Here is a 112,569-nt window from a genome sequence, read left to right as displayed (position 1 = left end):
TCAGGGTTTTAATCCTTTGTTGACCTTTTGTTCTCATATTTTCCCGAGTCGGTAAAGAACTTTTTGAGAACATTCGTGAACATAATTCCTAACCAACTGATATTAAACGGATTGCCTGATCCTGTTTCATCAGCCAGAGTAGAACGCGAACTGCCTGCCCTCTTTCCGAGCTAAGTTGGGGGTCTTTAGCAAGCAGAGCCCTCGCGTCGGTTTGCGCCGTTGCCATCAATCCGGCCTGGGTTTCCATATCTGCGATCCGAAACTTCGGCAGCCCTGACTGAGCGGTTCCGATCAAGTCGCCGGCCCCACGCATTTGCAGGTCTGTTTCGGAAATTTTGAACCCATCTTCGGTCTCACGCAGAACTTCCAACCTTTTCCGCCCGTTTTCGCTCAGCGGTGGCTGATACATTAGCAGACAGGTAGAGTCAGCTTCGCCGCGTCCCACTCGACCGCGTAATTGATGCAGTTGTGCAAGTCCGAATATCTCGGCCCGCTCGATCACCATAATTGTTGCGTTGGGGACGTTCACCCCGACTTCAATGACAGTGGTCGCAACCAGTACCTTGGTTTGCCCTTTCTGAAATGCCTCCATTGCTGCGTCTTTGTCTGACGGCGGCATTTGCCCATGCACAAGGCCAACCACGCCCTCACCCAACACCGCGCGCAGACGTTTGAACTGTTCCTCTGCGGCGGTGAGGTCCGAAACCTCGGATTCGTCTACCAGAGGGCACACCCAATAACACTGACGACCGTCCGCGATAGCGCGGCGTAGATGAGTAAAAACCTCGTCCATACGCTCGGTACTGACGACCGCGGTTTTGATTGGCTTGCGACCGGGTGGTTTTTCATCCAGCACCGACACATCCATATCGCCATATTGCGCAAGCGCCAAACTTCGCGGGATCGGGGTCGCGGTCATGACAAGAACGTCGGCGCCCTGCCCTTTTTCCGAAAGCTCCAACCGTTGCTTGACGCCGAACCGATGCTGTTCATCGACTATGACCAGCCGCAAATCATTGAATTCAACATCGCTTTGAAACACTGCATGGGTGCCTACCAGAATGTGAATGTCGCCATTTCTCAAGGCTTGCAACTTGCTGCGACGCTCGGCCCCTTTGTCGCGGCCTGTCAGAATTTCCAGAACGATTCCAGCATCTTCAGCCAGTGGCCGCAGACCTTCCAAATGTTGCCGCGCAAGTATTTCGGTCGGAGCCATCATGACACCCTGACCGCCAGCCTCAACCGCGACCAGCAATGACATGAAGGCCACCAGTGTCTTTCCAGCCCCAACATCCCCTTGCAACAAACGGTTCATCCGAGCATCTGACGCCATATCCGCAGCGATTTGATCAATCGCTCGCATCTGTGCCTTGGTCGGTTTGTACGGCAAGCTGGCCAATACTTTGGATTGCAGCACTCCCGAGGCCACGCTCACAACGCCCCTCGCCTTGCGTTCGCGTTGCCGTGCAAGGGCAAGCGTCACCTGATGAGCAAAGAACTCATCATAAGCAAGCCGTTCGCGTGCAGGTGCATGGCTTGCGACGTCGTCCGCCCCGCGAGGCATGTGGGATGTGGTGATCGCTGTCGCCCAGTCAGCCCAGTTCTGTTTGGCGACCTGAGCGGGGTCGATCCATTCGGCCAGATCGGGGGCTCGGGCCAGTGCGCTCCGGGCCGCTTTGAACGCAGTCTTTTGCGTAAGACCTTGGGTCAAATGGTAAACGGGCTCGAACTCTGGGATTTCCTGCGCGTTTTCAACCGGCAGGATGTGATCCGGGTGAACCATCTGAGCCATTCCGTCGAACAACTCTAATTTGCCGGAAATGACTCTGCGCGAACCTTCAGGAAGGACTTTCTTAAGGTAGTCACCGCGCGCATGAAAAAAGACCAGTTGGAAGTCTGCCTGAGAGTCCTCGACATGAACCCTGTACGCGCCACCCTTGTTGCGGGGTGCGCGATGCACGCCCACCGTCACCTCAACCGTCAACGTTGTTGGCAAATCTGCGCCTTGGATGGTATCGCGCCGGCGGCGGTCAATGACCGCGTAGGGTAAGCCAAACAGAACGTCGCGTGGGGTTTCGATCCCGGCCTGCACCAAGGCTTGAGCAGTCTTGGGCCCAACGCCGTCGAGTGTTTCAAGACGGGCGAACAGCGGAAAAAGTATTTCAGGCCGCCCGGTCATAACGTGCCGATCAAGGCCAGCCAGCCGTCTTCGTCCAACGTCTCGATACCGAGTTCAGCGGCTTTTTTAGCTTTGGAGCCAGCTCCGGGACCGGCGACCAAGAGGTCTGTTTTCTTGCTGACCGACCCGGACACCTTTGCCCCCAGCGCCTCGGCCCGCGCCTTGGCCTCTGCCCTGGTCATTTTCTCTAGCGTGCCAGTAAATACGACGGTCTTGCCTGCCACCGGGCTGCTGGAGGTGTCGGGCCGGATTGCGTCCTGAATGTCCAACTGCGCCACCAACGCGTCGATGCTGTCGCGCTCCGCATCCTGGGCAAAAGCGGAAACCAGTGCGCGCGCCATGATTTCACCTATGCCATCTATGGCCAATAGGTCTTCCCATTCGGCCCCTTCAAACTGAGCAGAAGCAATTACGGCGCGTTCAAATTCCTCCCACGAGCCATAATGGTTCGCAATCAGGTTGGACGCAGCTTCCCCCATGTGACGGATACCCAGCGCAAAAAGAAGGCGACCCAGAGGAATTGCGCGTTTCTCGTCGATCGCGGCCCAAAGGTTCCCGGCACTTTGCGCCCCCCAGCCTTTTCGGTTGGCGAGTTTGTTCAAATTTGCCGCGTCGCGAGCCTGTAGGGTGAAGATATCGACCGGGGTTCTAACGGGAAGGTCAGGGTCATCGTAGAACATTTCGATCTGTTTCGCGCCAAGCCCTTCAATGTCGAACGCCTTGCGAGACACAAAATGTTTCAGCCTTTCAATCGCCTGAGCCGGGCAGATTATCCCGCCGGTACAGCGTCTGACGGCATCACCTTCCTCTCGTACCGCGTCGCTATGACATTCGGGGCACAGGGTTGGAAACTCATATGGTTGCGCTTCGGCCGGGCGTTTCGAGATGTCGACATCCGCCAGCTTCGGGATCACATCACCAGCGCGGTATACCTGAACCCAATCCCCGATCCGAAAATCCTTTCCGTCGCGGATGGTTCCACCCTTGGCGTCACGCCCGGCGATATAGTCTTCGTTGTGAAGCGTCGCGTTCGAGACGACAACCCCGCCAACGGTCACCGGATGAAGCCGCGCGACGGGGCTCAACGCTCCGGTGCGACCAACCTGAATATCTATCGCTTCAAGCCGGGTCCACGCGAGTTCGGCCGGGAATTTATGGGCGATTGCCCATCGGGGCGTTGTGGACCTGAACCCAAGACGGGCTTGCAGGGATAGGTCGTTTACTTTGTAGACCACCCCGTCAATGTCATAGCCAAGTGTTGCGCGCTGCGCCTCAATACTCTGGTAGTGCTTCAATATCTGGTCAGTGGTGCGGCACACGGCGGTCAGCGGGTTGGTCGAAAAACCATACGCAGCCAAACGATCGATTGCGCCCATTTGCGTGTCGGCCAACGGCTCTGTTAACTCACCCCAGGCATAGGCAAAAAACCTGAGCGGTCTTGAGCGGGTTATCGATGAATCCAGTTGCCTCAAGGATCCGGCTGCAGCGTTGCGCGGATTGGCAAACGGTTTGTCACCCTGTTGTTCCTGGCGCGCGTTCAACCGTTCAAAGTCTTCATGCGACATATAGACTTCGCCCCTGACTTCTAGAATTTTAGGCGCGTTCTGTATGACTTGTGGGATATCCGAAATAGTGCGCGCGTTGGCGGTGACGTTTTCACCGACTTCACCGTCCCCTCTGGTTGCGGCCTGCACAAGCGTTCCGTTTTCGTATCTGAGAGAAAGCGAAAGGCCGTCAATCTTTGGTTCGGCCGTAAACGACAATTCCGAACTTTCGGAAAGACCAAGATACTTTCGGATGGAGCGTTCAAAGTCAGCTACGTCCTCGTCACTGAACGCATTGCCCAATGACATCATACGAACAGCGTGGGTAACCTTGGAAAATCCGTCCGCAGGTTGGGCACCAACTCGGTCAGATGGGCTGTCAGGTCTTTTGAGGTGCGGAAAAAGGCGCTCGATTTCCGTATTGCGCCGCTTTAGCTCATCGTATTCCGCGTCAGAAATTTCCGGAGAGTCTTCTGCGTGATACTGCGTGTTGGCACGCAGAATCAGATCAGCCAACCGCGCCAGTTCTCTTTGGGCTTCTTCTTCTGTCAGGTCTGATACCGGTATTGAATTGCTCATGCCTCGCCCCGTCACATATTCTTGCGTTTCAGTGATAGGGCGAGGTCAATCGTAGGTCCAGATGTGCTGTTCATAGAGTGAGGGAGTCGCCCTGAACCCGCGGCAACATCCAATTGGTCGTTCTATGCACCGACAGCGATGCGCCTTTCATCAACACTGTTGCTTTGCGGGTCACGTAGAACGTACCCCCTGCCCCAAACTGTCTCGATATAGTTTTCGCCGCCAGTCGCATTGCTAAGTTTCTTCCGCAACTTGCAGATGAAAACGTCGATTATTTTCAGTTCCGGCTCATCCATGCCACCGTAAAGGTGGTTCAGGAACATTTCCTTGGTCAGAGTCGTGCCCTTTCGCAAGCTAAGCAACTCCAGCATTTGATATTCCTTGCCGGTCAGGTGCACCGCCTTGCCTTCGACCTCTACTGTCTTGGCATCCAGGTTCACAGCGACGCGTCCGGTGTGGATGATAGACTGAGAATGTCCCTTTGATCGACGAATGATCGCGTGGATACGGGCCACCAGTTCCTCTCGGTGGAAAGGTTTGGTCATATAGTCATCAGCACCGAACCCGAAACCCTTGATTTTGCTTTCTGTATCGTCAGCGCCGGACAGGATCAGGATTGGCGTTTCTACACGGGCAATGCGCAACTGCCGTAGAACTTCATGGCCGTTCATGTCCGGCAGGTTCAAGTCCAGAAGGATCAGGTCATAGTCATATAATTTCGCAAGATCGATACCTTCTTCGCCGAGGTCTGTCGCATAGACATTGAGATTGGCGTGGGTCAACATCAACTCGATGCTTTTCGACGTGGTTGGATCATCCTCAACAAGAAGTATACGCATTTACTGCTCCAATTCGGTTCAATTTTGCAATTAAATCGAGCCTGCTTAAAAATGGTTAATCTGACGTTATCGTTGAATCATTTATTCCGCTTCATCTTTAGGTTGTCTATATTTTTTTAGTGCCGTCGCCTTCAGCGCGTCCATTCCATGTTCTGCAACCGCTGAAACCCATGAATTGAACTCTTCATCGCTTAGGCCATACCGGGATTTTGCATCAGACAGGGAAATCAGCCCGTACAATACCCCCCGCACCACAATGGCCTTTCGCGAGGCGACCCATCTTTTTGTATTCTCCGGGGGCAGGTCGGCCCGCGATAAAATCGTTCCATCAGGCAGGGTTACTGACCTTGGCCCCTCAACTTTGTGCAAATACATCTTTCATACCTTTTCCTGCTGCGACAAAGCTGACACCAGCCTACTTAATGAGCGGTGAAACCACCCCTTGAGAGTGTCTAGAATTTTCCTATATTCTGCCGGTCTTTCTTAACCCGTACTGGAATCGTCATGGCCCTCGATACCGAGACCCCGCTGAACTCGCTTGGCTTTGCTAAACCCCCGTCCGAAACACGGGTCGTCGTGGCGATGTCCGGGGGCGTAGACAGTTCCGTCGTGGCCGCGCATTTGGCGGATCAGGGGTATGACGTGGTTGGTGTAACCTTGCAGCTTTACGACCACGGTGCTGCGCTGGCCAAGAAAGGTGCTTGTTGCGCCGGGATCGACATCCACGACGCGCGCCGTGTAGCTGAAGAGCGCGGGTTCCCGCACTATGTCCTGGACTACGAAAATATCTTCAAGGATGCCGTAATCGACGAATTCGCCGACAGCTATCTTGCCGGTGCGACGCCGGTTCCGTGCATCCGTTGCAACGAGCGCGTGAAATTCAAGGATTTGCTTGAAACGGCCAAGGATCTTGAAGCCGATTGCATGGCGACCGGCCACTATATCCAGCGCAAGATGGGTCGAAATGGGCCAGAACTGCACAGCGCTGAGGACGCGAACCGCGATCAGTCCTACTTCTTGTTCTCGACCACGCCCGAGCAGCTTGAGTTTCTGCGCTTTCCTCTGGGGCACCTGCCTTCAAAGGATGCGACGCGGGAAATGGCCGCGCAATATGGGCTTGCCGTGGCGGACAAACCCGACAGCCAAGACATCTGTTTCGTGCCAAATGGCAACTACGCCAGTGTGATTGAAAAATTGCGTCCCGGCGCGGCCGAGCCCGGAGAAATTGTGCATGCAGACGGGCGCGTTCTGGCGCAGCATGAAGGTGTGATTCATTACACGATTGGTCAGCGCCGCGGCCTGGGCATCGGGGGTCTTAGCGAACCGCTGTATGTTGTAAAGCTGGACGTGGACAAAAAGCAGGTTGTGGTCGGCCCAAAAGAGATGCTGGCCACCCGCACGATACCCGTGCGCGAGATCAACTGGCTGGGCGATGAGCCATTCACGTCCCGAGACGAATGGCATGTCTCGGTCAAGGTCCGCTCGACCCGCCCCCCGCGTGAGGCGATCGTCCGACCCCTGACTGAAACCACTGCCGAAGTTGAGTTGCTGACACCAGAAGAAGGCGTTTCACCGGGCCAAGCCTGTGTGTTTTACGCAAGCGAAGGCAGCCGCATTTTTGGCGGTGGCTGGATCTGGCGCGGCTATTGATGCGCGGAGTTCAAACCATGTCCGTCGGGCTGTTGACCAGAATGTAGAGACCTACGGTCACCATTATATAGGGCGCGATCCGGTCCAGACGTGCGATACGGGGTCCAAGGCTTTGAGCACGTGGAGCGCCCCAACTTGCCAGTGTCGTCAGACCCGCAAGAGCGCACACGGCTCCGACCAGCGCTGCAACCCGAAATGCGGGCGTCGAATCCGCCAATAGCGGCGTCATGGCGGCGAGGGTATCAATGGACAGGCTCAGGAACAAAACAACCACCGACGTGACTGCCCCTCGGTCTGGTATTTTCCGTTCCTCCGAGCCGGAAAGCTGATGCCAGATACCGCGAAGCCCCAATGTTAGGGGGACAATGCCAAGATAGCCGACCCAATTCAAAAAGCCGGTCTGGTCAAGGCCGCTGGCGATCACAAGCGAGAGTGACAGGATCAACGCCTGAGCAACGGCAAACCCTATTACGGCGCGCCTTGCCTGCATCACCATCACCAGACCAAACAGGACGACAAGATTGTCGAGATTTGTCGAGATCGTCACAATCCCGGCAGAAATGGCGAAAATGATGTGCTCGGTCATGATGCTGTGGGAAGTCTGTCCAACACGGCTTTCGCCGCCCGAAGCCCCGGAGCCTCTCCTCCTCGGCCCAGTCGATTCATCGTCAGATCCATGGCCGCTTGCTGCGCCTCTGGATTACGAACAACCCCTGCCAAAGCCTCAGCTATTTGATCCGGTGTACAATCATCCAACAAACGCTCGGGTACTGCGCGTGTGTCAGAAACAAGGTTTACCAGCGTAACGGTTTCCAGCTTGACCATCCGCTCGGCTATTTTCTGGGTCAACCAGCTTAGCTTGTAGGCAATTACCATCGGAGTATTTTGCGCGGCGAGTTCCAGCGAAACCGTTCCCGAAGCCGCAAGAGCCACTTCAGCGGCCGAAAACGCAGCCCGTTTCTGTGCGACCGCCTGTGCCGCAGGCAAGTTCCGCGGGTCTACAACCACGGGGTCGCCCGGCCAGTCTTTGACGTGTTCGCGGACCGTATCGACCATATGCGCAACTGTGGGCACGACCACGCGCATGTCTGGTCGGCCCTGCAGAAAAAGCGACAGTGCTTGCCCGAAAACAGGTGCCAGCCTCTCAACTTCGCCCCGGCGCGAACCAGGTAAAGCCAGCAAAACCGGAGCGTCCCCCAAGCCATGAGGTGCACGGAAATCTTCGACCTCTTGCAAAGTCGCCTGCGGTTCACTGGCAACCGGATGGCCGACGAAGTCGCATTCCATTCCTGCGCGCTCCATGTATGGCGGCTCGAACGGTAGCAGTGCCAGTACGTGGTCAATGACCTTGGCCATCTTGTCCGCACGTCCGGGCCGCCATGCCCAGACACTGGGTGCCACATAGTGAACGGTTCGGGTATCGCTTTGCGCCTTTACCAGCTTGGCGACGCGCAAGGAAAAATCGGGACTGTCGATGGTAATCAGAACGTCGGGCTTTGTGTCCAAAACGGCTTGCGCTGTTTCCGAGATACGACGTTTCAGGTGGAAAAACTTGGGGAGGACTTCCACCAGCCCCATCACCGAAAGCTCGGACATGGGTAAGCGGCTTTGCAAACCTTGCGCCTGCATCAAAGGCCCGCCAACGCCGTCAAATACCACGTCGGGGATCAGAGTTCGCAAGCCTTCCATCAGGGCACCGCCCAATCGGTCTCCCGATGGTTCGCCGGCGACCAGAAATACGCGCATCAGTTCGTCCGCTCGCGCACGTACAAGAACAGGCCAAGGCGGTCGCAATCGGAAATGACCCGTTCTTTTTGCAGAACAAGCACCCCGCCCTTTTCGATCACAATACCGGCTAGACCCGCGGCGACTGCGCTGGCGACAGTATCTGGACCGATCGCAGGTAGGTCAGCACGGCGATCCTGATCCGGTTTCGGCGCCTTGATGAGCACGCCGCCACCAGCGTCCGGTCGCTGAGTCAGCGATTGCAGCATCCACGCGGTTCCGAATACTCCTTCTACGGCCAACGCCTGCCCTTTTAACACGACACAGGCTTGACCAATGTCGGCAGCGCCCATCGCCCTCAGAATTCCGGCCCCTCTGTTCGCGTCGGACAAATCGGAGTCGGATGGCTCGGCTTTGGTCAAACAGCCCAAATTTGGCAAGAGATTTGGTGCTATTTCATGCGCGGCGCGCACAGCAAAGCCAGCGTTTTCAAAAATACCTATGACCGCCCGCAGCGCACCGTCATCCCCGGCCATGATCGCCTGTTGCAGAATAGGGACCAATGGCATGGTTGCAGCGTCAATGCGGGACGGGTCGACAGCAGGCCGCTGCACCGCACCAGCCATGCACACTTCTGTGACGCCCCGCGCCTTCAAATCGTTGATAAATGTCCCAAGCTGTTCAAGCGGGAACACGATATCCGCGACCAATGGCGTCGGGTCAAATCCTTCCATCGCGCAGATTATCGGGCGGTCCGACAGTTGTTCGACTACTTCACCCGGTAAAGAGCCTGTACCCGCAATCAGCGCCAACATGGTGTTACTTCCCCGGAGTCAGGAACGAGCGATCGGAATGGCCAGTGACGAATTCGACGATTTGCCTTACGTACTCGCTCTCGTGATCGTCACCCAAACGGTGGGCGCGCTCCATAAAGGTGCCCTCGCCTGCTGAAAGCTCACGGAACGCTGCACGCAGCGCCGAGATATCAGCCCTGGAAACACCACGCCGCTTGAGCCCAACAAGGTTCAAACCGTCAAGCTCACCGCGGGGCGCTTGAACGAGGCCATAGGGGATCACGTCGTTTGCAACCATAGTCAACGCGCCGATGATTGCACCGCGACCGACACGCACCCATTGGTGCAGGCCAGAAATGCCACCAACGATCACGTCGTCCTCAATGATGCAATGTCCGGCCGCGCCTGCGTGGTTGACCATGATGACTCGGTCGCCGATCTGGACGTCATGTGCGACATGTACGCCTGCCATCAGCAGGCAATCGTCGCCAATTCGGGTCACGCCGCCGCCGCCCTCGGTCCCGGTGTTCACGGTGACATGTTCGCGAATACGGTTGCGTTTGCCGATCTCCAGACGCGTATCTTCCCCCCCGAATTTCAAATCCTGCGGGATTTCACCAATGACCGAAAAATTGAAAACGACAGTATCCTCATCAATCGAGGTATCGCCCGTGACAACAACATGAGACTTGAGTTCGACACGGTCGCTCAATTTCACCTTGGACCCGACATAGCAGAACGGGCCGATGATACAGCCTTCGCCGATCTGCGCGCCGTCTTCGATTATTGCGCTTGGGTGGACGCCGTTCATGTCGTTTTTTCCATGTCCCAGTCAACATAGGCCGAAAATTCGGCTTCGGCGGCGACTTCACCTTCGACCGTTGCGCGACCGCTGAACTTGAAGATCTTGCCACCCTTTTTGCCGCGAACGGTTTCAACATGCATCTCAAGCACGTCGCCGGGCACGACTTTTCGGCGGAATTTGCACTTGTCGATGTTCATGAAGTAGATCAGCAGCTCGCTGTCGATCACGTCCATGCCTACTCCCAGCATTACCCCTGCGGTCTGCGCCATCGCCTCGACAATGGTGACGCCCGGCATGATCGGCGTTCCGGGGAAATGGCCTTGAAAGTGCGGCTCGTTCATCGTGACGTTCTTGATGCCGACGGCGGATTGATAGCCCGAGATGTCAACGACCTTGTCCACCAACAGAAACGGATAGCGATGTGGCAATATCCGCTGGATCAGCTGAATGTCTGCACTCTGGGTTTCCGTGGTCATGATGAAGGTGTCCCGTTCTGGATTTCTCTTTGCCGAGTGGTTAACAACACCGCGACCCAAGGGCAAGCAAACCTATTCGTCGGAACCGTTTTCGATGGTACTTCCATCGCCGATAACGGCGTCTATTCGCGCAATCGCAGCCTCTGTAACATCGGTACGGTCAGAACTTAGAAAAACGCTGGAACGTTCAATAATGACCGTAGCCCCGGATTCGCGAAGCAAGTCGATCAAAACAGGCTGTATCAACTCATAGAATGTCTGTTGAGCATCCTCACTTTTTCGCGCCAGCGCGTCCAACTTGGCACGCTGTCCGTCTCGATGCGACTGAACTTTCATGTCGAACGCTTCGGCCAGTGGTCGAAACTCATCAGGCTGAAGGTCGGCGCGTTGATCAGTCAGGTCTTTTTCTTCCCTGCTAAGCTCGGCGACGATCCGTTCGTTTTCCTCGGCCAGCAGGGTGCCTTCGGCTTCGATCTCGCGCAGGACACGCTGGCCAAATTGAGAATCTGCGAACAGACGCTCGCTTGAGATCGTTAGAACTGCCGTTTGTGGAACACCCAACTGCTGGGCGTGAACCGGAGCGGCAAAAGCCACTGTCAGAAAAACACACAGGGCCCGGAGAGGGCCCTGCAGTTTTGGCATGAAAAAGCTCATCATCTCTTTGTCAGAACTGCGCCTGAATGGTCAGGTCGAAATTCTGCTCCTGGTCGAAATCTTCTTTCTTCAGGGCTTTCGAGAAGTTGAAGCGCAAGGGACCGAACGGTGTTTCCCAAAGTACGGATACCCCGACAACATGACGAATAGAGCCGTCCGCGCCTACGATGTCCGCTCCGGCTGTGTTTACATTGTCAATGTTATAGAGGTTGCCAACATCGTAGAACACACCGCCGCGCAAACCCAGTTCTTCGGGCAGACCCAGCGGGAAGTCCGACTCGAACCGAGCGACCCAGTAGTAGTTGCCGCCGATCGCGTCATCCTGACCATTGGAAAGGTCGCGTGGGCCTAGACCTGCAGGTTCAAATCCCCGGAACGTGTTGGGGCCAAGAACGAAACGGTCGAGTGTCCGGCTGAAATCGTCACCTCTCCAGTGCAGGGCACCCATTTCCAGCGTGGCGCGCAGAACGACTTCTTCGCTGAGCACCCGAGTCTGAGCGATCGCCCTGGCGGTCGACTTATAGAACTCGTTGTCCCCGCCAAGACCTGCGGCATCAAGGCCAACTTCAAACAGAACACCGGCATTTGGGTTCAGACCACCCAGTCGGCTGTCATACACATAAGATACGCCCAACGAGCTGGTTGTCCGTTTACCCTGGTCAATTTCCGAGGAAATGACCGCACCGTTGACTTCATTGTCCTGCTGCGTCATCTCGCTGCGGTCCCAGCCGTAGCGTAGTCTCAGGGCCGACAATTCACCGATCGAGTAGCTGAGTTGCGGGTTGAAGAAAACTCGCTCAGTATCATAGCTGGCAAAGCTTGAGTTCGTGGACGCAAGTCCAAGACCCAGATCAAAACGCAGCCTGCGCCCCAGCAGATAAGGTTCAGAGAAGCTCAGAGTATATTGCTCTGCATCCTGGGCGGTTGAGAGCGTGATGCCAAGGTTCTGACCGCGGCCAAGGAAGTTCGACTCGTTCAGACCAATTGCAATCCCGAAACCATCTGAAACCGAGTAGCTACCGCCAAGGCTCAACGATCCGGTGGGCTGTTCTTCCACGTCCACGTCCACGATCACCTGACTCGGCGATGAACCTTCGCGTGGTTCGACATCCGCAACCGCAAAGAACCCAAGCGCGCGAATACGCTCGGCCGCTTGGCGGATTTCACGAGGGTTGAACGGGTCGCCTTCAACGGTATCGAATTGACGACGGATCACTCGGTCAAGCGTCGTTGTGTTGCCTTCAATGTCGATCCGTTCGACGAAAATCCGCGGTCCCTTGGTCAGGACGAACTGCACATCCAGTGTCAGGTCTCGTGCGTTTCGCGTAACCCGAGGTTCAACCCGCAAGAAGTCCACGCCCTGTTTGATGCCAAGACGTTCCTGACGCGCGATAGAGTTTTCGATCAAGGAAGGAGAGTACGTGACCCCAGGCTTGATTTTCAGCGCGTTTTGATAATCGGCGGCGTTGACGCCGGGTATCTCGCTGACTGTCGAGATTTTTCCGAACGAGAATTTCTGACCTTCTGTGATATTCATCACAAGGAAGAACGCATCACGCTCGCGGGTGAATTCGACGTTTGCGCTGTTGACGCGGAAATCGACATAGCCACGGGACAGGTAGAAATCCCGGATGACCTGTTTGTCGAACTCGATCCGATCAGCGATGAAAGTGTCACTGCGCAGGAACGTCCGTAGGAAGTTGGCCTGCTTTGTCTCAAGCACCCGACGCAGACGGCGGTCCGAGAAGGCGCGGTTTCCGACAAAGCTGACCCGCTCGACCTCGATCGTGGTGCCCTCGGCAATTTCAAACACCAGATCTACACGGTTGTCGCTGCGGCGAATGATGCGAGGGATAACGGTGGCGGATACCCTGCCCTGCGCCGAATAAATCTCGGCGATCAGATCGGCGTCTGCCTCTGCAACCTGTGGGGTGAAAACGCGGCGCGGCTGTGACGAGATCGCTTCGATCAGAACATCATCCTTTACGCGGCGGTTACCCTCGATGCTGATCTGGTTGATCGTCGGATATTCCTGAACTTCGATCCGCAGAGTCGTTCCGCGTGGCGTAAGTTCGACTGTCTCAAAAACACCACTGTCAAGCAAACGCTGAAAGGCGTCGTTCAATTCACCGGCAGTAACTGTCTGGCCCGGCTGGATGCCAGTGCGGGCGATAATCGTAGACGTTTCGATCCTACGGTTTCCGTCAACATCGAAGGAATTGATGGTGTAGCTTTGCGCCTGCGCGACCTGCGGGACAGACACTAAACTCACTAAAAAAATAAGGGAAAAAATGGATAGCGTTCGCCACAAAATATTGTTTGTTAGCTTCTGCCCTCCGCAGGATGTGCCTGCGCCTCGCCTATCAGTCATATTTTTCTCTACCCAATATTTCAGGACTTTAAGTTTGAGTAGCGGGATTAGGAAACCTTGTCAAAAGCCCAAAAAGCAAAGCGACCCAGAAGGTCGCTCACTGTAGTATTTTTATGGAAAGCAAGAATCACAAATTGATCAGATATGCGCAGCCTAACATTGCCAAAGCGGTCGCCATGAAGAACAGGATCGTGTCCCAGTTCAACAGGAAAAGAAAGCTGAAGCTCTTGTACGACTTTTGCAGCGCCCGTGTCATAGCACCCTCTGATGCAATTAAATTACATCAGAGATCATATGCTAAAAATACGGCGCAATTGCGGCCTTTCCGCGCCACCTTCGCCACAATCAGCAGAACAGGTCGTTGGTCACCGAAAACAGCATCAACCCAAGGATTGCGGTAACGCCGACCCCCATCAGAATCCGAAGCACGGCGTCGCTTGGTGGTTTGCCTGCCACGGCTTCGTAGGCGTAGAAAACCAAGTGCCCCCCATCAAGTGCGGGAATGGGAAAGAGGTTGAGCAAACCCACCGCCGTGGACAGAACAGCTATGAAGAATATGAAGTTCTGCGCCCCTTGGCTTGCCATCGCGCCTGATGTTTCGGCAATTCCGATTGGGCCCGACATGTTGCAGGTGCTGATTGCTCCTGTAACCATATGCCAGATTCCTGACAATGATCCCTCGATCACGCGCAACGTCTGCCTTACTCCGCCGGAAAGGGAATCCAAAACGCCCGCTGGTTCGGTCGCAGGGTCAAGCATCATGCCCCCAACGATTCCGATACGCCAGTGTGTGACGTAGCCGCCGTCGGGTTGAGGTTCGTCCGTTCGGCGCGGCGCCAGGGCAAACTCAAGCTCGGCCCCATCACGCCAGACATCCAGCATCAGTACTTTGCCGTCAGAGCTTTCCACGTGTTCCTTCAGTTGCTCGAACGCGAAGATCGGGTCGCCGTCAACGGCGGTTATGACATCACCCTTCTTCAGATCAATATCCATCGCAGCGCTACGAGGGGCAACCTGCTGGATCAGTGGCGGCATCAACCAAGGGGCAGATACATCAAGGGTCTGGCCGTCCCTGAGAACCGTGTAATTCAAAGTCGGTTCAACGGGTAATGAGTCGGTAAATTCTCCCCAAGACCCTTCCTGATCGAAATCGGGCAGTTTGACGCCCGCGATCGCGATGATTTCGTCCCCTTCGCGAAGCTCTTGAATTGTGCCGGGCAATGGCGAAAGAGTACCGACGGTCAGCGGCTCCTTGGTAACGCCCTGAGACAGGAAAATAAGGCCAAACACCACGATAGACATGGCGAAGTTGAAAACCGGTCCGGCAGCGACTGTCGCAGTGCGCGCCCAAAGCGGGGCGCCGTGCATGGTTCTTCTCAGATCTTCCGGGCTTTGCTCGGAGATTTCCGACATGGCGCCCTCGTCCTTGCCGGACGCCGCGTTCGCGTCACCCATAAATCTAACGTAACCGCCAAAGGGTAAGGCCGCGATTTGCCAACGCGTCCCGCGCTTGTCCACGCGGCTCCACAGAACGGGGCCGAAGCCGATCGAGAAAACTTCGGCATGAATCCCTGACCAACGCCCGACAATGTAGTGCCCGTATTCATGCACCGCTACGATCACCGAAAGCGCAATCACAAAAGCGATGATGGTATACAACAAGTTACCGAATTGGGGGATCAGCGAAAGTAAGTCCAAAATTCTATCCTGCGCGTTGGGCTACGGTTTCATCTACCCACTTACGTGCCAAATGGTCCGTATGCAGTACGTTATCAAGTGTTAAAGGGGCATCAATAAGGCCGCTTTCGGCTTCGGATTTGTTCAATACAGCTTCAACGATATCCGCCATAGCCAAGAATCCGATCTTTCTGTCTATGAAGTGGTCCAGTGCGCGCTCTTTGGCGGCGTTGAATACCGCACCTGAGAGCCCTCCTCGCTCCATCACACCGCGCGCCAGGTCCAAAGCTGGATACCGCGCGGTGTCCGGCTCGTGAAACCTTAGCTGACCCAGCTTGGCCAGGTTCAATCGGTCGACCGGCAGATTTCGGCGATCCGGCCAGTGCAATGCGTAGCCAATCGCATGGCGCATGTCCGGTGCGCCCATGTGAGCCATGACAGCCCCGTCATTGAACCCCACAAGCGCATGAACAATGGATTCCGGGTGAACCAGAACTTCGATTTGATCCGGTGAAACGCCAAAGAACTCTTTTGTTTCAATCAGCTCAAGCGCTTTGTTGAACATTGAGGCGCTGTCGATTGTGATCCGTTGGCCCATGTTCCAGTTAGGATGGCTAGACGCTTGCTCGACCGTCGCGCTTGCAAGATCGCTGAGTGACCAATCGCGAAATGCGCCGCCGCTGGCTGTGATGATGACCCGTTCAACGGCACTCATGTCCTCGCCAACCAAAGCCTGAAAAACGGCTGAATGTTCACTGTCAACCGGTAGCAACCGCGCTCCGTTCTTGCGGGCGGTTTCCAGTACCAGATCACCTGCGCAGACCAGTGTTTCTTTGTTGGCCAGCGCTAGCGTTGCACCCTGTTTCAAGGCTTCTAACCCCGGAGGGAGGCCCGCAGCACCAACAATGGCGGACATAACCCAGTCCGTTGGGCGCGTCGCAGCCTCTTTGATCGCCTGAGATCCCGCAGCGACTTCGATACCGGTTCCTGCCAAGGCATCCCGAAGATCATTCAGGCGATCTTCATGGGCAGTGACGGCCAATTCAGCACGCAGACGTCGGGCATCCTTGGCCAATTGTTCAATGTTGGAGCCGCCTGTCAGCGCCACGACATCGTATTTGCCAGGATCGCGGTCAATCAGATCAATCGTGTTCTGTCCGATTGAACCCGTCGCACCAAAAATGGAAATTTTGCGCATTACATTGCACCCGGAGCGTATATCAGTCCGGCAATCAGCACGAACAGAGCTGCCCCCATCATCCCGTCAAACCGATCAAGAAACCCTCCGTGCCCCGGGATCAGGTTCGAGCTGTCCTTGACGCCGAATTTCCGCTTGGTCGCGCTTTCGACAATGTCGCCGGCTTGGCTTGCCATGGACGCAAGTACGGACACTGCGACAAACAAAACTCCAAAACCGGCGTGCAGCGCGAAAATAATGCCGACCAAAGCGGCAGCGGCCCAACCGCCAGCGGTTCCTGACCAAGTTTTCTTTGGGCTAACTTTCGGCCAGAACTTAGGCCCACCAAAGGTTTTTCCGACGAAGTAACCAGCCACATCCGTCGCGACGACGACCGAGATCAGCCACACCATCCAGCCAAAGCCCATATTTTCGCGTATGGAAATAAACCCAAGACCCGCCGCCGCAATCCAGGCGGCAAACAAGGCGTATGTTCCCTTGGCGCGGCTCACTTGACCTGCGCCGACTAAAGCGGGCGCCAACAACAGCGGTAACTTGTAGAGAGGTGGCACGTGATAGCTGAGGACAACGGCAACGCCAGTCAGTATTGCCAATTGCACCGCGACTGCGATCCGATCCGGGTCGATCATCCGGACCAGTTCCCACGTCATCAGGCCGCACGCTATGGCGATAAAACTTTCAAACCAGAGACCGCCGAGCCAAACCTCGACCGAGCCAATAGCAACGAGAACCGCTGCTGACAGAACGCGCGCTGTCAGGTCAGACCATCGGCCTTCACTCATGCCGAAATTGCTCCGAACCGACGCTCTCGTGTTCCAAAGTTCCGGCAAAGCCGCTCAAGTTCGGCAGCCGTGAAATCGGGCCAGAGCGTGTCGATGAACTCGTATTCAGAATATGCGGACTGCCACAACAGAAAGTTGGAAATCCTCGCTTCGCCACTTGTTCGGATGACGAGGTCAGGGTCAGGAAGAACGTGCGTATCCAGATACTTGGGCAGGGTTTCTTCATCCACATCTTCGGGTTTCAAGCGACCCTCTGCGACGTCACACGCTAGTCGTTTTGTGGCGCGCGCGACCTCGTCCCGGCCGCCATAGTTGATGGCGATGGTCAAGTGCACCAGATCGTTGTCCTTGGTGGCATTTTCCAGCGTATCCATCAGATCAATCAACTTGGCGTCCAGACGAACACGATCACCAATAAAGCGAACGCGCACACCGTTGCTGGTGAGATTCCGCGTTTCCTTGATGATATAGCGCCTGAACAGGCTCATCAGCCCGGCGACTTCGGCCTGTGTACGTTTCCAGTTTTCGGTCGAGAACGCAAAGACGGTGAGATATTTGACACCGAGACTCGGGCACGCCTCTACCACATCGCGTACGCGGCGCGCGCCTGCCTGGTGTCCGAACAGGCGTGGCCTGCCCCGCGCTTGCGCCCAGCGGCCGTTACCATCCATGATTATGGCGACGTGGCGAGGGCCATCAACTGGCGCGGTATGAGCGGTGTCGGGCATTATAGCGTCAAACCTGCATGATTTCTGACTGTTTCGTCTCAAGCGCAGCGTCGACGGTCTTGATCATCTCGTCGGTCAGGTCCTGAACTTCACTTTCCCAGAATTTCTGGTCGTCCTCGGACATGCCGTCAGCCTTGGCTTTCTTGATCTGATCCATACCGTCCCGTCGCACATTACGGATCGAGACCCGCGCGTGTTCGGCATATTGCCCCGCGACCTTGCCAAGCTCGCGACGGCGCTCTTCGTTCAGCTCGGGAATCGGCAGCATGATGATCGTGCCGTTTAGTTGAGGGTTGATCCCCAACCCGCTTTCACGAATGGCTTTTTCGACTTTGCCGACCAGCCCTTTGTCCCACACGTTTACCGTGACCATACGCGGTTCGGGAACATTCACCGTGCCAACTTGGTTAATCGGGGTCATCGAGCCGTAGGCGTCCACCATCACCGGCTCGAGCATCGACGCCGACGCGCGCCCGGTGCGCAGCGACGCAAACTCGGTTTTGAGGTTGGACATTGCGCCCTCCATGCGGCGCTTCAGATCGTCTGTGTCCAGTTCGAAATCGTCAGACATGCTGCTCACTCCCCGTCTTCAGGTGCTGTTTGCTAGGCTCATAAGCCATCGCAGTTGGGATGTATAGCAATGATGATGGGGAATTGCGCCAATGACCAGAGTTGTTTCCGGCATTTTGAGGTTCTTTAAAGGGCAAAAGGACCGGTCACCCTTATGGCTGGCCGGTCCCCTGAAAATCTTTGAGGTCAGGCGTTTACGTCAACGACCACACGCCCCTTTACCTGTCCTTTAAGGATTTCAGTGCCCAATTGTGGCAGATCACCCAAGGTCGCGGGCTGAATCATCGCTTCGAGCTTGTCCATCGGCAGGTCTGTTGCCACCCTCTGCCATGCGCGCACGCGGTTGTCATATGGCTGCATGACGCTGTCGATACCCAAAAGGTTCACTCCGCGCAGCAGGAACGGAATGACCGACGCGGGCAGACCTGCGCCTCCGGCCAGACCAACCGCCGCGACGGAAGCGCCATATTTCATCTGCCCCAAGACGCGGGCCAGCATCTCGCCGCCAACCGCGTCGATGCATCCGGCCCATGTTTCGCTTTCCAGCGGGCGCTTAACCGTCTCGTTCAAATCTTCACGGGCCACGATGGTGGTCGCGCCCAGTGATTTGAGGTACTCGCCTGCTTCGGGGCGCCCGGTAACGGCTGCGACTTCATAGCCAAGGTTGGCTAGAATCGCTGTCGCGACGGACCCAACACCGCCCGCAGCGCCGGTCACCAGTACAGGGCCGCTATTCGGTTTCAGACCGTGATCCTCCAGCGCCATCACGGATAGCATCGCAGTGAATCCCGCCGTTCCAACCGCCATTGCCTGACGCGTGTCCAACCCGTCTGGTAATGGCACCAGCCAGTCGGCCAATGCGCTGGCCTTTTGCGCGTACCCGCCCCAATGAGCCTCGCCAACGCGCCAGCCTGTTGAAACGACCTTGTCACCGGGCTTGTACCGATCGTCCGTTGATGCCTCGACCGTGCCGCTATAGTCCACGCCGGGCACATGAGGATAGTTACGGACCAGCCCGCCGCCTTTGGGTGACATGCAAAGACCGTCCTTGTAGTTCACCGTCGAATACTCCACCGCGATTGTAACTTCGCCGTGCGGCAAGTCTTCGACGGAAAGCTGCTTTAGCGAGGCGCTTGCCAGGCCGCTATCCTCGTCCTTTTCCATGACCAAGGCATTGAACATCTAACTTTCCTTTCATTTACAACAGGTCATAGATCGGTCTTGATCCGATCAAATCCAAAATTTTTCCTGCACCACAGCCCTTCGCACGCCTGTAGGTGTTTCGACTTCGACTTCGGTTCCGGCATCCCAATGACTCAACCTCAGCATCCCAATGGAAACGTTGGTTGAGAAATCAGGCGACCATGCTGACGAGGTGACCTGCCCAACACGTTTGCCGCTGGCAAAAACCGGCCAGGGGCGGTCGCAGGCTGGCACGGGTTCCCCATCAATCGCGATTGGACGTATCTGCTGAACCGGACCTTCCTTTGCCACGCGCAGCAAGGCGTCGCGTCCAATACAGCCGATAGCAGTATGTGTGTTGCAGAACTTACCCAATCCACATTCATGAGGAGTATTGTCGTCGGTCATGTCATTTCCGTACGACAGCAAACCACCTTCGATCCTTTCGATCAGGTTCGGGCACCCTGCACGGACATCAAGATCCTTGCCAGCCTCAAAAAGAGCATTCCAAAGCGGCATTCCTATATCAGTGCCTTCGACATAGATCTCAAAGCCGCCCTGCTTTGAGTAGCCCGACCGTGCAACGGCCAGATCGCGCCCCTGAAACTCGAACATGTCGAATTTGAAGAAACGAATATCCTTAACACGGTCACCGAAGACTCTGGACATCAGCTCGTCCGCCTTTGGCCCTTGAACGGCAAGCGGAGATACGTCGGGTTCGTCAACCAGCACGTCCAGCCGGTACCCATTGGCTATTCCTTTAACCCACAGCAACAAGTCACTGTCCGCAATGGAAATCCACCAACGATCATCCGATAGTTTAACGGCCACGGGATCGTTCAACATGCCGCCCGTCTCATCGACAATCGGCACGTAGTAACATTGCCCCGGTAGCATGCCCCGCAGGTCACGCGGTGTCAGCATCTGCATAAGTCGCGTTGCATCCGGCCCGCGCAATTCCACTTGCCGTTCACACGAAACGTCCCACACCTGAACATGAGACTTCAGATGCCGATAGTCGGCCTCGACAGATTCAAAAACGGTGGGCAATAACATACGGTTATAGACCGTAAATGCCTTGGCTCCGGCAGCCTCTACGCCTTCGGAAAATGGGGTGCGGCGCAAACGGCGGGAAAACGATATCTGAGCCATCAGATGTCCTCGCTACTTGGGGCTGTGCCAGTCGATTGGGCAAATTTCGGCAGATTTTCCACCAAAGTCCCAGACACGGCCATAGTCGCGAACCTTGGACTTTGTTCCGCGCGCAACGATGATGTCCGGCCCCATCCAGTACTTGGAGTTGGAAACCATGACTGGATGATCGGCATCTTTGCCAGCCATCATTTCAATTTCGCCCTGAATTTTGCGGCCAATAATGATGCGGCGCTTGTTCCCGTCACGCTCGATCTGGACCGGAGCACGCTCGGCGCCGATGATTTCGCTGACCAGCATGGTGAAAAGACCCGTTGTGCCGCCCGCCTGTCCGCTGAATATCTGCAGCAAACCGTTGTAGGCTTTGCCGCTTGAGCGTTCGTCTACATACGCAGCGACCTTCCACTGGCCTTCACCCATCCGCCCTGGAATATCGACCAACAGCCCGACATTCAGGCCCGAAAGGTCTTCGCCTTCGTAATGACCTTCGTCGATGATGACGCCCATCCAAGCATGGCAGTGCCCTTCCGTCGGAGGGTGCGCCCCCAATGAAACAACGCACGGGCAGAACACATCGCACGAGCAGTTCAGGATCAGCTCACCCTTGATTGCCCAGTCTGTCGGGCTCATTTCGCGGCGTTTCGGATTGGGCATACGGCTGTCGATGCGCTGACTGATCGGCAAGCGGTCCGATTCCGGTTTTCTGTTTTTCGCCATAGGCTTATCCTCCGTAAGCAAAGGGATACACGAGCAGCACAAGACCGCCCGCGATAAGAGCAAACCCCAGCGGCCGCGTCACCGCGTGCCCGATCTGAGGGAGTTTTTCGAGAACCATGAACAGGGTCGCCAGACCCATCCACAAAAGGCTCATCACGCCGCCAACAAACCCAAGCGCCATGAAGCCCCAGCAGCAGCCCACGCAAAACGCGCCAAGGCCCAGCCCCATGCGTAAACCGCCCGAAAACCCAGTTTTCCAGTGTCCAAGGAAATAGGTCATCGGGGCGTGGCAGACACCGTGGCAGACTTCTTTCGCGCGGGTGAACTGAAACGCGCCGACGGCGATAAGTAGCCCTGCGGCAAGTATGTTGGACTTGGAAATGCCCAACATATCGACCACGCCACCATACAGAAGCACAAGCTGCACGCCGGTAATGACTGCCGCGAAGCCGACCCAGACCAGAAAATAGCCGCTCAGAACACCAACCCACCCCGCACGTGTTCCATCGGCGCTGCGGATCAGGTCATCGTAACTGCGCAAGGTTGGAACTAGCGTGGGCAACATCATGGCTGCCATCATAATCGCCCACATCCAAAACAGAGGGCCAAACTCGGCCATGGGCATGTACATGTCCATGCGTGGGTCCATAGCCGCCATCGCCTGACCCATCGGACCCGGACGGCCAATCCAATCAACATCCATGTTTTGGCTCATGGTGAACATATTCCACCACGCCCACAGGATCAAAGCATAAAAGCCCAGCCAAAAGCCGTTACGTAGAACTGCGCGACTCACTTGTTCCTCCCGACTCAGTCCTTGCTTTTCAAATGTCAGACTTTTAAATGTCAGACAAATAAAAATTCACCAATGGTCCCCGATTATGAAAATCGACCCCCAAAAACCTGCAGATCTGTCCGCGCAGATCGCTCAGGCTATCCGTGACGCAATCATCTCAGGGCAGTTGATCGTGGATGAGCGTTTGCCGTCTGAAGCCGAACTTGCGGATCAATTCCAAGTCTCACGCCCGACCGTTCGCGAAGCCTTAAAACGCCTTGCAGCACAGTCACTTATCCGAACACAGCGTGGTGCGACTGGCGGGGCATTTGTCAATCGGTTGAGCTTTGAAGACGCTTATACGCAGCAAATCACAACATCGACCCTATTGCTATCCATGAACGCCGTGGCCTTCGATACGGCTTGTGAGGCGCGCTATGCGCTGGAACGTGCCTGTGCGCCTTTGTCGGCGCAGCGCCGAACTGCGGATCAATTGGCAACGATGCGAGCCGAGATTTTCAGGCAGGCGCAGCCCGGCCTCACGGATGAGGCGTTCTGCGCGTCTGATGTGGCCTTCCACCGCGCGCTGGTCGACGGCGCCGGAAACCCTGTCCTGTCCTATCAGTTGGCGGGTGCAGTCGAGGCGATGCAGCCGTTGATGAACATGATCACCTTTTCAGCCAGATCGCGCGAGGAGATTATCTCACTCCACAATCAGATAGCGGATGCCTTGCAGGACAGAGAGTCCGAAGCTGTTGATGAAACGCTTGTTAAGTTGGAAAGCTACACTCGAAAACTGGCGCAGGATGTTGCGGACCAGCGCAGAAAAACTGTTTGATGAGGGCATGATGACCACAGGACTTAATGTAATAGCAGCCATCCTGACCATTGGTTTTGGCTTATTTGGGTTCCTGGCCCCCGCCTTCACCGCCGCCTCGCTGGATCTGGCGCCAACCGACAGCACTATGGGGCTGAGCGAAATGCGCGCCTCGGTCGGAGGGTTGTTTGTCGTGACCGGAGCCGTGGTTCTGCTGCTGAATAATCCGATGGGTTATGTGATGCTGGGCGTTGTCTATGCCGGTGCCGCGCTGGGACGGTTTGTATCGGTCGCGCTGGACAATCCACCGCTGGTCAAAGCGCTGACCTTTGGTGGAATCGAATTGGTTTTGGCGTTGTGGTTGATACTCGCGAACTTCAATAAAGCCACTTAAATCACTAAAAATAAATGATAAGATTGCGGGCGTTTCCCCGTTTGCATCCGCGCGTTTGCTCACCTATATAGAGAGTGTCTTTCGGGACTATGGACATAAACGCGCTCGTAATAAGCGGATCGGACCCGGGGGCGGTACCCGGCGGCTCCACCAATATCTCTCGTTTGGGGATCATGGGGCCGAAACAGGATCGACGAACGTCTAAAGGGGTTAGCTTTGTCTCGGCTGTCTGCCACCGTTATCGGCGAAACTAGTACAATTGCAAACGACAATCGTGCTCCGGTTGCAGTTGCTGCGTAAGCAGTAACAAGACCGAAACTTAAGCCCTTGCGCCTAGCCGCGCAAGGCGGGGTTCGCAGGTACCTGGCAACAGAAACCTGCATTTTTCCCTGCGTCATACCGAAAATCCCCCGCTGGAATTTTCAGAGTTTGTTCACTCATTGCGTCCATGTTCTGTCCACGAAGACAGGAGAACTGAGATGTCACACGCAGAAGTGCTCAGAGAGTGGTATTCCGAGGTCTGGGAAAACGGCAATACCGATGCAATCGACAAGTATTTTGCCCCTGAAGGCATGGCCGAAGGGCTTATCCCCGAAATGCAGGTTGGTGCGGATGAATTTCGCGATCTGGTCATGGCATTCCGGCATATTCTTGGCGACATCAAAGTCGAAATTCCAAAAATAATTGAAGAAGGTGACTGGGTTTCCGCGATCCTTCACGTGAGAACGACCCGCGCCGACAATGGCGCACCCCTTCAGGCCACAGGCAGCCTGATCGGGCGCATAAAGGATGGCCGCGTTGTCGAGGCGTATAATCAGTTCGACTTCGTTTCCCTGTTCGAGCAACTCGGCCAATTTCCACAGGACACCCTGCCCGTCTGCATGACAGGCCAACGGCTGGATTGGGCCTGAGACACCTATGAAATCTTGACCCCCTTGTCCCATGCGCTGTAGCAAGGGGCATGGGGTAAGATTGCGAACGCCCCGTGAGGCGTAAGCCCAAGTTTCGCATGTATCCGCTTGAGACAGGAAACATGCTATGCCCGCGCCGAACTCGATAACGCCCAAACAACTTTCACGACTCATCGGAACTCCAACCGCGCCTTTGATGGTCGATGTGTGTCTAGACGCAGACTTCGACGCGGACCCTTACCTTATTCCGGGTTCGTGCCGACATCCCGCAAATGATCTTGCCGGACTAAGGAAAGTGATCGGAGATCAAGCCGCGGTCATCATTTGCCAAAAGGGAAAGAAACTTAGTCAAGGTGTGGTTTCATGGCTGCGTAGTGACGGTGTGCAGGCCGAATACCTAGAGGGCGGGATGTTCGCGTGGAAGGATACGCCGGATTCACCCCGCATACCTGCAGCAACCCTTTCCGCGCTGGGGTCGCGAGGATCCCTATGGGTAACACGCCACCGGCCAAAGATAGATCGCATCGCCTGCCCCTGGCTGATACGCCGGTTCGTGGACCCCAAAGCACAATTTCTTTTCGTCGCTCCGGGCGAGGTTGAAAATACAGCCGAAGCCTTCAGCGCGACGCCCTTTGACGTAGAAAACGTGTTCTGGAGCCATCGTCAGGATCGCTGTACTTTTGACACGATGCTGGATGAGTTCGCCCTGCACTCTCCTCCTCTTGATCGGTTGGCGACTGTTATTCGCGCTGCGGATACCAATCATCACGACTTGTCGCCCGAGGCAGCGGGGCTTTTGGCGGTGTCCGTCGGCCTATCGCGGCAATACCGAGACGACCATCAAAACCTGGAGGCAGGGTTGCACCTTTACGACGCTCTTTATCGATGGGCGCGTGACGGGTTCGAGGAACAGCACGATTGGCCTACAGGTCGCAAATCATGATCCCAACATTTGCAGAGTTGTTCCGCGTTTTCGGGCGCATCGGATTGCTGTCTTTTGGCGGTCCTGCGGCTCAAATCTCGCTCATGCACCAGGAGTTGGTCGAAAAACGTTCCTGGCTGGACGAACAGACATACCTCAGAGCTTTGTCCCTGTGCATGATGCTTCCTGGACCTGAGGCGATGCAGTTGGCGACCTTTGCGGGCTGGCGGATTCGCGGGGTGCCCGGCGGCCTCATCGCTGGTGGACTGTTTGTTCTGCCGGGCGCAATCGTGATTTCGGTCTTGGTCGGACTTTACGCGGCCTACGGAGACTTGCCTCTTGTTCAGGCGGGGTTTCTGGGGGTCAAGGCAACGGTGATTGTCATCGTGTTACAGGCGCTATTCAGGTTGTCGCACAAGGCGCTCACGGATGTTGAGCACCGCATCGTCGCGGGACTGGGGTTCCTGTCGATATTCGCACTGAACCTGCCCTTTCCCCTTATTATTCTGGCAGCAGCGGCCTGGGGTTTCGCTCGGTTCAATCAAGTGGGCGTGCCTCCTCAGCCATCCCCGCCTCCGCCGGCCATTAAACCAGTCAGAACCTGCGCGCTTTGGCTGATCCTTTGGCTGGGGCCATTGTTCATCTTAGGGGCTGCAGGACAAAAACTGCTGAGTGATCTGGGCTGGTTTTTTGCGCGACTTGCGGTCGTCACCTTTGGCGGTGCCTACGCTGTGCTGGCCTATATGACGCAGACCGTTGTTGAAAAGTACCAATGGATCACTACGGATCAGATGATCGACGCGCTTGGGTTGGCGGAAACGACACCGGGGCCGCTTATTCTGGTTACACAGTTTGTTGCCATGCTGACAGGTCAATCAGAGGGAGGATCTGGCCTGGCAATCGCGGCCGGAGCGGTCGCTCTTTGGGCGACGTTCGTGCCCTGCTTTTTGTGGATTTTCCTTGCCGCACCGTATTTAGAGCATTTGGCGGCGCGCCCAAGGCTGTCGGCAGCACTGCAAGGCATAACCGCAGCAGTCGTGGGTGTGATTCTCAACCTATCAGTCTGGTTTGGTCTTAACGTTCTTTTCACCAACATCCCTGACAAACACTGGTGGATCATTTCCGTACCGTGGCCTGACTTATCTTCGTTGAATCTGGCGGCGGCAATGCTGACTTTGCTGGCTGGGGTGTTGATATTTAAGTTGAAATTTGGCATGGGGCTGACGCTGGCTGTTATGGCCATCGCCGGTATCGGGCTTCAATTTCTTTGAACAATCATGGTGCGCCCGGCCTTTCGTTTCCGAGGGAATCCCGTATGCTTGGGGCAACCACTTTTGAGGATGACAAATGTCGCAGGACATCGACTATGGGAACTTGATGCACACAGCCATGCGTGGCTTAATCAAGACCGTTTTGACAAATGTTTCCGAAAATGGCCTGCCTGGGGCGCATCATTTTTTCATCACCTTTGACATCGGCCATGACGGAGTCGAGATCGCCGATTGGCTGCGCGAGCGGTACCCGGATGAAATGACAATCGTCATGCAGCATTGGTTTGAAAACCTTGAAGTGGGCGACAACGGCTTTGCCATCACGCTCAATTTCGGAGATGCGCCAGAACCGCTGTATATCCCTTACGGTTCGATTAAGACTTTCGTGGACCCTTCGGTCGAATTTGGCCTTCGATTTGAAAGCCCAGATGACGACGAAGAACCCGCCCAGATCGTCGAAGAAACGATCGAAGTGGACGAGCAAGAAGACCAGCATGATGCCGATGTCGTCTCGTTGGATAGTTTCAGAAAATAATCCTTACTGGATCACTGTTTTTCCAGGAAAGTTTCCACGGAACGGGATTTAATTCCGTTTCGGAATCTTGAGAACGACAGGTTCAATCCGCCTTCGGCAAGTGTGCGATCAAACTGCTGCAATTCATAGCCACCGTCCTCGTCTATGAACAACGAGAAAACAGTCAGCGTGTCGCCGACAATTCTGCCCCAGACAAAAGGCTCACCCCGCATGGGATCCAAGGGAACCTCGTGACCGAAGACATTCCGTTTCATCGCAGCGGAATACACGTCTGACCGCTCAGATTCCTTGAAATCTATCGAGAATGACTGCTCTTTCACCCGACCATCCAGTTTGTAGGTCGTGGTTTTCCAACTGACATTGAAACCGTCTTTGGTCTCTTGGATCGAGACACTCATGTCCCGAGGGGTTTCAGTTCCATCCTGATCTATAACTTTGGCCGAGCCTACGTAGTCGCCGACAAAAGAGCCAATATCTGCGGCGTGGGCCGGAACGTTTGAAAGTGCCACACAAAAGAGTACACCCATTGATAAGGCGAACAGTTTTAGTGGGTTAATCCTTGCAGATTGGGGCACGTTAGCCTCCAAATTGATGACCCTCGCAGTTTAGCCAAGCCGTCGTCACTGACAATGGTGCGAATTGTCATTCGATCAAGAAAAATGACGCAGCTACTTATCTATACCTTTCCAGTCGGTGAGTTTAAGGTGCGCGAAACTGGCCGATTGCACGGCAGCAATGCTGCAGGTAAACGGCAAACGACTGCTTACACGACGGAGTGACCGATGTCTCAGACCCGCACCGAATCCGACAGCTTTGGCCCGCTGGAGGTTCCTTCTGACAAATATTGGGGCGCGCAAACTCAGCGTTCGATTATGAACTTTCCGATTGGGTGGGAAAAGCAACCTGTCGCCATCGTTCGTGCGCTTGGTGTGATCAAAAAAGCCTGTGCGATGGAAAACAAGGCGATCGGCAAACTTGACGCCAAGATCGCAGACGCGGTTATTCAGGCTGCCGGCGAAGTTATCGAGGGCAAGTTTGACGACAACTTCCCGCTTGTCGTCTGGCAAACTGGATCGGGCACACAGTCCAACATGAACTCGAATGAGGTGATCGCGAACCGCGCGATTGAGATTCTGGGCGGTGTGATCGGATCAAAAGACCCGGTTCACCCCAACGATCATTGCAATATGGGTCAATCGTCCAACGACACCTTCCCGACCGCAATGCACATTGCCACCGCCATGAGCGTCCGCGACGTTCTGCTGCCCGGGCTGGAAAAACTGGCGTCGGGGCTCGAAAAGAAATCCGAAGAATTTGGCGACATCATCAAGATCGGGCGCACGCATACACAAGATGCCACGCCTCTGACACTGGGTCAGGAATTCAGTGGATATGCGCATCAGATTCGTCAGGGAATTGAACGGGTCAAGGCGGCGATGCCCGGAATTTACGAGCTGGCCCAAGGCGGTACGGCCGTTGGAACCGGCCTGAACACGCATGACGGCTGGAGCGAGGCTGTCGCCGCAAACATGGCGGAAATTACCGGCCTGCCCTTCGTCACCGCCCCCAACAAGTTCGAGGCTTTGGCGTCGCATGATGCGATGGTCTTCCTGTCCGGCGCTTTGGCGACCATTGCGGGAAGCTGCTATAAAATCGCGAATGACATCCGCCTGCTGGGGTCCGGTCCCCGCTCGGGTCTGGGCGAACTGATCCTGCCGGAAAATGAGCCGGGATCTTCGATCATGCCGGGCAAGGTAAACCCGACCCAAGCCGAAGCGATTACCCAAGTTGCCGCCCATGTGATGGGCAACGACGCCGCGATAAAATTCGCGGGCAGCCAGGGCCATTTTGAACTGAACGTCTATAACCCGATGATGTCCTACAATCTGCTGCAGTCCATTCAGTTGTTGGGCGATGCCGCCGACAGCTTTACCGAGCGCATGTTGATGGGCATTCAGGCCAACGAGCCGCGGATCGAAAAGCTGATGAAAGAATCTCTGATGCTGGTGACCGCTCTGGCCCCCACCATCGGGTATGACAACGCGACAACCGTCGCGAAAACGGCCCATAAAAATGGGACGACCCTCAAGGAAGAAGCGATCGCTCTTGGGTTTGTCGATGAAGAAACCTTTGACGCCGTGGTCCGTCCTGAACACATGATCGGACCCAAAAGCTGATGGGAAAACCGGTTAACCTCAACCGGTATCGAAAAGAAAAAGCGCGGGCTGAGAAAAAAGCCCGCGCGGATCAGAACTCTGTCGCTTTTGGGCGCAGTAAGGCTGAGAAAGAAGTCCTGCAAAAACAACAGGACAAGCAACGCTCTGACCTCGACAATCACGAGTTGGACAAATGAGCGGCCGCCCTGTCAAACGGTCACTGACACTCAAAGGGCATCGTACGTCCGTTTCGTTGGAGGATGAGTTTTGGCAGGCTTTTAGGGATATTGCCAAGTCAAAGAATACTCCGATCAACGCGTTAGCAGCAGAAATTGATGTGGCGCGTGATCCAGATGTGGGGCTTGCTTCGGCCATCCGCGTTTTCATTCTGAATTGGTATCGGTCCTAACGGAAAACAGTTGTGTTTTTCGTGCAAACTTTACTAAAGTTTATGAGAACAAATGGGGTACAAGTGATGAGCAAAACCGTAGTTGGACCAGACGGAAAACCACGCTGCGCATGGTGCAGTTCTGCTCCAGAGTTTTTTGATTACCATGATCAGGAATGGGGTTACCCGGTGGCGGATGACCAGCGGTTGTTTGAAAAACTGTGTCTTGAGAGTTTTCAGTCCGGCCTAAGTTGGCGCACGATCCTGTCCAAACGCGAGAACTTTCGGAAAGCGTTTAAACAATTTGATTTCAATCAGGTGGCCGAGTTTGATGAGGCTGACGTCGAACGCTTGCTTAAGGACGAAGGGATCGTTCGCCATCGCGGAAAAATCGAGGCGGTCATCAACAATGCCCGGCGTGTTCAAGAGTTGGTTGCCGCCGAAGGGTCCCTTGCTGCTTACGTCTGGGGGTTTGAGGCTGAAATGCCTGAAAATCCGCAGACGGCTTCAACATCCCCTGAATCCATTGCGATGTCCAAAGACCTCAAGAAACGCGGATGGAAATTCGTGGGGCCAACAACGGTATTTGCCTTCATGCAGGCGATGGGTCTGGTAAACGACCACGCTATTGATTGCGTCATGCGCGAAAAAGCGGCGCAACTGCGCCGCGATTTCACGAAACCAGTAAGTTAGCGAACCTTAGACGGACGCCTTGAAAATCTTGTCGATGTTCCCACCCAACGCGGTGTTGAACTCTGCGTCAGACTGTTGTTTTGACAGACCTTCGGTCAGTGCGCGTGAGAAAGACGCGATCATCTTGTCATTCTGATCCAGCAGGTCGCAGGCTTGTTCGGTCGAGTATCCACCCGACAAGGCCACAACACGGACCACCCGCGGGTGATCTGCCACTTCGTCATATAGGTTAGCCTGGTTGGGAATGCTCAGCTTCAACATCACATCCTGCCCGTCCTGCAGTTGATCCAGGTTCTTCAGGATTTCAGCTTTCAGAATGTCTTCGGCTTCGGCTTTGGTTGCAGAGTTAATGTTCACCTCAGGTTCAACAATCGGAACCATCCCGGCGGCGACAACCTCGCGGGCGACGTCGAACTGTTGGGCGACGACTGCCGCGATGCCTTCGGCGTTTGCTTTGTGAATGACCGAGCGTTCTTTGGTGCCAAAAACACCCTCAGCTTTGGCCAGTGTATCAGCAAGGCCCGGGATCGGCTTCATCATCTGAACGCCGTTCACTTCGTCTTCCAAGCCTTTGTCAATCTTAAGGAAAGGAACGATGCCTTTGACCGACCACAGGTAGTCTGCAACGGGTCGACCATCTATTTGTTCGGAAAGAGTACGTTCAAACAGGATTGCGCCAATCACCTTGTCCTTGGTGAAGTCAGTGCCCAAAATGATCCGCGCGCGCATCTTCTGAATCTCACCGAACATTTCTTCATCCGAGGAATAGTCCGATGCCTCTACCCCGTAAAGCGCCAGTGCCTTGGGGGTTGAACCGCCACTTTGATCCAGCGCAGCAATGAAGCCCGCACCGTTAGACATTTGTTCGCGCTGTTCAGATTTGGACATAAGGTTTTCCCGTTTGAAATGATTCCGCTGTTTTGAACCGCATACATCAAGGCGCAAGGCGATGGTAGTTGTTTAGCGCTCACCCACGCGCAACCAAATGCCATCTTTCGACCGGACGGTAAGATGGGCAACTGGAACAGGCACACGGTCCGCCACCAACTCAAAGCGAAAGGTCCGTAACAACACGGACAGCAGCAACGGACCTTCTACCATCGCGAATCCAGCCCCGGTGCAAACACGTGGCCCGGTGGAGAATGGAATAAACGCATTGCGTTGGCACGACTTGCCATTCTCAGTCTCCCACCGAGATGGGTCGAATGCGTCGGGTCGATCCCAAAGGCGTTCGTGCCGGTGCAAATGCCAAGGGCTGATCACGATCTGCGAACCCCTATCGATTTTGCGATCTCGAAACGTTTCAGGGCAGGTGTTTTCGCGGACCATCATTGGTACTGGTGGGTAAAGCCTCAGCGCTTCTCGAAACACATCCCGGCTTATCTTTAATCGAGACAATGTCGAGAAACGCTGCTCGTCGAACGCTTGCGCCTCGGTCGCCACTTTTTCTTGCCATTCCGGATACAGAGCCATCAAATAAAGGGTCCACGCCAAAGCGGAAGCACTGGTTTCGTGACCTGCCAAAAAGAAAATAGCGACCTGATCCACCATCTCGCTGGTATCAAAACACTTTCCGGTCTCTGGGTCAGGCGTCGTCATGATCTTGGTTGCAAGGTCATCCGGCGCCTTGTTCTGGGCTATCTGTGATGCGCGATCAGCGGTTAGGCGTTCAATTAGAGATCGAATTTCTCTGGCATTTCTCTGAGTCGCGGCCGAATGAAAACGCGGGAACCATCTTGGCAATGGTACGAACGCAGCGATGTTTAGCAATGGCTGAGCGCGTTGATAACTTTTAAACTTTTCAAAAACTTGCGCGGCGATCCTGTGTTCAATTGGAACAGAAAACAGGGTTCTGAAAATCACATCCGCCGCGGCGTGGCTGGTGAATTCCTCAATTTCAATGCAGGTGCCCGAAAGTGGCCGCATGCGTTCGACTGCCGCCTTAGAAGCATCCAACATTGCGGGATACGTGCCCTTCAGGCGACCGCCTTCAAATGCAGGGTCAATGATACGACGTTGCCGTTTCCAGGTTTCTCCGTTCGTCAGGAACACAGACTCGCCCAACAAAGGGCGTAACCCTTCGCTGATCCGGCTTGATTTTGGGAAGTCGCTGGCTTTGTTTTTCAACACCTTCTCAATGAGATCGGGCTGATTGATCAAGTATGACCTGAAGAAAAACGTTCTGAATTCGGCCATCCAAGCCCGGTAGAGGCGTTGTGGCTGCGCTGACAGGATGTCCTTGCGGAATAGCTTGAGATACTGCCACAGCGATACTTTGTCCGGTCGCGCAGCGGGCTTTGGTGGCGTCATGCCTGCACCGAACGAAACTTGGATACGGGTTCGGCGATCCGAGATTTGGAAGGCGCGCGTCCTTCGAACCTATCGCCCAAGGTTAGCGGCCCCGCCGTGATGCGGAAATAGTCATACGTTCCTACTTTATCAAAAGCACACAAGTATTGGAAATGTAGCCGAAAAAATCGCCACCTCAACTCTTTCCAGCGATTGGCGGAAAGAGTCTGAGTGAAAGCCGCCGATAGAACAAGGGGCCATTTTGACCCCTCGGAACTGACCCCGGAAACCGCCACCGGATCGCACAAAGCGAATGAACATCCGTCTCCTGGAGCGGAAACGTCAACCCACGTCAATTCGTTCTGTTCGGATAAATACCGTAAATCCGCGCGTAGGTCATTCGCGTTGGGTAGGAACGATACCATGGGAATTACCTGGCCCAGCGTCAGAAAAGACAACACGGGTCGGTTTGCGGTGCCAGGGCCGGACCGAAGAACCTCGGCCAAGACACTCACCCCAAGATGCGCGCCAGAACTGTGGCCAACGATCAGGACTTCGTCTGTATCGCTCTCAAGCGCGTCGAGAATTTGATTGGTGAACTCAGAAAGGCGATGACCTAGTGGTTCAGAAATTTCTCCCTTATTTTCAGCCGAGTACGCATAGTCATGCATCAAGTAATACGCAAAAAATCTGCTATCAGCCCGTCGAAACCAACGCAGGGTAAAATACGCGACAATCGCCGCAGGCAGGATGGAAGACCAGCCAACAACCGCGTACAGCAAAGCAGCCACACTCCAGCCCAGAAACATGGCAATCAACAGTTGAGCAAGCAACATCGCAACAGGATAAAGCGCTGCAATAACGGGCCCTTTTCGCAGTTTCATCAACCTCCAAAGAGTGCCCGTCGAAATGTATATCCAAGCGGTTTGGATCAGTTGCCGATACGTAGCGACGATAGAGTTGGACATACTGTCGCGAACAATATCCGACCAGTGAAGAACCTCTATGTCGCTAAAGACCTCGGTTCCGTCCTGAATCGAGCGCACGTGCCATCCATACGGACCGTCACCTGATTTGGCTGAGACCGAAATTTCATATCCCGAAATCTCGGCCTGTGCGCGACTTTCCTTGCGGTACAGCTCACGATACCTGCGGGGATGGATCGGATCGTAGCCGGGAATGTAAAACACCCGGCGGCGTCGCACCTTGGACTGACTTGCGTGACTGCTCATAACCCCACCTTTTACCACGCAAGTTAACGCAGCATTTCCGACAAGGTAAGCCAGTTCCGGGTGTTATCCAAAATTCGCCAGCATGGGAAAGGTTTCCAGTAGCCACCAGCTAAACTCTGTAAACAGGCCAGTAATCAGCATTATACCGACGAACAGAAGCAGACCGCCCATCACTTTCTCGATTGCGCCCATATGGGGCTTGATCCGGTTCATCAAAGTCATTGAGCGATTCAGGAACATCGCCGCCAATAGAAACGGAATACCTAGACCTGCGGCGTAAACACCCAGCAGCAATGTTCCCCGCGCCACTGATGCCTCAGACGCTGCGAGAGACAGGATTGCGCCCAGCTGTGGGCCGATACATGGCGTCCACCCAAAGGCAAAGGCCAGCCCCAGAATGTAAGCGCCGAAAACCGAGCCTCCGGTTTCACCAGTGTCGATACGAGCTTCGCGATCAAGGAACGGAATTCGGAAAACGTTCAGAAAATGCAGCCCAAAAACAATTACAACCGCGCCCGACAGTTTCGCAAACAGCACCTGGTTTTTCAGCACAAATGCGCCAAAGGCCGAGGCTGTAAATCCCAACAACAGGAAAACGGTCGACAAACCCAGTACAAAGAATAGCGCCGTCAGAGTCGCCTTGCGCCGCGCCTGCGCCTGATCCTGCATGTCGTTGATCGAAACACCGCTCATATAAGCCAGATATGGCGGCACGATTGGTAGAACGCAGGGCGAAAGAAAGCTGATCAACCCACCAAGCAGAGCGATGAACATGGCAGGCAAAAGGCCCGCGTCTATGATGTCAATTCCGAACATGACTCAGCACATATGATATGACTCTGTCCGCGTCACGGGGCCATTCGGTCACATCCTCGTGGTTGCAAGCTGGACACTTCTCCAAACTGGAAATATTTGGTCCTTATGTCAGATTCATCCGAAACCCTTGATGCGCTGGGGCTTCTATGCCCCCTGCCCGTTTTGAAGGCGCGCAAACGCCTAAAGTCTATGCCCGCAGGCGCGTTGCTGCGCGTTTTGGCGGATGATCCCGCTGCAATCATAGATGTACCGCATTTTTGTGCCGAGAGTGGCCATTTGCTGATTTCCCAAGAGGATGCCGACGGGCACCAAGTCTACGTTATTCAAAAAACGGGGTGAAACCGGACGCCGTTGAACAACAAAAAAAGGCGGGCTGAGTTGCCCGCCTTTACTTTTATTGTCCCAACGACCACCAGCCGCGTCTTTTTGGTTTGGCCGGTTCGCTTGGCTTCTCAGGTTCTTCAGCCACCGCTTCCAGAACAGGTTCCGGGACAGATTGTTCCGCTTCCACTTCTGGCGCGGGTTCCGGCTCTGCAACTGGTTCTTCCACTTGTTCAGTTTCTTCAGGCGAAATTGCTTCTGAAACTTCCTCGGCAACAGGTTCCGCTGCAGGTTCGACTTCGACTACAGGTTCGGCTTCCTCGGCGACCACGGTTTCGCTGGCCTCAGATACCGCTGCTTCGGATTCCGCCGCCTCTTGTGTGGTTTCCGTCTCTACCGCGTCGCTGGTCGCTTCGACCACTTCGGCATCTTTTTTCTTGCGGCGCGGAGACCGGCGGCGTTTTGGCTTGACCGGCTTTTCTTCTTCGGTCGTGTCATTGCCTTCGGTTTCTACAATCGGCTCGCCTGCTGTCTCAACAGCGGTAGCTTCGCTTTCCTCGGTGCTAACTTCGGTCGCCTCACCCGAACCATTGTTCTTCTTGCGGCGACGACGGCGACGCTTGCGTTTGGGATTATCTTCTTCCTCGGACTGAGGGGCGTCTTCCTCAACCTGCACGTCTTCATCGGCATCAACCAAATCCATCAGCGAAGCATCTACCGACACGACCGGGGCGCTGGCTTCAGGGACGATCCGACTTGCTGTCTTGAACTTCTCCAACGAGAAGTCCGGGCTGACCAAGTGCACGTCACCTTCGATCCGCACGGACAAACCATACCGAGCTTCAATCTGCGCGATATGCTCACGCTTTTGGTTCATCAGGAAGTTGGCAATGCTTACAGGGCACCGCACAAGAACTTCGCGCGACCGGCGGCGCGTGCCTTCTTCCTCAATCTGGCGTAGAATCGTCAGCGCCATGTTGTCGTCAGACCGGATCAGGCCAGTTCCGTGGCAGGACGGGCACGGCTGCGTCGTCGCCTCAAGCATGCCTGGGCGCAGACGCTGGCGGCTCATTTCAAGCAGTCCAAAGCCAGAAATACGACCCACCTGGATACGCGCGCGGTCCGTTTTCAGCTTATCCTTCAGACGCTTTTCTACGGCGGAATTGTTCTTCCGCTCATCCATGTCGATAAAGTCGATAACAATCAAACCCGCAAGATCCCGCAGGCGAAGCTGACGCGCAACTTCCTCAGCGGCCTCAAGGTTGGTCTTGAGTGCGGTTTCCTCGATCGAGCCTTCCTTGGTCGCTCGGCCCGAGTTAACATCGATCGCAACCAACGCTTCGGTCACGCCAATCACGATATAACCGCCGGACTTGAGCTGCACGGTCGGGTTGAACATCCCGGCCAGATAGCTTTCGACTTGATAGCGCGCGAACAGAGGCAACGCGTCCTCATACCGTTTCACGTTCTTGGCGTGCGACGGCATGATCATCTTCATGAAGTCCTTGGCGATGCGATAGCCCGCCTCGCCTTCAACCAGAACCTCATCAATATCACGATTATAAAGATCGCGGATCGACCGTTTGATCAGGTCGCCTTCTTCGTAAATCTTGGCGGACGCAATGGACTTGAGCGTCAACTCGCGAATCTGCTCCCACATGCGCTGTAGATATTCATAGTCGCGCTTGATTTCGGACTTGGTGCGCTTGGCTCCGGCCGTCCGAATAATCAGACCAGCGCCGGTCGGCACGTCTATGTCGGCTGCAATTTCCTTCAGCTTCTTTCGGTCCGGCGCATTGGTAATCTTGCGGCTGATCCCGCCACCGCGCGCCGTGTTTGGCATCAAGACGCAATAACGACCAGCCAAAGACAGGTATGTCGTCAAAGCAGCGCCCTTGTTCCCGCGTTCCTCTTTTACGACCTGAACCAGCAGAACTTGGCGAACCTTGATGACTTCTTGAATCTTGTACCGACGCGGGCGCGGCTTACGCGGAGGACGGATATCTTCGCTGTCATCCTCATCCGCGACAGATTCGATCGAGTCGTCTTTGGCCGCCGCATCTGCGCGGGCTTCCGCCTCGTCCGTATCTTCCTTGGTCTCACCTTCAGCCGACGCGTCCTCGGCTTCTACAGCTGCAGCCTCTGTGACGTCACCATCAGAGCTTTCTTCGACGGCACTTACTTCGTCCGGCGTTTCAATGGTCGCATCTGTTTCCTCGGCCTGCGAAGTCTCATCAGACTTGGCTTCAACGTCTTCGTCCACAGTGTCTTCGGACGCCTCAGGCGCATCGTCGATGGGTTCCTCGACAGGCGTTTCGGCTACGCGATCCGCAGGAGATGTCCCCTCCGGCACTTCAAGATCGGGATTTTCGTCACTGTCGTCCAGATCAATTGTTTCCATGCCGGTGGGTTCCGACGAAACTTCGACCGACTCAACAACGTCATCAGATTTTACATCCGCAGCCTTGGTACGCGAGCGTGAGCGACGCTTCTTGGGCTTGGTTTCCTCGGCCTCGTCTCGCGCTTTCATCGCCTCGGCGTAAGCGCGCTCCTCCTCCATCAGCGCCTCACGGTCAGCTACCGGAATCTGGTAGTAGTCCGGATGGATTTCCGAAAACGCAAGAAACCCGTGACGGTTGCCACCGTAGTCTACGAAAGCAGCCTGAAGGGACGGTTCGACCCGCGTTACTTTTGCCAGGTAGATGTTGCCAGCAAGCTGGCGTTTGTTTTCGGATTCAAAATCGAACTCCTCGACCTTGTTTCCGTCGACCACCACAACGCGGGTTTCCTCCGCGTGGGTGGCATCGATAAGCATTTTCTTAGCCATGTGTCCTTGGTGCACCGCGCCAAACGCGTTGTCCTTACCCGTCCGGGGGGACAGGCGCTTTTGGGGTGGTGTCTTGTCAGGGCGATTTCGGACGGCGCGCGGCAGGGTTTGGCGCTTTGGCCCCCTGCCCGTAAAGTCAATCGTTGCGCGCGCGTCATCGCGGTTCTTCTCCGACAGGCGCGACCTTGCGCTGCCTGCCCATTTATTCCTTTCGCCCGCAACCACGGGCTCAGGTGTTCAACTGCCCCAAAAAGGGGCACAATCGGTCTGCGCAGCCTGCGTGGGAGTAGGTCACCACCTGCGGCATTGCAGCGAAACTCAAAGATTCGGGTCTTAAAAGCGCAATAACGGCTCGGCCCGCTCGGTTACAATAAAAGCAGTCCTGTGGAAAAGACAATGGGCAAACTGCACGACAGCGCCTCTAGGCACGCATCAACACCTTCTTCTGTTCAAAAATACTTCGGGGGTGAATTGAGCCAAAGGCTCAAGAGGGGGCTGGCCCCCTCCTCGCCTCTACAGGTAGTCGGAACGTTGAAGGCCGTACTTGGCCATTTTCTCATTCAGAGTCCGACGTGGCAGACACAATTCATCCATTACCGAAGCGATCGAGCCCTTGTGACGCCGCATGGTGTTGTCGATCAGCATACGCTCGAACGCTTCGACATATTCCTTCAAAGGTTTCCCTTCGGTCGTCATGACTGGCTGCATTTCTTCATGGTCCGACATCAGCAACGAGGCGATGGTTCCCGACCCACGACGCGACTGTAGTACCGCGCGCTCAGCAATATTGATCAACTGACGTACATTGCCCGGCCAAGGAGCTTGCAGCAACTGTGCTGCTTCCTGAGCACTGACCTGCGGCGCATCACATCCATATTCTTCGGCAAATTGTTCGCTCAGACGGGTGAACAGGGTTAGGATATCCTCACCACGCTGCCGCAGCGGAGGCATGGTTATCCGCAACGCCGCCAAACGGTAGAACAAGTCAGGGCGCAGCACGTCCTCGCTCGTTTTACCTGCTTCCTGAAGGTTTGAAATCGCTATGATCCGCGTTTCGGCAGGCGTCCCCTGATCGTTCATCACGCTCAGCAGCCGCGCCTGCAACGTGTCACTCAGGGCTTCGATGTCTTCCAAAACCAAAGTCCCGCCACGCGCTTCTTCGATTGCTGGCAGTTGAGCGTCTTCTGGCATCATCGGCCCGAACAGACGTTTCGACAGCGCCTCTTCCTCCAGCGCTGCGCAAGAGACCAAAACGAATTTCTTACCTGCCCGACTGCCAACGGCATGCAGGGCATGGGCCACAAGCGTCTTTCCCGTTCCCGTTTCACCGTCAATCAGGACGTGGCCATCGGCCTGACCCAGATCCAGAATATCCTCGCGCAGACGGTCCATCACTGGGCTGGCGCCGATCAGCTTGTTCATGATCTGCGTGCCGTCCGACAGTTCCCGTCGCAGGGCACGATTGTCGAGCGTCAGGCGTCGCGCGTTGCTGGCGCGCTTGGCCAGTTCAGACATCCGATCCGGATTGAACGGCTTCTCAAGGAAATCGAAGGCTCCGACCCGCATGGCCTCGACCGCCATCGGCACGTCGCCGTGGCCGGTGATCATGATAACAGGCAGAGTGCTGTCCGCCCCCATCAGCTTTTTGAGCAACTGAATACCATCCATGCCCGGCATCTTGATGTCTGAAATGACGATTCCGGGGTATTCAGGCCCAAGAACCTTAAGCGCGTCTTCGGCGCTGGAAAAAGTTTCCGTGTCATATCCAGACAATGCCAACCACTGACTGATCGACTGGCGCATGTCCTGTTCGTCGTCCACGATGGCAATTTTCATGGCTTGTGCCATAGTCTTTCCCCGTTATTCCGCGGCCTCAAGGCCGTCGCTTCCTAGTGTCGGCAACTTCATCTCAAACACGGCGCCCCCGTTCGGGCTGTTGCGCGCGGTCAGCCGTCCTCCATGGTCGTTTACGATCCCGGACGAGATGGCAAGCCCCAGACCTACACCGTCGCCGGGCTGTTTGGTGGTGTAGAAGGGCTCGAACAGATTTTCGATGTCCTCGATCCCATGACCGTTATCCCTTACAGTCAACACCGCCATGTCGCCCACGGCCAGAATTATTTCGACGTCCGGCTCAGTTACAGATTTGGTGGCATCGAGCGCATTCCGCAAGAGGTTCACCATGACCTGTTCGATCCGCATCCGATCCCCCATCACAAACACGGGTTCTTCCGGCAGAATCTGAGTGATCTTAACATGGCGCTGACGCAATTGCGGTTCCATCATCGACAGGGCCGAGGCCAGCGCTTCGCCAAGGTTTACAGGGGAAAACGCATCCGCGCCCTTGCGCGCGTAGGACTTGAGCTGCCGGGTGATTGCTCCCATCCGCTCAATCAGACCGTCGATGCGGCCAAAGCTGGCCAAGGCCTCCTCGGGGCGGTTTCGACGCAGCAGCAGCCGTGCGCCCGCTAGATAGGTTTTCATTGCAGCCAAGGGTTGATTCAGCTCGTGACTGACGGCCGCCGACATTTCACCCAAGGCCGCCAGTTTCGAGCTTTGCGCAAGTGTCTGCTCAGCCACTTCCAGTGTCTTTTCAACCCGCTCGCGTTCAGCAATTTCCCGCTGCAGCCGGGTGTTCAGTGCGCGAAGCTCTGCCGACTCGCGCTGGAACAGAGCCATGCGCAACGTCGCTCGGCGGCTGAGCGCGTAGAATGCAAGCGCCAGAAGAATCGCAAAACCCATAATTTCCAGCGCAATGACGCTGTTCACCTTGTCCCGGATCGACGCGTAGGTCGTGAACGAGGTCATTTGCCAACCCCTAAACGGAATCCGCGTATCCATGCGCATGACACCTTCGCCCTGCAGATAGGCATCCGGTGGCAAGGCCGTCCAATCCGTGGTCGCGCGAATGGCGCGCTCGATTGCGCCTTCCGGCGGTTGGCGAACCAACGCGGCGCTCTCCTCTAGACCTCGCCATTTTGGTTCCGTCGACAGGATGATCGTGCCCGTGCTGTCCGCCACCATAACAGCATCGGAAATCCCAGCCCAAGCCCGTTCAAATTTATGAAGGTCGACCTCAACAACGATCACCCCGAGAATATCTGAGCCTGCGTCCATGCGTCTGGAGTACACAAAGCTATATCCACCGGATTCGTTCTGGATGACCGTGAAAATCGTAGAGTTCGCGCGAACCGCATCAACGTAATACGCCGAGTTCCGATGCGCTTCGCCCAGCCGGTTCCGGTCGGTGGCGGCCACGGTTCGTCCGTCACTGTCCAGCAACATCAACGAAGCAGCGCCGATTTCTTCGACAAACGAGATAAGCCGCTGCGTGGACAGTGAAAAATCACTGGATTGCAATGCCGAGATCAGAGTGGGATCGCGTGCCAAAAGTTGCGGTACAATGGCGTTCCGCCGCAATTCGCTCAGCAAGTTGCCCGAGTACAATGCAAGGCGCAGCTCAGCCCTGTTCCGCGTCGATTCAGTAAAACGATCCGTAAGCAGCCGGTTGGTGACCCAAATCGTTGCCACCGTCGCAATCAGCAGGATCGAGACGGCAACACGCAGGCGCCAACCCAATGGCGCGCCGCGGAATGGTTTTTTCAAAGAAGACCAGCCAGAACGGTTGTCGGAACTCATACCCGGAAACTACGCGGGCTTGGCATCGACCTCAAGTCATGCGGGTGTCAGCACACCTGACAATGCGCGGAACAATGCCGTTCCATCAGTCCCGCCGTGACCTTCATCGGCCGCGCGCTCGGGGTGCGGCATCATTCCAAGTACTCTGCGGTTTTCGGAAAGGATACCAGCGATGTCACCAACCGACCCATTGGGATTCTCGGTATAGGTGAACGCAACGCGGTCTTGGTCTTTCAACGTCGCAAGAGTGTTTTCATCCGCGAAATAGTTGCCGTCGTGATGGGCTATGGGAATTCCGATCACGTCGCCTGTATTGTAGCCTTCGGTAAAGGCGCTATCGCTGGTTTCAACCTTTAGGCCAACGGTGCGGCAGATGTATTTCAGACCGGCATTTCGCAGCAGCGCGCCCGGAAGAATTCCGGTTTCGGTCAGAATCTGGAAACCGTTGCAAATTCCCAAGGCATAGCCGCCGCGCTGCGTGTGATCCACGACCGCTTTGCAGATAGGCGACTGCGCGGCAATTGCACCGCAGCGCAGGTAGTCGCCGTAAGAGAAACCGCCCGGCACACCAACGATGTCCACCCCATCGGGCAGAGCGGCGTCCTTGTGCCAAACCATATCGACCTGAAAACCCGCCTGCTCAAAGGCTACGGCAAGATCCCGGTCGCAGTTTGATCCGGGGAAAACGATGACTGCTGCGCGCATGGCGGGCCTCCGGATAAAGGGTCAGACCAGTTCGATTTCGTAGCGCTCGATGACCGTGTTGGCCAACAGCTTTTCGCACATCTCGGTGATGTCGGCTTCGGTCGCGCCGTCGGCCAGCTCAAGGTCGATCACCTTGCCTTGGCGAACGCCTTCGACCTGATCAAAGCCCAGGGCGCCCAATGCGTGACGTACCGCTTCACCCTGCGGGTCCAGAACCCCGTTCTTGAGCATCACATGCACCCGTGCTTTCATTCCTGCAACTCCAGTTGAGGGCCAGCGCGTGCGGCCCGTTCCGTTGCGCGGGGGGATAACGCGCTCAGAGCCGTTCGACAACCCTTGTCCGCAAGCAGTTTGCCGCAGGATCGTCGATAAACAAAAAACGCCGCAGTAAGGTGCGGCGTTTTATGGTCAAGTCCAGAGCTGTCAAATCAATTGATGAGCGTCGGCTTGGTCACATTGCTTTTGGGCAGAACCCCAAGGCGTCGGGCAACTTCGGAATACGCATCTGTCAGATTGCCCAGATCACGACGAAACACGTCCTTGTCCAGCTTCTGACCTGTTTCGATGTCCCAAAGACGGCAGCTGTCTGGGCTGATTTCGTCAGCGACGATCAGGCGCTGGTAGTCACCTTCAAACACGCGGCCAATCTCGATCTTGAAGTCGACCAGCCGAATGCCAACCGCCAGCATGAGACCGCTCATGAAGTCATTCACGCGCAGCGCCAGGCTCAGGATATCGTCCATGTCCTGCTGACTGGCCCATCCGAAGGCGGCGATATGTTCCTCGGTGACCAGCGGGTCGCCCAGAGAATCGTCTTTGTAGCAGTACTCAACGATGGGTCGCGGCAGTTGCGTGCCCTCGTCTATGCCAAGTCGCTTGGACATCGATCCGGCAGCATAGTTCCGCACGATCACTTCCAGCGGCACGATCTCGCAGCTACGCACCAGCTGCTCGCGCATGTTGAGGCGGCGAATGAAATGGGTCGGAACGCCGATCTGGTTGAGGCCGTTCATGAAAAACTCGCTCAGGCGGTTGTTCAGAACACCCTTACCGTCGATGACATCCTTCTTTTCCGCGTTGAAGGCGGTGGCATCATCCTTGAAATACTGCACGATGGTGCCCGGCTCTGGGCCTTCATACAGAATCTTGGCCTTGCCTTCGTAGATTTTCTTGCGACGCGCCATAAGCGACCCTTCCAGACTGTTGAGCCGGGGATTTCCCCTGCTTCTTGGCGCTCTCATAGTCCAAGCCCCCCTTTCCCGCAAGTTCGACGACCCGAGGGGCTTTGACGCAGCGCAAATACCTTGCGTCCGGGCGCGGCTATAGTCATATCATCAATTAAGAAGATGTAATCCAAGGGGTCCCCAACCAATGACCACGTTTGACGAACGCGAAAACGCCTTTGAAGCCAAGTTTGCGCATGATGAAGAAATGCAGTTCAAGGCGCAGGCGCGCTGCAACAAGCTTTTGGGCCTCTGGGCTGCGGAAAAGCTGGGCAAATCCGGTGCAGAGGCAGACGAGTACGCGAAAACCGTAGTCATCGCTGATTTTGAAGAAGCTGGCCACGAAGACGTTGTTCGCAAGGTTTCCGGCGATCTGGGTTCGCTTTCCTCTGATGAGGAAATCCGCGCCAAAATGGCGGAACTTTTGCCCGAAGCCAAAGCACAGGTTCTGAGCGAGACTCAGTAAGGGCAATGCCCTCCTCATGATCTTCATGAGATTTATGGATTTGATTTGATGCCCCGCCCATGAGAGACGGGGCATCTTAGTTTTTCTCGGCCTTGCCGACTTTTGGGAAGCCCAAATGACAAACGCGCTCAACAAACTTCTGGAAACCAAAGACGCGATTCTGGCTGACGGTGCCACAGGAACGAACCTGTTCAACATGGGTTTGCAATCTGGCGACGCGCCCGAGCTGTGGAACGTGGACGCGCCTGAAAAGATCATCGCGCTGTATCAAGGCTCGGTCGATGCAGGCAGTGATCTGTTTCTGACCAACACCTTCGGTGGAACATCGGCGCGGCTGAAACTGCACGATGCCCAAAACCGCGTGGCCGAACTGAACCGCGCAGGCGCCGAATTAGGTCGCGAGGTCGCGGACAAGGCCGGACGCCCCGTAATCGTTGCCGGTTCGGTCGGTCCGACTGGTGAGATTATGGAACCCGTCGGCAGCCTGTCTCACGCTGGCGCTGTTGAGATGTTCCACGAGCAGGCCGAAGCGCTCAAACAAGGCGGTGCCGATGTTCTGTGGCTCGAGACGATCAGTGCCCCGGAAGAATTCCGGGCCGCCGCTGAAGCCTTTGCAATGGCTGACATGCCCTGGTGTGGCACCATGAGCTTTGATACCGCCGGGCGGACCATGATGGGTGTCACTTCGGCTGATCTGGCTCAATTGGTCGAGACACTGCCGAACCCGCCTGTTGCCTTCGGCGCGAATTGCGGCACCGGCGCATCCGACATTCTACGCACCGTTCTTGGCTTTGTTGCCCAAGGGACCGAGCGTCCGGTCATCTCAAAGGGAAATGCGGGCATCCCGAAATATGTCGATGGCCACATCCACTATGACGGTACGCCCGAATTGATGGGTCACTACGCCGCGATGGCGCGCGACTCGGGTGCTACCATTATCGGCGGCTGCTGTGGGACAATGCCTGCGCACCTACGCAAAATGCGCGAAGCGCTGGACAGTACGCCGCGCGGATCTCGCCCAACACTGGATCAGATCACCGATGCATTGGGGCCGTTTTCGTCAGCCTCGGACGGCACCGGAGAGGACGCCGCGCCAGAACGCAGGACGCGCCGCCGTCGCCGCGCTTGAGATTTAGCGCCCCTCGAATTTCGGGGGGCGTTTTTCCAGAAAGGCCACTACGCCTTCGGCAAAGTCGCGTGAGCGCCCACATTCACCTTGCAGATGTGCCTCAATCTCTAATTGCTGGCTTAGCGACTTGTCGTAGGTTCCTCGGATAGCTTGTTTGATGGCACCGAACCCTGCGGTCGGACCCTTTGCAAGATACATCGCACGCTTGCGCCAATGCGCCTCGAACGCGTCGTCCGGCACTGCCTCCCAGATCAGACCCCAGTCGTCGGCTTGCCGTGCGCTGATCTTGTCGGCGAAAAGGGCCGCGCCCATAGCCTTTGCGAACCCCATTTGGCGCGGAGTGAACCAGGTTCCTCCGGCATCCGGCAGCAGGCCGATACGCGCAAAAGCCTGAAGGAAATAAGCACTTTCGGCTGCGATCACTACGTCGGCGCACAGGGCAAGGTTTGCTCCTGCACCCGCAGCTGCGCCGTTTACAGCCGCAATAGTCGGGACCGGACAGTTGTAAATCGTTTCAAGCATCGGCTCGTATTCGTCCCGCAACGTGCGCTCCAGGTCGATTTTGCCAGTGCTCGACGAGTCTCCCAGATCCTGACCGGAACAAAATGCACCGCCCGCTCCTGTCAATACGATCGCTCGAGCGTTGCGCGCCGAGTGTTTCATCGCATGGGTGACCTCTGCGCGCATCTGCGCGGTCATTGCGTTCATCTTGTCCGGCCGGTTCAAGGTAACCACTGCCAAATCATCGGCGATGTCCAGCAACAGAGTTTCGTAGTCCATATATTCCCCCCAAAAAAGCGCCGTGCTTGTCAGAACCCTGACTCAAATGCGCAACGAGGAAAAGGCCAACGAAAGATCAGTCTTTAAGAATCTGTTTCAACCGCTCTTTTTCAGCGTCGGTCAGGGTATCGCTACCTCCGGCCGGTTGTGCCTGGGACCGTTTTCGCAAAAAACTCCACCCCATACCTGCAGCGATCAGCAACATGACAGGTCCGGCGAGCCACAGCATCAAGTTTGCACCTGATGTTGTCGGTTTCAGCAGCACATACTCTCCATACCGCTCTACGATGAACTCGATCGCTTCGTCATCGGTATCACCGGCGACAAGCCGCTCTCGTAGCAGGATACGCAAGTCACGCGCAAGTTCGGCATTGCTTTCATCAATGCTCTCGTTGCGGCAGACAAGGCAGCGTAAACCGGTGCTCAAATCGCGCGCGCGCTGTTCAAGCGCGGGATCATCAAGAACTTCGTCCGGTTCGACCGCCCAAAGCGGAAACGCGCAAACCACGAGGATCAGAAGTAGCCGCTTCATTCTGCAGGCACCCCGCCTGTTGGTGCCTTGCGCGCGCCTGCCGCAACGCGGAACCGCCGGTCTGACAGGCTGAGAAACCCGCCTAGAGCCATGAGAATGCACCCGCCCCAGATCCAGTTGGCCAGCGGTTTGATGTAAGTCCGCATGACCCAGCCACCATCCTCCTGCCGGTCTCCGATCACGACGTAGACGTCACGTAAAAAGCGATAGTCGATCGCAGCTTCGGTGGTTGGCATTCTGGCCACCGGATAGTCTCGTTTTTCGGGGTTCAGCGTGGCGATTGAATGTCCGTCCTTTTCCACCAGTACATCCGCCATCGTGGAAAAGTAGTTCGGCCCCTGAACGCGTCGGACGTTTTCCAGCGTGAATGTAAACTGTCCAACGTCAAAGGGTTCACCGGGTTGGGCGACGCGAATGTCTTCGACCTCCCACGCGGTCAATCCAGCGATTGCAAACATCGTTATGCCAAGCCCTGCGTGAGCCGTCGCCTTACCCCAGTCGGCCCTTGGAAGTCGAAGCAGCCGCGCAAAGCTGCGCTTGCGTCCGGTGCGGCTCCACAAATCCATGGCAGCGCCAAAGGTAATCCACGCGCCAAGAAACAGACCAACCGGCCCCAAGGCGCTGCGTCCTGTCTGCATCGCCCAGACCACCAAGGCCAATGCCACGGCCAGCACAAAGGCATAGCGCAAAGAATACGCCGTTTTTCCCAGTTTCCCGCGTTTCCACGGAAGCATGGACCCAACAGGTAGAGCTATTCCCAAAGCGATCATGAACGGCGTGAAGGCCGCATTGAAGAACGGAGGTCCAACCGAAAGTTTCCGGTCGAACGCCATTTCCGCCACCATTGGCCACATGGTCCCGAAGAAAACAACAAAGCAGCTAACAGCCAGCAAAATGTTGTTTAAGATCAAAGCGCTTTCACGACTTACCATACCAAAGACGCCCTTTGCCTCCATCGCTTGGGCACGGGCAGCAAAAAGGGTCAGTGCTCCGCCGATAAAAATCACCAGAATGAACAGAATGAATACCCCGCGTTCCGGGTCATTCGCGAAAGCGTGGACTGATGTCAGCAGTCCGGACCGAACGATAAAAGTACCGATAAGCGAAAACCCAAAAGCGATGATGGCCAGCAGAATGGTCCAGCTCTTGAGGGCTTCTCGTTTTTCGACAACGATGGCTGAATGTAGCAGCGCGGCAGCCAGCAGCCACGGCATGAACGAGGCATTTTCCACCGGGTCCCAGAACCAGAAACCACCCCAGCCCAGCTCATAGTAGGCCCACCACGATCCCAGCGCGATACCAATGGTCAGGAAAATCCACGCTGCCAACGTCCAGGGTCGGACCCAACGGCCCCAGGCTGCGTCAACCCGCCCCTCAATCAATGCGGCTACGGCAAAACTGAACGCCGTGCTCAGGCCCACATAGCCCAGATACAAGAACGGAGGGTGAAACGCGAGGCCCGGATCTTGCAGCAACGGGTTCAGGTCTTGCCCGTCGAAGGGCGCGATTGCCAGCCGGTCAAACGGGTTAGATGTGAACAGGATGAATGCATAAAACGCGACACCAATCGCGGCTTGAACAGCCAAAACGCGCGCCTTCAGCGTCGGCGGTAGCCCGGCGCCGAAAAACGCGGCCATTGCTCCGAAAATCGCAACGATGAGAACCCACAGCAGCATCGAGCCCTCGTGGTTACCCCAAGTTCCGCTGATTTTGTAGAGCATCGGCTTCAGTGAATGGCTGTTTTCCACCACGATGCGCAGGGAAAAATCCGATGTTGCAAAGGACCAGACCAGCGCACCAAAAGAAAACGCGACCAGCGCAAATTGTGCGACTGCGGCCGTTTCGCCAAACTTCATCCAACCAGTCCATCGGTTGGCAGCGCCGATCAGAGGGAAAACCGTCTGAACGATCGCAACGAGAAACGCAAGGATTAGAGCGAAATGGCCGAGTTCTGTAATCATGACGTCGCATATAATCCTGATGCGAGACAATCACCAATCACTTTCATGGCCCAGAGCCGAACATAGTGTCGCGGTCAGCGCATATTCTGGCGTCTCCAATCCTCAAGCGCGCGGTTGGGTTCGGGAACCAGCGAACTTTCGGTCAACGTGGCATCGGTGCCGGGGTCTGCAGCACCAAGCTGCCTGCTGCGCAACTCCCCAAGAAGCGTCAGGTTGTCGACGACCTTCGGAGCGCGGAGCACCGTGGCCGAAATCTCGCGCTGTAAATCCTGAGATTTGGCCTGATGACGTGCGCCAAAGTAGAAGGACACGATGACCCCTAGCAGCCACCACAATGGTTCGGGGACAAGCGCGATCCCCTGCATTCGCGCTGCGAACCAAAGGGGATCGATCATCGCGGAAATAAACAGGCCAAGCGTGCCAAACGCCAAAGCTGGCCTTGGTAAGCGATTGAGGCCATCAATAAACTTGTCGTATGCGCCCTTCCGAGAAGGGGCGAACTCGGAACCGAATTGAACCATCGCCTGATTTTGCAGGTTTAGGTCCCTTGCTGCGCCGTTTTCCGCATTCTCGCGAAACACCTCGGCAGTCTCGCGCACCACATTCCGGCCACTTCCGAACAAGAAAGTCAAAATCTCCGAGATCAGCCCCATGACGACACCCTTTCCTGGAATTCCCGTTCACTCAGGTGGTATCTCGGTGAAAGAAATTCCTCAGCCCGACGTATCCAACCGCCTTTTCCTCCCGCTCGGGTCTGCGCATACTTTCTGGCAGACGGTCGTTGGTCGGCCACACGGAAGTAATAGTTGCGCCGGGCCACCCCATAGGCGTCTCTCAGCGCAAGGGGTGACGGGTTTGCTGCCTTGTGGGACGCTTGCGCGGTTTGGGGGCCTATCACACCGTCAATAGATATGGTGAACCCCATTTCCCTCAGTAAAATATGTAGAATTTTAACGGCTTGAGAGCCTGCGTTTACGTACATATCGAACACCGAAGACTGTAAGTCCGAGGGCAACAAAGCCAGCCTAGGCTGATCAAAGTAGTGAGAAACGAAGATGTCGATGGCCTTGGATTTAGTCAGCATTTTGACATCCATCCGGTTCACCATCCCATCACCGGACACATCCAACCCAAGGCGACGCAGGGTATGTATTGTCACGCCATACTTGGTTGCTCCGCCCGGGTCGTCTGGGTCGTCAACAAATCCGCCCTCTCGGGCAACGATTTCTGCTGCAATCTCTCGAACTGTCTGCACTGAACCCTCCGTTTGTGGCCGGAGAAACGGTCAGACAAAATCGTTAAAGCAGTAAAACGAGAAAGGACGCTACCTGCATGATACAGGCAACGCCCCGTGGGAAAATCAGCATTGGATAGGGGTTCAGCCCTCGTCGGCGTGTTGGTAAACGCCTTGCTCTTTGAGCGCGTCCACAACCTCTTTCGGCATATATGTCTCGTCATGTTTTGCCAGAATTTCAGTGGCTTCAAAAACACCGTTCACGTAGCTTCCGGTGCCGACCATGCCTTGGTTTTCAGAGAACAGATCAGGCAAAACGCCCGTAAATGCCACCGGAACGCTTTCTCCGCCATCCGTCACAACAAAGCGCACGGTTTCACCCTGCCCCCGCACGATCGAACCTTCCTCAACTAAACCACCGATCCGAAAAACCTCGGTCGGCTTCGGGGGCTCTGCGATCACTTGGCTTGGAGACCGGAAAAAGTTGATGCCATCCCGCATCGCGTATCCAATCAACACCGTCGACAGAGCCAGAGCAACAACCGTCAGCAGTAAGATTTGAACGCGACGACGTTTCTTGAGCGTTTTCATGTCATCCTCACGGGAACAACGGGGCCATCAACAGGCCAGAGGTTTCGTCTTCACCTAACATCAGGTTGGCGTTCTGCAAGGCTTGGCCGCTGCTACCTTTTGTCAGGTTATCCAAAGCACCAATAACGATTGCACGACGCTCAATCCGGTCGGCGACTACCCCGATATGGCAATAGTTCGACCCCCGCACGTGATGGGTCGATGGCGTTTCACCAAAGGGCAGCATTTGGATGAACGGCTCGTCCTCATAGGTTTTTACCAATGCCTCATAGACGCTAGCCGGATCGCCCTTGACGTAAGTGGTAGCCAGAATTCCCCGGTTCGCCGGTATCAGGTGAGGCGTGAACTGCACGTGCACAGGACGTCCTGCCAAGGCTGAAAACTCTTGGTCGAATTCGCCCAGATGCCGGTGCGTACCGCCAACAGCGTAGGCGTTGTACCCCTCGCTGAGTTCCGCGTGCAGCAGATTTTCCTTGAGCGACCGCCCTGCCCCCGAAACGGCGCATTTGAGGTCCAGAACGATGTCGTCCAGATCAATCACCCCGGTCGAAATCAGAGGACGCAGCACATATTGCCCCGTTGCCGCATTACAGCCGGTGCCTGCCACCAAACGGGCGTTGCGAATGCCATCGCGGTAGAACTCGGTCAGACCATAGACCGCTTCGTCTTGCTGTTCCAAAGCCGCATGCGGATTGCCGTACCACTTTTCGTATTCGTCGGGGTCACGCAGACGGAAATCTGCGGACAGATCAATGATCTTCAAATCCTTTGGGAGATCGCGAATGACCTCTTGGCTGGTTTTGTGCGGCAATGCGCAAAAACACAGGTCGATCTGCGAAAAGTCGATTTCCGATATTTTGCACAAATCCGGCAGGCTCATGTGGCGCAGATGAGGAAAGACCTGCGCCATCGACTGCCCAGCCTTACGCTCGGCGGCGAGTGCGGTGATTTCCAAATTCGGATGTTCGGCGATCAACCGAACCAGTTCAGCGCCGGTATATCCCGAAGCGCCCAGAATTGCGATTTTATGGGTCATCTGAGACCTCTTGTTTCTGAATGTCACATATCATGACCGCCGTTGCGACGGCCTTTGAACTAAGGCAGCAGCCTGGAACAGTCCTTGACCTAAGTCAGACAGACTCGAAGGTGATTTGTCGTCGGAGGAATTGAGTCGCCCGATCGCTGACGAAATCCGGTTTGCCTGTGGTCAGGAACCCGCCCTTGCCCCCTCCCATCATATTGGGATGACGATGAAGGTAGTCGGCCAGACTTTCGGCAACCAGATCACCTTGGCTATAGACCTGCACGTCAGAACCCAGAGCTTGCTGAAAGGTTTCGGCCATCAACGGATAGTGTGTGCAACCAAGAATAGCGGCTTGCGGTTCCGGCATTTTGCGTTTTAGCGCATCGACATGGCTGCGTACCAGCGCTTCGGCAAGGATCATGTCGCCATCCTCGATCGCGTCTACAACCCCGCCACACGCCTGAGCCTCGACGTCTACGCCGATCGCCCGGAATGCCAGTTCGCGCTGAAACGCCCGACTGGACACGGTTGCAGGCGTTGCAAAAAGGGCAACATGTTTCACGGCGACCTCGCGCGGGGGGCTGTTGTCGCCCCACTGACGTTCTGTCAGCGCCTCAATCAAGGGAACAAAAACGCCAAGAACCCGCTTGCCTTCCGGTACGCCCTCTTCCTGCATCCGGCGCAGCGCGGCAGCGCTTGCCGTGTTGCAGGCCAGAATCACCAGATCGCAGCCGCGATCCCACAGATCGTTCACGGCACCGCGTGTTAGATCATAGATGTTTTCGGCATCCCGCACACCGTAAGGCGCATGCGCGCTGTCTGCGTAATACAGAAAATCCACGTCGGGCAGACGTTTCTGCGCGGCGTCCAGAACGGTAAGACCGCCCAAACCAGAATCAAAAATACCTACTGCCATTTGCCCCTTCAGGCGCGATGCCGTTCCTCGAATTCATAGCCGTAGTCATAGGACTTTAACGGCTTCGGAGACAGCTCATACGTGGCTTTGCGCAGGAAATCCATCATCTTGCGCGTATCCTTTGCCAAAGGGTCCAGAACGTCGCGGCCAATCGGCTCTCCGACGACGACTTTGACCGGTGTATCCACGCGTTTTTTGAACTCTTTGATCAGCAAACCCATGCGCAAGGTGCTGTGCAGATGGCTGGCGATCTGGAACAAACGCGAGGTGTGGCCGTCGAAAAAAACAGGCACCACGGTGGCATTCGACTTGGCGACCATCCGCGCGGTAAACCCGCGCCATCCCGGATCCATCGGGTAAGAGAATGGCTTTGCGCCCGTGCTGACGGTGCCACCGGGAAAAATGCCGATTGCGCCACCCTCACCCAGATAGTTCAACGCCGTCTTCCGTGTCGCGAGGTTTAGCATCATTGCCTCCTTCGTCGCATCGAAGGAAATCGGCAGGACGATGCGGTTCAGGTCCTCTGCCTTGCGAAACACTCTGTTTGCAAGAATGCGGAAATCGCCCCGCGTTTGGGAGAGGATGTGGCCCATCATCATCCCGTCCAGAATGCCATAGGGATGATTGGCAATCAGGATTAGCGGCCCCGTCTTTGGAATATGCGACAGCGATCCACCGACCACATCCAGAGAAAGCCCGTACCGATCCACCATAACCGACCAGAAGTCGCGCCCGTTGGCGACGTCCTTTTCGTACCCGTCGGCCCGCTTGATCAGCCGCATCCGGCCCGTGGTGTTTTCCATCAACCTGATGACCATGCGTCCGCTCTTGGTTTCGGCGGAATAGGCATAAGAAATGTCACGAGCGACATGGCGGCGCGAGGGCATGGACGTCTCCGGGGTTTGTTGCCTGCTATTTATGTGCAGGCAACAAGTTTGCCTAGAGATCGTGACAGTGCTGTGACGATTTACTCGGCTGCTGCGCGTAAGTCTGGCCCTCCGCTGCGGATCGTTGCCAAAAGTTCTTCGCGGCGCTTGGCGGCCTTGGCCTCGTTTTCCTTCAATACCGGTCCGAACCCCCGAATATCCAGCGGCAATTGGGCCAGCGCAACAACGGCGTCTTTTGTCTGCGGTGTTATCAGCGAAGACACCTCTTTGAAATCACGCTCATATTGCTTGATCAAGGCACGCTCCATGCGCCGTTCCGCGCTGTAGCCGAAGATATCCAACGGTGTTCCGCGCAGGAACTTGAGCTTGCTCATCATCTTTAGTGGTCCCAACATCCACTCGCCAAAATCTCGTTTGCGCGGGCGTCCGTCAGGTCCGGTCCCACCCAGCAACGGAGGGGCCAGATGGAACGTCATCTTGAAATCCCCGTCGAATTCAGCAGCGGCCTTTTCGCGGCTGGACAACAACAAGCGGGCAACCTCGTATTCATCCTTATAGGACAACAGCTTGTGATAGCCTTTTGCAGCTGCCTCTTTGATTTCCGCATCGTCAAGCGAGTCAATCAGTTTCCGATATCGTTTTGCCAGCCGAGCACTTTGATACTCAGATAGATGGTTTGCCCTGAACTCGATGAGTTGATCCAGGGTTTTAGGCAGTTCAGCGACCTTGGGGCGTAGAATTTCACTGACCTTTTCGGGATGCAAAACGGCCCAGCGTCCAATGTCGAACGCCCGTTTGTTACGCTCGACCGCTGTTCCATTCAGCTCGATGGCCGTCAAAACGGCCTCATGGCTGATTGGAAGCAACCCGCGCTGCCACGCAGCCCCAAACACCATCATGTTGGAATAGATCGAATTCCCCATCACCGCACGCGCCAGTTCCGTGGCATCAAACAAGGAAACGTCGTCTTTCAACCGCGCCTGCAATGCCAGTTCCAGCCTGTCACCCGGGATGCGGAACTTGGTGTCTCGGGTGAAATCACCCGTGACCGTTTCGTGGCTGTTTACCACCGCCCCTGTCTGGCCTGCGCGGGTCAGACCAAGTGTCTTGGACCCGGCGGACACGACAAGGTCACCGCCGATCAATGCATGCGCTTCACCTGTGGCCACGCGGATCGCGCTGATGTCTTCGGGCCGATCGGCGAGACGACAGTGAATGTGGACTGCGCCACCTTTCTGCGCCAGCCCCGCCATCTCCATCATCCCTGCGCCTTTTCCATCGATCTGAGCTGCCTGTGCCAGCACAGCGCCCAAGGTGACAACGCCAGTTCCGCCAATACCGGTGATCACCACATTATGGGTGCCGTGGATAGTTGGCAGAGTGGGCAAAGGCAGGTCGGGAAGGTCAATCTCGGTTGTGGCTTCCTTACGGATTTCCGCACCTTCCAAGGTAACAAAAGACGGGCAAAACCCTTTTAGGCAGGAAAAGTCCTTGTTGCAGCTGGATTGGTCAATCGCGCGCTTGCGCCCCAGTTCCGTCTCTTGGGGCACAATCGACACACAGTTCGACTGAACGCCGCAATCCCCGCAGCCCTCGCAGATATCGGTGTTGATGAACACCCGCTTGTCCGGATCGGGAAAAGTACCGCGCTTGCGACGCCGACGTTTTTCGGCAGCGCAAGTCTGTACGTAGACGATGACGGAAACGCCTTCTATGTCACGGAACCGTTCCTGAACCTGCATCAGTTCCGCGCGTTCAAATGTCTCGACCCCGGCAGGCAGAGCTTTTAAGTTCACGTCCTCTTTCTCATCATAGATCAAAGCGACATCTTTCACGCCCATCGCTTTGACTTCGGCCACGATCCGTTCGGCGGTCAGGTCGCCTTCATTTCCTTGCCCGCCGGTCATGGCAACGGCGTCATTGAACAGGATCTTGAAGGTGATGTTTGTTCCCGCAGACAATGCCGCGCGAATGGCCTGCACCCCGGAATGGTTATAGGTGCCATCCCCAAGGTTCTGGAAAACGTGCTGCGTGGTCGAGAACGGTTCTTCGCCGATCCAGTTCGCGCCCTCTCCGCCCATTTGGGTGAAACCGGATGTATTCCGATCCATCCACTGAACCATATAGTGACATCCGATACCGGCATAAGCACGGCTGCCGTCAGGCACTTTGGTCGAGCTGTTATGCGGACAGCCCGAGCAGAAATACGGAAGGCGGGTCGCGATCTCTTCGGCGTTGTCGGCGCGGCGCGCTTCGGACAGCTTGGCGAGACCGCCGCGAATGCCGTCTGTCTCACGACCTTCCTCTATTAGAATCTCACCCAGTTTCTCGGCGATCATGATCGGATCAAGCGCGCCACGGGTCGGGAAAAGCTCCTCCCGGTGCAGCGTACCTGCCCCACCCTTGTACCAGCCGTAGACACGGCGGCCCCGGCGATCGTCGAAAATGGCCTCTTTGACCTGTACTTCGATCAGCTTGCGCTTTTCCTCGACGATCACGATCAGGTCCAGCCCCTCGGCCCATTCGTGGAACCCGGTCATGTCCAGAGGGAAAGTCTGCCCGACTTTATAGGTCGTGATCCCAAGCCGTTCGGCCTCGGCCGCGTCGATATTCAAAAGCGACATGGCATGAACGAGGTCGAGCCAGTTTTTGCCCGCCGCGACAAAACCGATCTTGGCACCCGGCTTGCCCCACACCCGCTTGTCCATCTTGTTGGCGCGCGAAAATGTTTCTGCCGCAAACCGTTTATAGTCGATGATCCGCGCTTCTTGCAGGTGGGGCGTGTCGCCCAGCCGGATGTTCAAGCCGCCTTCAGGCATCTCAAACTCCGGTGTCACCACTTTCATTCGGTCCGCACTGCCATCCACGACCGATGTGACTTCGATCGTGTCCTTCATCGTCTTCAGACCAACCCAGACACCGGCAAACCGGCTGAGTGCAAATCCGTAGACGCCATAATCCAGAATTTCCTGAACTCCGGCCGGGCTAACCACGGGCATATAGGTATCGACCAGCGACCATTCAGATTGATGCAATACGGTCGAGCTTTCGCCCGTGTGGTCGTCCCCCATCGCCATCAGAACGCCGCCATGCTTGGCCGTCCCAGCCATATTCGCATGGCGCATCACGTCGCCCGACCGATCAACCCCAGGCCCCTTGCCGTACCACAACCCGAATACACCGTCGTATTTGCCGTCACCACGCAGCCCGGCTTGCTGGCTGCCCCACAGCGCAGTAGCCGCGAGGTCTTCGTTCAAGCCGTATTGAAATGTGACGTCGCTTTCGGCCAGTTGTTTTTGCGCGCGGACCATCTGTTGATCCACTGCGCCAAGCGGAGAACCCCGATACCCGGTCACCAAACCCGCCGTGTTTAGCCCGGCCTCTTTGTCCCGTGCCTTTTGAATCAGCATCAGGCGAACCAACGCCTGAGTGCCGTTTAGCAATACGGGATTTTTCTCCAGATCGAACCGGTCGTGTAGCGATATCTGTGGCTGACTCATCAGACGCCTCCCCTCGTCAGATCAGTGTGCTTCATTTATATCCATTTTAGGTCACTATTTCTGACCTGTATAGTGTTTATCCTCTGAAACATAAGGATTTCACCGTTTGAATGTGGAAGTTGTTACCTATTTCATATAGTCATTCCGAAGGATAACGAAAGTTGCGGTAATGGACTGGGATAAGCTTAGGATATTTCATGCGGTCGCCGACGCAGGCAGCCTGACCCATGCGGGTGACAGGTTAAATCTATCGCAATCGGCCGTCAGTCGGCAAATTCGGGCACTGGAAGAAACACTTGATTCGACCCTGTTTCACCGTCACGCCCGCGGTCTGATCCTGACCGAACAAGGTGAGCTGCTGTTCGATGCGACCTCGGCCATGTCCAAACGCCTCGACGCCGCAGCTGCGCGTATCCGGGACAGCGAAGAAGAAGTCTTTGGCGTGCTTCGCGTCACAACGACATTCGGGTTCGGAACGCTCTGGCTGGCGCCGCGTCTTCCAAAGCTCTACGAGCAATATCCTGACCTGAATATCGACCTGATGCTTGAGGAACGCGTTCTGGACCTGCCAATGCGCGAGGCAGACGTTGCCATCCGAATGAAAGAACCCAGCCAGGCCGACCTTGTGCGCAAACGCCTGATGACCGTGCAAATGCAGCTTTATGCGACAAAGGAATACCTGGCCGAAAACGGCCAACCCGAAACACTTGAGGATATTTCCACCCACCGGCTGATCTGCCAAACGCCCGCGGCCCCGCAAGTTGGTGCAAGCGCCTCTATGGTTCGGCATCTTATGACCTACAATCCCGGCTCATTGCTTACGGTGAACAACTATTTCGGCGTATTGCAGGGTGTTTTGCACAATCTTGGTATCGGCGTGCTGCCGGACTACGTGACCCAGGATTTCCCGCATCTGGTTCCGATTTTGTCGGACATTGATGCCGCCGACGTGCCTGTCTATCTCGCCTACCCCGAGGAATTGCGCCACTCAAAGCGCGTGGCTGCGTTCCGCGACTTTGTGCAGGACGAAATTATTGAACAACGCAAGCAGTTGAAGCAGATGGGAAAACTGTAGGTATGCGCGGCGATCATAGCGGACATTCCCGAAATCACACCGAAAAATCTTGATCGTTCACAAACTGATCCCTAAATGAGCACTCGAAGGCGGTGATGCTGAAACGCTCATCATCTTCATACCTCCCTGTTGGACTTCGGCCGAGCTTAGTGCTCGGCCTTTTTTTTGCTTTCCGCAATGAGGGCTGCGTCGAACCGGCAAAACATCTGGGAAAGCCGGGCACTTAAACCTATGATCACAAAAAAATATCAAGACTTGTGTTCGAGGACAGATTCGATGTTTCACCCTTTTCGTCTTTTGCTGGCGATACTTTCAGTTTTAGTGCTTTCAGGGCCAATCGCCGCGCAGGAAATTGGGGCCAATGGTTCCTCTGCAACAATCTCAATTCCCGAGGATCTTACTCCTGAACAAGTCGACGACCTTGTTGCACGCATGTCAGACGATCAAGTCCGCGCGATCCTTCTTGAGCGATTGGATGCCGTGGCTGCGCAACAAGCTGAAACCACCGCCTCGAGAAAAGGTTTGATCGAAACGATTTCCGATACCGTAACAACCATGACCGCGTCATGGATGGACGTTATCCGCAAGGTTCCATTGCTGGTGACAGCTCAGACCGAAGCATTTTCAAATTTCGGAGCGACTTTTGGCTCGAACGGACTTATCACCCTCTTTGGGTATACATTCCTTGCGTTGGCCATTGGCTATGCAGCAGAAAAACTGGTTGGTTTGTGGACACGTCGTTGGATCAAGGTCGTAGACGGGGACGCTTCGTCCAACTTGCGTGGCGCCTTGACCTATCTTTTCAAACGGTTCTGCGGAGAGTTTCTGGGCCTTCTGGTCTTTTACTACACCCTGGTTTTTGTTGGTCGCCAGCTATTGGACGAACAGCAGCTCGCGCAAGCTGCCCCGTTCGTATTCTACTTGATCTGGTTCCCGCGTCTGGGCGCGGCGATTTCCCGGTTCATACTTGCTCCGAACCAACACAATCTAAGACTGGTCAACGTTGACGATCACTGGGCAAAGTACCTTCATCGCAACCTGATTGGCCTGTTCCTGTTGATCGGGTTGACGATGTTCATTCTGGACTTCAACGCCCTTAACGGAGTGCCGCCGGGCGAATCCCGCCTTGGTTTCTGGCTGAACACCGCGATCCACATCTATATCGGCCTGATTGCATGGCGCGCGCGCGATGGCCTTTCCGATATGATGCGGGGTTCTGACCCCGATAGAACCCGTTTCGATGAGGAAGTAGCGCGGCTATATCCATATATGGCCATTGGCGTCTCGGCGGGCACTTGGCTGCTGGTCGAATACCTTGCTGCACAAGGCAGCCCAGTCATCTTTGACCTGCTGGCACATGGAGCGCATTTCACAACAATGTTCTGGCTGCTGATTGCACCGGCGCTGGATACACTGATCCGGGGGCTTGTCCGTCATTTGCAGCCGCCAATGCTAGGCGACGGAGCCGTTGCCGAACGCGCGTACAAATCTACCAAACGCAGCTACATTCGTATCGGACGTGTTCTGGCGGGTATCCTGATCATATTGTTGATCGCGAACGCCTGGGATCTTGATCTGCAAGAAATCGCAGGGGGCGGAACGGAATCCGGTAGCAAGGTCATCCAGTTCTTCATCATTATTGCGATTGGCTACATCCTGAACGAGGTCGTCTCGCTCTGGATCAACCGCCGATTGGCGAAGGAACAGACTGCTGCCGAACAAAGTCCGGACGAAGAAGCAGGCGAAGGCGGAGGGTCTGGTGGCTCGCGCCTGGCGACTGTCCTGCCTTTGCTACGTGTCACTGCACAGGTCGCGATCGCGGTTATTTTTACCCTCCTTGCGTTGGGTGCATTGGGGCTGGATATCACGCCGCTGCTGGCTGGTGCTGGTATCCTTGGTCTGGCCATCGGTTTTGGTGCTCAAAAACTGGTATCGGATATTGTGGGAGGTATCTTCTTCCTGATCGACGACGCCTTCCGCGTTGGTGAATATGTAGATGTTGGCGGCACGACCGGCACGGTCGAAAAAATCTCGATCCGTTCGATGCAGTTGCGCCACCATCGCGGGCCTGTGCACACCATTCCTTACGGCGAAATCCAGAAGCTGACGAACTACAGCCGTGACTGGGTGATCATGAAGCTCAAGTTCACGGTTCCGTTCGACACCGACCCAAACAAGGTCAAGAAAATCTTCAAGAAGATTGGTGCCGAGATGATGGAGGATGAAACCCACAAGGATGGGTTCCTGCAGCCGTTCAAATCTCAGGGTGTTTTTGACTTTGACGATGTCGGCATGATCATCCGCGGCAAGTTCATGGCAAAGCCCGGCAAGCAGTTCACGCTGCGCAAAGAGATATTCAATCGCGTCAAAGCCGCGTTTAAGGAAAATGGTATTGATTTTGCGCGCCGCGAGGTTCGCGTTGCAATTCCGGGCCTCGAAGAAGCCGAGCATCTGACCGACGACCAAAAAGCTGCTATCGGCGCGGCGGCCGGGGATGCGGTTGCGCAACAGGCCCAAGAACAACAGGAACAACAGGAACAGAAGAAATAGCTTTACTCTGGCGCGTGGCTCGATCGGGCCGCGCGCCGCCTTGCCTTTAAACACGGCGAACCACGTACCTTGGGTTCAAAGAGTGCGATCGTGGCAAGAGTACGCACCGGTCAATTCGCCTTTCCTCTTTCCCCCGGCGGTCCCTTCCCCTAAAAGGCGCCAACCATTGCCATCTCGGGGACTGAAACAGGATGCAAGAGCCAGCCATCACACCGGATCTGATTGCCGCCCACGGGTTGAAACCCGATGAGTATGACATGATCCTCGAGATCATAGGGCGCGAACCGACGTTCACCGAGCTAGGCATCTTTTCCGCCATGTGGAACGAGCATTGTTCTTACAAATCCTCCAAGAAATGGCTGCGCACCCTGCCCACCTCAGGACCACAGGTAATCTGCGGCCCCGGCGAAAACGCGGGCGTTGTCGATATCGGCGATGGACAGGCTGTGGTGTTCAAGATGGAAAGCCACAATCACCCGTCCTACATCGAGCCCTACCAAGGCGCAGCGACCGGTGTCGGGGGCATCCTGCGCGACGTCTTTACAATGGGCGCACGTCCGATCGCCTCGATGAATGCACTGTCCTTTGGCGAGCCGGATCACCACAAAACCCGCCAACTGGTGAATGGTGTGGTCGAAGGTATCGGCGGCTACGGTAACTGTTTTGGCGTTCCCTGCGTGGGAGGCGAAGTCCGTTTCCACCCCGCCTACAACGGCAACTGCCTTGTGAACGCCTTTGCCGCTGGTCTGGCTGACAGCGACAAGATTTTTTATTCGGCTGCGTCCGGCGTCGGAATGCCCGTTGTCTATCTGGGCGCGAAAACCGGGCGCGATGGCGTTGGCGGCGCAACGATGGCCTCGGCCGAGTTCGACGACACGATCGAAGAAAAGCGCCCCACCGTTCAGGTCGGCGACCCCTTCACCGAAAAGCGCCTGATGGAAGCGACGCTAGAGTTGATGCAGACCGGTGCCGTGATCTCGATTCAGGATATGGGTGCGGCTGGCCTGACGTGTTCGGCTGTTGAGATGGGTGACAAAGGCGGCCTTGGTGTGCGTCTGGATCTGGAAAACGTCCCCCAACGCGAAGAGAACATGACCGCGTATGAGATGATGCTGTCGGAATCTCAGGAACGGATGCTGATGGTTCTCAAGCCCGAGCTTGAAGCCGAAGCCCGCGCCGTGTTCGAGAAATGGGATCTGGACTTTGCCATCGTTGGCGAAACGATTGCCGAGGACCGTTTCCTGATCGTCCACAATGGAGAGGTCAAAGCTGATCTGGTCCTGTCAAAGCTGTCTTCGACCGCACCGGAATATGACCGCCCGTGGGTTGCAACGCCCGAGGCTGAGGAATTGACCGAGGTGCCTCAGATTGACCCGATTGACGGTCTGCGCGCCCTGCTCTCCTCGCCCAACTATGCAGGCAAACAATGGGTTTATGAGCAATATGACACAATGGTCATGGCCGACACTGCCCGGACGCCGGGCCTGGGTGCGGGAATGGTACGTATCCACGGCACTGACAAAGCACTGGCCTTCACCAGCGACGTGACCCCGCGCTATGTGCGCGCCAACCCGATCGAGGGCGGCAAGCAGGCCGTCGCCGAGGCATACCGCAACCTGACCGCCGTGGGTGCCAAACCCTTGGCGACCACCGATAACCTGAACTTCGGCAACCCTGAAAAGCCCGAAATCATGGGCCAGTTCGTCGGCGCGATCCAAGGTATTGGTGAGGCTGTAGCTGCGCTGGACATGCCTATCGTCTCGGGCAATGTCTCGCTTTACAATGAAACCGACGGTCAGGCGATCCTGCCGACCCCGACTATCGGCGCGGTGGGCCTCTTGGCTCATACCGACGAGATCATAGGCAATGAGGTCCGCGAGGGCCACGTCGCGCTGGTCATCGGCGACACCAACGGTCATCTGGGTCAATCTGCTCTGCTGGCCGAGGTCTTTAACCGCGAAGACGGTGACGCGCCGCATGTTGATCTGGACGCAGAAAAGCGTAACGGAGATTTCATCCGCGCCAATCGTGAGTTGATCAAAGCCTGCACCGATCTGGGCGATGGTGGCCTTGCGCTGGCCGCGTTTGAACTGGCCGAGGCCGCCGGCGTGGGCGTCTGCCTCGACGATGCCTCGACCGAGTTCCTGTTTGGCGAGGATCAGGCCCGCTATCTGGTCGCCTGCAACTTTGATCAGGCTGAGGCGCTTATGATTGCTGCGGGTCAGGCTTGCGTATCCTTGGTCTCGGTCGGTCGTTTCACCGGTGACACCGTTCGTATCGGAAGTTCCGAAGCCGCGCTGGATGACCTTACCGCTACGTTCCGCAGCAGCTTCTCAGCCGCGGTCGCTTAAATTTCAGGTATTGTTTGTCACGAAAACCTGCGCTTTGGCTAGCGCAGGTTTTGTGTGTTTTATGCCGTCACCTCACCCTTGCACGCTTGGTCCCGGCACTCTACATCTTGGGAAAGACCTTATGGAGATACCTACATGCCGATGAGCGCCCACGAAATTGAACACCTGCTGCGCGAAGCCTTTCCAGATGCGGAAATTCAGGTCGGCGGCAGCGATGGCGTGCACATGTCGGCCATGGTTGTAGATGAAAGTTTTCGCGGGAAAAACCGGGTCCAGCAGCAGCGCGCCGTCTATGCCGCGCTGAAAGGCAAGATGGATGGCCCCGACGGTGAACTGCACGCGCTAGCGTTGACGACGAAGGCGCCTGAATGAACATTTCGCCCCCTCACCCCACTGCCCGAGTGAGGCACTGAAGTGAGCGGTTGGCTGTTCTGGGTCTGCGCTATCGCGCTGTTGGTGGTTGCCGCAGCCCTGGTCGAAGCCTATGTGAAGCGAAACAGAAAGCGTAAGCTAGCCGATATGCGCCCCGACCCGGACAAGATCAGTAGTGTCGGAGGTATTGAACGTTACGGGCTGGACCCATTGGCACTGGCCCAGGCCGAACACCGACGGCTAGAGGAAGAAGGATGGGCACCCGGCCTGTCAAAAGATGAAACCAATGCCCCCGAGGCGGGTGAAAAGGAAACGCAAGATGAGCGACGTTAAGACCCAGATCGACGAGACCGTCAAAGCAAATGACGTGGTGCTGTACATGAAGGGCACCAAAGAGATGCCGCAATGCGGGTTCTCATCGCGTGTGGCCGGTGTCTTGAACTATATGGGCGTCGAATACACTGACGTGAACGTGCTGGCAGACGAAGAAGTACGTCAGGGCATCAAGGACTATTCCGATTGGCCCACGGTTCCTCAGCTTTATGTCAAAGGCGAATTTGTCGGCGGTTGCGACATCATCACCGAGATGACCCTGTCTGGTGAACTTGATACTCTGTTTGACGACAACGGGGTCGGCTACGACAAAGATGCGGCCGACAAGATCCGCGAAGCAAACGCTTAATCAGCGGCTGACGCAATCTTTCAATACAACTTGCTCGCTGGCGGCGTCATCCGTCGCCAGAAAGCTGACTGTCGCGCCCCATCCTTTGGACCGGAGTATATAGGTTCCGTTTTCGCCTATGGATTCATAACGAATTCCCGAGCCGCTCGGAGTTTGGTTCATCGCTATCAGCCGCCCGTCAAGCATCATCGCCGCAGCACTAGACCCATCAGGGGCGTTGAAATAGGCGACTTGCAGTGGAACGCCGTTCTCGCAGGTGAATGTAACCGGAAGAATATCAATTTCGGCCCAAGCGAAACTGCCCGACACGGTGGTCGCGGCAGCAAGAAATAACGTCCTAAGCATCTGTTATCCGGCGTTTTTCTCTTCGATCACCGACGCCAGCGCCTCGGCTCGTGCAGCTAACTCGGCCAGTGTATTTGTTACCGAGGGCGGCACAACGGCGACTTCTACTCTCTCAGGCTCTGGTTTGGGCTTGTTCCGAAGCGAGCTTAGCTCGGCCTCAGCCTCGGCCAGCTTTCCCTCAAGCGCCTTGATCCTGTCGTCCGTTGCAGCGGTTTTGTCGGCCAGCATTAGACCTGCCATCAACAGCATCCGAGATTCCGGCATACGGCCAATTTGATCGGACAAGATTTGCGCCTCGTCATCAAGCATCTTGGCTGCTGCCTGCAAAAACACTTCTTCACCCTGCTGGCACGAGACTTCAAAGCCGCGCCCGCCGATTTGTATGGTCACTTCGGGCATTACTCTACCTCTCCATCAGCCAGTTTCGCTCGCGACAGCAAGGGCTCCAATCGCGCCAAGACCGCATGTGCCTCGGCCGCATCCGTGGCCTGAGCCGCACGGGTCGCTTCCAGTTCGGCCACAGTCGCGCGGTTCAGCAGCTCGGCGTCTGGCAGTCCACTTTCAGAAGCGGCACGAAGTTCATCCACCGACTTTCGCAACTGCTCGTTGGCTTTGCGCATACGCTGTAGGTCATCATCCAGCCGCGACATTGCCGCCCCGTGGCTGCTACGTTCGGCGCGCAACATCTCAAGCTCGGCACTCAGCTCTGCAACACGCTCGCTATCGGCCAGTTCCGAACGCAACTTGGCGTTCTCGGCCTCAATCTCCTGCGCATTTTTTGCAGCCGACCTGAGTTGTTCGTTCTCGGCCCGCAGGGTCTCAACCTCATCCTGATTTTCCAAAGCAGCCTTGGCATCAGCAAGTTCTGCCCTGGCCGCTTCCACAGCGGCCAGCTTTGCCGTTGCTTCGGCCAACTGCTCACGCAAAGCACCGTTTTCAGGATGATCCGAAGGCGCAGACCGCAGGCTTTCCATATCGGCACGCATGGCATCGACTTCTTGTTCATGCCGGTGCTTCAACGCCTTAAGCCGTTCTTCAAGCTGCGCATTGGCCACGCGTTCGTCATCCAAAGCCGAGCGCAAGGTTTCGTCTTGGGCGCCTTCCACCGGTGCTGCGTCACGCAAGGCATCGACCCCGGTGCCAATCCGCTCCATCGCGGCGACGATACGGCGCTGTAATTCTTCGATTTGGCTCATGCCCCTGCCACCTCTTTACCAAGGTTCCTTGTGTTGCGGTTCATCCGAATCAACATAATCCGCATCTTGCTCTAGTCTAACCCAATGGCGCAGAAAATACCCACTGTTTGCTTTCAACAGGTTGGACTGCGTTCTTGATCCTCTGGGCGACCCCAACTCCCGGTTATGCTTGCACTTTGACGACTGAATGGTATTGAGCGGCCAATCTGCCTGTAATCCAAAGGAACAACGCCCGTGGACCTGACTGCGCTGCGCAATGCAAACCCCGAACACTGGGACAAAGCTGCGGCCATCCGCACACTGACCCTTGACGCCGTCGCTGCCGCCAATTCCGGCCATTCCGGTATGCCGATGGGCATGGCCGACGTTGCGACCGTGCTGTTCGAGAAACACCTCAAGTTTGACGCCTCTGCCCCGAATTGGCCGGATCGTGACCGGTTTATTCTTTCGGCGGGTCATGGCTCTATGTTGATCTATTCGCTGCTGTATCTGACAGGCCACAGCGATGTGACACTGGAAGAAATCAAGAATTTCCGTCAGTTGGGCGCGAAAACCGCAGGTCACCCGGAAAACTTTCTGGTCGAAGGGATCGAAACGACCACCGGACCTCTGGGTCAGGGCATCTCAAACGCCGTAGGCTTTGCCATGGCCGAAGAGATCCAGCGCGCACATTACGGCAAAAAGGTCGTTGATCACTACACCTATGTCATCGCAGGCGACGGCTGCTTGATGGAAGGCGTCAGCCAAGAGGCGATTACGCTGGCCGGTCGTCACGAGCTGAGCAAGCTGATCGTCTTCTGGGACAACAACAACATCACTATCGACGGCACCGTTGATATGGCCGACCGCACGGATCAAGTGCGCCGTTTCGCGGCCTCGGGCTGGCATGTGATCGAGATCGACGGTCATGATCCGCAGGCCATCGACGCGGCCATCGTTCAGGCGAAAAAGTCGAACAAGCCGACCATGATCGCCTGCGAAAGTCACATCGCTTTGGGTCACGCGGCGCAGGACACCTCGAAAGGCCACGGCGCACTGACCGATCAAGAGCAACTGAAGGCGGCCAAGGAAGGCTATGGCTGGCCGCATGATGCGTTTGAAATCCCCGCTGACGTGAAATCCGCGTGGGAAGCCATCGGCGCACGCGGCGCAGCCGAACGCGCGGCATGGGAAGAGCGTTTCGCGCAAATCTCAGAACGCAAACAGGCCGAGTTCAACCGTGCCTATGCGTTTGAAGCGCCGAAAAAACTGGCAGGTGCTATCCGCGCGTTCAAGAAACAGATGTCCGAGGATCAACCGAAACTGGCCACCCGCGCCTCGTCGGAAAAGGTTCTGAACGTCGTCAACCCGATCATGACCGAGACCGTGGGCGGTTCGGCAGACCTGACCGGCTCGAACAACACCAAATCCGCCGATATGGGCGTATTCCTGCCGGAAAACCGTAAGGGTCGTTACATCCACTACGGTATCCGTGAACACGGCATGGCCGCTGCCATGAACGGCATGGCGTTGCACGGCGGCATCCGGCCTTATGGCGGCACGTTCATGGCCTTCACCGACTATGCTCGTCCGTCCATGCGTCTGGCCGCGCTGATGAAAGTGCCGTCGGTCTTCGTGATGACACACGATTCCATCGGTCTGGGTGAAGACGGCCCGACCCACCAGCCGGTCGAGCATCTGGCCATCAGCCGCGCGACGCCAAACACCTATGTGTTCCGTCCCGCCGACACGATTGAAACGGCCGAAGCCTGGGAACTGGCGCTGACCTTCAAGGAAAGCCCCTCGGTCCTGTCGCTGACCCGTCAAGGCGTTCCGACCGTACGCACCCAGCACAAGACCAAGAACCTGACCGCGCAAGGCGCTTACGTTCTGGCCGAGGCCGAGGGTAAACGTCAGGCCATCCTGATCGCCACCGGATCCGAGGTGTCGCTGGCGATGGAAGCCAAGGCAATACTCGAGGCCGAAGGTATCGGCACCCGCGTCGTTTCGATGCCATGCATGGAACTGTTTGCACAGCAGGACGAAGCCTATCGCAAGCGCGTGCTACCTGCTGGCCCCGTCCGCGTGGGCATCGAAGCCGCCGTTCGTGCGGGTGGCTGGGATCGCTGGCTGCTGGGTGAACGCGGTCGCGAAGCCAAGGCTGGCTTCATCGGCATGTCCAGCTTTGGAGCCTCGGCCCCTGCTGGCGAGTTGTACAAGCATTTCGGCATCACCGCCGAAGCGACCGCTGCCAAGGTCAAAGAACTTCTCGGGCTGTAAGTCAGCCAAAGAGACTAAGCAAAGGGCGGCTCTGGCCGCCCTTTTCAATTTGACATCAGTGGCTTTCGGCCTTCTTGGACAGCAGCGGCGAGATGATTTTTGTTGCCACGGGGATCAGTACCATGCCCCAGACCAACCCGAACACGCCGTCCATTGCCGCTTTGGACACCCATTCAACGACACCTGTCCACGACGACGAAACTGAGTGTCCCAGCGCATACGCCCAATCATGAATGTGATGGCCCAACCAGCCAAAACCCAACTCCTCCATACCGTGGATCATGATTGATCCGCCGACCCACAGCATTGCCGCTGTACCGACAATTGAAAGAACCTTCATGACGATGGGCATAGCCTTGACCAGCCCTCGCCCTGCCCCGCGACCAACCGGGGTCATCGCATTTTGGGCCAGAAACAATCCGACATCGTCCATTTTCACAATCAAAGCGACCGAACCGTAAACGGCAACGGTCACACCCACACCGACAACTGCCAGAGTTGCCGCCTGCATCCAAAGGTTTGGCGCTTCGATGGCAGCAAGCGCGATGGTCATGATCTCAGCCGAAAGGATAAAATCGGTCTTTATCGCTCCTTTAACCTTCTGTTCCTCAAGGTGGCCGGGGTCGCGTATTTTCATGTCTTCGTCGATAGCGTGGCTGCCGTGTGGAAACAGGACATGAAAAATCTTCTCAGCCCCCTCAAAACACAAATATGACCCCCCCAACATCAATAGGGGCGTGATCATCCAAGGCGCGAAATTCGCAAGCAGCAAAGCGACGGGCAACAACAATACGATCTTGTTAAATACTGAACCTCGCGCGATGCGCCAGATTATCGGCAACTCACGCGCCGGAGCGAAACCTTGGACATATTTCGGCGTAACTGCCGCGTCGTCGATAATCACCCCAGCGGTTTTTGCCCCTGCCTTGCCCGCTGCAGCGACCACATCGTCAACCGACGCCGCCGCAACTTTCGCGATCCCCGCTACATCGTCCAACAACGCTAAAAGACCGCTCATACCGCTTCCTTTCCAATCACCTGCCGCAAACTGACCCTACCCGATCCAAAGGCTAGCGCAAGCGTTAGCGCAATCGTTTGAGGTTTGCGCTAACACATTCAGAATGTGACGTTTTTACTCTTTTGGGAGGACGCATAGACCGCTATATGGCCCTCAACGCAAGCGCATTTTGGAGACGTCTGATGACCATAAAGGTCGGCATCAATGGTTTTGGCCGTATCGGCCGCTGTACCCTGTCGCACATCGCGGCATCGGCTCGCAACGACATCGAAGTGATCAAGGTCAACGCGACCGGTCCGCTGGAAACCACTGCGCATCTGCTGAAATACGACAGCGTCCATGGCCGGTTCCCTCGTAACGTAGCGATCAACGGCAATACCATGGATCTGGGCCGTGGTCCGATGCAGATGTTCTCGACCTACGACATGAACGAGCTGGACTGGGAAGGCTGCGACGTCGTTCTGGAATGCACCGGTAAGTTCAATGACGGCCTGAAGGCCAAGACGCACCTTGAGCGCGGCGCGCAAAAGGTTCTGCTGTCTGCGCCTGGCAAGAATGTCGACAAAACCATCGTGTATGGTGTGAACCACAACAGCCTAGCTGCCGAAGACAAGATGGTCTCGAACGGTTCGTGTACCACGAACTGCCTTGCTCCGCTTGCCAAGGTTCTGGACGAAGGCATCGGGATCGAGCATGGCATCATGACCACGATCCACGCCTATACCGGCGACCAGCCCACACTGGACCGTCGCCACAGTGACCTGTACCGCGCCCGTGCCGCTGCAATGTCGATGATCCCGACTTCGACCGGCGCAGCCAAGGCGCTGGGTGAGGTGCTGCCGAACCTCAAAGGCCGTCTGGACGGCTCGGCAATCCGGGTTCCGACACCGAATGTTTCTGCCGTGGACCTGACCTTCCGCGCAGCGCGCGATGTGACTGTGGACGAGGTGAACGCCATTGTCCGCGAAGCTTCGCAAGGTCATATGCAGCGTGTTTTGGGCTATGAGTCCGCGCCGCTGGTTTCGACAGACTTCAACCACACCGAAGAAAGCTCGATCTTCGCGCCGGACCAGACCCGTGTCGTAAACGACCGGATGGTGCGTGTTCTGGCATGGTACGACAATGAATGGGCCTTCTCGGTCCGCATGGCGGATGTCGCCGTTGCAATGGGTCGTCTTAACTAAGACGCCGTTGAAATCTTGAACATATTTGCCCGCTCAGGTTATCTGGGCGGGCATTTTCGTTCGGGGCCACGATGACCAATCAAATCGCAATCTGGCTGTGCCTACTGATACTTGGCGCGATCATTCTGGATTACGCACTCTTCGGCCCCGAACATTTGGTTTTCCTCGGAAAGAAACTTTACGCCTTTCTGGACTGGCTCGCCTTCTGGCGCTGAGGGAGGTTTTACTTGACATTTACTGCGATCTGCCTTTGTTAGCGCTAACTGGTTAAAGCCGAGACTCGGACGGAGCAGAACATGACACTAAAGCTAGCAATCAATGGATTTGGACGAATTGGCCGAGGCGTTTTGCGTGCCATTATGGAAACTGGGCGCACCGACGTTGAAATCGTTGCCATCAATGACCTCGCCAAGCCCGAAATGAACGCTCACTTGTTTGAGTTCGACAGCGTCCACGGCCGTTACAACAAACCTGTGAAACTCACCGAGGCTGGCCTGGATGTCGGCAACGGACCCATCCGTCTCACCAGCGAGCGTGAGCCGGAAAAGCTGGACTGGTCTGATGTGGACGTTGTTCTTGAATGTACTGGCGTATTCCGCACCAAAGAAGCGGCGTCGCGCCATTTTGAGAACGGAGCCAAAAAGGTTCTGATCTCAGCGCCGGCCCGCGGCGAAGGTGGGGTCAAGACCGTGGTATTCGGCGTTAACGACCACGAGCTAACGTCTGAAGACACGGTCGTTTCAAATGCGTCTTGCACCACGAACTGTCTGTCTCCGGTTGCTGCAGCTCTGGATGCTGGGCTTGGCATTGTCCACGGCAACATGACCACGGTACACGCTTATACCGCCAGTCAGCCCGTGCACGACACAGCGGGCAAGGATCCCTATCTGGCGCGTGCAGCCGCCCTGTCGATGATACCCACGACAACGGGCGCGGCCTCGGCAGTTGGCCTTGTTTTGCCACAACTGGCAGGAAAGCTCACCGGTCAGGCAATCCGGGTCCCAACTCCGAACGTGTCAGTCGTTGATCTGGTCGCAGAGGTTTCACGCCCGACCACAGAAGAAGAAGTGAACGCTTTGTTTGTCGAAGCTGCAGCTAAAATCCCAGGTGTTCTGGCGGCCGAGAGCCGTCCGCTGATTTCAGTCGACTTCAACCACGATTCTCACAGCTCGACCGTGTCCTTGCCCGAGACGAAAGTTACCGACGGCACACTGGTCCGTGTGCTTGCGTGGTATGACAATGAATGGGGCTTCTCGAACCGGATGCTGGATACCGCTGCAGCGATGGGCGCCCTAGCCTAACCGCTCGGTCAGCGCAGTATTTACGCGGGGCGTGACGAATTTCGACACGTCCCCTCCCAACCGCGCGATCTCTTTGACCAATTTCGAGGCAATCGCCTGATGGCGGGCTTCGGCCATCAGGAACACCGTCTCGATCGAGTCGTCCAGTGCGCGATTCATTCCAACCATTTGAAATTCATACTCGAAATCTGCCACGGCGCGCAGCCCACGCACAATAATCTGCGCCCCCACATCGCGGGCGCAATCGATCAGCAGGTTTTCAAACGGATGCGCAACAATTTCAGTGCCGGTTTGCTCGGTCAGATGCGCACACTCAGCCTCGATCATGGCCACACGTTCTTCGAGTGAAAACAGCGGACCTTTATCGCGGTTAATCGCAACACCGATGACGAGTTTATCAACCAATGCGGCAGCGCGGCGAATGATGTCGATGTGACCCAGTGTGATCGGATCAAAAGTTCCGGGATATAATCCAACCCTCATTGCCGCCTCCTACGCAACAAAATTTCTGCGCAAGCAAACATAACTCTGCCGCAGGTGCAATAGGAAGGATGGTCTCGGATGGGGATTAATGCCCCATGATCATTGTTTCCAGCGCCTCTTTTTCCATGGCCAATTCGGATAGCTGCGCTTTGACGACATCGCCCAGCGTCACGATTCCAATCAGCTTGCCTTCTTCTACAATTGGCATGTGACGAAAACGGCCTTCGGTCATGCGTGTCAGCACATCCTTAACGCTATCCTGACGGGTCGCGGTCTCTAGGTCGCTTGTCATGTAGGCACTGACTGACTTTGAAAGACACCCACTGCCGCTCGCGGCCAGTTCACGCACAATATCGCGCTCTGACAGGATACCAGATGCTGTCTCTCCGCCATCTTCCGAGACCACAACCGTACCGATCCGCTTTTCCGCCAGTATTTTTGAAGCCTCGGAAACAGTGATCGACGGGCTTACCGTTTCAACCCCTTCTGTCGCCTTGGATTTCAGAATGGCCTGAACAAGCATATGCATAACCTCCGAAATAACTTCCTGTTTTACAAAGCGTTGCCGGAATGTATGAACCTGTCAAGGTGAAGCTATGGCTTCCAGCCTCTCGACTTCATCGCGGATGCCCTGTGTCAACGCCTGTGCAAAGCGGTTTAATCGCTCATTCCTTTGATCCCCCTGATGGCGAACAAGGTGGAAGCCACGTGTCAAACTAACCTGATCCGTCAGGATTTTCTGCAGGTTTGGATGGAACGGCAGAGTGAAATCGTGGGCAACGCAAACTCCTGATCCCAGAGAAACCTGGCGAAGCTGGACCGAGACGGAATTCGATGCAAGCGCGACACGGTCAACACCGATATCGACCAAATAGTCCAGCTCTCGGTCAAAGATCATATCTGGAATATAGCCAATCATCCGGTGCCCCTTCAGAGTCTCAAGTGAGCTGATCTGGGGGTTTGCATTCAGGTATTCGTGCGTTGAAACAAGATGCAGCCGGTAGTCACTGATTTTTTGAACCAATAGCTTGCCGGCCGTAGGTGCGCTGACTGTCACGGCCATGTCTGCTTCGCGTCGAGACAGGTTTATGACGCGCGGCAAGGCCAAAATCTGAATATCCAGTTCTGGGTTGTCATCGCAGATTTTCGCACAGACCTGCGGCAGCAAGTAGTTGGCACATCCATCCGGCGCTCCGATGCGTATCTGGCCGCTTAGTGTTTTTGATGACCCGGCCAGCGCACCAGCGGCGGCGCGCATCGCTTCTTCCGCCTTCAAGCCGTGATCCAACAGGCGTTCTCCGGCGGAGGTCAGGATGTAGCCTTGTTGCGACTTGGTAAACAGTGGCGCGTCAAGCGAGGTTTCAAGCCGAGCGATCCTCCGCCCTACCGTGGCCGGATCAATTTTCAACAATCGGCCAGCGGCAGACAGGCTTTCTTCACGCGCGACCGCCAGAAACACCCTCATATCGTCCCAATTCGGCGTCATGACCTGCCCTTTGCATTTTTGCAAAACATATTTGGGAGATTGCCTCTGTTCACGCGATTTATGCAAGCCTATTCTGCGCGCAAATCTACCGGAGGAAATGGCAATGTCCGAACTGTCTCACTTCATCAATGGCGAGAATGTCGCTGGTACGTCTGGCCGCTTTGACGACGTCTTCAACCCTGCAACGGGCGAAGTTCAGTACAAATGCCCGATGGCGAGCGTCGCTGAAACCACCGCAGCAATCGAAAGCGCAGCCGCCGCGCAACCCGCATGGGGTGCGACCAACCCGCAGAAACGGGCACGGGTAATGATGGCGATGGTTCACCTGATGAACCGGGACATGGATAAATTGGCCGAGGCGCTCAGCCGCGAACACGGAAAAACCATTCCTGATGCCAAGGGCGATCTTCAGCGCGGGCTGGAAGTGATCGAGTACTGCATTGGCGCGCCTCAGATGTTGAAAGGTGAGTTTACCGACAGCGCGGGTCCGGGCATCGACATGTATTCGATGCGTCAACCGCTGGGCGTTGTGGCCTCGATCATGCCGTTTAACTTCCCGGCCATGATGCCCCTGTGGCATGTCGGTCCCGCACTGGCCTGCGGCAATGCCGTGGTTCTGAAACCGTCCGAGCGCGACCCCTCGATCCCGCTGATGCTGGCGGAATTGTTTGTCGAGGCTGGTCTGCCCGCAGGCGTCTTCCAAGTCGTGAACGGCGATAAAGAGGCCGTGGATACCCTACTGGATAGTGAGATCATTCAAGGCGTGTCCTTTGTCGGCTCGACGCCGATTGCGCAGTACATCTATTCCCGCGCCACGGCGAACGGCAAACGGGCCCAGTGTTTCGGCGGCGCCAAGAACCACATGATCGTCATGCCCGACGCCGATCTGGATCAAGCGGCGGACGCACTGGTCGGAGCCGGTTTTGGCGCAGCAGGTGAGCGCTGCATGGCCGTGTCGGTTGCTGTCCCGGTTGGCGAAGAAACCGCCGACGCGCTGATCGAAAAGCTGGTGCCACGCATCGAAAAGCTGAAAGTCGGTCCCTATACGGCAGGTGACGACGTGGATATGGGCCCGGTTGTGACCGGTGCCGCCAAAGAGCGCATCCTCGGCCTGATCAACTCGGGCGTTGAGCAAGGCGCGAAACTGGTCGTCGATAACCGCGACTTCAGCCTTCAAGGATACGAGGACGGTTTCTTTGTCGGTCCTCATCTGTTCGACCACGTGACGCCCGAGATGGACATCTACAAGCAGGAAATCTTTGGCCCCGTCTTGTCCACCGTCCGCGCCGGTTCCTATGAAGAAGCTCTGAAACTGGCGATGGATCATGAGTATGGCAACGGCACGGCGATCTTCACTCGTGACGGGGACACCGCGCGTGATTTTACCAGCCGGGTGAATATCGGCATGGTTGGCATCAACGTCCCGATCCCGGTTCCGCTGGCCTATCACACCTTTGGGGGCTGGAAGAAATCCATGTTCGGTGACCTCAACCAGCACGGCCCGGACAGCTTCAAGTTCTACACCCGCACCAAAACCGTCACGGCCCGCTGGCCCTCAGGCATCAAGGAAGGTGGCGAGTTCAACTTCAAAGCCATGGACTAATCAGAACTGTCCTGGACTTTAACAACAAACCCGGCCCCTATCGGCCGGGTTTTTCGGCAAAGCTCTGCCGAAACCCAAGTTTCTGGCGTACTCACGATAAATTCAATCGGGCACCACTGGCAAAACAATGGTGTCAGCAATATTTTACCCCGAACTTGTTCGAGCAGCCCTTGATCCGGAGGCAACATTGTCAAATCCCCGTATGACCCGTCGCACAGCTTTGTTGGGCGCTGCGTCCTTGCTGGCGACGCCTGCACTCGTGCGCGCCCAAAGCACGGATGCGTTTCCCGAAACCGAGGACGCGATCAGCACGCAGTTGCCTGTCCGTCGGAATGTATCCTCGTTCTCGCAGCAGAACTGGCAGGATCACTTCGACTCATTAGGGGTTGGCTGCCTGTTGGCCGATATCACCAGCCGTGCCGTTCATTACTGGGGATCGGACGGTACTTACAAACTGTACCCAAGTTCCGTTCCCATGAGCGAAGAACTGACCAAGCGCGGCTACACCGAAGTGGTACGCAAGCGCGAAAACCCAAGCTGGACGCCAACCGCATCCATGCGTGAACGCGATCCATCGCTGCCCGTCCGTATAGAAGGTGGGGAACCCGGAAACCCACTGGGCACCCGCGCGATGTATTTGGGCTGGCCTGCCTATCTGGTGCACGGAACACACGACACGCGTAAAATCGGTCGCCAAAGCTCGTCGGGGTGTATCGGTCTCTATAACCAGCACGTCGAGGAATTGTATCCTCTGGTTCAAGTCGGAACCCAAGTTCGACTGGTCTGACAAAAAAGCCCCGGCCACATGGACCGGAGCTTTTTTTGATTTAGTGAGTGGTTACTCAGGCAGGATCACTGCGTCCACGACATGGATGACACCGTTGCTTGCTTCGATGTCTGCTTGCACGACCTCTGCGCCGTTCACTTTAACGCCATTCTTGGCATTCACGCTAAGACGATCGCCCTGAACGGTCAGAACCTTGGCGCGCTTGCCGGCAATATCACCCGACATCACTTTGGCCGGAACAACATGGTAGGTCAGGATTTCAACGAGCTGATCCTTGTTCTCAGGCAGCAGCAAGGTTTCTACGGTGCCTTCAGGCAGGGCGGCAAAGGCTTCGTCAGTCGGCGCGAAAACCGTGTAGGGTCCGTTCCCTTTGAGCGTATCGACGAGACCGGCAGCTTGCACGGCTGCGACCAGCGTATTGAAGGACCCAGCGGACACAGCGGTATCTACAATGTCAGCGGCCTGAGCCTTTACGGGCAGTGTCAGTGCGATTGCGGCGGCAGCGCCCATGAAAGTGCGGCGGAACATGGCTGTTAACTCCTCTCCAGCGTTGTATGGAAAGGGGTACGGGCCTCTTCGGAAGCCGGATCACAATGAGATCAATTTTCTTTTAGCTGTACCCAGATGCTTTGCGCCCGACCGTCCTTTAGGAAAGGCAGGGCTTCCACAGCGTCCGGGCGATCCTGTTGCAGGTAATATCCCGGCCAAAGCATTGAAAAGGCGTTAGATTGCAGCAAGGCGTGCAGCATATACTGCTCGCCCCAACCCGGACAATCGTAGAAGAACCGCTTGGGATATTCGTAGGGCAAAAAAACATCGTGCACGTGGACGACGACGCCGGGTTTCAAGTTCGGAATGATCCGGCAGAACAAATGCGCGACGTCGTTGCTCATACGGACAACATGGCTAGAGTCGATGAACAATACGTCGCCGGGTTCAAGTTGATCGAATACCGACGGATCAACGTCTTCCAAACGTTTTTGCTCGAACTGGTCCACTACATGCGCGATGTCTGCGCGCGGAAACGGGTCAATCGCGGTGATGTGTGTTTCCAGCCCCCCATCGATGATCGCCTGCCGCGTCACGCGTGTAGAATTCCCACAGCCGACCTCAATCACCCGTTTGGGCTGAAACCTGCGGATCATCAGATACAGCGCGTCTGCGTCGGGGCTGTCGTAGTACCCGTTTCCAACACGATACCCAGTCTGATTGCGCGCGGGATCTTTCAAAGCGTCCAGCGCGCCCGCGTACTGACGGTATTCTTCGACCAACTGAGTGATGTTGAACCTATCCATCCCGGGTGAAAGCGCATAGGCAGGGCGGGTCAGCCCCCCTGCCCGCTCAAACGCTTCGAGACGGGCGCGTTCTTCGCGCTCTGTCGCCTTGTCGATCAGTTTCACTCCAAACCGGTCAAGCACCGCATTCAGCCGAAGGAATTTCCTGGGTTTCAATCGAAGACTCCGGGTTTGGATTTCATTTGATCCTGTCCTTACATTTTGAGACAGGCAGTCTGCAAGCGCCTCGCGGGTAAACACTTGGCAAAAATCCAATTTCCGTATTCACTGGTCCGACAATCAACCACGAGGGCCGCCATGCAGCAGGAATTCACACTGGGCATCGAGGAAGAGTATCTGCTGGTTGACCGTGACAGCCTTGAACTTGCCGAAGCGCCCGAAGCCCTGATGGAAGCGTGTCAGGGGGATTTTGAGGGGCAAGTCAGCCCGGAATTCCTGCAATGCCAGATCGAAGTCGGCACCCGCCCCCACACGACGATCAGTTCTGCCCGTGAAGACCTGAGGCGGCTGCGTACCTGCGTCGCAAGCCGGGCCGCGGAATACAATCTGGCGCCAATCGCGGTGTCTTGCCATCCTTTCGCCGACTGGAAGAAACAGCATCACACGCGCAAGGACCGATATGACGCCTTGCACCATGCGCTGGGCGGTGTCGCCCGTCGTATGCTCATTTGCGGGATGCACGTGCATGTTGGCGTCGAGGACCCGGCTTTGCGGGCCGACCTGATGCCGCAGCTTTCATATTTCCTGCCACACCTTTTGGCCCTGTCTACGTCTTCGCCCTATTGGAACGGCGAGGATACCGGTCTGTCGTCCTATCGCTTGACCGTTTTCGACAACCTGCCCCGCACGGGTCTGCCACCAGTGCTGGCAAGTTGGGCGGATTACGAGCGGACCACCGGGATACTGGTAGAACTAGGTATTATCGAGGACACCTCGAAAATCTGGTGGGACTTGCGGCCGTCCCATCGCTTTCCAACGCTTGAGACCCGAATTATGGACGTTCAACCACGGTTGGAGCACACCCTATCCCTGGCCGCGATGGTGCAAGCGTTGACGCGTATGCTGTGCCGTTTGAAGGATCGTAACCTTCGGTGGCGTCAATACGACCGCTTTCTGATCGGAGAAAACCGTTGGCGCGCGCAGCGATACGGCGTTGGTGAAGGGATGATAGATTTTGGCGATCGCTCCATCAAACCGATGCCGGAACTGATGGGTGAACTGATGGGATTGCTTGCCGAAGACGCCGAGGCGCTGGGAACTATGACCGAACTGGCCCGCCTTCAGCAGATCGCCCAGAACGGGACATCGGCCACCCGTCAACGCCGCGTTTATGCAGAAGCCACAGCCCGAGACGAAGATCCCGGAAAAGCCGTCGTCCGGCACCTGATCGAGGAATACCACGCGGATCTCTGACTGTACGTTCCGCGAATTTATCCCAAAATGTTGGCACCCCATTGGGTAATTGCTGACAGTGCAAAATTTCTGTAAGAATTCGGAAATAAACACTTGTTCAATTCATCCGGCGGCGTGGGAGGCAAGCCATGGATTTCGCAATGACCGAAGAGCAAACAGCGATCTTCGATATGGCCTACGACTTTGGCCAGGAACACATCGCCCCATACGCGCGGCGGTGGGAGGCCGACGGGACGATCCCCAAAGACCTTTGGCCCCGCATAGGCGAACTGGGATTCGGAGCGCTCTATGTCTCGGAAGACGGTGGTGGATCGGGCCTCAGCCGATTGGACGCCACTTTGGTTTTCGAGGCACTGTCCATGGCCTGCCCCTCTGTCGCGGCCTTTTTGTCGATCCACAACATGTGCGCCAAAATGCTGGACAGCTTTGCCAGTGACGAGTTGAAGTCGCGCATCATGCCAGAGGTTCTAAGCCTGAACACCGTCCTAAGCTATTGCCTGACAGAACCGGGTTCGGGATCAGACGCCGCCGCGCTCAAGACCAGGGCCGCCCGCACGAATGAGGGCTATACTCTGAACGGAACCAAGGCTTTCATTTCGGGCGGCGGCTATTCTGACGCCTATGTCTGCATGGCTCGCACGGGTGAGGACGGGCCAAAGGGCATTTCGACAGTCTATGTCGAAGACGGGACTCCCGGCCTGAGCTTTGGTGCGCTGGAACAAAAAATGGGATGGAAAAGCCAACCCACCGCTCAGGTCCAATTTGATGACTGCAAGATTCCTGCTGGGAACCTTGTCGGTGTCGAAGGAGACGGGTTCAAATATGCCATGATGGGGCTGGATGGCGGCCGCCTGAATATCGCGTCATGTTCGTTGGGCGCGGCGCAAACCGGGTTAAACATGACCTTGCAGTACATGTCCGAACGCAAAGCCTTTGGGCAATCCATCGACCAGTTTCAAGCATTGCAGTTCCGCCTTGCCGATATGGAGATTGAACTGCAAGCCGCCCGCACATTCCTGCGTCAGGCCGCGTGGAAGCTGGATCAGGGCGCGCCCGACGCGACAAAGTTCTGCGCGATGGCAAAGAAATTCGTGACCGAAACGGGTTCAAAAGTCGTGGACCAATGTCTGCAGCTTCATGGTGGTTACGGTTATCTGGCAGATTACGGGATCGAAAAGCTTGTCCGCGACCTGCGCGTCCATCAGATTCTGGAAGGGACAAACGAGATCATGCGCGTGATCGTTTCGCGCCAAATGCTGGCCCAACGCTGAGGATCGTATGTCTGACATCGAAATCCGTACAGAAGGCCGCGCCGGGCGCATTACGTTGACCCGGCCTCAAGCCCTCAACGCACTTAGCTACGACATGTGCATGGCCATTGATGCCGCAATGCGGAACTGGCGTGAGGATGACGCAGTCGATCTGGTCATATTGGACGCCGAGGGGGAAAAGGCATTTTGCGCAGGCGGTGATATTGCCGAACTGTACGACACCGGCACAAAAGGCGACTTCGACTACGGGCGGAAATTCTGGCGGGATGAGTACCGCCTCAATGCTCTGATCTTTGAATACCCGAAACCGGTTGTCAGCTTCTTGCAGGGCTTCACGATGGGTGGCGGCGTCGGGATTGGATGCCACGGCAGCCATAGGATCGTTTGCGAAACCAGCCAGATCGCTTTGCCCGAATGTGGTATTGGACTGGTTCCAGACGTCGGCAGCTCGTTGATGCTGTCATTGGCTCCGGGACGATTGGGCGAATATCTGGGCACTACTGGCTATCGGATGGGGGCCGGCGACGCGATTTATGCCGGGTTCGCAGACACGTTCATTCCCTATTCCCAATGGCGAGACGTCATTGAGCTTCTTGAGGCTTCGGGTGACCCCGAGGTGCTGACCAATCACACAGAATCTCCACCAGAAAGCAATTTGGCGAAACTCCAAGCGGAGATCGATATTGCTTTTGCAGGTGAAGGGCTGGGCGATGTTTTGAACACATTGGGCAACTTGGACACAGACTTTTCCGCCAGCGCATCGAAACTCATGGGCCGCTGCTCGCCGCTATCTATGGCCTGCACGATTGAATTGATCCATCGTCTTCGCAGTCCCAGTCTGACAATCAGAAAAGCACTCGAGCACGAATATCGGTTTACCTTTCGCGCGATGGAACACGGTGACTTTCTCGAAGGTATCCGGGCCCAGATTATCGACAAGGACCGAAACCCGCGCTGGCGGCATCAGGATCAAGCCGTGCCAGGCGTTGATGTGTCGAGAATGCTACAGCCTTTAGGCGGTGATACGCTGACATTCGAAGAGGAGTAACGAATGAAAATCGGATTTATTGGCCTCGGAAACATGGGGAATCCGATGGCGGCCAATTTGGTGGCAGCCGGACACGATGTGGCTGGTTTTGACACTGCCCAGGTTAGTATTCCGGGTGTCGAAATGGTGGATTCAGGGGCCAATGCCGCCTCTGATGTCGAAATTGTAATCACCATGCTTCCCAACGGTCAGATTCTTCGGGCCGTCGCAGACGAGATCATCCCGGCGATGAGCCCGGGGTCCGTTTGGATTGATTGCTCGACAGTGGATGTGGACAGCGCGCGTGCCGTAGCAGATCAGGCTGCCGCGGCCGACGTTTTGGCCGTGGACGCCCCGGTTTCGGGCGGTATCGGAGGCGCGGCCGCAGGTACTCTGACCTTCATGGCCGGAGGCAGTGACACAGCGTTCGAGAAGGCCAAGCCGTTATTCGACATTATGGGACAGAAGGCCGTTCATTGCGGAGAATCCGGCGCAGGCCAAGCCGCAAAGATCTGCAACAACATGATCCTCGGTGTCACCATGATCGCAACATGCGAGGCTTTTGCACTGGCCGATAAACTCGGACTGGATCGGCAAAAGATGTTTGACGTGGTCAGCACGTCGTCTGGATATAGCTGGACAATGAACGCGTATTGCCCCGCACCGGGTGTAGGCCCGGCCAGCCCGGCAGACAATGACTACCTGCCCGGCTTTGCTGCGGAATTGATGCTAAAGGACTTGCGCCTCAGCCAGCAAGCGGCTGAAAGCTCGGATGCAGACACGCCGATGGGACAGGTCGCAACCGCAATCTATGAGAAGTTTGTCGAGGACGAAGATGGGCTTGGTAAGGACTTCTCTGCCATGTTGCCGCGATTTGAAAAGCGAGGGCGAAAGTAATCTGTGCCCATGGGCAGCTTCTTGCGCATCGGGTTGACCTGCCGCTTTCCGGCGGCCATCTATTTGTGAGAGCAGTCAGTCCAAGGGGAATAAGATGCGGCAACGAATTGCGGTAATTGCTACAGTATCGGCCCTTGCCTGTAGTCCGACCATCGTTTTTGCCGGTAATGGCAATAACGGACACGGTGACAACGTGTTCCGCGTGCCCGGCCAACCGATTGTCTTGGCCAAGGGGAAAGCGGGGCATTGCCCCCCGGGTCTTGCGAAAAAGGCCGTGCCATGTGTGCCGCCGGGGCAAGTGAAAAAGCTGTACCGCACGGGAGACTACATTGATCGCGATTATCGTTGGGTCAATGATCCTTACCGCTATGGCTTAAACCGCAGTTGGTCCTATGTTCGCGCCGGAGACTACGTCTATCGCGTAGACCCGGAAACACGCAAGGTACTGAACCTGATTGGAGCGGTGGCTGACATTCTCTATTGAATGCCAGCTTCCGGCTATTCTGCTGCGACGCGCGCGCCCTCAAGCATCTGTTTAAGGTATCTGCCTGTGTGACTGCGGGCGACGTCAGCGACGTCTTCCGGGGTGCCTGTAGCCACGATTTCACCACCCCCATCGCCCCCCTCGGGACCGATATCAATTATGTGATCCGCCGTTTTCACGACATCCAGATTATGTTCGATCACGACAACAGTGTTTCCTTGATCCACCAATTCATGAAGCACTTCCAGCAACTTACGCACATCCTCAAAGTGCAGTCCGGTCGTCGGCTCGTCCAAGATATACAAAGTCCGCCCGGTCGAGCGTTTCGACAGCTCTTTCGACAGTTTCACACGCTGCGCTTCGCCACCGGACAAAGTCGTGGCTTGCTGACCCACCTTGATATAGCCCAACCCAACACGCGCTAGCGCATCCATCTTGTCTCGGATTGAAGGAACCGCCTTAAAGAAGTCCTGCGCGTCCTCTACGGTCATATCAAGCACATCCGCGATGGATTTACCCTTGAACTTGATCTCCAGCGTCTCGCGGTTGTAGCGCGCGCCTTTACAGGTTTCGCAGGTCACATACACATCGGGCAGAAAGTGCATCTCGATCTTGATAACGCCATCGCCCTGACACGCTTCGCAGCGACCACCTTTGACATTGAAACTGAACCGGCCGGGTTTGTACCCACGAGCCTTCGCCTCGGGCAGCCCGGCAAACCAATCACGAATTGGGGTGAACGCACCGGTATATGTCGCGGGGTTTGAACGTGGTGTTCGTCCGATCGGGCGTTGATCAATGTCGATGACCTTGTCGAGGTGTTCCAGACCCTTGATCGTTTCGCAAGGCGCTGGGGTCTGCCTTGCTCCGTTCAGGCGCATCGAGGCCGTTTTGAACAAAGTCTCAATCGTCAGGGTTGACTTCCCACCCCCGGACACACCCGTCACGCAAACGAACTTACCCAATGGAAACTCGGCCGTCACATTCTTGAGGTTATTTCCAATGGCGTTAACGACAGTGACCTTCTTCTTGTTTCCTTTCCGCCGCTCTGTCGGAACCGAAATCTCGCGAGTTCCCGCCAGATACTGGCCGGTCATCGACGCCGCGTCCGCTGCGATTTCGTCGGGCGTTCCCCTGCTGACCACTTGGCCGCCGTGAACGCCAGCGCCGGGGCCGATGTCGAACACATAGTCAGCCTCTCGTATGGCTTCCTCGTCATGCTCGACGACGATCACAGTATTTCCCTGATCCCGTAGGTTCTTGAGCGTTCCCAGCAACCTGTCATTGTCCCGCTGATGCAGCCCGATGGACGGTTCGTCCAATACATACAGAACACCGGTCAGGCCCGATCCAATCTGGCTGGCCAGACGGATACGCTGGCTTTCTCCGCCAGAAAGTGTTCCGCTGGAACGTGAAAGTGTCAGATACTCCAACCCCACATTATTCAAGAATCCCAAGCGCTCGCGAATTTCCTTCAAAATGGCGCGGGCAATTTCATTCTTTTGCACGGTCAGATGGTTCGGCGCATCTTCGATCCACGCCAAGGCTTCCCTGATCGACATCTGCACCACTTCACCTACATGAAGCCCGGCAATCTTAACCGCCAGAGCTTCGGGGCGCAGACGATACCCGTGGCAGGCCCCGCAAGGGCGGTTGTTCTGATACCGCTCAAATTCTTCACGAATCCATGCGCTGTCGGTTTCCCGATAGCGACGTTCCATATTCGGTATCACACCCTCAAAGCTGCGCGTGACCTGATATACACGCCCGCCTTCATCATAGCGAAACTGGATTTCCTCATCCCCGGATCCGCGCAGAAATACCTGCTGCACCTTTTCGGGCAAATCCTTCCAGGGCGTGTTCTTGTCAAATTCATAGTGACGCGCGATTGCTTCGATGGTCTGCAGGAAATACGGAGATTTTCCTTTTCGCCATGGCGCTAGCGCCCCATCGTAGAGCTTTAGCGTCTGGTCAGGGACTACGAGGCGTTCATCAAAGAACAGCTCGACTCCCAGCCCATCGCAGACCGGGCACGCCCCAAACGGAGCGTTGAACGAGAACAATCGTGGCTCGATCTCCGGGATCGTGAACCCACTCACTGGGCAAGCAAAGTTTTCACTGAACGTGATCCGCTCGGGGTCGCCCTCACGCGGGGCGGTTTCCAAAATCGCGATGCCGTCGGCCAGATCCAACGCGGTTCGCAGACTATCAGCCAGCCGCGTTTCCATTCCTTCACGAACGACGAGGCGGTCAACCACCACGTCAATGTCATGTCGGAATTTCTTGTCCAATGTCGGAGGCTCATCCAATTCATAGAACTCACCATCCACCTTGACGCGCTGGAAACCCTGCTTGCGCAGTTCAAGGAATTCTTTCTTGTACTCGCCCTTTCGGTCCCGAACGATCGGCGCCAAGAGGTATCCACGCGTACCTTCGTCCATCGTCATAATACGATCGACCATGTCCTGAACCTGTTGGGCCTCGATCGGAAGACCCGTTGCGGGGCTGTACGGCGTCCCTGCCCGAGCGAACAAAAGTCGCAGATAGTCATAAATCTCGGTTACAGTTCCCACGGTCGAGCGTGGGTTTTTCGAGGTCGTTTTCTGCTCGATGGAAATTGCTGGCGACAAGCCGCTAATGTGATCAACGTCGGGCTTTTCCATCATGTCGAGGAACTGGCGCGCATAAGCTGACAGGCTTTCGACATAACGCCGCTGTCCTTCGGCATAGATGGTGTCAAACGCCAAGGAAGACTTGCCCGACCCGGACAACCCGGTAATCACCACAAGCTGATCCCGTGGAATATCTACGTCGATGTTTTTGAGGTTGTGTTCGCGCGCGCCGCGCACCTCGATATTCTTCAGCTCAGCCATATTCGGCCCCCAACAGACAAGTGTCCTAGAAATAGGCGAGCGGCACTGAGTCTCCAACAGAAAAGTTAGAACAAAAAGAGAACCGTCGGATTATTGCCGATCACAACAGCCAAAATCCACGACAGCGCGTCGACCGGGCCTGAAGTTTAATCATCGAAGATTGTTATTGAGAATAAATGGCGCGGTTGACGGGGCTCGAACCCGCGACCCCCGGCGTGACAGGCCGGTACTCTAACCAACTGAGCTACAACCGCGCATCTATTTTCGTGGCCTTTGACCTGGACCAAGGATGGCAGCGATGGCGCGGTTGACGGGGCTCGAACCCGCGACCCCCGGCGTGACAGGCCGGTACTCTAACCAACTGAGCTACAACCGCCCGCTGCCCGTTCGTTGCTGAACGTTGGGGTGTATTATGGCTAGGCTCGGACATCGTCAAGCGGCGTTTTGAAGTTTTTTCCGAAATCCAGAATTTTCCTGATCCTAACATCGACCTCCCCATTGATGCAGGGTGTCGTCTGCGGTTTGGACGAGCGTTTGAAAGGCCGCGCGAACCAGTCGAAGGCGAATCTACCCATAGGTGTGTCCGGCACGCAACAACGGCACGATTTTCGACCGAGTCAGTACACATTCCCGAACCCTAAGAATTCAGCAGCGCCTACCGGAGAAGTCTCAATTAGACTTCTGCGATAACAAAAAACATAACGGAGCAGAGCAATGAAAAAATTGTTCATTATTAGCGCATTATCAGCGACAATTACAGCAAGCCACGCCCAAGCGATTGAGGTCACTGGCGGCTATCTTGATTTGGGATATAGAACTTTTACCGACACCGATCTGGGTGATGCTTTCAACCTGAACGGTTCCGGTGAGCTGGCATTCAATCGTGCTTTCAGCGCACAACTGGATTTGGGCGGCTATCGCTTTCAGGACCTGGGTGAAAACGCGACGAACTGGACGCTGCACGCAAACTGGCACACCAGCAAAAACGCCTCGTTCGGTGCGTTTTATGGACAAGAGCGCATCGATTCTCTTGATGTCGAATTCTACGGTCTGGAAACTGGCTTTGACGCAGGCCCGGCCGAGGTCGAAGGCTATATCGCGCGTCAACAGCTAAGCGATTTTTCGGACATCGACGGCAATATGTTCGGTGTTTCGGTTACCGCTGATCTGAACGACAAATGGGAGTTCACTGCCAGCTATGATCTGTTGAACGATGTGGTTGGTGCGCTGGATTTCGATCTCTTTGCGCTTGGTGCGAACTATGCAGCAAGTGACAACGCAGAAGTATACGGGGTCCTTGGGGTTGCCCATATTTCATCCCCCATCGTCTCCGGCAGCTCAAACGAAGCCTATATCGGCGTTGGCGTTCGTATGAACTTTGGTAACGAACGTGGTACGACGTTCGGCCGCCGCGGAGTGTTCGATAAGCTTCCCGGACTGCCCGGTCTGTAAGAATAATCGCCCCGGAGTTCACCTTCGGGGCGTTTTGACTTAAAGCGGCTTCGTAAAACAGATTTGGTCCCTCTTGCGGACATCAAGGACTCGCTGTAAGACGCCGCCCTACGGGTGATTAGCTCAGTGGTAGAGCGCTTCGTTCACATCGAAGATGTCAGGAGTTCAAATCTCTTATCACCCACCACCTTCCCTTTTTCAGGATCACGTTTAAACCATTGGCGTTGTTGCCCTGAGAAAAGAAAAAGGGCGAGGTCGAAACCCCGCCCAATCCATTAAGATCAAAGCTTAGTGCGTCGTTGCAGGCGCCCCGGAACTATCCGTCGACTTGGCCGCTGCAGCCGCTGCTTCTTCTGCAGCTTCGTCCCATTCGATCGGCTCGGGCTTGCGCACCAGCGCTTGTTTCAGAACTTCGGACACGTGGGTTACGGGAATGATTTCCAGCCCCTCTTTCACATTGTCCGGGATATCCGCCAAGTCTTTCTCATTTTCCTCAGGGATCAGGACCGTCTTGATGCCACCGCGCAGGGCCGCCAACAGCTTTTCCTTCAAACCCCCGATCGGCATGGCGTTACCGCGCAACGACACTTCGCCCGTCATGGCGATGTCTTTGCGCACAGGAATGCCGGTCAGCACAGACACGATCGACGTCACCATTGCCAAACCAGCCGACGGACCATCCTTGGGCGTCGCGCCGTCCGGCACGTGCACGTGGATGTCGAGCGTATCGAACTTCGGCGGCTTCACCCCGATCTGAGGAGAAATCGAACGGACGTAGGACGAAGCGGCGTCAATCGATTCCTTCATCACGTCGCCCAACTTACCGGTGGTCTTCATACGACCTTTGCCCGGCAGTTTCAGCGCCTCGATATGCAGCAGATCGCCACCAACCGACGTCCAGGCCAGACCGGTCACGACACCTACCTGATCGTCCTGTTCAGCCAGACCGTAACGGAACTTGGGCACGCCAAGGAAGTCATCCAGATTATCGGGCGTCACCGTGACGGAAGCGGCCTCTTTCTTGATGATCTTGGTCAGCGATTTCCGCGCGACTTTGGCGATCTCACGCTCAAGATTCCGCACGCCCGCCTCGCGGGTATAGGTGCGGATGATCGACTGAAGCGCCTCATCGGTCAGTTCAAACTCCTTGGCCTTGAGGCCGTGGTTCTTGACCTGCTTGCTGATCAGGTGCTGCTTGGCGATTTCGGACTTTTCTTCTTCGGTATAGCCGGCCAGCGGAATGATCTCCATCCGGTCCAGCAGAGGCCCGGGCATGTTGTAGCTGTTCGACGTGGTCAGGAACATCACGTTGGACAGGTCATATTCGACCTCAAGGTAGTGGTCCATGAACGTGCTGTTCTGTTCCGGGTCTAGCACCTCGAGCATTGCCGAGGCCGGGTCACCACGGAAATCCTGCCCCATCTTGTCGATCTCATCGAGCAGGATAAGCGGGTTCGTGGTTTTCGCCTTTTTCAGCGCTTGAATGATCTTACCGGGCATCGACCCGATGTAAGTCCGGCGGTGGCCGCGAATTTCGGACTCGTCGCGCACGCCGCCCAGCGAGATGCGAATGAACTCGCGTCCCGTTGCTTTGGCGACCGACTTACCCAAGCTGGTCTTACCCACACCCGGAGGGCCAACAAGACACAGGATCGGGCCTTTCAGCTTTTTCGACCGCTGCTGAACCGCCAGATACTCGACGATCCGCTCTTTGACCTTCTCAAGCCCATAGTGATCGGCATCCAGAATATCCTGCGCACGGCCCAGATCCTTTTTGACGCGGGATTTGGTGCCCCACGGCAGCGACAGAATCCAGTCCAGATAGTTGCGCACGACTGTGGCCTCAGCCGACATGGGCGACATGTTCTTGAGCTTCTTCAGCTCACCCTCGGCCTTTTCGCGCGCCTCTTTCGACAGCTTGGTCTCAGCGATTTTGGCTTCTAGTTCAGCAACTTCGTTACTGCCATCCTCACCATCGCCCAGTTCCTTCTGAATGGCCTTCATTTGCTCATTCAGGTAGTACTCGCGCTGGGTCTTCTCCATCTGAGATTTCACGCGGGTCTTGATCTTTTTCTCGACCTGCAGAACCGACATCTCGCCCTGCATCAGGCCATAGACTTTCTCAAGCCGCTCACTGACGCTGAGGGTTTCCAGCAGTTCTTGCTTCTGTTCAACCTCAATGCCCAAGTGACCAGACACAAGGTCTGCCAGCTTCGCTGGCTCGGCCGTCTCACCAACCGCGGTCAGGGCTTCTTCGGGGATATTCTTGCGCACTTTGGCGTAACGCTCGAATTCATCTGCAACGGTGCGCAACAACGCTTCGGTTGTGGTCACGTCACCGGGAATTTCGGTCAGGTATTCCGCGCGCGCTTCAAAGAACTCATCATTTGTAAGGAATTCGTTGATCTGAACACGCGCCTGCCCTTCGACCAGCACTTTTACAGTGCCGTCAGGCAGTTTCAGCAGTTGCAGAACATTCGCCAAAACACCAGAGCGGTAGATGCCGTCTTCCGAAGGATCATCATCGCTGGGGTCAATCTGGCTGGACAGCAGAATCTGCTTGTCGTCCTGCATCACTTCTTCCAGCGCGCGGACGGATTTTTCCCGACCCACAAACAGCGGCACGATCATGTGTGGGAACACAACGATGTCGCGCAGCGGAAGTACGGGGTACGAGGAATTCAGAGGCTCTTGCATGCTCAATCCTTATCATTGGCAAGACGGCACCGGTCCCTCATCGAGGCAACGCCCGACCGTCTCCTGTTTGGACGATTAAGGTGGGGCTTCACCGCCCGTTTTCAACCTCACCGTCATTTGTCTCAATCAGAATGACCCGAGGTTTTTCGGACTGCAAGGCGTCGTGCCAATATATCCACGGATTTTACCACATGAAGGTGGCTCCGCGTCATTAAATCGGCTCAATATCCCCCTGCGCGCGCTGCGCGTGGAATTCGGACTGCCACGCCTGAAACGTTCCCGCCGCGATAGCGTCGCGCATCCCCTGCATGATTTCCTGAAAATAATGGAGGTTATGCCAGGTCAGAAGCATCCCGGAAATCATCTCATTCGACCGGAACACGTGGTGCAGATATGCCCGGGAATAGTTTGAGCAGGCCGGGCACGTGCATTTCTCGTCCAACGGGCGCGGATCGTCTGCGTGACGTGCATTCTTAATGTTTACAACGCCATAGCGCGTGAACACCTGCCCCGTGCGCCCGGACCGAGAGGGAAGGACACAGTCCATCATATCGATTCCACGTGCGACGGCGCCCACGATATCGTCGGGCTTTCCGACACCCATCAGATACCGAGGCTTATCAACGGGCAGCATGTCAGGGGCAAAATCCAGAACGTCGAACATGGCCTCTTGGCCCTCGCCAACAGCCAATCCACCAACCGCATAGCCCTCAAAGCCGATTTCTTTCAACGCTTCCGCCGATTCCTCGCGAAAGTCCTGTTCCAGCCCCCCTTGCTGGATGCCGAACAAGGCATGGCCCGGACGATCGCCAAACGCTTCGCGCGACCGTTCGGCCCAACGCATCGACAGGCGCATCGACTCCGCTATTCGATCACGGTCAGCAGGCAATGCCGGGCATTCATCGAAACACATGACAATGTCGGAGCCCAGCAACCGCTGAATTTCCATCGACCGTTCAGGTGTCAGTTCGTGCCTGGACCCATCGATATGAGATTTGAAGGTCACACCCTTTTCAGTCAGCTTGCGAAGGCCGGCTAGCGACATGACCTGAAACCCACCCGAATCCGTCAGAATGGGACGCTCCCAATTCATGAACTTGTGCAGCCCACCCAAGCGGTCGATACGCTCGGCAGTCGGTCGCAGCATCAGGTGATAGGTATTGCCCAGCAAAATGTCGGCACCGGTCGCTCGCACGCTTTCCGGCATCATTGCCTTAACGGTCGCCGCAGTGCCAACAGGCATGAAAGCGGGTGTTCGCACCTCTCCCCGAGGTGTATTGATCACGCCGGTTCTGGCCTTGCCGTCGGTGGCCGAAAGTTTGAATGAAAATCGCTGGGTCATGACTTCGCCCTCGGGGTCGCTGAACCGGGCAGCATTTGCCCGATCTGCCGCGCGTTTGCAACCCGTCAGGGCAAGGACGCAACCCTTTCGGTAAACAACCTAACAACACCAGACCCGTCAACATTGTGGCAAACACGAACGGCTGGTCGGTCTTTGGCCGGGCTGGTTTTTCCCAGTTCCGCTCCGTCCACGGCCACTTGCAATCCGGTTTCGACCATCTCGAACATCGGTGCATGAGTACACGCGATGACAGCAGTGGAATCGTGCAGGCCGCACCCTTCTAGCCCTCCGACGTCTCGGTAGAACCGCAGATAGAATTTCGAGATATCGCGCAGGAACGATCCCATGTCCCGAGAGCGCTGCGCCAAATCCTCGAAATCTGCGCTCGCGTACAATGTCTTTAGCGTTACATCCAAACCAACGACAACGGTTTCAGGCGGCGACGCGAAAACTTCATCCGCAGCAATGGCATCGTGATAGATGTTGGCTTCGGCGTGCTCTGTGATGTTGCCGGGGCAGTAAACAGCACCGCCCATGATGACGAGTTGCTTGATATTGTGCCTGAATCCCGGATCAAGCCGCATTGCCGCGGCGATATTCGTCAATGGCCCAACAGCACAGACCACCAGCTCACCCTGATGCGCGCGCGCCATTTCAACCAAAAACTCAGCGGCGGTTGACGCGTGATTTGCCCCAATCTGGGGAATTTCGGTTAAATCGCCAAACCCTTCCTGGCCATGCACATGTTCTGATGGAGTATGACTGTCAGCGCCTAGCGCACAGGGCGCACCCTCTGCGACAGGTGCGTTCAACCCAAGTTTATGCAGCAAAAACCGAGCGTTGCGACTGGATTGATGGACATGAGTATTACCGAATACTGTCGTTAGACCGACAAGTTCGATCTCGGGCGCGGCTGCGGCGTAGGCAATAGCCATCGCGTCGTCTATGCCGGGGTCTGTGTCAATAATCAGCTTCATCCCTGCCCGATAGCGCACTCACGGCAGGATGCAAAGCGGCCACATATGGAAAATTCTCCCCCGCATCCCGGTCGTCAAAGATTTGCAAGAAACGCCGTTCGCTTCATACCAGAGTTGAAAATGTGCGATTCAATCCCCAAATGTATACTATCGTACACAATAATAGAGGACAGATATGGCCGAAGACCAGATTATCGGATTAATTTCGTCAAACATCATTTACCTGCTCGCCGCAGTTCTAATAGTTGTCATCATCTTCAAAGGCATAAAGATCGTGCCTCAATCCGAGAAATACGTGGTCGAAAGGTTCGGACGACTGCACTCTGTCTTAGGACCGGGAATCAACTTTATCGTTCCTTTACTGGATGTTGCGCGTCATAAGATATCCATTCTTGAACGCCAGCTTCCCAACGCGACCCAAGACGCGATCACCAAGGACAACGTGTTGGTGCAGATCGACACCTCGGTCTTTTATCGCATTCTGGAACCCGAAAAGACGGTTTACCGTATCCGGGACGTAGACGGCGCGATTGCGACGACGGTTGCTGGTATCGTGCGTGCAGAAATTGGTAAGATGGACCTTGATGAGGTGCAGTCGAACCGAGCACAACTGATCACGCGAATTCAGGAAAGCGTCGAAACCGCCGTGGATGATTGGGGAATTGAAGTGACCCGTGCCGAGATTCTGGACGTCAACCTAGATCAGGCGACTCGTGATGCGATGCTGCAGCAGCTAAACGCCGAACGCGCACGTCGTGCTCAGGTGACCGAAGCCGAGGGCCAGAAACGTTCAGTTGAGCTGCAGGCCGACGCAGAGCTTTATGCGGCCGAGCAATCCGCCAAGGCACGTCGCATCCAGGCCGAGGCCGAGGCTTATGCTACCGGCGTGGTGGCCAAGGCCATTCAGGACAACGGAATAGAAGCTGCGCAATATCAGGTAGCCTTGAAACAGGTCGAAGCCCTGAATGCCTTGGGGAATGGCACCGGTTCACAGACCATCGTTGTTCCTGCCAATGCCATGGATGCCTTTGGTGACGCCTTCAAGATGCTGAAAGGAGGCCGGTAATGGCCGACCCGTTTTGGATGACATGGTGGATGTGGCTTGCCGGAGCGCTCGCCCTTGGAATCCTCGAGATTGTCCTGCCGGGTTTCATCTTTCTTGGATTTGCGATCGGGGCGGCGATAACCGGGATTTTGCTGGCAATTCCTGGGATCTCGCCTTCGCTTCCCATCCTGTTGTTAATCTTTGCAGTATTGTCCCTGGTGGCTTGGCTGATTTTGCGGCGTTTGTTCGCCCTGCCCCACGGACAAGTGAAGACCTTCAACCACGACATCAACGACTGACAATCGTGGCGCCCGTTTGGGCGCTACGGCACTACTGGACGCTGCCCTTGGCTTTCCCTATATAAATTATCAGGAAACAGACCCGAGGCACACATGACTCATCCGAGTGAACAGTTTGAAGGCACCCCATTGATTGCGCCTTCAACCATCGAGCATCCCCTGTACGAAGCAGTGGTCGAGGCATGCCGGACGGTCTATGACCCTGAAATTCCAGTGAACATCTATGACTTGGGGCTGATTTACACGATCGACATCACCACGGAAAACGCGGTGAAAGTGATCATGACACTGACCGCTCCGGGCTGTCCTGTTGCCGGTGACATGCCTGGGTGGATTGTTGAGGCCATTGAGCCGGTTGCAGGCGTAAAAGAAGTCGACGTCGAACTGACATGGGAACCACCCTGGGGCATGGAAATGATGTCCGACGAAGCGCGTCTGGAACTTGGCTTCATGTAACCAGATGACCGACGGTTATTAGCAGCGGCTGACGCGCTACGCGTCGGGCTGCCTACTGCGTATTGCAAGTCGCCTTAATCTCGTCCGCACGCTGGTCCAACTGTTTGACGTAGTCGCCTGACAGCATTGTCAGCCTCTTTTTCTCTGTGCCTGTAACCAGCCCCAAAAGCGCCCCGGCGGGCGTAATGGCTATGGCGCTTTCCACTTGTTGATCTTCGGCGTGTTTTCTTTCAGCGGCGATCGCTCTGAGATCACCTTCAGCGGTGGCGCAATTCACAGGGTGACGCGCCGTTTCGTCGGCGACGGACGCATCGCAGACCGCAAACGTTGCGGCAATCACAGTTAAGGCAAGGTACTTCTTTTGACCTGTTTTACTGGGATTTTTCATGTTGCTTCGCCCTCTGAAATTCTTCCTCAAAACTTTGTTGAGGCTAAATCCAACACCCTGAGCAAAGCAACAGCAGACATCGAGAATTGCCGTACCAACTGGAAAAGTTAGGTAAGCATGACTGCTATGTCTTGAGACTGGTACGACTCACCACTAGATTAGACACATCGTTGAAAGACGGAGATCACGATGTTCGGTATTCCCGGCAAACAAGCCGTGACCATAACGCCAAAAGCTGCTGCGCAGATCGTGCGCCTGATGGAATCAGGCGGGCACGCTGGCTTGCGCATTGGCGTCAAGAAAGGTGGTTGTGCCGGTATGGAATACACAATGGACTATGTTGACCAAGCCGACAGCAACGATGAGATTGTCGAGCAAGACGGCGCACGGGTCATGATCGCACCAATGGCGCAGATGTTCCTGTTTGGAACCGAAATTGACTACGAAGTCGCTTTACTTGAATCCGGTTTCAAGTTCCGCAATCCGAATGTTGTCGATGCCTGCGGTTGCGGTGAGTCGATCAAGTTCGACGAAACGATCTCGGCCGAGCGGTAGTCCTCCACATTGGAATTTCCGGAATGATCGCTCGCGAAGCGGGTTAGTCATTCACTCGAACGCCTACTGACGCAAGCTGTTTTCGCGGGCAGTTTTGCGCCCTATCGTGCACCCTTAGCTTTGGATTTGCCAAACCTTCCGTAACCGGAATTGTCAGGGTGCGCTGGCGGTGCTATCCGATGTTCAAACAACGATTTAATTTGGGGGAACGTGCTATGCGGCGCAAACTGGCGGCAGGAAACTGGAAGATGAATGGAACCTCGGCAGCGCTGGGCGAGCTTGAGGTTTTGTCTTCTACGCACCCTGCCCCTACAGTCGACGTTCTGATCTGCCCCCCGTCCACATTGCTGCACCGCGCGGCAGGTTCCGTCAACGGATCGGAAATCCTGATTGGTGGACAGGATTGTCATGCCGCGACTTCGGGTGCGCATACCGGTGATGTCAGCGCCGAGATGCTGGTAGACGCAGGTGCCACCGCCGTCATTCTTGGTCATTCAGAGCGGCGCGTGGATCATGGTGAGCAGAACGAAGATGTACGTTCCAAAGCGCGGGTCGCAATGGATGCGGGGCTGAAGGTGATTATCTGCGTCGGGGAAAGCCTTGAACAGCGCGAGGCGGCCAACACGCTTGATATTATCGGCGGTCAAATGTCCGGTTCGATCCCGGATCAATCAACTGGCGAAAACCTTATCGTGGCCTACGAACCGATCTGGGCGATTGGCACTGGGAAAGTGCCAACGCTAAATGAAATCGGTGAGGTCCATGACTTCATGCGCGCCGGGCTAGAGCGTCGCTTCGGTGAAGGCGTTGGACGCTCGGTCCGGTTGCTGTACGGCGGGTCAGTCAAGCCGAGCAACGCCAAGGAGATTTTTGGTGTCTCCAATGTGGATGGTGCTCTGGTCGGAGGGGCCAGCCTTAAAGCTCAAGACTTTGGCGGTATTATCGACGCCTTGCAGTCGGTCTAAGATCAGGACAGCTTTTTAGAAACTTCCCAGACAGATTCCTGACGTCCTAGAAAGACTTGGAAATCCAACAATTCGCGAGATTGTGGGGAACCGACGCCTGAAAATCAGGTATCAAGTCGGGTCAGAAAAGAAAAAGCCGGACCGCTGCGGTCCGGCTTTCACGTTGAGTTCGGCTAGTTCGTTATGATCTCCGGTCCCATAAATGTGTTGGGCAGGAAGGTCGATATCCACGGTATGTACGTCACCATGATCAGGAAGACGAACAGAACCGCAAGGAACGGCAGGGCTGCGCGGACCACGCCCATCATCGGCATGCCAGCGACACCGGACGTCACGAACAGGTTCAACCCGACCGGCGGTGTGATCATCCCGATCTCCATATTGACCACCATGATGATGCCCAGATGGATCGGGTCGATGCCCAGCTCGATGGCGATCGGGAACACCAAAGGTGCGACGATGACCAACAGGCCCGAGGGCTCCATGAACTGACCACCGATCAGCAGGATCACGTTCACCACAATCAGGAACGTCACCGGACCAAGGCCCGCCGACAGCATGGCGCTGGCGATGTGTTGCGGCACCTGCTCGTCCGTCAGCACATGTTTCAGGATCAGCGCGTTTGCGATCACGAACAGAAGCGTGACGGTCAGTTTCCCAGCCTCAAACAGCGTGTGCTTGGTGTCGGGATGGATGAAGGCTGTGACCAGTGCATAGGGCTTCTTGATCAGCGGCAGGTTCGGTTGGCCTTCTTCCGTACTGAGCGGTCCCATATCTTTGTAAACAAAGCTGGCGATCAGGAAGGCATAGACGGCGGCCACAGCAGCGGCCTCGGTCGGGGTGAAGATACCGCCATAGATGCCGCCCAGAATGATCACGATCAGGAACAGGCCCCACCCGGCCTCACGCGCCGAGGTGAAGATCTCGCCCCAACCTTTCCACTCGCCCTTGGGCAGGTTCTTGACCTTGGCCATGACATAGATGGTGATCATAAGCATCAGACCGGCCATCAGGCCTGGAATAACACCAGCAAGGAACATGCGCCCGACCGAGACCTCGACGGCGGCGGCATACACCACCATCACAATGGACGGTGGGATCAGGATGCCCAGCGTACCGGCGTTACAGATCACACCAGCGGCGAATTCCTTGGAATACCCCACCTGACGCATGCCCGCGATCACGATGGAACCGATAGCAACCACGGTTGCAGGGGAAGACCCCGACAACGCGGCGAACAGCATACAGGCGAACACACCCGCAATCGCCAGACCGCCGGGCAAGTGCCCCACACAGGCAATCGAGAACCGAATGATCCGACGTGCCACCCCGCCCGTCGTCATGAAGGACGACGCCAGAATGAAGAATGGGATCGCCAGCAGGGTAAAGTGCCCCTCGAACGCCTCGAACAGCGTACCCGCGACCGAGGCCAACGAACTGTCGGAATAGATCAGCAGGAACAGTGTCGAGCTGAGGCCAAGCGCCACCGCAATCGGAACCCCGATCAGCAGCAGGCCGATGACCATAGAGAAAAGAAGAACGACGTCCATTAGTCATGCACCCCTTGTTGTGCGCGGACTTCTTCGATCTCGTCCTCGACTTCGTGGCTGGCGACAAGGCGGTCAGTTTCACCGCGCCAGATTTGTAGTGCGACCTGCGAGAACCGGATCACCAGCAGCAGCATCGACACAGGCAGCACCAGATAGGGTACGACCTTGGGCAGCTTCTCGTAGCCCTCGCCATAGTTGATCAGGTCTTCCAGAAAGCGCAGAGGTGCGATCATCGGGATATCGTCAACCTCGTAGAAGCTCTGACTGCGCGCGCTTGTGTCGAACCCGGTCGGGAACCAGCGGCCCGAGGTGGGCGGCAGGTCAGCAAACACGGCCCAATAGTCATATGATCCCTTCAGCAACAGCAGCGAGAAGACCAGACAACACGCCACCGAGATCAGCGCCAGAATACGACGCGGCGCAGGGGCCAGCATGTTCAGGATCGCGTCCACGCCCAGGTGCGCGTGCTTTTTGACCGCATAGGATGCGCCCAGAAGAACAAGCCAGCCGAACATGAACACCGTCAGTTCAAGCGCCCACAGGATATTGGAATTAAAGGCAAACCGCGCGATCACATTGGCAAAGGTCACGGCCGTCATCAGGCCCAGCAACACTGCGATCAGGGTTTCCTCGATATGGTCGATCAGCCCGCCTTGGCCGGGATTCGCACCAGACATCTTTCTGTCCCCACATTTTTTGTGATGAGTAATATTGGGGCGGGCACATTAAGGCCCGCCCGGGCCACGCGTCGATAACTCCCCAGTCCCCCGACGCGTGGCCTGAACCGAGGTTTAAAACCCGGCGTTGATCGCCTGTGCTGCGTCGATCTTGTCCTGACCCACGTCGTCGGCGAACTTGTCCCAGACGGGTTTCATCGCATCGACCCATGCCTGACGCTGTTCGGGGTTCAGCTCACGAATGATGCCGCCCGCGTCGGTGATCGAGGCTTTGGCCGCTTCGTTCACAGCAAAGGCTTCCTTGTTCCGGGTCGCGGTCACTTCGTCCAGAATGGTCAGGAACTGTTCACGCACTTCCGGCTCGAGGCTGTCCAACCAGTCAACCGAGGTCACGACCAGATAGTCGATGATGCCGTGATTGGTCTCGGTGATGCCGTCCTGCACCTCAAAGAACTTCTTGCCGTAGATGTTGGACCAGGTGTTTTCCTGCCCGTCCACAACACCCTGCTGCAGCGCGCCATAGACTTCCGAGAACGCCATTTTCTGCGGGCTGCCACCAATGGCTTCCATCTGCGCCACCAGCACGTCCGAGGACTGCACGCGGAACTTCAGGCCATCGGCATCTGCCGGGCTTTCCAGCGGTTTATTGGCCGACATCTGCTTCATGCCATTGTGCCAGAACGCAAGCCCCTGCAGGCCGCGGCGCTGCATGCTGTCTTTCATGGCCTGACCGTCAGCGGACGCTTGGAACGCATCGACCGCATCGATGTTCTTGAACATGAACGGCAGGTCAAACAGGCGGAACTGCTTGGTGAATTTCTCGAATTTCGACAATGACGGGGCGGCCAGTTGCACGTCGCCCTGCAACATCGCCTCTAGCACCTTGTCGTCGTTATAGAGGGTCGAGTTCGGATAGACCTCCATGCACATGACGCCGTTCATCTCGTCATTGACGCGCTGTTCCAGCAGCGAGGCCGCGATGCCCTTCGGGTGTTTGTCCGTGTTCGTCACATGGGCGAACTTTACTACGATTTCACCGTCGTCGCAGGCCGCCATACCAGCGGTCGCGGTCACGGTCAGTGCAACAGCGGTTGCAGCCGTTGTCAGGAATTTCATCTGTATCTTCCTCCCAGACTTCCTTGATACTTCAAAGGACGCACAGTTGGCGTCGCATGGCGGCGAGTGAACCGAATCGTCACTCACTGCTCAACTTTTTGTTCAAAGGCCAAAGTCGCTCGGATTTATTGTTTTATTACAGACACTAACGGATGTACGCACCCTGATACCATCCGTGCGCACATTTTCATGTGCGAAATTTCGCACAGGTTTATTCAGCTTTGTGCGAGTTTCCGCACAACTTGCGAATCAACCGGAAGGAATCAATTGGTTTTGACCAAGTGCCAACCGCAGTCCCCCCAAGGGGACTGCCACGCCCAACGTCTTTAACTGCATGACTATGCAGGGAAAGGGGACGGGAGCTTCAAGTTACCTCCGATAGTCCTCGGGCCGAATCTGGTAGCGTGCGAGTTTGTCGTAAAATGTCTTACGCGGCAGCTTTAAAGCCTTGGCTGCGTCTGCGGCCTTTCCATTGTGCCGACCCAATGCAGCGATAAGCAAAGAACGCTCTACTTGCGCCATTTGTTCACTCAAACCCAAATCAGTGGCGCGTGTTACTTCTTCTGGCATACCAAGGACAAAGCGCATAGCAGCCGACATGAGAGAACGCGCATTTCCCGGCCAATCGCTGGCCATAAGCGAAGCCAAGTGCTCGGAGGTGACTTCCGGCGCGGCGATCCCCGCCTGTTCTGCAGCCTGCCCTACATAATGTCGAAAAATCACCGGAATATCTTCGGGACGCTCCGCAAGCGACGGAATTCTGACCCGCATCACATCCAATCTATAGAAAAGATCGGCGTGGAACTGGCCTTCCGCTGACAAGCCAGCCAAATCAGCCGTTGTTCCCGCCAGTATTCTCGCGCCGACCCCCTGTTCAATCATCTCAAGCGCAGCATATTGAGTCGCTTCAGGCATCGTTCCGATTTCGTCCAGAAACAGTGATCCTCCAGCAGCGTCTTCACAGGCGCGCGCCAAATCTTCTGTTGTCAGCCCCGAGGCGGGCCGTTTCACAAATGCGCCCTGCACCTGAGGCGACATCATGTGAATGACCTCAGCAACCTTGGCGATTCCGCTACCAGCGGGTCCAGTCACAAGCACTTCGGCGTTGGTCGGGCCGACGGTGCGCACGCGGTTCCGCAACGCCTCGGCCTGCTTGGAATGACCGAAAAGTAAACGCGCCGCCGGATCACCGCGCTCAAGCTCTCGCTTTACCGCACGCTGTTCGAGAATCTGCGACCGTGCGCCCATCGCGCGGCCGAGCACGTCCAACAATTCGGCAGCCGCACATGGTTTTTCCAGGAAATCGAACGCTCCTTTCCCCATCGCCTGAACCGCCATTGGAATATCGCCCTCTCCGGTCAGAAGAATGACGGGAAGATCGGGATCAACCTCATGGGCATATGTTAGCAGGTGAAACCCGTCTCGACCGGGCATACGGATATCTGAAACAATAACGCCCGGAAAATCGGCGCGGATATGATCCTTGGCGGCAACGAATGATCCTGCGGTCACGGGCGCGTAGTCCGCCAGTTCAAGCGTCTGCGCCAGTGCCTCACGCACGGCGGCATCATCATCGACCAGCAAAACCTTTCGGGTCATATCACTTCTTTTTCCCTGAAATGCTCAAGTTCAACAGTAAACACCGCGCCCCTCTCGGTATTTGAGCCACTAATGTTTCCACCAAAACTCTGAACCAGACCATATGAAATCGAAAGCCCCAGTCCCATGCCTTCGGATGACCCTACGGTTTTGGTCGTATAAAACGGCTCGAACAGCTTTTCCGAGTTTTCTATACCGGGGCCAATGTCTCGAACAGTAACAGACAGTTTAGAGCCAGTCCCCATGCGAATACGAATGCGCACAAGCCGTTCGTCCTGATGGCTCATGGCGTCGGCGGCATTATTGATGAGATTTACGAACACCTGCACCAGCCGAACTTCACCACCCCACGCAAAGACGGGTTCGGCTGGTGAGACCCAATCCATCTCGACCTGTTCAGCACGCAACCGCGCTTCGGTCAGTTCCACTGCGGTATTGATGACCTGCACCAGATTGACCTTGCCCATTGGCTCACTTTCGTTTCGCGCAAAAGCCCGAAGATTCTTGATGATCCGAGCCATTCGAGCCGCCATATCGGAAATACGGGTCAGGTTTTCAGCAGCCCGTTCCTCGCACCCTCGCGACAGAAACGCGGCCCCGTTATCTGCAAATTGTTGAATCGCCATCAATGGCTGGTTCAATTCGTGGCTGATACCAGCCGACATTTGCCCCAACGCACTGAGCTTACCGGCCTGAATAAGTTCTTCCTGCGCGTGCTTGAGTGCCGATTCTGCTTCTTGTCTTTCGTACACCTCGCGGCGCAACGCAGTGTTGGCCGCTGTCAGTGCATGGGTTCTTTGCGCCACGCGGCTTTCCAAGACTGCATTGGCCTGAGCCAGCGTGCGTCTGCGCTCGGTTGCCAGAAAAAGCAGGGCACCGAAGGCCAGGCAAATCGCTGCCACGGTCGCCGCCTGCAAACCCGCCAGACGGCGGGCCGGAGCGATATCCATCACGACCTCTCCGGTCATCCCGATAACGGGCAGATCGCGGCTTAGATGCAGGGCGCGAGACGGCAAATACGGCCCCCACCCCAAGTCCCACACCTCAAAGGGGCCGACCTGATGCGCCGCAAAGGTGAAAGTTTCACCGTTTGGCGGCGTAAGCCCCGACTGACCGGCATCGCGTTTCCAGAACAGCAGGTCGGTCCGGTTTGAAATAAACACGTCCCCATCGCGATCCACAAAGAACACGGCTTCGGTACTGCCTCTCCATTCCTGTTCGATGTCCTCAACATCCGCAATGACGACAAGCGCGCCAGAGACCGTACCGTCGGGCGCAAAATCCGGGGCGGCGTAGGAAAAGAAGCGATCACCCTGATCGCGCAAAATTCCATGCTCGCTTCCCAAAGCACCCTGCATTGCGCGCTCGAACGCTGGTTGCCCGGCGACACTACCGCCAACCACATCATGAGCAGCAGCAAGCACGCGACCCGTTGGATCGGCATACAATACGTCCACTGCTGCCGTCTTGTCTGCGACTTCCAACAAAAGCGCGCGCGCCCGTGAAGGGTCATCTGAACTTTGCAGGTTACGCAGGTGTGGGTGGCCCGTCATTAGCACAGCCAATTCCTGATAGACCTGCAGTTGCGTGCTCAATCGATCGGATGCAAGTTCCAGGTCCGCTTCGGCCTTTTCACTAAGTTGCGAAAGAGCCTGCCGATAGCCGTAAGACCACACGCCAGTCGACAAGAGTGCGACAGCAAACAGAAATCCCAGAACGATCCAAACCCTTTGCATGCCATAGGGTCTTGCATCCGACGGGCCGCATGGCAAGTGTGCTGGGCATGAAGACGTTGTTCCAATCGCCAGTCGAGCCGGGGTTTGTTCAAAACCCCTACCCTTTTTATGACAGGGCCAGAGCACACGGAGATATGGTCTTTTGGGATGACTACAAAATGCCTGCCGCTGTTTCGCACGCCGCTGTGCAATCTCTTTTGAAAGATCGTCGTTTTGGTCGCGAGGTCCCGGCCGAGATCAAAACACACGGCCCAAACCACCTTGCGCCTTGGTTGGCCGTTGAGCGACATTCGCTACTTGAGGCCGAGCCACCACGCCACACAAGACTGCGCGCCTTGGTAATGCGTGCTTTTACGTCGCGTGCGGTATCCTCGCTTGAGGCAACAATCCATGACCTCAGCAACTCTCTGATAGACAGGTTTCCCACCTCGTCATTTGATTTGCTGGACGCATTTTGCACACAGATACCGGTTATCACGATCTGTCGGCTGCTTGGTGTCCCTGAAGTCGAGTCGCCCAACCTGTTGCGCTGGTCTCATAAAATGGTGGCCATGTATCAGGCCGGAAGAACCCGCCAAACCGAAGACGACGCAGCGGCTGCGTCGCAGGAGTTCACTGAGTTCCTGACCTCATATATCGAGCTTCGCCGCGACGATCCGCGCGATGACCTGATAACGCGCCTTATCGCCGCCGAGGAAGACGGTGAAAAACTTTCGCGGGATGAGTTAGTGGCGACGTGCATCCTGCTGTTGAACGCCGGGCATGAGGCCACTGTTCATTCGCTGGGCAACGGGGTCAAAACAGTTCTGCAACAAGGTGTTAGCAAAAACGCTTTTTCCCCGGACACAATCGACAAAACGGTCGAGGAAATCCTGCGTTTTGATCCTCCTCTGCATATGTTTACCCGCTACGCCTATGAGGAGGTTGAGGTTTTCGGGCACCGTTTCAAACGCGGGGATGAGGTGGCGCTGCTGCTAGGCGCTGCCAATCGAGATCCACTGGTTTGGACAGATCCAAACACGTTCAACCCAAACCGTCCGATCGTCACCAATTCCAGCTTCGGCGGAGGCTTGCATTTCTGCGTGGGTGCTCCTCTTGCGCGACTGGAGATGCGCATCGCTTTATCGACCTTGTTTGAACGCTGCCCAACCCTGCACCTCAGCGCACCGCCAGAATATTCAAACAGCTACCATTTTCACGGGCTGACCGGTCTGATGGTCGAGGCGTGAGGAACTCAACCCTCAATCAACGCATTCAACGGTAGCATCGTGGTGGACTTGATTTCCTCCATCGACAGCAACGCCGTGACGTTGTGAACACGCACCTCAGAGATCAGTGTCTGGTAGAACTCGTCATACGCACGGGCGTTTTTAACCCGGACTTTCAATATATAGTCGATGTCGCCGGCCAACCTGTGCGCCTCTTGCACCTCTGGGCGATCCCGCAGTGCTTTGAGGAACCTGCGTTGCCAGTCGGCCTCATGTTCAGAGGTGCGAATAAGAACGAAGAATGTAGCCTCGAATCCTAGCGCCTCGGCGTCCAGCAAAACGGTCTGCTGACCAATGACACCTGCCCCTTTAAGCTTGCGGATTCGATTCCAGACCGGCGTTTTGGAACTGCCGACCCGGGCCGCAATTTCGTCCAGAGATTGACTGGCATCGCGCTGAAGCTCTACTAGAATTTTCCGATCCGTATCGTCAATCCGCACTGACATTCCAATTTTTCCTTCGATTTAAAACCCGCGTCCCGTTTGGGGCCAGCCACGGAACGTATGTTCTTATTTATGCGCACATATGGCGCATTACCGGGAATATTTCCTATATTGCCCTCCAAGTCAAACCACGCGGAACTGAACATGCAGTCTAGGCAATCACATGATGGCGCAGGTCACGTCGACTTTGTCGGCGCCGGTCCGGGCGACCCGGAATTGCTGACGCTCAAGGCGCTGAAAGCTTTTGAGCGCGCGGACGTTGTGCTGCATGACCGTCTGATCAGCGCCGATGTCTTGAATCTGGCTGGTAAGAAGGCAACGCTTGTCGATGTTGGCAAGGCAGGGTTCGGCCCGTCTTGGAAGCAAGAAGACATAGACGCGCTTCTGGTCGACCATGCCCTGAAAGGCCAGCGCGTCGTTCGCCTGAAGTCTGGCGACCCTACCGTATTTGGTCGCCTGGACGAAGAAATCGAAGCGCTGGAAGCAGCCGGGATTGCGTGGCGCATTGTTCCTGGCATCACCGCGGCCTCTGCTGCCGTCGCCGGAATCGGCCAAAGCCTGACGCGGCGCGGTCGGAATTCGTCTGTGCGATTTTTGACAGGCCACGACATGAAAGGTTTCGCTGATCACGACTGGAGCGCACTGGCGCGTCCCGGTTCCGTTGCCGCGATCTACATGGGCAAAAAATCCGCGCGTTTCATTCAAGGTCGCCTGATCATGCACGGCGCGGACCGTGCCACCCCTGTGACCTTGATCGAGAACGCCTCGCGCCCGGACCAACGCATTCTGGCGTCGACGCTGGATCAACTAACAAAAGACCTGACGGCCGCCAATATGGACGGCCCAACCCTCACTTTTTATGGCCTCGAACCGCGCAAGTCGGTCGACGCCCTGACCGAATTCAAGAAGGAGCACGCCTGATGGCCCGCGCTTTTACCCCCAAAGTGGTGACCGCCAATGACCTGCTGGAAGGCGATGTCATCTACCTCACCGAAGATGATCGCTGGTCGCGTGAACTGGCGGACGCTGAGCTGATAACTGACGAAGCGCATGCACAGGTTCGCCTTTTGGACGCCGAACGTCAGGCCAACAAGATCGTTGGCGCATATCTTGCGGATGCGGTTGCAGGCGAAAACGGTCCTGAACCCTCTCATTTTCGGGAAGATTTCCGTCGGACTGGCCCGTCCAACTATGCCCACGGCAAACAGGAAACTTCCCCGCAGCCCCGGACCTGAGCACAGGCCCTCTCTCTCCCCTTCAAGGCCCCCAGGTTTCGGGGCTGCAACTAAGGACAGCTAATCATGTATCGCTACTCCGAGTTCGACACAGCATTTTTGGCAGAACGCAACAAACAGTTCCGCGCTCAGGTTGAGCGTCGTATCGACGGCTCATTGACCGAGGATGAGTTCAAACCCCTTCGCCTGATGAACGGCCTGTATCTGCAGCTGCACGCCTATATGCTGCGGGTCGCTATCCCTTATGGCACGCTCTCCAGTGCGCAGATGCGCCAACTGGCTCTGCTTGCCGAGAAGTGGGACAAAGGCTACGGCCATTTCACCACCCGTCAGAACATCCAGTACAACTGGCCAAAGCTGAAAGACGTGCCGGATATGCTGGACGCGCTGGGCGAAGTTGGCATGCACGCCATTCAAACCTCGGGCAACACGATCCGCAACGTGACCACCGACCATTTCGCCGGTGCCGCGGCCGATGAGATCGCCGACCCGCGCCCCTATGCGGAACTGCTGCGCCAGTGGTCGACCGACCACCCGGAATTCCAGTTCATGCCGCGCAAGTTCAAGATCGCCATCACCGGCAGCGAAAATGACCGCGCCGTGATCAAAGCGCACGATATCGGCCTGCAACTGGTTGAACGTGAAGGCGTTCTGGGCGCGCGCGTCATCGTGGGCGGCGGCCTGGGCCGCACACCGATGATCGGCAAAGAGCTTTCTGAATTCGTCGCCTTCGACGATCTGCTGGCGTATCTTGAGGCCACCGTGTCCGTCTGGAACCAGATCGGCCGCCGTGACAACAAGTACAAAGCGCGCATCAAGATCACCGTGCACGAAAATGGCATCGACACCATTCGCGCCAAAGTTAATGAGCGTTTCCTGCAGGTTCGCCCGCAGTTCAAGGGTGCCGACATGGACCTGCTGGAAGAGATCAAGGGCCACTTTGCGGCCCCGGCCTTCCGCGAAGCCTCGGTTGCGTCGTTTGAAAGTGCCTACACCAATGATCCGGTTTTCCGTTCGTGGGTCGATACAAACATTGCGCCGCACAAGAACGCGGACCACGCGATCGTCACGATCTCGATCAAAAAGCACGGCGCGACGCCGGGTGATGCGACCGCAGAACAGATGCGCGTGATGGCCGATCTGGCCGAAGAGTTCGCCTATGACGAGCTGCGCATCAGTCACGAGCAGAACGTGATCCTGCCGCATGTCCACAAGTCCGACCTGCCTGCGATCCACGCGAAGCTGAAAGAATACGATCTGGCCACAGCCAATATCGGCCTGATCAGCGATATCATCGCCTGCCCCGGCATGGACTACTGTGCGCTGGCCACGGCGCGTTCGATCCCGGTTGCTCAGGAAATCGCGACCCGTTTCGACGACCTGAAGCTCGAGCATGATATCGGCCACCTGAAGATCAAAATCTCGGGCTGCATCAACGCCTGTGGGCATCACCACGTTGGGCACATCGGCATTCTGGGTCTGGATCGCGCAGGCGTTGAGAACTACCAGATCACGCTGGGTGGCGACGGCACCGAGACGGCCGCTATTGGCGACCGTACTGGTCCGGGCTTTGCCTATGATGAGATCGTTCCGGCCGTCGAGCGGATCGTGAACACTTATCTGGAACAGCGTGAGAGCGCCGAGGAGGAAATCCTGCAAACCTACCGTCGTGTGGGCATGGCTCCGTTCAAGGCAGCTCTTTACCCCGAGGCTCAGGCGAATGCCGCTTGATCTAATCCAGACGGAACTGGGCAAAGACCGCAGCGAACTGACCGAAAAGGTCGAAGCGCTGAACGCCCGGTTCCGGCACCACAGCGCACATGACGTGATGCACGGTGCCATAGAAGAAATTGACGACCTTGCCCTAGTCTCCAGCTTTGGGGCAGAGTCGGTTGTGTTGCTGCACATGGCGGCGGTGGTCGACAAGATGACCCCGGTGCTGTTCATCGACACCCAGATGTTGTTCACCGAAACGCTGGAATACCAGCAAGAGGTAAGCGAACGGCTGGGTCTGAAGAACGTGAAAATCATTCGCGCGGATGAAGACGATGTTCAGCGCGATGATCCCTACGGCGCGCTGCGCCTGCGGGACACGGATGCGTGCTGCAACCTGCGCAAAACGTTTCCGCTGCAACAAGCCCTGTCCGGCTATTGCGGCTGGATCACCGGGCGCAAGCGGTTTCAGGCTGGCACCCGAGCGGCGCTCGACTTCTTTGAGGTCGAGGATGGTACTGGCCGGATCAAGGTGAACCCGCTGGCGCATTGGGCGCCCGAGGACGTGCGCGCCTATATGGATGAAAACAACCTGCCCCGGCATCCGCTGGTGGCCAAAGGATACCCTTCGATCGGCTGTGCGCCCTGCACCTCGCCGGTCAAAGAGGGCGAAGACCCCCGCGCCGGACGTTGGCGCGACCAGCACAAGGAAGAATGCGGCATCCATTTTGTCGATGGCAAGATGGTGCGCGCCGGAGAGAAAACATGAATGTAATCGTAACAGATGAGGGGTTCGCCCCCGATGACTGGACCGATGGCTTTGTCGCGCTTGAAGACACAGCCAATGACGTAGTCGCGCTGGACGTACCTTCCGACGCGGACCCGGACGAGCTGGCTGAGCGGCTCGGCGGCGCCAAGATGGTGCGGATTGACTTTCCTTCCTTTGCGGACGGTCGCGGGTTCACTATCGCGCGGACACTGCGTTTAAAAGGCTATGCAGGGCGTTTGCGTGCCAAGGGCCATATTTTGGCTGACCAGTACGCAATGGCGCGCCGCAGTGGTTTTGACGAAGTCGAGATCGACCAAACCCTTGCCAACCGTCAGCCCGAAGATCAGTGGCTGGCTCGCTGTGACTGGCACGAAAACAACTATCAGGCCCGACTGCGCGGTTGATTTCGCCAAATGGACGCTTGTGACAGGACGTGGGGGCAACTGCCCCCTTTTCCTGACTTGGATCAAAGATTAAACGGAGATGTCGGTTTACCCAGCCGGCAGTGAAACGATGACAGAGATGAAGCCCGTGACCGAAGCAACCGCCGTAAAGGCCCCCGTTCTGCCGGACGCCCAGACTGTAACTGACGTCAAACACTGGACCGATAGCCTGTTCTCTTTCAAGGTGTCGCGCCCCGCCTCGCTGCGGTTCCGCTCGGGCGAGTTCGTGATGATCGGATTGTTGGGTGACAACGGCAAACCGCTGCTGCGCGCCTATTCGATCGCTTCGCCGTCATGGGATGAAGAACTGGAGTTCTACTCGATCAAGGTGCAGGACGGTCCTCTGACCTCGAAACTACAACACATCAAGCCGGGCGATCAGATCATCCTGCGCCCCAAGCCTGTTGGCACGCTGGTCCATGACGCCCTGCTGCCCGGCAAACGCCTGTGGTTCTTTGCAACCGGCACCGGCTTTGCACCTTTCGCCTCGTTGCTGCGCGAACCGCAGACCTATGAGGACTATGACGAAGTCATCATCACCCACACCTGCCGCGAAGTGGCCGAGCTGGAATATGGCCGCCAACTGATCGAAAGCATCCGACAGGATGAGATGCTGGCAGAGCTGATGGGCGAAGGTTTTGCCGACAAGATTCGCTATTACCCGACCACGACTCGGGAGGAGAGCCCCAAGATGGGCCGCATCACCAATCTGTTGAAAGACGGAACCGTGTTCGCGGATCTTGGCATCGAAGGCGGCATCAAACCAGAAACCGACCGTGCGATGGTGTGCGGCTCGCTGGCCTTCAACCTTGATATCAAGGAAATCCTTGAAGAATTCGGGCTGCGCGAAGGCGCAAACTCCGAGCCCAAGGAATTTGTGATCGAAAAAGCCTTTGTTGGCTAATCAGACCGCGCCGGTCACTGTCCAGACTGTGACCGGCACACAAACCTGCCGTGAATCCTGTGAATTTCAATCGTTTCAGCGCTGTTGGCGCTTGAATCAGGGCGCGTGGCAGTCTAAATTTCGGGCTCGAAATTCTGCAATCATCAAAGGAATGAACCCATAGCCCGCAGACCTCACAACGCGCCGCCGCAACGAGAAACTGGCCCGCGCGTCAATGAAAAGATCCGTGCCCCCGAAATTCGCCTGATTGGTGCTGATGGAGAAAACGTCGGGGTGGTTCATCCCGCTAAAGCCATGCAACTTGCCGCCGATGCCGGCCTCGACCTGGTTGAGATTTCGCCGAACGCGAACCCTCCGGTCTGCAAGATCATGGATTTTGGCAAGTTCAAGTACGAACAGCAGAAACGCGAAAGCGAAGCGCGCAAGAAGCAAAAAGTCATCGAGGTGAAAGAGGTCAAGTTCCGGCCAAACACCGACACGCATGACTATGACGTCAAGATGAAGAACGTCTTCAAGTTTCTGGAAAAGGGCGACAAAGTCAAAGTTACCCTGCGCTTCCGTGGCCGTGAAATGGCGCACCAGAATCTGGGGCGTGAGCTGCTGGAACGTGTGGCCGAGGACATCAAGGAATTGGGCAAGGTCGAGAACATGCCCAAGATGGAAGGCCGTCAGATGATCATGATGATCGGTCCTCTTCCACAGAAATAAACCAACACACCGTTGCGATCCAAAGCCCCCTTTCAGGGGGCTTTATTGTTCCGCCTGCCGCTCTCGTAGCCAGACGATCGAGTCGTTCAGGTCAAAGGCCAGGGAAATCAGGTCAACCACCAACAACAACAGCAAGAAACGCGCGTATTCTGGCGACAGCACCGTGCCATCGGTCAGCAACATTATGATGATGGCGACCAATGGAACCCAGCATATGAGATGGGGCAACGCCATCGCTTTTGTCATCCCGCGCGCAGCTCGAATGATCGGAATATTCAGCGCCATGCCAGTCACCGACAAAGCGGCGATCAATGCGCCCTGTGGTTGATCAACAAATGCGAGCGGCGCCAAATTTACCGGAATTAGAACGAACACCATCCAAATCTGGACCCAAAGCGGTAAATTCCTAAAACTCATCCAAATATCGCGGATCATCACTCACCCAATCGCAATCATATTAATCAACTACTTTATTGATTGCACAGGATTAGTCAGTTCACAAACACGTTAAACGACTGCGGCTATCGCTTTGCTCAACTTTGTGACCATTTCGCCGATTTGGGCCTCTTGAATAACAAACGGAGGTGCCAAAAGAATGTGGTCCCCCAATCTACCATCCCGCGTCCCGGACATTGGATAGCAGATTAGCCCCTCTGCCAACGCAGACTTCTTTATTTTCGCCGCGATCCCCAGCGAAGGCTCAAACGGCGTTTTCTCAGCCCGGTTGGAAACCAGCTCCAATCCACGGAACAAACCTCGGCCCCGGATATCGCCGACAAACGGGTTCTGACTAAATTCGGCCTGTAGCGCATCTTGCAGCGTCTCGCCCATTGCCACGGTACGAGCCGGAAGGTCATGCCGGATCAACTCTTGGACGACCGCAAGCGCGGCGGCTGTCGCAACAGGATGCCCTATATAGGTGTGACCGTGTTGGAAAAAGCCTGAACCATCCCGGATGGCGTCATATATTCTGCTGGTGCAAAGCATGGCACCGATCGGTTGGTACCCCGCGCCCAGCCCTTTGGCGATGCACAAAATATCCGGGGCGACGCGGTCATGATCACAGGCGAACAAATGGCCTGTTCTCCCCATGCCGCACATCACCTCGTCCAGTATCAGCAGCACACCGTATTTGTCGCAAATCTCGCGAATACGTCTGAAATATCCATCAACCGCCGGAACCGCACCCAAAGTTGCGCCGACAACAGGTTCAGCCATGAAGGCCATAACAGAGTCCGGCCCCAACCGCAGAATCTCAGCCTCCAGCTCGTTTGCAACGCGTTGGCCGTAGTCAAAACTACTCTCGCCTTCCGGCTTTTCCGCGTATTCATAGCACGGAGAAATATGGCTCATCTCAATCAACATCGGAGCAAATTGCGCACGCCGCCACGCATTGCCACCAGCGGAAAGAGCGCCCAGCGTATTGCCGTGATAGCTCTGCCGGCGCGCAATCACATGACGTCGTTCCGGTTCACCGATCTCGAGGAAATACTGACGCGCCAATTTGATCGCGGCCTCCGTTGCCTCGGACCCTCCCGAGACGAAATACACGCGGTCAAGGTCGCCGGGCACATGTTCGATCAGTAAATCTGCTAGTGCCTCGGCAGGTTCGGACGTCATAAACCCAGTGTGTGCAAAAGCTATTTTGCCAACTTGATCCTGAACCGCCTGAATAACGGTCTGGTTCGAGTGCCCCAGACAAGACACGGCAGCGTCCCCGCAATCCAGATAGCGCCGCCCCTGATCATCAATCAAATAGCATCCTTCCCCAGCAACGGCGACAGGTAGGTTTGACTTTGTATGTCTCGGGAAAACGTGGCTCATTGTTCTTCCTCGTGCAAAGTTGCAACAAGCGCCGACACTGAAGCGGCGTTGTCCCTCCAGGGGTTTCCATTTTGATCTGTCATGCTGTTTTCAAATCCGACACGCACATCCCCGCCACGTCGAGCAGCCAAACGAAGGCAAGCGTGCTCCTGCCGACCGAAAGCGCACACCATCCAGTTGCCATTCTGGCTCGGAAAATTATCAAGATCGGTCGGAGTGGATTGCTGACCATCCGCATAACGCCCCAGCACCAACAGGCGGTCCGTTTGTTCGGGCTGCACAACCCCTTCCGTCAGCCAGTGCGACAGCAGCGCGGCGTCATCTGCATCGTACAATATGTGCTGCACCGCCGTTCCCTGATCGGCACATACCGCGTAGACAGAATTGGCCAGCTCTGGCGAACGCGCGATCTCTCGAACTGCAATTGATGCCCATGAGGGTTGAACTTTCGTAAGGCAATCAAGCTGAGCGGCTACGTCGAAAACTCCGGCGGATTCAGTCGTAATCTGAACATCCATCCCTGGCACAGTCTGTCGCAGTTCAGCGATTGTTTCCAGATACTTGCCCGCATCCAAGGAATGTTGCCCTGAATTGTCGCGTACATGCAAATGGATACCATGTGCGCCGGCTTTGAAACAGGATTGCGCGGCCTCAACAATCTGTTCGGTAGAAACCGGAAGCTGCGCGTGGTCTTCCCGACCACGACGCGCACCATTCGGGGCGACCAGAATGTATTGCCCCTTAAACTCTCGGCCTTTTACATGACGTTTGTTCATCGGAACCGCCTTCAAATCTCGCTGCCTCTCTACCTATCAACTCGAAGTTTTCAATTTCCAAAAAAGAGAACATATGTTTTTTTGCTTCTATGAATGACACTCTGAAGCAACTGACCAACAAGCTGCGGCAGGACATCGACACGATGCCGCCCAGTCTTCAGGCCGCCGCAAAATACATATTGGACTTTCCTGGCGATTTTGGTCTGGACCCCATTCGCGTAACCGCAGCCAATATCGGCGTAAGCTCGAATGCCTTGGTTCGACTGGCCCTAAGAATGGGTTTCGATGGGTTCGAGGCGTTTAGAACTCCGTTTCGACAAGCGTTGGTCACTGACCGAGAAGACGAGCTCGGTCATGATTGGTTAACCAGCTTGCAGGACGGAGACGCGCTGGAACAGGCGCAGTCAAAATACGCACAAAACGCCCTGAACGTGGTGGCGCGCTCACTCCGTCTGATGCAGCCGGATAAGGTTCAACAGGCCGTTGAATATATCACCCGATCACGCAGATGTTTCGTCACGGGAACTCGGGCTAGTTACTCTCTGTCCTACTATTTCTCATATGCTGGCCGCATGGCTCACCCAGGCATCCAGCTCGCGCCCAGGCATATGGGGTCCGCGATCGACGACCTTCTTGACGCCGATCCACAGGATTGTCTTTTTGCAATAACGGTTCTGCCGTATTCAGCAGACACCATACAATCGATGCGCTACGCGAAACAAAAAGGTATGCGCATCATTCTGATCTCAGACAGTGAAGTGATCGCGCCCAACATCGATCCGGACGTAACCTTTCAAATCAGCGCCCGATCTTTGCACGATTTCACCAACTTTTCCGGCGCAATGGCTGTTCTGGACTGCATTTTGGCACATCTCTACGACGCCGGAGGCGACGATGCACGGCAACGCGCGAAACGCTATCAGGAAGCCCGCGAACACACCGGCGCATATTGGCGACCTTCAAAAGCTCCGCGGATACGAGGGTCTTAACCAAGGCCCAACTTATATGGGCCTTGGTTTGAGTTGTGTCTTTAAGCGCAGGCGTTGATTGCGCGTTTTGTCATGACGCTGACGAGGTGCGCGCGGTAGTCCTTGCTGCCATGCAGGTCGCCGATCATGTTGGCG

Annotated in this window: 111 protein-coding genes, 3 tRNA genes, 1 other RNA gene and 1 pseudogene; 48 read left to right on the top strand and 68 right to left on the bottom strand. The window is 56.0% G+C overall.

What is annotated here, in order from left to right; genetic code table 11:
• Nucleotides 1–88: 88 nt before the first annotated feature.
• The 4 genes from recG to sciP all read right to left on the bottom strand — a co-directional run bounded on the left by recG (nt 89) and on the right by sciP (nt 5,516).
• Complete coding sequence (gene recG, locus ACR0LH_RS00580; RefSeq protein WP_480719250.1) at nt 89–2,179, bottom strand: ATP-dependent DNA helicase RecG; 2,091 nt, start codon at nt 2,177–2,179, stop codon at nt 89–91.
• Complete coding sequence (gene ligA, locus ACR0LH_RS00575; RefSeq protein WP_480719249.1) at nt 2,176–4,302, bottom strand: NAD-dependent DNA ligase LigA; 2,127 nt, start codon at nt 4,300–4,302, stop codon at nt 2,176–2,178. The genes recG and ligA overlap by 4 nt, the downstream gene beginning before the upstream one ends.
• A gap of 122 nt (nt 4,303–4,424) precedes the next feature.
• Nucleotides 4,425–5,141 (bottom strand): response regulator transcription factor CtrA, encoded by a 717-nt coding sequence (ctrA, locus tag ACR0LH_RS00570; protein WP_170485462.1) that lies wholly within the window; start codon nt 5,139–5,141, stop codon nt 4,425–4,427.
• An 81-nt stretch (nt 5,142–5,222) separates the two neighbouring features.
• Entirely contained in the window at nt 5,223–5,516 is a 294-nt protein-coding gene (sciP, locus tag ACR0LH_RS00565) for a CtrA inhibitor SciP (protein ID WP_170485463.1), read from the bottom strand.
• Between the two features lie 129 nt (nt 5,517–5,645).
• Between sciP and mnmA the strand changes: the two genes are divergently transcribed.
• Nucleotides 5,646–6,791 carry a tRNA 2-thiouridine(34) synthase MnmA gene (gene mnmA / locus ACR0LH_RS00560; RefSeq protein ID WP_170553523.1) on the top strand — a complete coding sequence of 382 codons (1,146 nt, stop codon included), beginning with the start codon at nt 5,646–5,648 and terminating at the stop codon, nt 6,789–6,791.
• A gap of 10 nt (nt 6,792–6,801) precedes the next feature.
• Here mnmA and ACR0LH_RS00555 read toward each other — a convergent pair whose 3' ends face one another.
• The 17 genes from ACR0LH_RS00555 to ACR0LH_RS00475 all read right to left on the bottom strand — a co-directional run bounded on the left by ACR0LH_RS00555 (nt 6,802) and on the right by ACR0LH_RS00475 (nt 22,418).
• Nucleotides 6,802–7,377, bottom strand: coding sequence for a hypothetical protein (locus tag ACR0LH_RS00555; RefSeq protein WP_480719248.1), 576 nt, complete (start codon nt 7,375–7,377; stop codon nt 6,802–6,804).
• Nucleotides 7,374–8,537: a lipid-A-disaccharide synthase gene (gene lpxB / locus ACR0LH_RS00550; protein ID WP_480719247.1), complete on the bottom strand. Its 1,164-nt coding sequence runs from the start codon at nt 8,535–8,537 to the stop codon at nt 7,374–7,376. The genes ACR0LH_RS00555 and lpxB overlap by 4 nt, the downstream gene beginning before the upstream one ends.
• Complete coding sequence (locus tag ACR0LH_RS00545; RefSeq protein ID WP_480719246.1) at nt 8,537–9,331, bottom strand: LpxI family protein; 795 nt, start codon at nt 9,329–9,331, stop codon at nt 8,537–8,539. The genes lpxB and ACR0LH_RS00545 overlap by 1 nt, the downstream gene beginning before the upstream one ends.
• Before the next feature lie 4 nt (nt 9,332–9,335).
• The gene (lpxA, locus tag ACR0LH_RS00540; protein WP_170416572.1) at nt 9,336–10,121 is read right to left on the bottom strand and encodes an acyl-ACP--UDP-N-acetylglucosamine O-acyltransferase; all 786 of its coding nucleotides are present in this window, start codon (nt 10,119–10,121) and stop codon (nt 9,336–9,338) included.
• Nucleotides 10,118–10,591 carry a 3-hydroxyacyl-ACP dehydratase FabZ gene (gene fabZ, locus ACR0LH_RS00535; RefSeq protein ID WP_170388431.1) on the bottom strand — a complete coding sequence of 158 codons (474 nt, stop codon included), beginning with the start codon at nt 10,589–10,591 and terminating at the stop codon, nt 10,118–10,120. Before fabZ ends, lpxA begins: the two co-directional genes overlap by 4 nt.
• A 72-nt stretch (nt 10,592–10,663) precedes the next feature.
• A complete protein-coding gene (locus ACR0LH_RS00530; RefSeq protein WP_480681986.1) occupies nt 10,664–11,233 on the bottom strand; it encodes an OmpH/Skp family outer membrane protein in 570 nt (189 codons plus the stop codon).
• Between the two features lie 22 nt (nt 11,234–11,255).
• Complete coding sequence (gene bamA, locus ACR0LH_RS00525) at nt 11,256–13,616, bottom strand: outer membrane protein assembly factor BamA (protein ID WP_480719245.1); 2,361 nt, start codon at nt 13,614–13,616, stop codon at nt 11,256–11,258.
• 127 nt (nt 13,617–13,743) lie between these two features.
• A complete protein-coding gene (locus ACR0LH_RS00520; protein ID WP_480719244.1) occupies nt 13,744–13,872 on the bottom strand; it encodes a hypothetical protein in 129 nt (42 codons plus the stop codon).
• Nucleotides 13,873–13,961: 89 nt separating this feature from the next.
• Nucleotides 13,962–15,314 (bottom strand): RIP metalloprotease RseP, encoded by a 1,353-nt coding sequence (gene rseP / locus ACR0LH_RS00515; protein ID WP_480719243.1) that lies wholly within the window; start codon nt 15,312–15,314, stop codon nt 13,962–13,964.
• A 4-nt stretch (nt 15,315–15,318) separates the two neighbouring features.
• On the bottom strand, nt 15,319–16,491 hold the full coding sequence (gene dxr, locus ACR0LH_RS00510; protein WP_480719242.1) for a 1-deoxy-D-xylulose-5-phosphate reductoisomerase: 1,173 nt from the start codon (nt 16,489–16,491) through the stop codon (nt 15,319–15,321).
• Nucleotides 16,491–17,273, bottom strand: a complete 783-nt coding sequence (locus ACR0LH_RS00505) for a phosphatidate cytidylyltransferase (RefSeq protein WP_170566690.1) — start codon at nt 17,271–17,273, stop codon at nt 16,491–16,493. The genes dxr and ACR0LH_RS00505 overlap by 1 nt, the downstream gene beginning before the upstream one ends.
• Nucleotides 17,270–18,001, bottom strand: a complete 732-nt coding sequence (locus ACR0LH_RS00500; protein WP_480719241.1) for an isoprenyl transferase — start codon at nt 17,999–18,001, stop codon at nt 17,270–17,272. Before ACR0LH_RS00500 ends, ACR0LH_RS00505 begins: the two co-directional genes overlap by 4 nt.
• A 7-nt stretch (nt 18,002–18,008) precedes the next feature.
• Nucleotides 18,009–18,572, bottom strand: coding sequence for a ribosome recycling factor (gene frr, locus ACR0LH_RS00495; protein WP_170388444.1), 564 nt, complete (start codon nt 18,570–18,572; stop codon nt 18,009–18,011).
• A 185-nt stretch (nt 18,573–18,757) separates the two neighbouring features.
• Nucleotides 18,758–19,753 (bottom strand): acryloyl-CoA reductase, encoded by a 996-nt coding sequence (acuI, locus tag ACR0LH_RS00490; protein WP_480719240.1) that lies wholly within the window; start codon nt 19,751–19,753, stop codon nt 18,758–18,760.
• A gap of 48 nt (nt 19,754–19,801) precedes the next feature.
• On the bottom strand, nt 19,802–20,905 hold the full coding sequence (locus tag ACR0LH_RS00485; RefSeq protein WP_480719239.1) for a dimethylsulfoniopropionate demethylase: 1,104 nt from the start codon (nt 20,903–20,905) through the stop codon (nt 19,802–19,804).
• Nucleotides 20,906–20,917: 12 nt separating this feature from the next.
• Entirely contained in the window at nt 20,918–21,622 is a 705-nt protein-coding gene (locus ACR0LH_RS00480; protein WP_480719238.1) for a DUF1326 domain-containing protein, read from the bottom strand.
• Between the two features lie 4 nt (nt 21,623–21,626).
• On the bottom strand, nt 21,627–22,418 hold the full coding sequence (locus tag ACR0LH_RS00475; protein ID WP_480719237.1) for a DUF2182 domain-containing protein: 792 nt from the start codon (nt 22,416–22,418) through the stop codon (nt 21,627–21,629).
• An 85-nt stretch (nt 22,419–22,503) separates the two neighbouring features.
• On the opposite strand from ACR0LH_RS00475, the gene ACR0LH_RS00470 reads away from it, so the two are divergent.
• From ACR0LH_RS00470 to ACR0LH_RS00440, 7 genes are all read left to right on the top strand, one after another.
• Entirely contained in the window at nt 22,504–23,235 is a 732-nt protein-coding gene (locus tag ACR0LH_RS00470) for a FadR/GntR family transcriptional regulator (RefSeq protein ID WP_480719236.1), read from the top strand.
• A gap of 10 nt (nt 23,236–23,245) precedes the next feature.
• A complete protein-coding gene (locus tag ACR0LH_RS00465) occupies nt 23,246–23,608 on the top strand; it encodes a DUF4345 family protein (protein WP_170485478.1) in 363 nt (120 codons plus the stop codon).
• 37 nt (nt 23,609–23,645) lie between these two features.
• Nucleotides 23,646–23,992: a transfer-messenger RNA gene (gene ssrA, locus ACR0LH_RS00460) on the top strand.
• A gap of 95 nt (nt 23,993–24,087) precedes the next feature.
• Nucleotides 24,088–24,519, top strand: a complete 432-nt coding sequence (locus tag ACR0LH_RS00455) for an ester cyclase (protein WP_170485479.1) — start codon at nt 24,088–24,090, stop codon at nt 24,517–24,519.
• A gap of 127 nt (nt 24,520–24,646) precedes the next feature.
• Nucleotides 24,647–25,462, top strand: a complete 816-nt coding sequence (locus tag ACR0LH_RS00450) for a chromate resistance protein ChrB domain-containing protein (protein WP_480719235.1) — start codon at nt 24,647–24,649, stop codon at nt 25,460–25,462.
• Nucleotides 25,459–26,712, top strand: coding sequence for a chromate efflux transporter (gene chrA, locus ACR0LH_RS00445; protein WP_480719234.1), 1,254 nt, complete (start codon nt 25,459–25,461; stop codon nt 26,710–26,712). The genes ACR0LH_RS00450 and chrA overlap by 4 nt, the downstream gene beginning before the upstream one ends.
• Nucleotides 26,713–26,788: 76 nt before the next feature.
• Nucleotides 26,789–27,247: a ClpXP protease specificity-enhancing factor SspB gene (locus tag ACR0LH_RS00440; RefSeq protein ID WP_170388462.1), complete on the top strand. Its 459-nt coding sequence runs from the start codon at nt 26,789–26,791 to the stop codon at nt 27,245–27,247.
• Between the two features lie 11 nt (nt 27,248–27,258).
• Here ACR0LH_RS00440 and ACR0LH_RS00435 read toward each other — a convergent pair whose 3' ends face one another.
• Nucleotides 27,259–27,774 carry a hypothetical protein gene (locus ACR0LH_RS00435; RefSeq protein ID WP_170388464.1) on the bottom strand — a complete coding sequence of 172 codons (516 nt, stop codon included), beginning with the start codon at nt 27,772–27,774 and terminating at the stop codon, nt 27,259–27,261.
• Between the two features lie 255 nt (nt 27,775–28,029).
• Between ACR0LH_RS00435 and fumC the strand changes: the two genes are divergently transcribed.
• The 4 genes from fumC to ACR0LH_RS00415 all read left to right on the top strand — a co-directional run bounded on the left by fumC (nt 28,030) and on the right by ACR0LH_RS00415 (nt 30,484).
• Complete coding sequence (gene fumC / locus ACR0LH_RS00430; RefSeq protein ID WP_170485482.1) at nt 28,030–29,424, top strand: class II fumarate hydratase; 1,395 nt, start codon at nt 28,030–28,032, stop codon at nt 29,422–29,424.
• Nucleotides 29,424–29,600 carry a DUF4169 family protein gene (locus ACR0LH_RS00425; RefSeq protein WP_170485483.1) on the top strand — a complete coding sequence of 59 codons (177 nt, stop codon included), beginning with the start codon at nt 29,424–29,426 and terminating at the stop codon, nt 29,598–29,600. Before fumC ends, ACR0LH_RS00425 begins: the two co-directional genes overlap by 1 nt.
• Nucleotides 29,597–29,812, top strand: coding sequence for a ribbon-helix-helix domain-containing protein (locus ACR0LH_RS00420; protein ID WP_170388470.1), 216 nt, complete (start codon nt 29,597–29,599; stop codon nt 29,810–29,812). The genes ACR0LH_RS00425 and ACR0LH_RS00420 overlap by 4 nt, the downstream gene beginning before the upstream one ends.
• A gap of 66 nt (nt 29,813–29,878) precedes the next feature.
• Nucleotides 29,879–30,484 carry a DNA-3-methyladenine glycosylase I gene (locus ACR0LH_RS00415; protein ID WP_480719233.1) on the top strand — a complete coding sequence of 202 codons (606 nt, stop codon included), beginning with the start codon at nt 29,879–29,881 and terminating at the stop codon, nt 30,482–30,484.
• A 6-nt stretch (nt 30,485–30,490) separates the two neighbouring features.
• Here the strand turns inward: ACR0LH_RS00415 and ACR0LH_RS00410 are convergent, their stop codons facing one another.
• The 4 genes from ACR0LH_RS00410 to ACR0LH_RS00395 form a co-directional block, all read right to left on the bottom strand.
• Nucleotides 30,491–31,372, bottom strand: a complete 882-nt coding sequence (locus tag ACR0LH_RS00410) for a fructose bisphosphate aldolase (protein WP_480719232.1) — start codon at nt 31,370–31,372, stop codon at nt 30,491–30,493.
• A gap of 72 nt (nt 31,373–31,444) precedes the next feature.
• Complete coding sequence (locus ACR0LH_RS00405) at nt 31,445–32,794, bottom strand: cytochrome P450 (RefSeq protein ID WP_480719231.1); 1,350 nt, start codon at nt 32,792–32,794, stop codon at nt 31,445–31,447.
• Nucleotides 32,791–34,005 (bottom strand): hypothetical protein, encoded by a 1,215-nt coding sequence (locus ACR0LH_RS00400; RefSeq protein ID WP_480719230.1) that lies wholly within the window; start codon nt 34,003–34,005, stop codon nt 32,791–32,793. Before ACR0LH_RS00400 ends, ACR0LH_RS00405 begins: the two co-directional genes overlap by 4 nt.
• Nucleotides 34,006–34,068: 63 nt before the next feature.
• A complete protein-coding gene (locus ACR0LH_RS00395; RefSeq protein WP_170485488.1) occupies nt 34,069–34,821 on the bottom strand; it encodes a cytochrome c biogenesis protein CcdA in 753 nt (250 codons plus the stop codon).
• Between the two features lie 105 nt (nt 34,822–34,926).
• Here ACR0LH_RS00395 and ACR0LH_RS00390 point away from each other — a divergent pair, with 105 nt between their 5' ends.
• Complete coding sequence (locus ACR0LH_RS00390; RefSeq protein ID WP_170388481.1) at nt 34,927–35,160, top strand: sulfurtransferase TusA family protein; 234 nt, start codon at nt 34,927–34,929, stop codon at nt 35,158–35,160.
• 55 nt (nt 35,161–35,215) lie between these two features.
• Here the strand turns inward: ACR0LH_RS00390 and ACR0LH_RS00385 are convergent, their stop codons facing one another.
• From ACR0LH_RS00385 to purC, 6 genes are all read right to left on the bottom strand, one after another.
• Nucleotides 35,216–37,969, bottom strand: coding sequence for an Rne/Rng family ribonuclease (locus tag ACR0LH_RS00385; RefSeq protein ID WP_480719229.1), 2,754 nt, complete (start codon nt 37,967–37,969; stop codon nt 35,216–35,218).
• Nucleotides 37,970–38,482: 513 nt separating this feature from the next.
• Nucleotides 38,483–39,817: a sigma-54-dependent transcriptional regulator gene (locus ACR0LH_RS00380; RefSeq protein ID WP_170388484.1), complete on the bottom strand. Its 1,335-nt coding sequence runs from the start codon at nt 39,815–39,817 to the stop codon at nt 38,483–38,485.
• A 12-nt stretch (nt 39,818–39,829) separates the two neighbouring features.
• On the bottom strand, nt 39,830–41,608 hold the full coding sequence (locus ACR0LH_RS00375; protein WP_170485490.1) for an ATP-binding protein: 1,779 nt from the start codon (nt 41,606–41,608) through the stop codon (nt 39,830–39,832).
• A 36-nt stretch (nt 41,609–41,644) separates the two neighbouring features.
• Nucleotides 41,645–42,313, bottom strand: coding sequence for a phosphoribosylformylglycinamidine synthase subunit PurQ (purQ, locus tag ACR0LH_RS00370; RefSeq protein ID WP_480719228.1), 669 nt, complete (start codon nt 42,311–42,313; stop codon nt 41,645–41,647).
• Nucleotides 42,314–42,334: 21 nt separating this feature from the next.
• Nucleotides 42,335–42,565, bottom strand: a complete 231-nt coding sequence (gene purS, locus ACR0LH_RS00365) for a phosphoribosylformylglycinamidine synthase subunit PurS (protein ID WP_170388490.1) — start codon at nt 42,563–42,565, stop codon at nt 42,335–42,337.
• 176 nt (nt 42,566–42,741) lie between these two features.
• A complete protein-coding gene (purC, locus tag ACR0LH_RS00360) occupies nt 42,742–43,497 on the bottom strand; it encodes a phosphoribosylaminoimidazolesuccinocarboxamide synthase (protein ID WP_170388492.1) in 756 nt (251 codons plus the stop codon).
• A gap of 187 nt (nt 43,498–43,684) precedes the next feature.
• On the opposite strand from purC, the gene ACR0LH_RS00355 reads away from it, so the two are divergent.
• Together ACR0LH_RS00355 and bmt are read left to right on the top strand one after the other, a co-directional pair.
• Nucleotides 43,685–44,002 carry a DUF1476 domain-containing protein gene (locus tag ACR0LH_RS00355; protein ID WP_170388494.1) on the top strand — a complete coding sequence of 106 codons (318 nt, stop codon included), beginning with the start codon at nt 43,685–43,687 and terminating at the stop codon, nt 44,000–44,002.
• Between the two features lie 115 nt (nt 44,003–44,117).
• Nucleotides 44,118–45,131 carry a betaine--homocysteine S-methyltransferase gene (gene bmt / locus ACR0LH_RS00350; protein ID WP_480719227.1) on the top strand — a complete coding sequence of 338 codons (1,014 nt, stop codon included), beginning with the start codon at nt 44,118–44,120 and terminating at the stop codon, nt 45,129–45,131.
• Nucleotides 45,132–45,134: 3 nt separating this feature from the next.
• Here the strand turns inward: bmt and ACR0LH_RS00345 are convergent, their stop codons facing one another.
• From ACR0LH_RS00345 to ACR0LH_RS00300, 10 genes are all read right to left on the bottom strand, one after another.
• Nucleotides 45,135–45,911, bottom strand: a complete 777-nt coding sequence (locus tag ACR0LH_RS00345) for an enoyl-CoA hydratase-related protein (protein ID WP_170566731.1) — start codon at nt 45,909–45,911, stop codon at nt 45,135–45,137.
• Between the two features lie 76 nt (nt 45,912–45,987).
• On the bottom strand, nt 45,988–46,443 hold the full coding sequence (locus ACR0LH_RS00340) for a cytochrome c-type biogenesis protein (protein WP_480719226.1): 456 nt from the start codon (nt 46,441–46,443) through the stop codon (nt 45,988–45,990).
• Nucleotides 46,440–48,404, bottom strand: a complete 1,965-nt coding sequence (locus ACR0LH_RS00335; RefSeq protein WP_480719225.1) for a heme lyase CcmF/NrfE family subunit — start codon at nt 48,402–48,404, stop codon at nt 46,440–46,442. Before ACR0LH_RS00335 ends, ACR0LH_RS00340 begins: the two co-directional genes overlap by 4 nt.
• Before the next feature lie 74 nt (nt 48,405–48,478).
• The gene (locus ACR0LH_RS00330; protein ID WP_480719224.1) at nt 48,479–49,057 is read right to left on the bottom strand and encodes a holin family protein; all 579 of its coding nucleotides are present in this window, start codon (nt 49,055–49,057) and stop codon (nt 48,479–48,481) included.
• Nucleotides 49,048–49,659 carry a holin-associated N-acetylmuramidase gene (locus ACR0LH_RS00325; RefSeq protein WP_480719223.1) on the bottom strand — a complete coding sequence of 204 codons (612 nt, stop codon included), beginning with the start codon at nt 49,657–49,659 and terminating at the stop codon, nt 49,048–49,050. Before ACR0LH_RS00325 ends, ACR0LH_RS00330 begins: the two co-directional genes overlap by 10 nt.
• 123 nt (nt 49,660–49,782) lie before the next feature.
• A complete protein-coding gene (gene ccmE, locus ACR0LH_RS00320; RefSeq protein ID WP_170388508.1) occupies nt 49,783–50,229 on the bottom strand; it encodes a cytochrome c maturation protein CcmE in 447 nt (148 codons plus the stop codon).
• Nucleotides 50,230–50,236: 7 nt separating this feature from the next.
• On the bottom strand, nt 50,237–51,265 hold the full coding sequence (gene argC, locus ACR0LH_RS00315; RefSeq protein WP_480719222.1) for an N-acetyl-gamma-glutamyl-phosphate reductase: 1,029 nt from the start codon (nt 51,263–51,265) through the stop codon (nt 50,237–50,239).
• Between the two features lie 94 nt (nt 51,266–51,359).
• Nucleotides 51,360–52,169 (bottom strand): aspartate/glutamate racemase family protein, encoded by an 810-nt coding sequence (locus ACR0LH_RS00310; RefSeq protein ID WP_170388512.1) that lies wholly within the window; start codon nt 52,167–52,169, stop codon nt 51,360–51,362.
• Nucleotides 52,170–52,177: 8 nt separating this feature from the next.
• The gene (locus ACR0LH_RS00305) at nt 52,178–53,056 is read right to left on the bottom strand and encodes a lysophospholipid acyltransferase family protein (RefSeq protein WP_480719221.1); all 879 of its coding nucleotides are present in this window, start codon (nt 53,054–53,056) and stop codon (nt 52,178–52,180) included.
• Between the two features lie 80 nt (nt 53,057–53,136).
• Nucleotides 53,137–56,556, bottom strand: coding sequence for an indolepyruvate ferredoxin oxidoreductase family protein (locus tag ACR0LH_RS00300; RefSeq protein WP_480719220.1), 3,420 nt, complete (start codon nt 56,554–56,556; stop codon nt 53,137–53,139).
• Between the two features lie 169 nt (nt 56,557–56,725).
• Between ACR0LH_RS00300 and ACR0LH_RS00295 the strand changes: the two genes are divergently transcribed.
• The 6 genes from ACR0LH_RS00295 (at nt 56,726) to grxD (ending at nt 63,586) form a co-directional block, all read left to right on the top strand.
• The gene (locus tag ACR0LH_RS00295) at nt 56,726–57,631 is read left to right on the top strand and encodes a LysR family transcriptional regulator (protein WP_170388518.1); all 906 of its coding nucleotides are present in this window, start codon (nt 56,726–56,728) and stop codon (nt 57,629–57,631) included.
• 276 nt (nt 57,632–57,907) lie between these two features.
• Nucleotides 57,908–60,181, top strand: a complete 2,274-nt coding sequence (locus tag ACR0LH_RS00290) for a mechanosensitive ion channel family protein (protein WP_480719219.1) — start codon at nt 57,908–57,910, stop codon at nt 60,179–60,181.
• A 191-nt stretch (nt 60,182–60,372) separates the two neighbouring features.
• Nucleotides 60,373–62,532: a phosphoribosylformylglycinamidine synthase subunit PurL gene (gene purL / locus ACR0LH_RS00285; RefSeq protein ID WP_480719218.1), complete on the top strand. Its 2,160-nt coding sequence runs from the start codon at nt 60,373–60,375 to the stop codon at nt 62,530–62,532.
• A 135-nt stretch (nt 62,533–62,667) separates the two neighbouring features.
• Nucleotides 62,668–62,904: a BolA/IbaG family iron-sulfur metabolism protein gene (locus ACR0LH_RS00280; protein ID WP_170388523.1), complete on the top strand. Its 237-nt coding sequence runs from the start codon at nt 62,668–62,670 to the stop codon at nt 62,902–62,904.
• Between the two features lie 42 nt (nt 62,905–62,946).
• A complete protein-coding gene (locus tag ACR0LH_RS00275) occupies nt 62,947–63,237 on the top strand; it encodes a hypothetical protein (protein WP_480719217.1) in 291 nt (96 codons plus the stop codon).
• Nucleotides 63,224–63,586 carry a Grx4 family monothiol glutaredoxin gene (gene grxD / locus ACR0LH_RS00270; protein ID WP_170388527.1) on the top strand — a complete coding sequence of 121 codons (363 nt, stop codon included), beginning with the start codon at nt 63,224–63,226 and terminating at the stop codon, nt 63,584–63,586. The genes ACR0LH_RS00275 and grxD overlap by 14 nt, the downstream gene beginning before the upstream one ends.
• Here grxD and ACR0LH_RS00265 read toward each other — a convergent pair whose 3' ends face one another.
• From ACR0LH_RS00265 to ACR0LH_RS00255, 3 genes are read right to left on the bottom strand one after another with little or no spacing between them, the layout of a single operon-like run.
• A complete protein-coding gene (locus tag ACR0LH_RS00265; protein ID WP_480719216.1) occupies nt 63,587–63,931 on the bottom strand; it encodes an MliC family protein in 345 nt (114 codons plus the stop codon). It abuts the gene before it with no gap.
• A 3-nt stretch (nt 63,932–63,934) separates the two neighbouring features.
• Nucleotides 63,935–64,330: a cell division protein ZapA gene (locus tag ACR0LH_RS00260; RefSeq protein WP_480719215.1), complete on the bottom strand. Its 396-nt coding sequence runs from the start codon at nt 64,328–64,330 to the stop codon at nt 63,935–63,937.
• A complete protein-coding gene (locus ACR0LH_RS00255) occupies nt 64,330–65,127 on the bottom strand; it encodes a coiled-coil domain-containing protein (protein ID WP_170797383.1) in 798 nt (265 codons plus the stop codon). The genes ACR0LH_RS00260 and ACR0LH_RS00255 overlap by 1 nt, the downstream gene beginning before the upstream one ends.
• Before the next feature lie 234 nt (nt 65,128–65,361).
• Between ACR0LH_RS00255 and tkt the strand changes: the two genes are divergently transcribed.
• Complete coding sequence (tkt, locus tag ACR0LH_RS00250) at nt 65,362–67,386, top strand: transketolase (protein ID WP_480719214.1); 2,025 nt, start codon at nt 65,362–65,364, stop codon at nt 67,384–67,386.
• A gap of 55 nt (nt 67,387–67,441) precedes the next feature.
• Here tkt and ACR0LH_RS00245 read toward each other — a convergent pair whose 3' ends face one another.
• A complete protein-coding gene (locus ACR0LH_RS00245; protein WP_170388536.1) occupies nt 67,442–68,404 on the bottom strand; it encodes a DUF808 domain-containing protein in 963 nt (320 codons plus the stop codon).
• Nucleotides 68,405–68,586: 182 nt separating this feature from the next.
• On the opposite strand from ACR0LH_RS00245, the gene gap (ACR0LH_RS00240) reads away from it, so the two are divergent.
• From gap (ACR0LH_RS00240) to gap (ACR0LH_RS00230), 3 genes are all read left to right on the top strand, one after another.
• The gene (gene gap / locus ACR0LH_RS00240) at nt 68,587–69,588 is read left to right on the top strand and encodes a type I glyceraldehyde-3-phosphate dehydrogenase (protein WP_480719213.1); all 1,002 of its coding nucleotides are present in this window, start codon (nt 68,587–68,589) and stop codon (nt 69,586–69,588) included.
• Between the two features lie 71 nt (nt 69,589–69,659).
• Nucleotides 69,660–69,803, top strand: coding sequence for a hypothetical protein (locus ACR0LH_RS00235; protein WP_170388540.1), 144 nt, complete (start codon nt 69,660–69,662; stop codon nt 69,801–69,803).
• Between the two features lie 81 nt (nt 69,804–69,884).
• On the top strand, nt 69,885–70,889 hold the full coding sequence (gap, locus tag ACR0LH_RS00230) for a type I glyceraldehyde-3-phosphate dehydrogenase (protein WP_170416490.1): 1,005 nt from the start codon (nt 69,885–69,887) through the stop codon (nt 70,887–70,889).
• On the opposite strand, the gene coaD is transcribed toward gap (ACR0LH_RS00230), so the two are convergent.
• The 3 genes from coaD to ACR0LH_RS00215 all read right to left on the bottom strand — a co-directional run bounded on the left by coaD (nt 70,881) and on the right by ACR0LH_RS00215 (nt 72,858).
• Nucleotides 70,881–71,372: a pantetheine-phosphate adenylyltransferase gene (coaD, locus tag ACR0LH_RS00225; RefSeq protein WP_170388543.1), complete on the bottom strand. Its 492-nt coding sequence runs from the start codon at nt 71,370–71,372 to the stop codon at nt 70,881–70,883. The genes gap (ACR0LH_RS00230) and coaD overlap by 9 nt on opposite strands.
• Before the next feature lie 85 nt (nt 71,373–71,457).
• Nucleotides 71,458–71,895 (bottom strand): CBS domain-containing protein, encoded by a 438-nt coding sequence (locus ACR0LH_RS00220; RefSeq protein WP_170566799.1) that lies wholly within the window; start codon nt 71,893–71,895, stop codon nt 71,458–71,460.
• Between the two features lie 60 nt (nt 71,896–71,955).
• Nucleotides 71,956–72,858, bottom strand: a complete 903-nt coding sequence (locus ACR0LH_RS00215) for a LysR family transcriptional regulator (protein WP_480719212.1) — start codon at nt 72,856–72,858, stop codon at nt 71,956–71,958.
• Between the two features lie 103 nt (nt 72,859–72,961).
• On the opposite strand from ACR0LH_RS00215, the gene ACR0LH_RS00210 reads away from it, so the two are divergent.
• Nucleotides 72,962–74,461, top strand: a complete 1,500-nt coding sequence (locus ACR0LH_RS00210; protein WP_480719211.1) for a CoA-acylating methylmalonate-semialdehyde dehydrogenase — start codon at nt 72,962–72,964, stop codon at nt 74,459–74,461.
• A gap of 202 nt (nt 74,462–74,663) precedes the next feature.
• Nucleotides 74,664–75,248, top strand: coding sequence for a L,D-transpeptidase (locus ACR0LH_RS00205; RefSeq protein ID WP_170485540.1), 585 nt, complete (start codon nt 74,664–74,666; stop codon nt 75,246–75,248).
• Nucleotides 75,249–75,299: 51 nt separating this feature from the next.
• Here the strand turns inward: ACR0LH_RS00205 and ACR0LH_RS00200 are convergent, their stop codons facing one another.
• Together ACR0LH_RS00200 and ACR0LH_RS00195 are read right to left on the bottom strand one after the other, a co-directional pair.
• Complete coding sequence (locus ACR0LH_RS00200) at nt 75,300–75,776, bottom strand: fasciclin domain-containing protein (RefSeq protein WP_170485513.1); 477 nt, start codon at nt 75,774–75,776, stop codon at nt 75,300–75,302.
• Nucleotides 75,777–75,847: 71 nt separating this feature from the next.
• Complete coding sequence (locus ACR0LH_RS00195; protein WP_480719210.1) at nt 75,848–76,699, bottom strand: class I SAM-dependent methyltransferase; 852 nt, start codon at nt 76,697–76,699, stop codon at nt 75,848–75,850.
• A 141-nt stretch (nt 76,700–76,840) separates the two neighbouring features.
• Here ACR0LH_RS00195 and ACR0LH_RS00190 point away from each other — a divergent pair, with 141 nt between their 5' ends.
• The 5 genes from ACR0LH_RS00190 to ACR0LH_RS00170 all read left to right on the top strand — a co-directional run bounded on the left by ACR0LH_RS00190 (nt 76,841) and on the right by ACR0LH_RS00170 (nt 81,635).
• The gene (locus ACR0LH_RS00190) at nt 76,841–77,956 is read left to right on the top strand and encodes a carboxylate-amine ligase (protein ID WP_480719209.1); all 1,116 of its coding nucleotides are present in this window, start codon (nt 76,841–76,843) and stop codon (nt 77,954–77,956) included.
• Nucleotides 77,957–78,084: 128 nt separating this feature from the next.
• Complete coding sequence (locus ACR0LH_RS00185; protein WP_480719208.1) at nt 78,085–79,227, top strand: acyl-CoA dehydrogenase family protein; 1,143 nt, start codon at nt 78,085–78,087, stop codon at nt 79,225–79,227.
• A 7-nt stretch (nt 79,228–79,234) separates the two neighbouring features.
• Nucleotides 79,235–80,275, top strand: coding sequence for an enoyl-CoA hydratase/isomerase family protein (locus ACR0LH_RS00180; protein ID WP_480719207.1), 1,041 nt, complete (start codon nt 79,235–79,237; stop codon nt 80,273–80,275).
• A gap of 3 nt (nt 80,276–80,278) precedes the next feature.
• Complete coding sequence (mmsB, locus tag ACR0LH_RS00175) at nt 80,279–81,151, top strand: 3-hydroxyisobutyrate dehydrogenase (protein ID WP_480719206.1); 873 nt, start codon at nt 80,279–80,281, stop codon at nt 81,149–81,151.
• Nucleotides 81,152–81,245: 94 nt separating this feature from the next.
• The gene (locus ACR0LH_RS00170; protein WP_170778928.1) at nt 81,246–81,635 is read left to right on the top strand and encodes a hypothetical protein; all 390 of its coding nucleotides are present in this window, start codon (nt 81,246–81,248) and stop codon (nt 81,633–81,635) included.
• A gap of 14 nt (nt 81,636–81,649) precedes the next feature.
• Here the strand turns inward: ACR0LH_RS00170 and uvrA are convergent, their stop codons facing one another.
• From uvrA to ACR0LH_RS00155, 3 genes are all read right to left on the bottom strand, one after another.
• Nucleotides 81,650–84,508: an excinuclease ABC subunit UvrA gene (gene uvrA / locus ACR0LH_RS00165; RefSeq protein ID WP_480719205.1), complete on the bottom strand. Its 2,859-nt coding sequence runs from the start codon at nt 84,506–84,508 to the stop codon at nt 81,650–81,652.
• A gap of 177 nt (nt 84,509–84,685) precedes the next feature.
• Nucleotides 84,686–84,762: transfer RNA gene (locus tag ACR0LH_RS00160), tRNA-Asp, on the bottom strand.
• A gap of 45 nt (nt 84,763–84,807) precedes the next feature.
• Nucleotides 84,808–84,884: transfer RNA gene (locus ACR0LH_RS00155), tRNA-Asp, on the bottom strand.
• Nucleotides 84,885–85,222: 338 nt separating this feature from the next.
• Here ACR0LH_RS00155 and ACR0LH_RS00150 point away from each other — a divergent pair.
• Both ACR0LH_RS00150 and ACR0LH_RS00145 read left to right on the top strand, forming a co-directional pair.
• The gene (locus ACR0LH_RS00150; protein WP_480719204.1) at nt 85,223–85,960 is read left to right on the top strand and encodes a porin; all 738 of its coding nucleotides are present in this window, start codon (nt 85,223–85,225) and stop codon (nt 85,958–85,960) included.
• Between the two features lie 112 nt (nt 85,961–86,072).
• Nucleotides 86,073–86,147 (top strand) — tRNA-Val (locus tag ACR0LH_RS00145).
• Between the two features lie 101 nt (nt 86,148–86,248).
• Here the strand turns inward: ACR0LH_RS00145 and lon are convergent.
• The 3 genes from lon to ACR0LH_RS00130 form a co-directional block, all read right to left on the bottom strand.
• A complete protein-coding gene (gene lon, locus ACR0LH_RS00140; RefSeq protein WP_480719203.1) occupies nt 86,249–88,657 on the bottom strand; it encodes an endopeptidase La in 2,409 nt (802 codons plus the stop codon).
• Between the two features lie 211 nt (nt 88,658–88,868).
• Complete coding sequence (gene tgt, locus ACR0LH_RS00135; protein ID WP_480719202.1) at nt 88,869–89,999, bottom strand: tRNA guanosine(34) transglycosylase Tgt; 1,131 nt, start codon at nt 89,997–89,999, stop codon at nt 88,869–88,871.
• A 65-nt stretch (nt 90,000–90,064) separates the two neighbouring features.
• The gene (locus ACR0LH_RS00130) at nt 90,065–90,976 is read right to left on the bottom strand and encodes a nucleoside hydrolase (RefSeq protein WP_480719201.1); all 912 of its coding nucleotides are present in this window, start codon (nt 90,974–90,976) and stop codon (nt 90,065–90,067) included.
• A gap of 175 nt (nt 90,977–91,151) precedes the next feature.
• Between ACR0LH_RS00130 and ACR0LH_RS00125 the strand changes: the two genes are divergently transcribed.
• The 3 genes from ACR0LH_RS00125 to ACR0LH_RS00115 all read left to right on the top strand — a co-directional run bounded on the left by ACR0LH_RS00125 (nt 91,152) and on the right by ACR0LH_RS00115 (nt 92,776).
• Nucleotides 91,152–92,042 carry an SPFH domain-containing protein gene (locus ACR0LH_RS00125; RefSeq protein ID WP_170485523.1) on the top strand — a complete coding sequence of 297 codons (891 nt, stop codon included), beginning with the start codon at nt 91,152–91,154 and terminating at the stop codon, nt 92,040–92,042.
• Nucleotides 92,042–92,320, top strand: coding sequence for an NfeD family protein (locus tag ACR0LH_RS00120; RefSeq protein ID WP_480719200.1), 279 nt, complete (start codon nt 92,042–92,044; stop codon nt 92,318–92,320). Before ACR0LH_RS00125 ends, ACR0LH_RS00120 begins: the two co-directional genes overlap by 1 nt.
• A 93-nt stretch (nt 92,321–92,413) precedes the next feature.
• Complete coding sequence (locus ACR0LH_RS00115) at nt 92,414–92,776, top strand: SUF system Fe-S cluster assembly protein (protein WP_170388580.1); 363 nt, start codon at nt 92,414–92,416, stop codon at nt 92,774–92,776.
• 52 nt (nt 92,777–92,828) lie between these two features.
• Here the strand turns inward: ACR0LH_RS00115 and ACR0LH_RS00110 are convergent, their stop codons facing one another.
• Nucleotides 92,829–93,164 (bottom strand): hypothetical protein, encoded by a 336-nt coding sequence (locus ACR0LH_RS00110; protein ID WP_480719199.1) that lies wholly within the window; start codon nt 93,162–93,164, stop codon nt 92,829–92,831.
• A 189-nt stretch (nt 93,165–93,353) separates the two neighbouring features.
• On the opposite strand from ACR0LH_RS00110, the gene ACR0LH_RS00105 reads away from it, so the two are divergent.
• Complete coding sequence (locus ACR0LH_RS00105) at nt 93,354–93,719, top strand: HesB/IscA family protein (RefSeq protein ID WP_480719198.1); 366 nt, start codon at nt 93,354–93,356, stop codon at nt 93,717–93,719.
• A gap of 215 nt (nt 93,720–93,934) precedes the next feature.
• Nucleotides 93,935–94,684, top strand: coding sequence for a triose-phosphate isomerase (gene tpiA, locus ACR0LH_RS00100; RefSeq protein ID WP_480719197.1), 750 nt, complete (start codon nt 93,935–93,937; stop codon nt 94,682–94,684).
• A 173-nt stretch (nt 94,685–94,857) separates the two neighbouring features.
• Here the strand turns inward: tpiA and ACR0LH_RS00095 are convergent, their stop codons facing one another.
• From ACR0LH_RS00095 to ACR0LH_RS00075, 5 genes are all read right to left on the bottom strand, one after another.
• Nucleotides 94,858–96,234, bottom strand: coding sequence for a TRAP transporter large permease (locus ACR0LH_RS00095; RefSeq protein ID WP_170388586.1), 1,377 nt, complete (start codon nt 96,232–96,234; stop codon nt 94,858–94,860).
• Nucleotides 96,234–96,911, bottom strand: a complete 678-nt coding sequence (locus tag ACR0LH_RS00090; protein WP_480719196.1) for a TRAP transporter small permease — start codon at nt 96,909–96,911, stop codon at nt 96,234–96,236. The genes ACR0LH_RS00095 and ACR0LH_RS00090 overlap by 1 nt, the downstream gene beginning before the upstream one ends.
• 114 nt (nt 96,912–97,025) lie before the next feature.
• Nucleotides 97,026–98,027 carry a DctP family TRAP transporter solute-binding subunit gene (locus ACR0LH_RS00085; RefSeq protein ID WP_170388590.1) on the bottom strand — a complete coding sequence of 334 codons (1,002 nt, stop codon included), beginning with the start codon at nt 98,025–98,027 and terminating at the stop codon, nt 97,026–97,028.
• A 369-nt stretch (nt 98,028–98,396) separates the two neighbouring features.
• A complete protein-coding gene (locus tag ACR0LH_RS00080) occupies nt 98,397–99,626 on the bottom strand; it encodes a sigma-54-dependent transcriptional regulator (protein WP_170804088.1) in 1,230 nt (409 codons plus the stop codon).
• Entirely contained in the window at nt 99,623–101,362 is a 1,740-nt protein-coding gene (locus ACR0LH_RS00075) for a sensor histidine kinase (RefSeq protein ID WP_480719195.1), read from the bottom strand. Before ACR0LH_RS00075 ends, ACR0LH_RS00080 begins: the two co-directional genes overlap by 4 nt.
• A gap of 47 nt (nt 101,363–101,409) precedes the next feature.
• Here ACR0LH_RS00075 and ACR0LH_RS00070 point away from each other — a divergent pair, with 47 nt between their 5' ends.
• On the top strand, nt 101,410–102,591 hold the full coding sequence (locus tag ACR0LH_RS00070) for a cytochrome P450 (RefSeq protein ID WP_480719901.1): 1,182 nt from the start codon (nt 101,410–101,412) through the stop codon (nt 102,589–102,591).
• Nucleotides 102,592–102,596: 5 nt separating this feature from the next.
• Here ACR0LH_RS00070 and ACR0LH_RS00065 read toward each other — a convergent pair whose 3' ends face one another.
• Entirely contained in the window at nt 102,597–103,076 is a 480-nt protein-coding gene (locus ACR0LH_RS00065; RefSeq protein ID WP_170388596.1) for an Lrp/AsnC family transcriptional regulator, read from the bottom strand.
• A 141-nt stretch (nt 103,077–103,217) separates the two neighbouring features.
• Between ACR0LH_RS00065 and cobA the strand changes: the two genes are divergently transcribed.
• The 7 genes from cobA to infC all read left to right on the top strand — a co-directional run bounded on the left by cobA (nt 103,218) and on the right by infC (nt 108,845).
• Entirely contained in the window at nt 103,218–103,994 is a 777-nt protein-coding gene (gene cobA, locus ACR0LH_RS00060; protein ID WP_170697838.1) for a uroporphyrinogen-III C-methyltransferase, read from the top strand.
• A complete protein-coding gene (locus ACR0LH_RS00055) occupies nt 103,994–104,308 on the top strand; it encodes a DUF2849 domain-containing protein (protein ID WP_170388600.1) in 315 nt (104 codons plus the stop codon). Before cobA ends, ACR0LH_RS00055 begins: the two co-directional genes overlap by 1 nt.
• A 66-nt stretch (nt 104,309–104,374) precedes the next feature.
• Nucleotides 104,375–106,039 carry a nitrite/sulfite reductase gene (locus ACR0LH_RS00050; RefSeq protein ID WP_480719194.1) on the top strand — a complete coding sequence of 555 codons (1,665 nt, stop codon included), beginning with the start codon at nt 104,375–104,377 and terminating at the stop codon, nt 106,037–106,039.
• Nucleotides 106,029–106,790, top strand: coding sequence for a phosphoadenylyl-sulfate reductase (locus ACR0LH_RS00045; protein ID WP_480719193.1), 762 nt, complete (start codon nt 106,029–106,031; stop codon nt 106,788–106,790). The genes ACR0LH_RS00050 and ACR0LH_RS00045 overlap by 11 nt, the downstream gene beginning before the upstream one ends.
• Complete coding sequence (locus ACR0LH_RS00040; protein ID WP_480719192.1) at nt 106,787–107,194, top strand: DUF934 domain-containing protein; 408 nt, start codon at nt 106,787–106,789, stop codon at nt 107,192–107,194. The genes ACR0LH_RS00045 and ACR0LH_RS00040 overlap by 4 nt, the downstream gene beginning before the upstream one ends.
• Nucleotides 107,195–107,303: 109 nt before the next feature.
• Nucleotides 107,304–108,137 (top strand): ferredoxin--NADP reductase, encoded by an 834-nt coding sequence (locus tag ACR0LH_RS00035; RefSeq protein WP_480719191.1) that lies wholly within the window; start codon nt 107,304–107,306, stop codon nt 108,135–108,137.
• 117 nt (nt 108,138–108,254) lie between these two features.
• On the top strand, nt 108,255–108,845 hold the full coding sequence (gene infC / locus ACR0LH_RS00030; RefSeq protein WP_480686337.1) for a translation initiation factor IF-3: 591 nt from the start codon (nt 108,255–108,257) through the stop codon (nt 108,843–108,845).
• Between the two features lie 42 nt (nt 108,846–108,887).
• Here infC and ACR0LH_RS00025 read toward each other — a convergent pair whose 3' ends face one another.
• From ACR0LH_RS00025 to ACR0LH_RS00015, 3 genes are all read right to left on the bottom strand, one after another.
• On the bottom strand, nt 108,888–109,262 hold the full coding sequence (locus ACR0LH_RS00025; RefSeq protein ID WP_170556728.1) for a hypothetical protein: 375 nt from the start codon (nt 109,260–109,262) through the stop codon (nt 108,888–108,890).
• Between the two features lie 90 nt (nt 109,263–109,352).
• Complete coding sequence (locus ACR0LH_RS00020) at nt 109,353–110,669, bottom strand: aspartate aminotransferase family protein (protein ID WP_480719190.1); 1,317 nt, start codon at nt 110,667–110,669, stop codon at nt 109,353–109,355.
• Entirely contained in the window at nt 110,666–111,445 is a 780-nt protein-coding gene (locus ACR0LH_RS00015) for a beta-keto acid cleavage family enzyme (RefSeq protein WP_480719189.1), read from the bottom strand. The genes ACR0LH_RS00020 and ACR0LH_RS00015 overlap by 4 nt, the downstream gene beginning before the upstream one ends.
• Nucleotides 111,446–111,534: 89 nt before the next feature.
• On the opposite strand from ACR0LH_RS00015, the gene ACR0LH_RS00010 reads away from it, so the two are divergent.
• Nucleotides 111,535–112,434, top strand: a complete 900-nt coding sequence (locus ACR0LH_RS00010; RefSeq protein WP_480719188.1) for a MurR/RpiR family transcriptional regulator — start codon at nt 111,535–111,537, stop codon at nt 112,432–112,434.
• 41 nt (nt 112,435–112,475) lie between these two features.
• Here ACR0LH_RS00010 and ACR0LH_RS00005 read toward each other — a convergent pair.
• Nucleotides 112,476–112,569, bottom strand: a pseudogene (locus ACR0LH_RS00005) (FAD binding domain-containing protein); the annotation flags it as partial.

It is taken from the genome of Ruegeria sp. CL6, from assembly GCF_056536465.1.
Note: the sequence above shows the minus strand (reverse complement) of the source record. Positions and strands in the feature narration are given on the sequence as shown.

Excerpts from the sequence above, each read along its gene's own strand:
- ACR0LH_RS00075 (WP_480719195.1), bottom strand. The coding sequence starts at position 101,362 with ATGCAAAGGGTTTGGATCGTTCTGGGATTTCTGTTTGCTGTCGCACTC.
- ACR0LH_RS00530 (WP_480681986.1), bottom strand. The coding sequence starts at position 11,233 with ATGCCAAAACTGCAGGGCCCTCTCCGGGCCCTGTGTGTTTTTCTGACA.
- ACR0LH_RS00300 (WP_480719220.1), bottom strand. The coding sequence starts at position 56,556 with ATGAGTCAGCCACAGATATCGCTACACGACCGGTTCGATCTGGAGAAA.
- ACR0LH_RS00025 (WP_170556728.1), bottom strand. The coding sequence starts at position 109,262 with ATGAGTTTTAGGAATTTACCGCTTTGGGTCCAGATTTGGATGGTGTTC.
- ACR0LH_RS00555 (WP_480719248.1), bottom strand. The coding sequence starts at position 7,377 with ATGACCGAGCACATCATTTTCGCCATTTCTGCCGGGATTGTGACGATC.
- ACR0LH_RS00120 (WP_480719200.1), top strand. The coding sequence starts at position 92,042 with ATGGCCGACCCGTTTTGGATGACATGGTGGATGTGGCTTGCCGGAGCG.
- ACR0LH_RS00215 (WP_480719212.1), bottom strand. The coding sequence starts at position 72,858 with ATGACGCCGAATTGGGACGATATGAGGGTGTTTCTGGCGGTCGCGCGT.
- ACR0LH_RS00440 (WP_170388462.1), top strand. The coding sequence starts at position 26,789 with ATGTCGCAGGACATCGACTATGGGAACTTGATGCACACAGCCATGCGT.
- cobA (WP_170697838.1), top strand. The coding sequence starts at position 103,218 with ATGCAGTCTAGGCAATCACATGATGGCGCAGGTCACGTCGACTTTGTC.
- purL (WP_480719218.1), top strand. The coding sequence starts at position 60,373 with ATGCAAGAGCCAGCCATCACACCGGATCTGATTGCCGCCCACGGGTTG.
- ACR0LH_RS00205 (WP_170485540.1), top strand. The coding sequence starts at position 74,664 with ATGACCCGTCGCACAGCTTTGTTGGGCGCTGCGTCCTTGCTGGCGACG.
- ACR0LH_RS00480 (WP_480719238.1), bottom strand. The coding sequence starts at position 21,622 with ATGGCGAAAAACAGAAAACCGGAATCGGACCGCTTGCCGATCAGTCAG.
- ACR0LH_RS00095 (WP_170388586.1), bottom strand. The coding sequence starts at position 96,234 with ATGGACGTCGTTCTTCTTTTCTCTATGGTCATCGGCCTGCTGCTGATC.
- ACR0LH_RS00045 (WP_480719193.1), top strand. The coding sequence starts at position 106,029 with ATGCCGCTTGATCTAATCCAGACGGAACTGGGCAAAGACCGCAGCGAA.
- argC (WP_480719222.1), bottom strand. The coding sequence starts at position 51,265 with ATGACCCATAAAATCGCAATTCTGGGCGCTTCGGGATATACCGGCGCT.
- sciP (WP_170485463.1), bottom strand. The coding sequence starts at position 5,516 with ATGTATTTGCACAAAGTTGAGGGGCCAAGGTCAGTAACCCTGCCTGAT.
- ACR0LH_RS00190 (WP_480719209.1), top strand. The coding sequence starts at position 76,841 with ATGCAGCAGGAATTCACACTGGGCATCGAGGAAGAGTATCTGCTGGTT.
- ACR0LH_RS00185 (WP_480719208.1), top strand. The coding sequence starts at position 78,085 with ATGGATTTCGCAATGACCGAAGAGCAAACAGCGATCTTCGATATGGCC.
- ACR0LH_RS00245 (WP_170388536.1), bottom strand. The coding sequence starts at position 68,404 with ATGAGCGGTCTTTTAGCGTTGTTGGACGATGTAGCGGGGATCGCGAAA.
- ACR0LH_RS00085 (WP_170388590.1), bottom strand. The coding sequence starts at position 98,027 with ATGAAATTCCTGACAACGGCTGCAACCGCTGTTGCACTGACCGTGACC.
- lpxB (WP_480719247.1), bottom strand. The coding sequence starts at position 8,537 with ATGCGCGTATTTCTGGTCGCCGGCGAACCATCGGGAGACCGATTGGGC.
- ACR0LH_RS00055 (WP_170388600.1), top strand. The coding sequence starts at position 103,994 with ATGGCCCGCGCTTTTACCCCCAAAGTGGTGACCGCCAATGACCTGCTG.
- chrA (WP_480719234.1), top strand. The coding sequence starts at position 25,459 with ATGATCCCAACATTTGCAGAGTTGTTCCGCGTTTTCGGGCGCATCGGA.
- coaD (WP_170388543.1), bottom strand. The coding sequence starts at position 71,372 with ATGAGGGTTGGATTATATCCCGGAACTTTTGATCCGATCACACTGGGT.
- ACR0LH_RS00465 (WP_170485478.1), top strand. The coding sequence starts at position 23,246 with ATGACCACAGGACTTAATGTAATAGCAGCCATCCTGACCATTGGTTTT.
- ACR0LH_RS00340 (WP_480719226.1), bottom strand. The coding sequence starts at position 46,443 with ATGAAGCGGCTACTTCTGATCCTCGTGGTTTGCGCGTTTCCGCTTTGG.
- ACR0LH_RS00425 (WP_170485483.1), top strand. The coding sequence starts at position 29,424 with ATGGGAAAACCGGTTAACCTCAACCGGTATCGAAAAGAAAAAGCGCGG.
- ACR0LH_RS00035 (WP_480719191.1), top strand. The coding sequence starts at position 107,304 with ATGACAGAGATGAAGCCCGTGACCGAAGCAACCGCCGTAAAGGCCCCC.
- ACR0LH_RS00455 (WP_170485479.1), top strand. The coding sequence starts at position 24,088 with ATGTCACACGCAGAAGTGCTCAGAGAGTGGTATTCCGAGGTCTGGGAA.
- ACR0LH_RS00065 (WP_170388596.1), bottom strand. The coding sequence starts at position 103,076 with ATGTCAGTGCGGATTGACGATACGGATCGGAAAATTCTAGTAGAGCTT.
- ACR0LH_RS00105 (WP_480719198.1), top strand. The coding sequence starts at position 93,354 with ATGTTCGGTATTCCCGGCAAACAAGCCGTGACCATAACGCCAAAAGCT.
- lpxA (WP_170416572.1), bottom strand. The coding sequence starts at position 10,121 with ATGAACGGCGTCCACCCAAGCGCAATAATCGAAGACGGCGCGCAGATC.
- ACR0LH_RS00470 (WP_480719236.1), top strand. The coding sequence starts at position 22,504 with ATGAAAATCGACCCCCAAAAACCTGCAGATCTGTCCGCGCAGATCGCT.
- purQ (WP_480719228.1), bottom strand. The coding sequence starts at position 42,313 with ATGCGCGCAGCAGTCATCGTTTTCCCCGGATCAAACTGCGACCGGGAT.
- mnmA (WP_170553523.1), top strand. The coding sequence starts at position 5,646 with ATGGCCCTCGATACCGAGACCCCGCTGAACTCGCTTGGCTTTGCTAAA.
- ACR0LH_RS00390 (WP_170388481.1), top strand. The coding sequence starts at position 34,927 with ATGTCAGATTCATCCGAAACCCTTGATGCGCTGGGGCTTCTATGCCCC.
- ACR0LH_RS00435 (WP_170388464.1), bottom strand. The coding sequence starts at position 27,774 with ATGGGTGTACTCTTTTGTGTGGCACTTTCAAACGTTCCGGCCCACGCC.
- ACR0LH_RS00380 (WP_170388484.1), bottom strand. The coding sequence starts at position 39,817 with ATGGCACAAGCCATGAAAATTGCCATCGTGGACGACGAACAGGACATG.
- lon (WP_480719203.1), bottom strand. The coding sequence starts at position 88,657 with ATGCAAGAGCCTCTGAATTCCTCGTACCCCGTACTTCCGCTGCGCGAC.
- ACR0LH_RS00375 (WP_170485490.1), bottom strand. The coding sequence starts at position 41,608 with ATGAGTTCCGACAACCGTTCTGGCTGGTCTTCTTTGAAAAAACCATTC.
- ctrA (WP_170485462.1), bottom strand. The coding sequence starts at position 5,141 with ATGCGTATACTTCTTGTTGAGGATGATCCAACCACGTCGAAAAGCATC.
- ACR0LH_RS00265 (WP_480719216.1), bottom strand. The coding sequence starts at position 63,931 with ATGCTTAGGACGTTATTTCTTGCTGCCGCGACCACCGTGTCGGGCAGT.
- ACR0LH_RS00090 (WP_480719196.1), bottom strand. The coding sequence starts at position 96,911 with ATGTCTGGTGCGAATCCCGGCCAAGGCGGGCTGATCGACCATATCGAG.
- ACR0LH_RS00415 (WP_480719233.1), top strand. The coding sequence starts at position 29,879 with ATGAGCAAAACCGTAGTTGGACCAGACGGAAAACCACGCTGCGCATGG.
- ACR0LH_RS00485 (WP_480719239.1), bottom strand. The coding sequence starts at position 20,905 with ATGGCTCAGATATCGTTTTCCCGCCGTTTGCGCCGCACCCCATTTTCC.
- ACR0LH_RS00180 (WP_480719207.1), top strand. The coding sequence starts at position 79,235 with ATGTCTGACATCGAAATCCGTACAGAAGGCCGCGCCGGGCGCATTACG.
- ACR0LH_RS00305 (WP_480719221.1), bottom strand. The coding sequence starts at position 53,056 with ATGCCCTCGCGCCGCCATGTCGCTCGTGACATTTCTTATGCCTATTCC.
- grxD (WP_170388527.1), top strand. The coding sequence starts at position 63,224 with ATGAGCGACGTTAAGACCCAGATCGACGAGACCGTCAAAGCAAATGAC.
- ACR0LH_RS00040 (WP_480719192.1), top strand. The coding sequence starts at position 106,787 with ATGAATGTAATCGTAACAGATGAGGGGTTCGCCCCCGATGACTGGACC.
- ACR0LH_RS00080 (WP_170804088.1), bottom strand. The coding sequence starts at position 99,626 with ATGACCCGAAAGGTTTTGCTGGTCGATGATGATGCCGCCGTGCGTGAG.
- ACR0LH_RS00210 (WP_480719211.1), top strand. The coding sequence starts at position 72,962 with ATGTCCGAACTGTCTCACTTCATCAATGGCGAGAATGTCGCTGGTACG.
- gap (WP_480719213.1), top strand. The coding sequence starts at position 68,587 with ATGACCATAAAGGTCGGCATCAATGGTTTTGGCCGTATCGGCCGCTGT.
- mmsB (WP_480719206.1), top strand. The coding sequence starts at position 80,279 with ATGAAAATCGGATTTATTGGCCTCGGAAACATGGGGAATCCGATGGCG.
- purC (WP_170388492.1), bottom strand. The coding sequence starts at position 43,497 with ATGGCGCGTCGCAAGAAAATCTACGAAGGCAAGGCCAAGATTCTGTAT.
- ACR0LH_RS00070 (WP_480719901.1), top strand. The coding sequence starts at position 101,410 with ATGAAGACGTTGTTCCAATCGCCAGTCGAGCCGGGGTTTGTTCAAAAC.
- ACR0LH_RS00500 (WP_480719241.1), bottom strand. The coding sequence starts at position 18,001 with ATGCCCGACACCGCTCATACCGCGCCAGTTGATGGCCCTCGCCACGTC.
- ACR0LH_RS00235 (WP_170388540.1), top strand. The coding sequence starts at position 69,660 with ATGACCAATCAAATCGCAATCTGGCTGTGCCTACTGATACTTGGCGCG.
- ACR0LH_RS00015 (WP_480719189.1), bottom strand. The coding sequence starts at position 111,445 with ATGAACAAACGTCATGTAAAAGGCCGAGAGTTTAAGGGGCAATACATT.
- ACR0LH_RS00385 (WP_480719229.1), bottom strand. The coding sequence starts at position 37,969 with ATGGCTAAGAAAATGCTTATCGATGCCACCCACGCGGAGGAAACCCGC.
- ACR0LH_RS00115 (WP_170388580.1), top strand. The coding sequence starts at position 92,414 with ATGACTCATCCGAGTGAACAGTTTGAAGGCACCCCATTGATTGCGCCT.
- ACR0LH_RS00130 (WP_480719201.1), bottom strand. The coding sequence starts at position 90,976 with ATGAAGCTGATTATTGACACAGACCCCGGCATAGACGACGCGATGGCT.
- recG (WP_480719250.1), bottom strand. The coding sequence starts at position 2,179 with ATGACCGGGCGGCCTGAAATACTTTTTCCGCTGTTCGCCCGTCTTGAA.
- ACR0LH_RS00010 (WP_480719188.1), top strand. The coding sequence starts at position 111,535 with ATGAATGACACTCTGAAGCAACTGACCAACAAGCTGCGGCAGGACATC.
- ACR0LH_RS00295 (WP_170388518.1), top strand. The coding sequence starts at position 56,726 with ATGGACTGGGATAAGCTTAGGATATTTCATGCGGTCGCCGACGCAGGC.
- ACR0LH_RS00110 (WP_480719199.1), bottom strand. The coding sequence starts at position 93,164 with ATGAAAAATCCCAGTAAAACAGGTCAAAAGAAGTACCTTGCCTTAACT.
- ACR0LH_RS00020 (WP_480719190.1), bottom strand. The coding sequence starts at position 110,669 with ATGAGCCACGTTTTCCCGAGACATACAAAGTCAAACCTACCTGTCGCC.
- uvrA (WP_480719205.1), bottom strand. The coding sequence starts at position 84,508 with ATGGCTGAGCTGAAGAATATCGAGGTGCGCGGCGCGCGCGAACACAAC.
- acuI (WP_480719240.1), bottom strand. The coding sequence starts at position 19,753 with ATGTTCAATGCCTTGGTCATGGAAAAGGACGAGGATAGCGGCCTGGCA.
- ACR0LH_RS00355 (WP_170388494.1), top strand. The coding sequence starts at position 43,685 with ATGACCACGTTTGACGAACGCGAAAACGCCTTTGAAGCCAAGTTTGCG.
- ACR0LH_RS00505 (WP_170566690.1), bottom strand. The coding sequence starts at position 17,273 with ATGAGTGAAGGCCGATGGTCTGACCTGACAGCGCGCGTTCTGTCAGCA.
- ACR0LH_RS00050 (WP_480719194.1), top strand. The coding sequence starts at position 104,375 with ATGTATCGCTACTCCGAGTTCGACACAGCATTTTTGGCAGAACGCAAC.
- ACR0LH_RS00310 (WP_170388512.1), bottom strand. The coding sequence starts at position 52,169 with ATGGCAGTAGGTATTTTTGATTCTGGTTTGGGCGGTCTTACCGTTCTG.
- purS (WP_170388490.1), bottom strand. The coding sequence starts at position 42,565 with ATGAAAGCACGGGTGCATGTGATGCTCAAGAACGGGGTTCTGGACCCG.
- ACR0LH_RS00420 (WP_170388470.1), top strand. The coding sequence starts at position 29,597 with ATGAGCGGCCGCCCTGTCAAACGGTCACTGACACTCAAAGGGCATCGT.
- ACR0LH_RS00335 (WP_480719225.1), bottom strand. The coding sequence starts at position 48,404 with ATGATTACAGAACTCGGCCATTTCGCTCTAATCCTTGCGTTTCTCGTT.
- ACR0LH_RS00280 (WP_170388523.1), top strand. The coding sequence starts at position 62,668 with ATGCCGATGAGCGCCCACGAAATTGAACACCTGCTGCGCGAAGCCTTT.
- fabZ (WP_170388431.1), bottom strand. The coding sequence starts at position 10,591 with ATGACCACGGAAACCCAGAGTGCAGACATTCAGCTGATCCAGCGGATA.
- ligA (WP_480719249.1), bottom strand. The coding sequence starts at position 4,302 with ATGAGCAATTCAATACCGGTATCAGACCTGACAGAAGAAGAAGCCCAA.
- ACR0LH_RS00395 (WP_170485488.1), bottom strand. The coding sequence starts at position 34,821 with ATGTTCGGAATTGACATCATAGACGCGGGCCTTTTGCCTGCCATGTTC.
- ACR0LH_RS00150 (WP_480719204.1), top strand. The coding sequence starts at position 85,223 with ATGAAAAAATTGTTCATTATTAGCGCATTATCAGCGACAATTACAGCA.
- tgt (WP_480719202.1), bottom strand. The coding sequence starts at position 89,999 with ATGACCCAGCGATTTTCATTCAAACTTTCGGCCACCGACGGCAAGGCC.
- bmt (WP_480719227.1), top strand. The coding sequence starts at position 44,118 with ATGACAAACGCGCTCAACAAACTTCTGGAAACCAAAGACGCGATTCTG.
- frr (WP_170388444.1), bottom strand. The coding sequence starts at position 18,572 with ATGTCTGACGATTTCGAACTGGACACAGACGATCTGAAGCGCCGCATG.
- ACR0LH_RS00220 (WP_170566799.1), bottom strand. The coding sequence starts at position 71,895 with ATGCTTGTTCAGGCCATTCTGAAATCCAAGGCGACAGAAGGGGTTGAA.
- ACR0LH_RS00125 (WP_170485523.1), top strand. The coding sequence starts at position 91,152 with ATGGCCGAAGACCAGATTATCGGATTAATTTCGTCAAACATCATTTAC.
- ACR0LH_RS00405 (WP_480719231.1), bottom strand. The coding sequence starts at position 32,794 with ATGACGCCACCAAAGCCCGCTGCGCGACCGGACAAAGTATCGCTGTGG.
- ACR0LH_RS00520 (WP_480719244.1), bottom strand. The coding sequence starts at position 13,872 with ATGACACGGGCGCTGCAAAAGTCGTACAAGAGCTTCAGCTTTCTTTTC.
- ACR0LH_RS00260 (WP_480719215.1), bottom strand. The coding sequence starts at position 64,330 with ATGCCCGAAGTGACCATACAAATCGGCGGGCGCGGCTTTGAAGTCTCG.
- ccmE (WP_170388508.1), bottom strand. The coding sequence starts at position 50,229 with ATGAAAACGCTCAAGAAACGTCGTCGCGTTCAAATCTTACTGCTGACG.
- ACR0LH_RS00170 (WP_170778928.1), top strand. The coding sequence starts at position 81,246 with ATGCGGCAACGAATTGCGGTAATTGCTACAGTATCGGCCCTTGCCTGT.
- tpiA (WP_480719197.1), top strand. The coding sequence starts at position 93,935 with ATGCGGCGCAAACTGGCGGCAGGAAACTGGAAGATGAATGGAACCTCG.
- ACR0LH_RS00200 (WP_170485513.1), bottom strand. The coding sequence starts at position 75,776 with ATGTTCCGCCGCACTTTCATGGGCGCTGCCGCCGCAATCGCACTGACA.
- bamA (WP_480719245.1), bottom strand. The coding sequence starts at position 13,616 with ATGACTGATAGGCGAGGCGCAGGCACATCCTGCGGAGGGCAGAAGCTA.
- dxr (WP_480719242.1), bottom strand. The coding sequence starts at position 16,491 with ATGCGCAAAATTTCCATTTTTGGTGCGACGGGTTCAATCGGACAGAAC.
- gap (WP_170416490.1), top strand. The coding sequence starts at position 69,885 with ATGACACTAAAGCTAGCAATCAATGGATTTGGACGAATTGGCCGAGGC.
- ACR0LH_RS00255 (WP_170797383.1), bottom strand. The coding sequence starts at position 65,127 with ATGAGCCAAATCGAAGAATTACAGCGCCGTATCGTCGCCGCGATGGAG.
- ACR0LH_RS00400 (WP_480719230.1), bottom strand. The coding sequence starts at position 34,005 with ATGAGCAGTCACGCAAGTCAGTCCAAGGTGCGACGCCGCCGGGTGTTT.
- ACR0LH_RS00345 (WP_170566731.1), bottom strand. The coding sequence starts at position 45,911 with ATGGACTACGAAACTCTGTTGCTGGACATCGCCGATGATTTGGCAGTG.
- ACR0LH_RS00290 (WP_480719219.1), top strand. The coding sequence starts at position 57,908 with ATGTTTCACCCTTTTCGTCTTTTGCTGGCGATACTTTCAGTTTTAGTG.
- fumC (WP_170485482.1), top strand. The coding sequence starts at position 28,030 with ATGTCTCAGACCCGCACCGAATCCGACAGCTTTGGCCCGCTGGAGGTT.
- ACR0LH_RS00545 (WP_480719246.1), bottom strand. The coding sequence starts at position 9,331 with ATGTTGGCGCTGATTGCGGGTACAGGCTCTTTACCGGGTGAAGTAGTC.
- ACR0LH_RS00450 (WP_480719235.1), top strand. The coding sequence starts at position 24,647 with ATGCCCGCGCCGAACTCGATAACGCCCAAACAACTTTCACGACTCATC.
- ACR0LH_RS00330 (WP_480719224.1), bottom strand. The coding sequence starts at position 49,057 with ATGGGGCTGATCTCGGAGATTTTGACTTTCTTGTTCGGAAGTGGCCGG.
- ACR0LH_RS00410 (WP_480719232.1), bottom strand. The coding sequence starts at position 31,372 with ATGTCCAAATCTGAACAGCGCGAACAAATGTCTAACGGTGCGGGCTTC.